This window comes from Bradyrhizobium sp. LB14.3, from assembly GCF_040547985.1.
Taxonomy (GTDB): domain Bacteria; phylum Pseudomonadota; class Alphaproteobacteria; order Rhizobiales; family Xanthobacteraceae; genus Bradyrhizobium.
Genome location: NZ_JBEPQT010000003.1, coordinates 1 through 109972, shown reverse-complemented (window position 1 = coordinate 109972; position 109972 = coordinate 1). Strand labels below are relative to the sequence as shown.

Here is a 109972-nt window from a genome sequence, read left to right as displayed (position 1 = left end):
GCTTCAGCTCGTAGGGAATCCCCAGTTCCTCGCACAGCCAGACAATACGCTCGGACTGCGACTTGCCGAGATGATGGACGGTGAGCATGGGGCCTCCTGAAGAGATGAAGCAGAACGTGGGATGTGCCACGAGAACGCACAGGTGTGGTTGCGATTACGCCTCGTCCGTCACCATCCGCGCCACGACGCGGTCGCGGCGGATGAAGTGGTGCCAGAGGGCCGCGATCATGTGAACCGCGATCAAGGCGAGCAGGACATAGGCGAAGAGGATGTGGCGGTCCTCATAGACGCCCGCCGCCGCGCGGTCGGGCGTGGTGAATTGCGGCACGTGAAACAGGCCGAAGAAGTCCGAATAGTCAGGCGCGTGCGCACCGGAATGGGCCCAGCCGAGCATGGTGACGACGACGACGGCGAGGTAGAGCGCGCCGTGGCTGACATGGGCCGCGATCTTCTGCCAGCGCGAGGTCTCGGCCGGCAGGGCCGGCGTCGGGTTGACGAGGCGCCACACCAGGCGCAGCACGGTGAGCAGCAGGATCACATAACCGATATCGGCGTGAATTGAGCGGTAGAAGAAGCGGTCGGGACGCGCCGGGATGTGGTTCATCCACCAGCCGAAGCCGATCATGCCGATGATGGTCAGCGCCAAAATCCAGTGCAGCCACCGGGAAACGCTGCCCCAGCCGTGACTGGTGTTTCTGATCATGTCGGCTCTCCGGAGTTTTGCGGGCCTGGACCTGTCCGCACCGCAGTACGGCAGCTGATAGCGGGAACACGCGGCAATCGCGAAATTGAATCGTTCCAAATTGGTCCCAAACGCCCCTGCCGCAAAACCGCCCCAAAAACCGAATGGTAACCATGGCGGGCTAAGGTAACGACGTGATCAATTCCCCGACGATCCTGGTGTTCGATTCCGGCCTTGGTGGGCTCACGGTGCTGCGTGAGGTCGTGGCCGCATGCCCGGACGCGCATTACGTCTACGTCGCCGACGACGCCTTCTTCCCCTACGGCCACCACAGCGAGGACCGGATCATCGCCCGCGTGGTGCCGCTGATGGGGGAATTGATCTGCAAGCACGATCCTGACCTCGTCGTCATCGCCTGCAACACGGCGTCCACCCTGGTCCTATCTCACTTACGCGCCGCTTATTCCCTGCCCTTCGTCGGCACCGTGCCGGCGATCAAGCCGGCCTGCGCGCAGTCGAAGACCCGGCGCGTCTCCGTGCTCGGTACCAAGGGTACGGTGAAGCGCGAATACACCAAGGCGCTGATCCGCGATTTCGCGCTGGGTTGTGAGGTGACGCTGGTCGGCTCCCCCGAACTGGCCTCGCTGGCTGAAGCCGAACTCAGTGGCACCCCGATCAGTGACGGCGACATCCTCGCCGAGCTTACCCCCTGCTTCGTCGGCGATGCCGCGGATGCGGACGCACGCACCGACATAGTCGTGCTCGCCTGCACGCATTATCCGCTGCTGCTCGACCGGATGAAAAAGCTCGCGCCCTGGCCGGTCGACTGGATCGATCCGGCGCCCGCGATCGCCCGCCGCGTCTCGGATCTACTCGGCCCGCAGATCGGCGGCATCGCGCAATCCGGTGCCGAGATGATCTTCACCTCGAATCGCGTACATGGCCTCAGCGCCACGCTGACGCCATTCTTCGGCGGCCGCGCATTGGCCTGACTTTCCGCGGACACGGCACGCTGCTAGGCTTCGCCGTCATCATCCCTCCGCAGGTCATCTCATGTCGATCCCCGCAATGCCGCTCAATCGCCTCCGCCAATTGTGGCGCGAGGGTCGTCCCGCGTTCGGCGCGATCGCGACGATCCCGAGCGTGCAGACCGTGCAGATCATGGCCCGGTCGCTCGACTGGATCATCGTCGATCTCGAGCATGGTCCGATTGGACTGACCGAGGCGCATGCGATGATCGCGGCAACGACCGGCACGCCATGCACACCATTGGTGCGGATCGCGGCCAACGAGCCGTGGCTGGCGAAAGCACCGATGGACATCGGCGCCTTCGGCATCAATTTCCCGATGATCACCAATCGCGCCGATGCCGAGAAAGCGGTCCGCAGTGTGCGCTATCCGCCGCGCGGCGATCGTCTCTGGGGTCCGTTCCACGCTCCGTTCCGCTGGGGCCAGTCGATGCCGGACTACATGGCCTCAGCCGATGACGAGATGATCTGCATGATCACCATCGAGCATGTCGACGCCGTCAACCGCATCGACGAGATCATGGCGACGCCAGGCATCGATGTTGCGGTGATCGGCCCCGGCGATCTCGCCACGTCCATCAACAAGCGCGGGCAGATGGACGATCCCGAGCTGCTGGAGTTGGTCGCCCGCGCGGAAGCCGGCATCCTCAGAAGCGGCGTGCCGATCGGTGGCGTGGCGCGTACCGCAGACCAGGCCAACCAGCTGATCGACCGCGGCTACCGCGCGATCGCGCTCGGCTTCGACTGGTCGCTATTCCAGCGCGGCATCATGGCGGCGTTCGATGGGATCAAACGCTGAGCGCCGGGCTTGCCGGGAACTGCCGCGCTGCTAGGGTCGGCCGTTCCAGGGAGGAAACAATGCTCAAAAAGACTTTGCTCGCTCTTGCCTTCACCGGCCTTGCCGTTGCCGCCTTCGCCCAGCAGCCCGGCATCAAACGCACCCCACTCCAGAAGGTCGAATTTCCGGACGGCTACAACACCATCACCGCCATCGCGGAAGTCCCGGCGGGCGGCGCGGCCGGACGCCATACCCATCCGGGAATCGAGACCGGCTACGTGCTCGAAGGCGAGCTGAATCTTCTCATCGACGGTCAGCCGGAGAAAACCCTGAAAGCCGGTGATTCCTACCAGATCCCTGCAGGTGTCGTGCACGACGCCAAGGCTCATGGCGACAAGGCCATGAAAGTGCTTGGAGTTTACGTCGTCGACAAGACCAAGCCGCTGGCTTCGCCGGCGCCCTGATGCGGCGAACCGACCGGCCCCAGGCGGGTTGGTTCGTGCTAGAGCAGGCGGCGAGCGGGAATCCGCTCGCGGCACATTGTCTAATCTGCGGGAACCGAAAGAGCGATGCGCGGGAAAGCAAAGACCATTTCGCTGCCGCGCCGCCTGATTGTCGATCTCATGCGCGCCTCGATCGGCGTGCCGTTCGTATCGCTCTCCCGCTCGCTCAATATCCGCCCCCTGCTGGAGGCCCGCGCAGGCGCGATCGCGCCGGCCGGCTGGGCCGCGATGTTCGTCAAGGCCTTCGCTCTGGTGGCCAGGGACGAGCCGCTCCTGCGCACGGTTTACGCCAAATGGCCCTGGCCGACGCTCTATGAGCTGCCGAAGAGCGTAGCCTCGGTCGCCATCGCCCGGGTCGAGGACGGCGAGGAATGCGTGCTGTTGCAGCGGATCGCAGGCCCAGAGGCCATAGCCTTGGCCGAAATCGACGCCGAGATCCGGCGCGCCAAGACAGCCCCGATCGACGAAATCCCCATGTTCCGCAAGGTCATGCGGGCGACCCGTCTGCCGCTGCCGCTGCGGCGCCTGTCCTGGGCGATCGGGCTGAATTTCGGCCGGCAGCGCGGCAATTGGTTCGGCAGCTTCGCGGTGAGCTCGGTGGCCGCCTATGGCGGGGGCGAGCTTCACCCCATCACGCCCGGCCCTTTCATCGTCAGCTATGGGGTGGTCGGGGCTGACCAGAGCATCCATGTCGTGATCCGCTGGGATCACCGGGTGACCGACGCTGCCCCCATCGCCAGGGTCCTGACCCGGCTGGAACAGGTCCTGAACACTGAAATCGCTGCCGAATTGCGGGCAGCCGGCCCCAAGCCGATCCGGGCGGTCAGGACGTGATTCCAGGGCCATTCGCATTGACAGCGAGCCCCGAACTCCCCTAAAAGCCGCTTGCTCGCGGGCCGATTTCGGCCCGCGAAGCGTTTCGCGACCCGTGGTCCTTTCCCCCACGCTTTGGGGATCGGACCTGTCAGTGCCGGGCTAGCCCGGCACACAGGAGGGCGCGTTTCCTCAAATCATGAACCTACAGAGGACGCGATGACTAAGCGCAGTGAAGCCAAGTACAAGCTCGACCGCCGTATGGGCCAGAACATCTGGGGCCGCCCGAAGAGCCCCGTCAATCGCCGCGAGTACGGTCCCGGCCAGCACGGCCAGCGCCGCAAGGGCAAGCTCTCCGACTTCGGCGTGCAGCTGCGCGCCAAGCAGAAGCTGAAGGGCTACTACGCCAACATCTCCGAGCGCCAGTTCCACAGCATCTATGTCGAGGCCAGCCGCCTCAAGGGTGACACCGGCGAGAACCTGATCGGCCTGCTCGAGCGTCGTCTCGACGCGGTCGTGTACCGCGCCAAGTTCGTCTCGACGATCTTCGCCGCGCGCCAGTTCATCAACCACGGCCACGTCAAGGTGAACGGCCGCAAGGTCAACATCTCAAGCTATCAGGTCAAGATCAGCGACGTGATCGAGGTCAAGGAAGCCTCCAAGCAGCTCGCCCACGTCCTCGAAGCCAGCCAGCTCTCTGAGCGTGACACCCCGGACTATCTCGAGGTGGACCACAACAAGATGACCGCGAAATACGTGCGCATCCCGCACCTCTCCGACGTGCCGTTCCCGGTGCAGATGGAGCCGCATCTGGTCGTCGAATTCTATTCGCGCTGATAGTTCGGCAGATCAATTCCTCAAAGGCCCCGGTTTCCGGGGCCTTTTTGTTTGAGCCGGCCATTTCCATGTCCCAGGCCATATGTGCTAGGATTGCGCATTGCAGAGTTGAGCATGACGCGTCTTCTGGAAGAGGCCTTTAGCAAAGTGTCCGGCCTGCCTGATTCAGAGCAGGACGAATTGGCGCGGACCCTGCTTGAACTTGCTGGAGTCGATCAGCCTCCTCCGATCCAGCTGACGCCGGCGGAAGAGGCCGATCTCGCCGAGGCCGAAGCCGAAATCGCTCGCGGTGAGCTTGCCAGCGTCGACGAAATCCACGCGATGTGGGCTAAGCACGGGCTGTGAAGGTCCGCTACACGAAGCGGGCGCTCGTCCAAATCGACGAAGTTCTGACCTGCATCGAAGCGCGCTCGCCCCAAGGAGCAGACCACGTGCGTGACCGCGTTATAGCGCTCATCGCACTGCTTCAGGATCACCCCTATGCAGGGCGACCGACCACCCGTGCATACGTCCGTCGCTTGCCGGGCAACCCTTAACCGTATTTGATCGATTATCGTGTGACTGCGACAGAAGTCGTGATCATGCGGTTTCGTCACGCCGCCCGGCGTCCACCCAGAACTCGTTGACCGCGAGTGAGTGCAATTCCCTCAGGGAGCAAGTTGATGCTCTATACCCCTCCCCCCATCGATCCCAAGGCACCGCCGGTGCGCATCAATCTGCTCTCGGACACGCAGACCAAGCCAACGGCTGCGATGCGCGAGGCGATGGCGCGCGCCGAAGTCGGCGACGAGCAGGTCGGCGACGATCCGACCGTGAATGCGCTGTGCGAGCGCGTCGCCGAGCTGCTCGGCAAGGAAGCCGCGGTCTACATGCCATCAGGCACGATGTGCAACGTCACCGCGACGCTGGTGCATTGCCGTCCCGGTGACGAGATCCTCGCCCATGAGAGCGCGCACATCATCGCGCGCGAAGGTGGCGCACATGCCGCGATCGGCGGCTTCCAGGTCACGCAATTGAAGGGACCCGACGGCCAGTTCACGCCGGAGACATTCCGCAAGGCACTGCACCCGCGCACGCGCTACCAGCCGCCGCAGACCGTGGTCAGCGTCGAGCAGACCGCCAATATCGGCGGCGGCACGATCTGGAAGAAGGCCGCGCTCGACGAGATCGTCGCGATCGCCAAACAACACGGCCTCGTCACCCACATGGACGGCGCGCGCCTGCTCAATGCCACCGTGGCGAGCGGCATCTCCCCGCGCGACATGACGGCGGGGTGGGATTCGGCCTGGATCGACTTCTCGAAGGGCCTGGGCGCGCCGATCGGCGGCGTACTCGCAGGCTCCCGCGCCTTCATCGACGCGGTGTGGCAGTGGAAGCAGCGCCTCGGTGGCTCAATGCGGCAGGCCGGAATCTGCGCGGCCGCGTGCATCTACGCACTCGACCATCACGTCGATCGTCTTGCCGACGACCACGCCAACGCGCGCGCACTCGCCCGCGGACTGTCGCAGATCCCCGGCGTCGAGGTCCAGGAGCCCGAGACCAATCTCGTGTTCTTCAAGCCCGACGGCGCCGGCATTGCCGGCGACAAGATGGTCGCGGCGCTCCGCCAGCGCGGCGTGACGCTTGCGATGATGGACGGCCGCATCCGCGCCTGCACCCATCTCGACGTCAATTCGAGCCAGATCGAGGAGATGATCGGCCACGTGCGCGAGATCGTGCGCGGGGCTTAAGTCCCGCGAACCGCCGCGATCACCGCCCCATCGCCTGATAGATCAGCGTCTTCAGCGCCAGTTGAATCCGGCCGCGCTGCGACGGGGTCTGCACCATGAATATCCCGAACAGATCGTCTTCGGGATCGATGAAGAAGAAGGTGCCGCCGACGCCGTCCCAGCGATATTCGCCAAGTGGCCAGGATGTACCGGGCGGCACCGACGTGCGCACCGCGAAGCCGAGGCCAAACCCAGAAGACCCGCCCGGATAATAGTTCTGGTCACGTGCGACCTTGGTCTCGGGCCCGATATGATCCGACGCCATCAGCGCGATGGTCTCGGGCTTGAGATAGCGCCGGCCGTCATAGGTGCCGCCATTCAGCAGCATCTGTGCGAAACGGGCATAGTCGCCGACTGTGCCGACCATGCCGCCGCCGCCCGATTCCCATTTCGCGGGCTGCCTGATGTCGCGGACCTGCGTCGTCGGATTGATGTTGCGATCCTCCGGCATCGGCTCGGCAATGCGCGGGAATTTGGCGGGATCGGCGACGAAGAAGGCCGTCTCGGTCATGCCGAGCGGATCGAGCAGCCGTTCCTTCTCGAACTGAAGCAGCGTCTTTCCCGCGATGACCTCGACGACGCGGCCGAGCACGTCGGTGGAATAGCCGTAGTCCCACACCGTGCCGGGCTGCTCGACCAGCGGCAGCGTGGCGATCTTGGCGACGAAGTCGGCATTGTTGAGATTGCTGTTGAAGAGATTGGCCTCGGCATAGAGTTCGCGCACCATGCCGCCGCCATGATAGCCGTAGGGCAGCCCGGAGGTGTGGCGCAGCAGGTCCTTGATCGTGACCGGACGATTGACCGGCTCCAGCACCAGCGCGACCTTGCCGTCTTCGGCCTTCTTCTCGACGCCGACCTTCATGCCGGCAAAGGCCGGAATGTATTTCGAGACGGGATCGTCGAGCTTGAGCTTGCCCTCCTCGACCAGCATCATCGCCATCACTGACGTGACCGGCTTCGACATCGAGTAGAGGCGGAAGATCGTGTCCGCGCTCATCGACATCTCGGTCGCGGCGTCGCGGACGCCGAAATTCTCGTAATAGACCGGCTTGCCGTGCTGCTGGAGCAGCAGGATGGCGCCGGGGATCTTGCCGGTCGCGATCTCGTTCCGGATGTAGGCGGAGACTTTTGCCAGGCCTTCGGGCGAGAGATTGTGCGCGGCGCGCTCGGAGCCTGCCTTCACACCAACGACGCCTAACACAAGGACGAGCGCCGCGATCAGCGCGCGGCGCCCGCGCATGTCAATTCTCCATTGCTTCATAGACCAGCTGCTTCAATGTCCGCTGCACGCGCTGGCGCTCGGTCGGGGTCTGCTCCAGCAGCACGAAGAACATGTCCTGCTTGGGATCGATCACGAAATAGCAGCCGGAGGCGCCGTCCCATTTCAATTCGCCGAGATCGCCGGGCGGCGGCGGTTTTGCGTTGCCGGGGTCGGTGCGCACCGCGAGTCCGAGGCCGAAGCCAAAACCGTCGCCGGGGAAGTAGAAATAATCGCGATCGACGCCCGATCTGGGGCCGATCTGATCGGTCACCATCAGCTTGAACGTCTCGGGCTTGAGGATGGTTTTGCCATCGAGGGTGCCGCCGTTGAGCAGCATCTGCGCGAAGCGCGCATAGTCCGCCATGGTGGAGACCATGCCGCCGCTGGCGGACTGCCACTTCTTGACGACGGTCGGATCGTTGATCCGGCCGACCCGGAAATCACTGTCATTCGACACCGGCTGCGCCAGCAGCTTCTGCTTCTCGGGATCGGTGACGAAGAAGCCGCTGTCGACCATGCCGAGCGGCACCAGCAGCTTCTCCCGCTCGATCTCGAGCAGCGGCTTTCCACTCGCGACCTCCATGACGCGCGCCAGGATGTCGGTGGAATGGCCGTACTGCCAGAGCGCGCCGGGCTGGTTGTGCAGCGGCAGCTTTGCGATGCGCTCGGCGAACTCGGCGAGGTCAAAATCGCCGGCATAGATATTGGCGTCGCGATAGGCTTTGCGGACCAGGCTGTCGCCGTAGAAGCCATAGGTGACGCCCGAGGTGTGCGTCATCAAATCGTGCACCGTCATCGGGCGGTTAGGTGGCACGAGTTCGAGCGACTTGGTGCCGTCCTCGGCCTTCTTCTCGACGCCGACCTTCACATTGGCAAAGGATGGAATGTATTTCGAGACCGGATCGTCGGGCTTGATCCTGCCGTCCTCGACCAATTGCATCGCGACAACAGAGGTGATCGCCTTGGTCATCGAGAACAGGCGGAAGATCGTCTTGTCGGTGATCGGCGCCTTGCTCGCCACGTCCTGCACGCCGAAGGCTTCGCGGAAAACCGGTTTGCCGCGCTGCTGGATCAGCACGGTTGCACCGGCGATCTTGCCGGTCGCGACCTCGTTCTTGAAGAACTCACTAATCTTGGCGAGCTTGTCCCGGTTGAAATGCGCGCCGGCCGGAATCTCGTAGGTGCCCTCCGCTCGCGCGAACGACATCGCGCCCAGCGACACCAGCGCGCCGCAGAGCAACGCACGCAGTCCAGACTGTAAGATCATATCCCCTCCCCGGAACATCGCGGGCGGAGTGTACTGACCGCGGCATCAGGCACAAGGGCTGCTGTGTCGCGCAACCGCCTCGGCGTGGAGCTTGGCGCTCGGCTCGGCGAAGCAGCAGAACACCACGCGAGCGACGGATGGTGCGGCCGCGAGCCCTTCGATCGTGGTGCGCACGGCAATATCGGCCGCCCGGTCGGCAGGAAAGCGGAAAATGCCGGTCGAAATCGCGGGAAATGCCACCGAGGTCAGCTTGTGCTTCCCGCACAGCTCCATCGAGCGGCGATAGCAGGAGGCGAGCAGATCATCCTCGCCGAGCGTACCGCCGTTCCAGACCGGCCCGACGGTATGGATCACATGGGCGGCCTTAAGCCGATAGCCCTTGGTGATCTTGGCATCGCCGGTCTTGCAGCCGTGAAGCATGCGGCATTCGGCGACCAGATCGGGCCCGGCCGCCCGATGGATGGCGCCGTCCACGCCGCCCCCGCCCAGGAGCGACGTGTTGGCCGCGTTGACGATTGCGTCAACGCTCAGTGTGGTGATGTCAGCAACGACAACCTCGAGTTCGGCGCCGCCAATCCGGCGCGTCAGCTCGGTCACGTATCAGGCTGCGACAGCGACGCCCTTTTCGGAGAACAGCTGCTGCAATTCACCTGCCTGGAACATCTCGCGGATGATGTCGCAGCCGCCGACGAACTCGCCCTTTACATAGAGCTGCGGAATGGTCGGCCAGTTCGAGTAGTCCTTGATACCGTTGCGCAGTTCGGCGGATTCGAGAACGTTGAGGCCCTTATAGCCGACGCCGATGTGGTCGAGGATCTGCACGACCTGGCCGGAGAACCCGCACTGCGGAAATTGCGGCGTACCCTTCATGAACAGAACCACGTCGTTCGACTTCACTTCGTTGGCGATGAATTCCTCGATGCTCATATCCGTGTCCTTATGGGGCTGAGCCCACTCCAATCGCTTCGGGCTGGCTCAGCCGATCTAACCCGATACCTGCCTATATATGTAGCCCAAACCGTTGTGCATCCAAAGTAAAATGGCGGCGACCGGCCCCCTGCGCCGACGGTCTGGGCAGCGCCGGCCCATTGCATGATGGCACGAATATCATCGCCGGGGAGGACTTTCATACCGTCACGGAGCCCCTATCTAGGACGAACCCCGCGTTTTGGAACCGGGCAGCGCCAACAACGTTCTCTTGTCCTGTCTGGAGAAAAACGTGACGAAACAAGCCTCCGCTACGGCCCCCGCCCCGCTTTCGTCACCGTCGGCCGATTTGGGCGGCCTTGCGCGGAATCTCGAAGACGCATTTCTCACCGTCCGCGACGAGACCGAGCGCCGGGCCTCGCCGCTGTCGCCCGAGGACCAGCAGATCCAGTCCATGCCGGATGCGAGCCCGACGAAATGGCACCGGGCGCACACCACCTGGTTCTGGGAGCAATTTCTGCTCGGCGAGCACTGTGCGAGTTACCGGCCCTTTCACCCTGACTTCGCCTTCCTGTTCAATTCCTATTACGTCAGCGCCGGTCCCCGCCATTCCCGCAATCATCGCGGCGACATCACCCGTCCCAGCGCTGATCAGGTCGGCGCCTACCGAAAATATGTCGACGCTGCGGTCGTAAAATTCTTCCGCGAGGCCGGCGAGGACAAGCTGCGCGAGATCGCACCGCTGGTCGAGGTCGGCCTCAACCACGAGCAGCAGCATCAGGAATTGATGTTCACCGACATCCTGCACGCCTTCGCGCAGAACCCGATCCCGCCGGCCTACGACCCGGACTGGCGCTTCCCGACCGCGACGCCGGCCGGTGAGGATTGGCTGACGCTGAACGAAGGCATCCACACCATCGGTCATGTCGACGATAGTTTCCATTTCGACAACGAAAAGCCGGCGCATCGCGCCCTCGTCGGCCCGGTCAAGGTCGCACGCAATCTCGTCACCAATGGCGAATGGCTCGCCTTCATGCGCGCCGGCGGCTATCGGACCGCAACGCTGTGGCTGATGGACGGTTTTGCGGCCGTCAACAACGAGGGCTGGGACGCTCCCGGCCATTGGCGCGAGATCGACGGCCAATGGCATGTGATGACGCTGGCCGGCCTCAAGCCGGTCGATCCCACCGCGCCGGTCTGCCACGTCAGCTATTACGAGGCCGATGCGTTTGCGCGCTGGGCCGGAAAACATCTGCCGACCGAGATGGAATGGGAAGTCGCGGCCCGCGCCAGCCAGCTCAACGATGCCTTCGGCATCGTCTGGCAGTGGACGCGATCGTCCTACTCACCCTACCCCGGGTATCGCGCTATCGAAGGCGCGCTCGGCGAGTACAACGGCAAGTTCATGGTCAACCAGCTGGTGCTGCGCGGCTCCTCGCTTGCAACCCCGGAGGGGCACAGCCGTATCACCTATCGCAACTTCTTCTATCCGCACCACCGCTGGCAGTTCACGGGATTGCGGCTCGCCGACTACGAATAACAATTATCCGACGACAACCGCGCGCCGGACAGCGCGTTCAGGAGAGTATCATGAATGTGCACGCCAGCGCTTTGGCTGAAGCCCATCTTCCCGACGCTCAGACCACTGCCTTCGCCCGCGAGGCCATCGGGGACCTCTCGCAGCAGCCGAAAAGGCTGTCGCCGAAATATTTCTATGATGCGGCCGGATCTGAACTGTTCGAGGCAATCACACGCCTGCCGGAATATTACCCGACGCGCACGGAGCTTGCGATCCTGAAAGAGCGCGGCAGCGAAATCGCGAAAATCATTCCGGAGCACGCGGCGCTGGTCGAGTTCGGCGCGGGCGCGACCACAAAAGTCCGCCTGCTGCTCAACCATTGCAAATTCGCGGCCTATGTGCCCGTCGACATCTCCGGCGACTTCCTGAAGGCGCAGGCGAACGGCCTGAAGCGGGATTTTCCGTCACTCGGCATCCACCCGGTGGCGGCCGACTTCACCACGCCGTTTGAGCTTCCCAAGGCGGTGGCATCCATGCCCAAGGTCGGCTTCTTCCCGGGCTCGACCATCGGCAATTTCGAGCCGCATGAAGCGCAGGCCTTCTTGAAGAGCGCGCGAGCTATTCTGGGCCGGGGCGCGCAGATGATCATCGGCGCCGATCTCGAAAAGGAAGAGCGCGTGCTTCACGACGCGTATAACGACGCGGCCGGCGTCACCGCGCGCTTCAACCTCAATGTGCTGGTGCGCATCAACCGCGAACTCGGCGGCAATTTCGATCTCTCCGCCTTCACCCATCGCGCGATTTACAATCGCGAGCGGCACCGCATCGAGATGCACCTGATCAGCAAGAAGAGCCAGACCGTGCGCCTGCTCGGTACCAGCTTCTCGTTCCGTGCGGGCGAGAGCATCCACACCGAGAACAGCTACAAATACAGCCTCGACCGCTTCGCTGCGCTGGCGCAAGGCGCAGGCTGGCAAGTGCGCGAGAGCTGGACGGATACGGCGAAGATGTTCTCGGTGCACGCGCTGGAGGCGGCGGAGTAAGCGCTCCGGCGACAACGGCGCCGGCTCAATGCTCTTGGGCCTCTTCCGGGGTGGATCGCAGCGACACCGATTCCCATACTGCCACGACGATCATGATCACCGTGGTCGCGACCGAAAGCCAGAGCGGCGAGAGATCGGTGGCAAACCAGCTCAACCCCAGCAGCAGGACGATGCCGATGCCGTGCGAGAGCTGGAGGAAGCCGCGGATGGCGTGCTTGAACAGGATGGTGCCGACCAGAAACACCAGCGGCCCGCCGAGCGTGCTGACGATGGTCCGGATGTCGGAATGGCCGGTGGGATGCTTCAGCACCAGTTCGTCCGCCACCGCGGTCAGGATGATGCCGGCGACGATCGGCATGTGCAGATAGGTATAGCCAAGCCGCGCCAGCCGGCCGGATTCGGCGGTCTTCGATATCCGCTCGGAGCCGGCCTCCGCGCCCTTGTGGAAATAGATCCACCACATCGCGATGCTGCCGACCAGCGCCGAGACGAAGGCGAGGAGGTTGTCGGCGGTCCAGTCCAGCTCGGCGAAGGTCGCGCCGTTGACGACGACGGCTTCACCGAGCGCGATGATGATGAAGCCGGCGAAGCGCTCGGCCATGTGACCGCCTTCGACGGCCCAGGCCTCGACCGACGAGAATCCCAGCCTGGGGACCCAGAATCGGACCGCGGGTGAGACATATTCGATCGTGAGTGCCACGATCCAGAACCACAGCCTCTCCTCCTCGTGCACCAGACCGCCGAGGATCCAGAAGATCGCGGAAGCGGAGAGCCAGACCAGGATGCGGATCGCGTTGTGCCGAACGGCGGTGCGATGGCGCGGGGTCGCGAACAGCCAGAAGGCCGTGCGTCCGACCTGCATCGCTGCGTAGGCGATCGCGAACCACAGGCCGCGTCCCTCAAAAGCGGTCGGGATCGTCGTCGACAGCACGAGGCCGCCGAGCATCATCGAGAAAAGCATGACGCGGACCGGGGTCAGCTCGGGGTTGAGCCAGTTGGTGACCCAGGCGGTGTAGACCCACACCCACCACACCGCGAGAAACAGCATCGTCACGTGCAGCCCGCCCAGCGGCGTGAAATGGTGCAGCAGCGTGTGCGAGACCTGCGTGATCGCGAAAACGAAGACGAGGTCGAAGAACAGCTCGGCATTGGTGACGCGGCTGTGCTGGTTCGGCAGGATGACGCGAAACATCGCGCCGCGAGGATTGTCCGCAGCCATCGTCATCCCCCGTCACACGATCAAATCAGGCCCCGGGCGCCCCAGGCACCCCGGTCTGCAGCGCCAGCGCATGCAGCACGCCGCCCATCTGGCCGCGCAGGGACTGATAGACGATCTGGTGCTGCTGGACGCGGGACTTGCCGCGGAAGGATTCCGAGATCACGGTCGCGGCATAGTGGTCGCCGTCGCCGGCGAGGTCACGGATGGTCACCTCGGCATCGGGGATCGCCGCCTTGATCATCGCCTCGATATCGTGAGCGTCCATGGGCATTCGGGTCGTACTCCTTATCGCGGCTGCAATCAGCCTTGTCGTCGAATCGCTGCCGGGGTCCGGATCTGCAAAGCCAAACTTGCCGGCAGGGACAAACTTAGCGTGAACGGCCTTCTACGTCACGCCTTCCGGCACTATATCCCATCCTGATAAAGGCACGACAAAGTGCCACGCACGGCAGATTGATCGAAAAGGCGTGAAGTCATGAAGCTTCCAGGGCCCGACCACCCCATCACCATCACCCAGAACCCCCGGCGCGTCCGCGTTACGGCGGGCGATATCGTGATCGCCGAGACCAGCAAGGCGCTGATCTTGAAGGAGGCCAAATATCCGGCGGTGCAATATGTCCCGAGACAGGACGCCAATATGGCGGTGCTGGAGCGCACCGATCGCGTCACCCATTGCCCCTACAAGGGGGACGCGAGCTATTACAGCGTCAAGGCCAACGGCCAGACGCTCGACAACGCGATCTGGACCTACGAGACGCCTTTCCCCGCGATGACCGAGATTTCCGGTCATCTCGCCTTCTATCCGGACAAGGTGAAGATCGAGGAAGTGGGGTAGCACCGACACGGGCCTACCGTCAGGGCCGGGCTTGTCCCGGCCCTCCACGTTCTTGGCTGCCGCGGATACAAAAGGACGTAGATGCCCGGGACAGGCCCGGGCACGACGACTGGGAATGCTGGAGCAGCCCCGCTATGCCCTGAAGATCGTGAGCCCCAGGATCAGCAGCACCAGGAAAATCACGACGAACACGTAGAACAGGAAGCGGGCGATGTCGGCGGAGGCGGCCGAGATGCCGGTGAAGCCGAGCACGCCGGCCACGATCGAGACAAGTAAGAAGATCAGCGCCCATTTCAGGATCGTCATCGCCAGCTCCGAAATTGTACCGCTTGTCGCGGTCCTCGCCCTCTTGGCGAACGCTAACTTCGTCGCAGGGAACTGGTTCCTAGCGGTGTCGGGACCTGCGGACGTCTCAAACGACCCTTGCTGAATCTGGTTCCCGGCGGCAAAGTCCGGCCGACAGAAGCGCGACCGGGGCGGCCACGATGACGATGTCACATTCAGCGACGATCGGCGCAGACGTGCACGCCGCGCCGAGGAGTAAGGCGCGCAATCTGTCGCTCGATCGCGCCCGCACCTTCCTCACGCTGGTAGTGCTGCTGCACCACGCCGTCATCCCCTACACCTATTTCGGGCACACCGATCCGACCTCCTGGATCGGTTTCGACATCGTCGTGCTGGCCACCGACAGCTTCTTCATGGCGATGTTCTTCTTCCTGTCGGGACTGTTCACGTGGCCCGGCATCGCACGTAAGGCGCCGTCGGTCTTTCTCCGCGATCGCCTGTTGCGGCTGGGGTTGCCGTTCGCGATCGCGGCCTTCACCGTCATCCCGCTCGCCTATTACGCTATCGCGCTGCGGCACGAGCCCGAGCTGAGCTTCACGGCGTTCTGGTGGAAGACGGTGACGGTTGGTCCGTGGCCGAGCGGGCCGATCTGGTTCGTGTGGGTGCTGCTGGCATTCGACCTGAGCGCGAGCCTGCTCTACCGGGTCTCGGCCCATCTGGTCGATCCGGGCAACCGTATCTCGCTGCGCGGATTTGAGCAGCCGGCCGCATTCTGGCTGATGCTCGTGGTCGTCACCGCCCTCGTCTACGTGCCGTCGCTGCTCTATTTCGGCGGCAGCAAATGGTTCGAACTCGGGCCGTTCTCGGTACAGGCGAGCCGCATCCTGCTCTACTTCGCCTATTTCTTCATCGGCGTCAGCGTTGGTGCGGCGAACTTCGATCGCGGCATCCTCAGCGCCGACGGCCAGTTGCCGAAACAGCGCTGGCTATGGGTGTTCGCGACGCTGATCCCGTACTGCCTGATGTGGGGCATGATCTACATCAAGCGAGAAGTTTTGGGGAATCCCGACCCGCAGCCGCACTGGTACCAGGCGATCTACAGCACGTTCTTCGTGCTGTTCTCAGGCTCGATCCTGCTCGCGATCCTCGCCTTCTTCCTGCACCAGAAGGCGCCCGGGCCGAACCTGCTCGACCGCATGCAGGCGGATGCCTACGGCATGTTCCTGGTGCACTATCCGATTGCGCTGTGGATTCAGTACGCGCTGTATGACTACTCGCTGCCGGCGATCGTGAAGGCCGCGATCGGCTTCGTGCTCACGGTGATCCTGAGCTGGGCACTGACGGCGGGCTTACGTAAGATTCCAGGGGCGTCGCACGTGTTGTGAGACCAAGGCCTCTCCGCTCGTCATTGCGAGGAGCCCTTGCGACGAAGCAATCCAGACTGCCTCCTCGGTGAGACTCTGGATTGCTTCGCTACGCTCGCAATGACGGAATGTGCGGCAGCCCCTCAGGCCGCCTTCCCGCCCATATACTCCGGCAGCCAGCGTTCGAACGAGGTCCGCAGCGCCTCGATCGTAACCGGCGCTTCGCCTGCGATCGCGACGGCGTCACCACCGGTGGTGCCGATCCGCACGCAGGGCACCTCGCAACCGCGCATCTTGGCGAGCACCCGGCCGGCTTCCGTTTCCGGCACGGTGACGAGATAGCGCGCCTGGTCCTCGCCGAACCAATAGGCCTGCGGCACCAGCGCGGTCGGCGCCGCGAGCAGTTCTGCGCCGATGCCGCTCGCCATCGCCATCTCGGCGAGCGCGATCAGAAGACCGCCGTCGGAGAGATCGTGCACGGCGGTCGCGGTGCCCGCATGGATCATGCCACGCACGCAGTCGCCGTTGCGCTTCTCGGCGGCGAGGTCGACCGGCGGTGGTGCGCCCTCCTCGCGACCGCAGATGTCGCGGAGATACACCGACTGGCCGAGCCAGCCATGGTTCTCGCCGATCAAGAGGATCGCCTCGCCTTCGGCCTTGAAGGCGAGCGAGGCTGACTTGGTGAAATCATCCAGCAGGCCGACACCGCCGATCGAGGGTGTGGGCAGGATCGCGCGGCCATTGGTCTCGTTGTAGAGCGAGACATTGCCGGAGACGACCGGGAAGTCGAGCGTGCGGCAGGCTTCCGAGATGCCCTTCAGGCAGCCGACGAACTGGCCCATGATCTCGGGCCTTTCAGGATTGCCGAAATTGAGATTGTCGGTGATCGCGAGCGGCTTGCCGCCGACGGCGGTGATGTTGCGCCAGGCTTCTGCCACCGCCTGCATGCCGCCTTGATAGGGATCGGCCTCGCAATAGCGCGGCGTCACGTCGACGGTCAGCGCCAAGCCCTTCGGGCCGTCCTGCACGCGCACCACGGCGGCATCGCCGCCAGGACGCTGCATGGTGTTGCCGAGAATGACGTGGTCGTACTGCTCCCAGACCCAGCGTTTGCTGCACAGCTCGGGCGTGCCGATCAGCTTTTCCAGCGCAGCGCCGAGACCCATCGGCGACGGCACCTCGCGCGCGTGCACGACCGGCAGCGCGGTCGAGGCGACATGCGGACGGTCATAGAGCGGCGCCTCGTCGCCGAGCTCCTTGATCGGCAAATCGGCCATGACGTCGCCGCCGTGCTTGACCACAAAGCGCTTGCTCGGCGTGGTGTAGCCGACCACGGCGAAATCGAGGCCCCACTTTTTGAAGATCGCCTCAGCTTCCTTCTCTTTCTCGGGCTTGAGCACCATGAGCATGCGCTCCTGGCTCTCCGAGAGCATCATCTCGTAGGCGCTCATGCCGGTCTCGCGGGTCGGCACTGCGTCGAGATCGAGGTCGACGCCGAGGTCGCCCTTGGCGCCCATCTCGACGGCCGAGCACGTGAGCCCCGCCGCGCCCATGTCCTGGATCGCGATGACGCAGCCACTCTCCATGATCTCGAGACAGGCCTCTAACAGCAGCTTCTCGGCGAAGGGATCGCCGACCTGCACCGTTGGGCGCTTCTCCTCGGACTTGTCGTCGAACTCGGCCGAGGCCATCGAGGCGCCGTGGATGCCGTCGCGGCCGGTCTTGGAGCCGAGATAGACGATCGGCATGTTCACGCCGGAGGCGGCCGCATAGAAGATCTTGTCGGTATCGGCGAGGCCGACCGCCATCGCGTTGACGAGGATGTTGCCGTCATAGCGGGTGTGGAAACGGACCTGGCCACCGACCGTCGGCACGCCGAAGGAATTGCCATAGCCGCCGACGCCGGCGACGACGCCGGAGACGAGATGCCGGGTTCTGGCATGTTCGGGCGCGCCAAAACTCAGCGCGTTGAGGCAGGCGATCGGACGCGCGCCCATCGTGAAGACGTCGCGCAAGATGCCGCCGACACCGGTGGTCGCGCCCTGGTAAGGCTCGATGTAGCTCGGGTGGTTGTGGCTCTCCATCTTGAAGACCACGGCCTGGCCGTCGCCGATGTCGATCACGCCGGCGTTCTCGCCGGGACCCTGGATCACCCAGGGCGCCTTGGTCGGCAGACCCTTCAGATGAAGGCGCGAAGATTTGTACGAGCAGTGCTCGTTCCACATCGCCGAGAAGATGCCGAGCTCGGTGAAGGTCGGCTCCCGCCCAATCAGCTTCAGGATGCGCTCGTACTCGTCGGGCTTGAGCCCGTGGGCGGCAATCAGCTCGGGGGTGATCTTGGGTTCGTTCTTCATGGAATTTGGGCTTTCGGCAGCAGTTGGCCGTTCTTAGGAACATCGGGCGGCTTGGAAAAGCCCTTTATGGCGCATTTTCCCACTGTCCCACGTTTTGCGGCCGTGGGCTGCGGGAACAGGAATTGCACAGCGCGGACAGATCGGATTTAAGGGCAAAAGACCCGCAATTGAAGGCCCATTTCCTTGCATGAATTGACCAAAGCGCCCCCGCCCCGCCGCCCCGACCTCCACATCGCCACTGATGGGGAATTCCAGGGCTGGCGAACCTGGATTCGCGACAGTTTTGAGAGCCACATCGGCCCGTTCTGGCACAAGATCGAGCACGACGGCAGCGTCCGCTCGGCGTTCCGGGTCGAGAAAAAGCACCTCAACGGCTCCGGAAACGTTCATGGCGGCTGCTTCATGGCGTTTTCCGACTATTGCCTGTTTGCGATCGCCACCCACGAACTGGATGGGCCGGCGGTGACCACCAATTTCGCCTGCGACTTCCTCGACGCGGCACGCGAGGGCGAACTGATCGAATGCGTCGGCGAAGTCTCACGCGCCGGCGGCTCGCTGATCTTCCTGCGCGGCAAGCTGACATCAGGCGGACGGCCCCTCTTCACCTTCTCCGGCACGATCAAGCGGGTGAAGCGGAAGCCGGCACCGCAGCCAAACGCATAGCTCGCCGTCTTCCCTTTTGGTGCCCCCTCGCCCAGACTTGTGCCGAGCGCTGTCGCGCGGGGAGCAACATCAAGGTGCCGCAGAGCACATCGCCGACAGGTCGCGCCACGGCCTCGCAATTGCCGTCCATCCCCGCCGCCGGCGCGCGCAACTGGCGTGACTATGCGCTGCTGGTCGCGCTCGCCTGCTGCTGGAGCTCAACCTATCCGCTGGCCAAGCTCGCGCTGGACACGATCCCGCCTGTCACCTTCATCTCGGCACGCTCGCTGATCGCGGCCGCCTTCCTGTTCGCGATCCTGTGGATGCGCGGCGTCAGGATCCCGACTGACGCCAAGGCCTGGAAGCTGTTCGCGACCCAGCAATTGATCAACTCGACCTTCCCGTTCCTGATCATCACCTGGTCGCAGCAATATGTGCCGGCGTCGAACACGGTGGTGCTGGCCTCGACGACGCCGATCTTCGCCTTCCTGATCACGTCGCTGATCACGCGGCACGAGCCGGCAACGCTGTTGAAGCTCGCAGGCGCGATCCTCGGCCTTGCCGGCACAATCGTCATTGTCGGCCTGGATGCGCTGCGCGGCTTCGGTAGTGAGATCGTGGCGGAGATCGCGATCCTGCTCGCCACCATCTCCTTTGCCTGCGCCACGATCTTCGGCCTGCGGCTGTCCGAATACGACCCGATGGTGGTGGCCGCCGGCTCGCTGCTGTTCGGCGGCCTCATCCTGCTGCCGCCTTCGCTGATCATCGACCAGCCCTGGACGCTGCACCCGACGCCGACGGCGATCACAGCCACCATCGTCATGGGCATCGTCTCCAGCGCCTTGGGGCTGATGCTGTTCTACATGTGCTTGGGACGGCTCGGCACGCTGACGACGAACGCGCAAGGCTATTTGCGCATTCCGATCGGTGTTGGCTTGTCCGTGCTGCTGCTGGGCGAGACCGTGCCGTCGAATTTGGCGCTGGGCCTGCTGCTGGTGATGGCGGGTGTTGCCGCCATGACGGTGCCGGCGGAACGGCTGAAGTGGCGCTAGCGTGAAACGCTATTGCTTGGCGGCGTCCGCCAGCATCTTCCGATACTTCTCGACGTCGCGCGTCACGAGCTGCTGAAGCAGCTCCGGCGTGTGCTCGCTGTCATCCGGCGCAACAGTCGACAACTCGGCAAAGCGCTTCTTCACCGCATCGGTTTCCACCGCCGTGCGCGCGGCGGCGTTCAGCCTGGCGATCACGGCGGGTGGGGTGCCCTTGGGCGCGAACAGGCCGTTCCAGCCCTGCGCCTCGAATTCAGGCAGGCCGGCTTCGGCTGATGTCGGCGGATCGGGCAGCGTGGCAAGCCGCACATTCGAGCCGACCACGAGGCCCCGCACCAGCTTCTCGTTGACCGATTGCGAGACGGAGGCCGCCGCATCGCAGACGCCGTCGATCTGGCCGCCGATCGCGTCCGTGAGCGCAGGCGCGGCGCCGCGATAGCCGACCAGCGTCGCGTCGATCCCGGCGGCGGTGACGAAGCTTTTGCAGATCAGGTAATTCGACGAGCCGACGCCGGCATGGCCGAGATTGATCTTGCCCGGATTGGCCTTGGCGTAGGCGATGAATTCTTTGAGGTCCTTCGCCGGAAAATCCTTGCGCACGGCGATGATGCCGAACGTCTTCGCCACCATGGCGATCGGCACGAAGGAGTCCGGCGTGAACGGCAGTTTTGGATAGATCGTATAGGTCGCCGCGTTGGTGCCGGCATTGCCGATCGCGATGGTGTAGCCGTCAGGCTCGGCGCGGGAGGCGCGCGCCAGTGCGGTCGAGCCGCCGGCGCCGGCGACGTTCTCGATCACGATGGTCTGGCCGAGCGCGATGCCCATCTGCTCGGCAACGGTGCGCGCGATCACGTCGGAAGTGCCGCCGGCCGCGAACGGCACGATCATGGTGACGGGACGCTTGGGGAAATCATGCGCGAACGCGGCAGTCGCGAGCGCAACGACGGCGACCGACAGCCGCTTCAGCACGAACGCAATCACGCGGCCTTTTCCAGATGCGCCGTGAGGCCGGCGAACAGGCCGCGGCCGTCGGTACAGCCCATGATGTCTTCGACGTGATTTTCCGGATGCGGCATCATGCCGAGCACGTTGCCCTTGTCGCTGACGATGCCGGCGATGGATTGCGCGGCGCCATTGATGTTGCTGATATCGTCGATCGCGCCGTCGGCGGAGCAATAGCGGTACAGCACGCGACCCTCGCCTTCGAGCCGCTTGATGGTCTCTGCGTCCGCCGCATAATTGCCCTCGCCATGCGCGATGGGCACGCGGATCACCTGCCCTGCATTGTAGCCGCGCGTGAACGGCGTGTCGGAGCGCTCGACGCGCAGATGCACGTCGTGGCAGATGAATTTCAGCCGTGCATTGCGCATCAACACGCCAGGCAAGAGGCCGGACTCGCAGAGGATCTGAAAACCGTTGCAGACGCCGAGCACGAGGCCGCCCTTGGCCGCATAGTCGCGCACCGCGTCCATCACCGGCGCCCGCGCCGCAATCGCGCCACAGCGTAAGTAATCGCCATAGGAGAAGCCGCCGGGTACCACCACGAGATCGGTGCCGTGAGGCAGCGACGTCTCGGCGTGCCACACCATCGCCGGCTCATGGCCCGAGATCAGCTTCAGCGCGCGCGCCATGTCGCGCTCGCGGTTGATTCCGGGAAACACGAGGATGGCGGCTTTCATGGCGGAGGTTCCGAACGAGGATTGGAATGGGGCTGGCACGGCGGCCAAATCGGCAGCAGACATAACCATTTGACGGGGATTTTACCAGTGCTAGCCTTGCCAGCGAGCGTTGTGCACAGGCCATAGCCCGCCGTTCGGCCGATCGATTCGCCCGGGATTAAAGCCATGAATGTCCCGTCGCTGCCCGCATCCCTCTCCGAGCCGGTGTCCGCGGAGGGTGTCGTCGCCGCCGGCGCATATGTCGACGGTCGGCGCGTCGCCAATATCGCCATCAGCGAAGCTTCGAGCTGGCGGGCAAAACCCGGCCACGTGGTCTGGATCGGGCTGCACGAGCCCGACATGGCGCTGCTCAGCGCGGTGCAGAAGCAGTTCGATTTGCACGAGCTCGCGATCGAGGACGCCAACAACGCGCACCAGCGGCCGAAGATCGAGCAATATGGCGAGGCCCTGTTCATCGTGGCGCGGACCGCGCAGCTGATCGAGGGCCGGATCGCCTTCGGCGAGACGCACATCTTCGTCGGCGAAGGCTATCTGGTCTCGGTGCGCCACGGCGCATCGACGTCCTACACGCCAGTGCGCGAACGGTGCGAGAGCTGCCCGCGGGCGCTCGCGCGCGGCGAGGACTACATCCTCTACGCCATCCTCGATTTCATCGTCGACAACTACTCGCCCGTGCTCGAGAGCATTCACGAAGAGGTCGAGAGCATCGAGGACGACGTGCTCTCCAAGCCGATCAGCAAGGCGCAGATCGAACGGCTCTACATGCTGCGCCGCGACCTGTTGCGGCTCAGGACTGCGATCGGCCCCCTGGTCGAGGTCTGTCGCAGGCTGGAGCATGACGAGCTGGCGATGGTGCGCGCGACGATGCAGCCGCTGTTCCGCGACGTCACCGACCACGTCAGGAACATTCAGGAGCGGATCGATTCGATGCGCGAGGTGCTGGCCTTCGCGTTCGAAGCTAGCTTGCTGGTCGGCCAGGCCCAGGAGACGGCGGTCTCCAAGAAGCTTGCCTCCTGGCTCGCGATCATCGCGATCCCGACCGCGCTTGCCGGCATCTACGGCATGAACTTCAAGCACATGCCGGAGCTGGACTGGGAGTACGGCTATTACACGCTGCTCGGCGTGATGCTGACGGCATGCGGCGCGCTGTACTGGCGTTTTCGCAGGGTCGGATGGCTGTGAGCCATCCCGTTCACCCGATCAGCTCCACCCGATAATTCTCGATCACGGTGTTCGCGAGCAGCTTGTCGGCGGCGTCCTTCAACGCCGCCTCGCCCTTGGCCTTGTCCGCGCCGGCGAGCTCGATGTCGAACACCTTGCCCTGCCGGACGCTGGCGACGCCGTCGACGCCGAGCGACTTCAGCGCGCCTTCGATGGCCTTGCCTTGCGGATCGAGGATGCCCGTCTTCAAGGTAACGGTGACACGTGCCTTCACGTCGAAAACCCCTTAGCTCTTCACCAGCACCGGGCCGGAGCCCTGCGGACGCTCGTTCTCCATGAGGATGCCGAGACGCTTGGCGACTTCGGTATAGGCCTCAAGCAGCCCGCCGAGATCCCTGCGGAAACGATCCTTGTCGAGCTTCTCGTTCGACTTGATGTCCCACAGACGGCAGGAGTCCGGGGAGATCTCGTCGGCGACGATGATCCGCATCATCTCGTTCTCGAACAGCCGGCCGCACTCCATCTTGAAGTCGACGAGGCGGATGCCGATGCCGAGGAAGAGACCGGTGAGGAAGTCGTTGACACGAATGGCGAGCGCCATGATGTCGTCGATCTCCTGCGGGGTCGCCCAGCCGAAGGCGGTGATGTGCTCTTCCGACACCATGGGGTCGTTGAGCTGGTCGTTCTTGTAGTAGAATTCGATGATCGAGCGGGGCAGCTGCGTGCCCTCCTCGATGCCGAGGCGCTGCGACAGCGAGCCGGCGGCGACGTTCCGCACCACCACTTCCAGCGGCACGATCTCGACCTCGCGAATCAACTGCTCGCGCATGTTGAGGCGGCGGATGAAGTGGGTCGGCACCCCGATGTCGTTGAGGTGCTGAAACAGGTACTCCGAGATCCGGTTGTTGAGGACACCCTTGCCCTCGATCACCTGATGCTTTTTCGCGTTGAACGCGGTGGCGTCGTCCTTGAAGTGCTGGATCAGGGTACCGGGCTCCGGGCCTTCATACAGGACCTTTGCCTTGCCTTCATAAATGCGACGCCGACGGCTCATGGGGATGTACCGTGTTTTGTTGAAATCCATGTATTTGGTGTGCTCCGGTTACTAGGGATTACGACCCACAGCGGAGCGGCTGTGAATGGCCTGGAACCGATCTGCAACCCTTGGAAACAGAACGGGAACCGGACCTTCAGGCAACCTATCCGATTGGCTGTCCCAGCACAATCGATCCGGCTCATCCGATGCCAACTTATACCGCCTTGCCTGCGGCTTAACGGCTCGTTGTTTTGCCGATTCGTGCCCCCTATCTAGGCATGCGAAGGGGCCGTCGCAACGAGGGCGCCGGGTCCAGTCAGCAGGGAATTGGAAAAGGCATGAGCACGTTCGACAAGCGCCAGGAAGGTTTTGAGAAGAAATTCGCCCTCGACGAGGAGCAGAAATTCAAGGCGGAGGCCCGCCGTAACCGGCTGCTCGGCCTGTGGGCGGCCGAGCAGCTCGGCATCACCGGCGATGCGGCGGCGGCCTATGCCAAGGACGTGGTCGCGGCCGATTTCGAGGAAGCCGGCGACGCCGACGTCCTGCGCAAGGTCGCGGCCGATTTCGCCGCCAAGAACGTGTCCGTCACCGAGCAGGCGATTCGCGCCAAGATGAACGAGCTGATCGCGGTGGCGGCGGCCGAGGTGAAGGCGGGGAAATAGCGCCCGCTCTTAGGCGTCCGGCCGGCGTGCAGAGTTTTTGCGCGCCGGCCGTTTTGTTGCGGGACTTCGCGAAGCGCCATAGCCACCTCGAATGGCGTCCAGCAGACGTTGCGCGGCCAGGCTCAGAAAGCCGTCGCGCCGGGTGACGATCGCCACGTTGTGGCTGGCAGAGAGATCACCGACCGCAATCGTCGACATCGCGCCCGAGCCGAGTTCTTCTGCGACATGACTTTGCGCGAGCAGCGCCAGGCCGAACCCTGACTCCACCAGCCGCTTCTGGGCGGTCAGGCTGTCGACCGCGGTCCACACCACGTCACCCAGGCCCTGCGTCAGAAACAACGCGAAGATATGCGCGGCCGCGACCTCGGGTCGGCCTTGTATCTCGGGAAAGGCGATCCAGCGCTCGCTCGCGAGCTGAGCCAACCGCTTCACCCGGCGTCCGGCGAGCGGATGGTCGGGGGCGCAGACGACCTGGAGCTTCTCGGACAGGATCGGCTCGCAGTCGAGATCGCGCGAACGGTCGAGGTTGTAGCGCAGGCCAATCGTCGCCTCGCCACGGCGAACGAGCGCGCTAACCTCGGCGCTGGTCGCCGTGCGCAAGGTGAGCGCGACACCCGGATGAGCCCTCGCAAATCCCTTCATGATCCCTGACAGGCGGCTGTCGGCAAGCGTCCCGGTCACAGCCAGCGAAACCGGTCCCGATGTCTGCTTGGTCAGCGCGCGGACGGCTTGCTCGGCATCCTGTGCGGCCGCAACGGCCCGCTCCGCATAGGGGATCAGAACACGCCCCGCATCGCTCAGAAGCGTGCGCCCCGCCACACGTTCGAACAGCGGCACACCGAGCTCCTGCTCCAGCAGCGCAATGCGGCGGGAGATCGCCGGCTGCGAGCGGTGCAGGAATTTTGCGGCATTCGAGATTCCGCCGCGGCGGTGAACGGCAAGGAAAGTGTTGAGCGCATCGCTGTCCATGACGTCACCCTATGCAAAAAACTGATGAACCAGAGAGAAATAACAAATTTGGCGGATGGCGTGAAGTCGCCTATGGCTGCACCGAACCGACCATCCCGCGCGGAGCAAAGAGACATGGCTACTCAAAAAGACATGGCGACCCAATTGGAGAAGGCGAAAGCGTTTCAGAACCTGCATACCCGGCCGGGCGCCTTCATCATTCCCAACCCGTGGGATGCCGGCACCGCGAAGCTACTGGCCGCGATGGGTTTCGAGGCGCTCGCAACCACCAGCCTTGGACTGGCCAACACGCTCGGGAGTTCGACCGTCAGCCTGGATGCCATCCTCGACAATTGCCGCGCGATCGCCGAAGCGACGCCACTACCGGTCAGCGTGGACCTCGAAAACTGCGGCGCGCATGAGCCGCGGCGCGCGGCGGACGCGATCCGGCGCGCCGCCGAAGCTGGCGCGGTCGGCGGCTCGATCGAGGACTCGACGGGAGACCGGAGCCGGCCGATCTACGATTTCGCACGCGCCGTCGAGCGTGTGCAGGCCGCGGTGGAGGCGGCGCGCTCCCTGCCCATTCCGTTCACACTGACGGCCAGAGCCGAAAATCTTCTGCACGGCCGCAACGATCTCGACGACACGATCAAGCGCCTCCAGGCGTTCGAGGCCGCCGGCGCCGACGTGCTCTACGCGCCCGGCGTGCACGATCTCGCGACCATCAAGACGGTGGTTTCGTCGATTGGAAAACCATTCAATCTCGTGATGGGCTTTGCCGATCCGACCCTGACGCTCGCGCAGCTGTCGGAAGCCGGCGTCAAGCGCATCAGCGTCGGCGGCGCTATGTCGCGATTTGCGCTCGCGGCATTCTTGACGAGCGCACGCGAGATGAAGGAGCACGGCTCCTTCACCTATGTGCGCGAGATGGCGCCGATCAAGGAATTGCGCGACGCGTTCGCCGCGGTCAGCCTTCCTTGAAGCCGTACTCCGGCACGTTGCCGCTGGCGCCGTAATATTTGTACGGCAAGAATTTGCCGCTCATGGTGAATTTGACGCGGTCGCCCTTCGGGTTGGCGACGCGCTCGATCGCCATGTCGAAGTCGATCGCCGACATGATGCCGTCGCCGAACTCCTCCTCGATCAGCGCCTTCCACGCGGGGCCGTTGACCATCACCATCTCGTAGAAGCGGTAGATCAGGGGATCGGTCGGCGGCATCGGCGTGCCGGTGCCCCGCATCGGCACCTCGTTGAGCATCGCGGTCTCGGCCTTCGACAGGCCGAACAGCTCGCCGGCGTTCGCGGCCTGCGGTTTTGTCAATTTCATCTGACCGAGGATCGCGCCGACGATCAGCACCTCCGCATAGCCGCCGACCTGGCCGCAGATGTATTTCCAGCTCCAGCCCTTCTCGCGCTTGATGTCGAGCAGCTTCTCGGTGAGGTCTTCGCGTTTCATGTCAGGATCTCCCTTCGCTAAGCACTGTGTACGTCGTTTCGTGCCGCTTAGGAGGCACGAAACGTGCCAATAAATGAGGCTTAAGGCCTCACCGCCTCGATTTCCCTTCGCGTGGCAAAGCCTCTGCAAATCGCTTGATCGCATCGAGCACGGGCTGCTGATCGCCGGCAAAGAACCAATGATCATGGCCGTCGAGCTCGAGGAATTCCGCACCACGGATCCGGCTCGCCACATCGCGGCCGGCCGCGATCCGTACGGCCTTGTCGTCCCGACGATGCAGCACCAGCGTCGGCACCGCAATCTGCGCCAGAAGATGCCGCACGTCGGCGTCGCGAAACGCCTCGAGCACCGCCGAGATGCCGCCGGGACTGGACGCCGCGCGCAGCAGCCCCGCCCACCAGGCGCGCGCCTTGGGATCGCCGGCAAGGCTCGGCGCGAAGGTTTCAATCCCCACCGGACCTCCCCATTGCGCGATGAGGTGCTTGCTCCAGGCATCGTACTGGCTGGCGCGCAACGCGTGCGGATAGTCCTGTGACCAGCAACCCTTGGCCAATGCGCCGAACAGAATGAGCCCGGCCACGAGACGCGGCTCATCGACCGCAAATTTGATGCAGGCCGGCCCGCATTCGGACGCGCCGAACAGCACGACATGGCGCGCATCCACCGCCCGCAGCACGGTACCGATATCCTCCGCGGTGAGGTCGATGCCAGGCGCCGATCCGACCCGGTCGGACAGCCCGATGCCGCGGCGATCGAATACGATCAGCCGCCCCAGCATCATCAATGAGTCCAGAAACGTCCGGCTCGCGGGATGCTCCCAGGCGCGTTCCACATGCGACACGAAGCCGGGCATGACCAGGATATCGAGCGGGCCGCTTCCGTAGGTCTGATACGCCAGATGCACGCCGGCACCCTTGACGTAGCGCGTCGTCGGAACGGCGGCGAGCGACGACGCCGCGCCGGGGTCCATGAGCGCCTCGGTCTCGGCTTCAGGCGCGACGCCAAGCTCGTCGCGCAGCCGCTGCGTCAGTGCCGCGTGATGCCGTTCTGCCGCGCTTCGGTCGCCGGCCAGCAAAAGGCTGCGCACCAGATGCCGGCCGTACACCTCGCTCAAGGGATCGAGCTCGACCAGACGTCCCGCGTGCACTGTGGCGGCAAAATGGTCGCCGGCGGCATTCCTGTCCTGCACGAGGCGCTCCAGCGCGTGCACGAGCCGTCCCCGCAGCGCCTCGCGGCGAAAAAACGCCCAATCGTCGAATTCAGGGCAATCGTCCAGAGCGAAGCCCGCGAGGAAGTCACCCCGATACATCTGGCAGGCCTCCTCGAAGGCGCCGCGATCGCACGCACTCTCGAACTGGTGCGTGTCGACCTTCAGCGCGACTGCCGGGGACCATCGCACGCTGGTGCGGTCGGTCTCGAAAACCGGCTGGCCGAGCGTGAGCTCGATGCGATGAAGCAGGCGCCGCAATCGCGTGAGGCCAGTCTCGCGGGCAGTTTCGGGCCACAGCAGCGTCGCAATCACGTCTCGCGCGACGGCGCCCTTGGCCTCCGCGAGATAGATCAGCAGCGCAAGTCCCTTGCGCAGGTTCAGCTTGATCGGGCGGTCGTCAGCGTGGACCTCCGGGAACCCGAACGCTCCAAGCAAAAAGGCCGTCATGGAGATTCTCTCCCCTCGCGGCGTCCCCCGGGGACGCGCAGGGGACGGTCCGCCGTTACGAGTCGGGCCAGATCGAGCCTGACCGCCAGCGAGCGGTTCGCGCTCCTGCATGCGGCACCGCATCCATCGGCACAATAGGAAAAAACATGTTCGCGCGCCTCGCGATCCTGCTCTACGCCATCGTCAGCTATGCGATATTCACGGCTTCATTTCTCTACGCCCTCGGTTTCGTCGGCAATTATGTCGTGCCCAAGTCGATCGACAAGTCGATTGACGTCGGTAGCCACACGAATCCAGGCGAGGCCATTGTCGTCAACCTGCTGCTGCTGGGCCTGTTTGCCATCCAGCACAGTGCCATGGCGCGTCCATCCTTCAAACGATGGATGACAAAACTCCTTCCCGCGGCCTGCCAGCGCAGCACCTACGTTCTGCTCTCCAGCCTGATCCTGCTGCTGCTGTTCTGGCAACGGCGTCCGATCCCGACACCGATCTGGCAGATCGACGGACTTGCCGCCTGGTTGCTGATCGGCCTGCACTGGCTCGGCTGGGTGATCGTGTTTGCCTCGACCTACATGATCGATCATTTCGATCTGTTCGGCCTGCGCCAGGCTATCTTCGCGCTCCGCGGGGCGGAGATGCCAGGTCAATCGTTCAGGACGCCGCTGCTCTACAAGATCGTGCGGCATCCGCTCATGCTGGGCTTTCTGCTCGCGTTCTGGGCCACGCCTGAGATGACCGCCGGTCATTTGCTGTTCGCGCTAGGGAATACAGTCTACATCCTGGTCGGGTTGCAGTTCGAGGAGCGGGATCTGATCGCCGAGTTCGGCGCGACTTATCAAGAGTATCGCCGCCGCGTTCCCATGTTGGTGCCGCGTCTTTGGGGTCGCCGTCGGACGGAAGATCGTCGGCCTGCTGGAGCTCCGCGATGAACGCGCTGTTTCCTTTCCCCCGAATGTCCGTGGATGCCGCCACATTCGCCGACACGCTCGATGGGCTCGACGTCGGCCTATATCTCGTCGACGCGCACGCGCGGCTCGTTCACGCCAATACGGCCGGCCAAGCCATCCTCGATGCGCGCGACATCCTGCTTGAGATCCGCGGGCACCTCGTGGCCAGCGATCCAGCGGTCAACCAGACTTTGCGACATTTTTTCACGGTGGCCGGGCAAGGAAACGCCATCCTGGGCACCAGCGGAGTGCCGATGCTCGGGAGGGATGGGCAACGTCATGTCGCCCACGCTTTGCCGTTGACTTCCGGTACGCGCCGAAGTGCGGGCGTAGCGTACAGCGCCGTAGCGGCCTTGTTCGTTCGCACGACGGCGCTGACGATACCGCCGCGTTCCGAAGTGATCGCCAAGGCATTCAAATTGACGCCGACCGAGTTGCGCGTGCTGCTCGCGATCGTCGAGCTCGGCAGCGTTCCCGAAGTCGCTGCAGCGCTCGGCGTTGCCGGCACGACGGTCAAGACGCATGTCCGCCATTTGTTTGAAAAGACCGGTGCAGCGCGACAGGCCGATTTCGTCAAGCTCGTGGCCGGATATGCGACGCTGTTGAGAGAACCTGCCGAATATAGGCAATCCGCTGGAGCGACAAGATGAGAGCAGTTCTATGCGGCTCGTTCACCGGACCAGGCGATTTGCGCCTCGGCGAGATCGACGAGCCGAAGCCGGCCGCCGACGAAATTCTCATCGACGTCCACGCGGCCTCGGTCAGTTTCATGGACCAGTTGCTGGTCTCGGGCCTCTACCAGATGCGTCCGCCGACGCCCTTCGTGCCCGGCACGGAAGCATCCGGCGTCGTCGTCGCGGTCGGCGACAAGGTTACGACATTCGTGCCCGGCGATCGTGTGGCATGCAGCGCCTGGACCGGCGGCTACGCCGAACGGATGACAGCGAAGGACTCGAAGAGCGTGCTTCTGCCTGACGGCGTCGCGTTCGAAGTCGCGGCGACCGTCCTGCACAATTACGGCACGGCCTATTATGCGCTGGTCGAGCGGGCACGGGCGCAACGCGGCGAAACCGTTTTCATTACCGGCGCGGCCGGTGGAGTTGGGCTTGCCGCCGTCGACCTCGGCCGCCATCTGGGCTTGCGCGTCGTCGCCGGTATCGGCTCCGACGACAAGGCCGCCCTGGTGCGAAGCTACGGCGCCGGCGAAATCGTCAACTATCGCAGCGAAGATCTGCGCAACCGGATCAAGTCGATCACATCGGAAGAAGGCATCGACATCGGCTTCGACAATATTGGCGGTGCGATCTTCGAGCAGATGGCCCGGCTGATGAAATGGGGCGGACGGCTGATGCCGATCGGCTTCACCAGCGGCGAGATTCCACAGCTCCCGATGAACCTGCCGCTGCTGAAGAACTATTCCATCCTCGGTGTCTTCGTCGGCGCTTGGGCGGAGAAATTTTCCGCCGATGCCGCGCGCATGAACGCCACGCTGATGCAATTGCTGGCCGAGCGAAAAATCCGTCCGCACATCGATCGCGTCCTTCCTTTGGAGGAGGCCGGAGAAGCCATGCGTGCCGTGGCCAACCGAACGGTTCGGGGACGAATCGTTCTCAAGATCAGGTAAAGTGCACCGGGAAGAGAGAGACCGATGACACCGATCATCATCGACAAACGCTATTGCGGCCCGCCAAACTCCGGGAATGGCGGCTATGTCTGCGGCCGTCTGGCCCGCCACATTCCCGGCGGCGCGGAAGTGACGCTGCGTGCACCGCCTCCGCTGGAAAAGCCGCTCGATGCGATCGCGACGGACGACGGCACATGGGAGCTTCGCGATGGCGGCAACATCGTCGCGACCGGGCGAGCGGCAAATGTCGAGCTTGCGCGTCTGGAAAAAGCCAGCTTCGAGGAGGCCTGCGCCGCCGAATTGCTGACCCCGGTCAAGCCGCACGAGCATCCCCTGCCGACCTGCTTCGTCTGCGGTCCCGCAAGGGCGAAGGGAGATGGCCTGCGCATCTTCGCCGGATCGCTCGCGCATCCCTCGCAGAGCGCCGTTCTCGCAGCGAGCTGGACACCGGATCCAAATCTGGCCGCCGATGACGGCCTGGTCGCCCCCGAATTTCTCTGGTCGGCGCTCGATTGCCCCACGGGGTTTGCCTGCAATTGCGATCAGCAAAGCGGCACCTTCGACAAGACACCGCTGCTGCTGGGACGAATGTCGGCACGGATCGAAGCCCGCCCGCGCCCGGGCGACCGCTGCATCATCACAGCCTGGCCCACCGGCCGCGACGGCCGCAAACGTGCGGCCGAGGCTGCGGCCCATGATGAAGCCGGGAGGTTGCTGGCGGTGGCCCGGACGACTTGGATTGCGGTCGAGCGCGAAGTGCAGCTCGGCCGGGGGTGATAAAAGCTCGATCTCGTAGGGTAGGCAAAGGCGCGTAGCGCCGTGCCCACCATTCTGTCTCAGCTTTGTTGCGCGACATGGTGGGCACGCTTGGCTTTGCCCGCCCCTGTAATAGCGCGATCAGTTATTCTCGACCCGTTACGAGACCTATGCGCTTTGCTCGATCATCCCCTGCAAGCGCACCAGCTCCGCCTCGATATCGCGCTCCACATCCGCCGCCCGCATCTCGATCACCCGATAGTCTCGCGCTTCCAGCCACGCCCGCCGCGACGCGCGGTCGGCGGCGATGGCCTCGCCCTCGCCCGGGTTCACCAGCTCGATCGCGATCCGGTGCGGGAACGAGACGAAATCAGGGATGTGGCGGCCGACCGGGGTCTGGCGCTTGAACGCTCCTGCGAAGCGGCGATCGCGGGTCAGGGCCTGCCAGAGCAGGCGCTCCGCATCGGTCGGGTTGCGACGAAGCAAACGCGCGAGGCCGCGGACGGTCGAGCCGCTGTCGGGAACACCGCCGCCCTGCCCGTGCTCGGCCAGAAGGGCGCGCAGCCGCGTGGCCTGCTCGCCGTCGAGCACGCCGCCTTTGGCCGGGCCCTTGCGGCCCTCAGCGATCGCCATCACCACCCCGTGCAGGGTGTGCATGTCCTGCTTGGTCGGCTCCATCCGGCTGAAGATGTTGCGCAGGTTCACCAGCATGGTGTCGCGCTTCTCGGCCGGGCGCAAAAACTCGACCCGGTCGAGCTCGCGGATCAGGTTGTCGAAGAAGGCCTGCATCTGGTGCTGCGAGGCGCGCTCGGAGCGTTCCGGCATGGCGTGTGGCAGCTCGCCCGAGGTCGCACGCTTGAACCATTCGTAGCCGACCAGCAGCACCGCCTGGGCGAGGTTGAGCGAGGCAAAGCCCGGATTGACCGGAAAGGTGATGATGCGGTTGGAGAGCCCGACCTCCTCATTGGTCAGGCCCCAGCGCTCCCGGCCGAACAGGATGCCGGCCTTGCCGCCCGTGGCGACGTGCCCAGAGATCTCCGCCGCAGCCGCCTCCGGCCCGACCACCGGCTTGGCCTGGTCGTGCGGCCGGGCGGTGGTGGCGAACAAGAGGTCGAGATCAGCGACAGCCTCACCGACCGTGTCGAACAATTCGACCTTTTCCAGGATGTGATCGGCGCCGGCGGCGGCGCGCTGGGCGGCAATGTTGGGCCAGCCGTCGCGGGGGTTGACGATGCGCAAGGCGCCGAGCGCAAAATTGCCCATGGCGCGCGCGGCCATGCCGATGTTTTCGCCCAACTGCGGCTCGACCAGGATCACGATGGGACCGTCGAGGGAAAGGCCGGCCTTGCTCTTGTCAGTCCCCGACATCTCGTCTCGCTTTCACGCTGGTTCTCAAGGCCTTGTGGGAGCCGCCTCAGGAATTGATTCAGGCCGACCCGGCCGGCTGCCCCCTCCGCCTGTCGTTTGCCTGTCCTGACAGAATTCTCAAGGGAAATAACGGGTTGGATTCGACTTTTAAATCTCGCCTGAAACTTCACCCCGGCCCCCGCGGCAGGGCCGCTTCCCGCCCCCCATCTGCGGAGGCTGGATGAGCTAAAAGTGCATAATCCCTTGGCTTTCGCCGGCCGCGTCCCGGTGCTAAGAGGCGGCGGATATTCCCGTGGCGCACCAAAAGCGCCGTTCCCAAGAGGCTTCCCCGAACATGGCAAAAATCAAGGTGTCCAACCCCGTCGTCGAACTCGATGGCGACGAGATGACCCGGATCATCTGGCAGTACATCAAGGACAAGCTGATCAACCCGTTCCTGGATGTCGAGCTGCAGTATTTCGACTTGGGGATGGAGTACCGCGACCAGACCAACGATCAGGTGACCATCGACGCCGCCGAGGCGATCAAGAAGGTCGGCGTCGGTGTCAAGTGCGCCACCATCACCCCGGACGAGGCCCGGGTGAAGGAGTTCAACCTCAAGCAGATGTGGAAGTCGCCGAACGGCACCATCCGCAACATTCTCGGCGGCTGCATCTTCCGCGAGCCGATCATCTGCAAGAACGTGCCGCGCCTCGTTCCCGGCTGGAGCAAGCCGATCATCATCGGTCGCCACGCCTATGGCGACCAGTACCGCGCCACCGACATCAAGTTCCCGGGCAAGGGCACGCTGTCGATGAAGTTCGTCGGCGAGGACGGCACCGTCATCGAGAGGGAAGTGTTCAAGACGCCCGGCGCCGGCGTCGCCATGCAGATGTACAATCTCGACGATTCCATCATCGACTTCGCCCGCGCCTCGCTGAACTACGGCCTGCTGCGCAACTACCCGGTCTATCTCTCGACCAAGAACACCATCCTCAAGGTCTATGACGGCCGCTTCAAGGACATCTTCCAGGACATCTACGACCGCGAATTCAAGAAGGAATTCGAGGCCAAGGGCCTGACCTACGAGCACCGCCTGATCGACGACATGGTGGCCTCGGCCCTGAAGTGGTCCGGCGGCTATGTCTGGGCCTGCAAGAACTACGACGGCGACGTGCAGTCCGACACGGTCGCGCAGGGCTACGGCTCGCTCGGCCTGATGACCTCGGTGCTGCTCACCCCCGACGGCAAGACCGTGGAAGCCGAAGCCGCCCACGGCACGGTGACCCGCCACTACCGCGAGCACCAGAAGGGCAAGGAGACCTCGACCAACTCGATCGCGTCGATCTTCGCCTGGACCCGTGGCCTCGCCCACCGCGCCAAGCTCGACAACAATGCCGAGCTCGCCAAGTTCGCGAACACCCTGGAGAAGGTCTGCGTCGACACCGTCGAGGACGGCTACATGACCAAGGATCTCGCGCTCCTGGTCGGCGCCGACCAGCGCTGGCTCTCGACCACCGGCTTTCTCGACAAGGTCGCCGAGAACCTCGAAAAGGCGATGGCGTAAGCCGTCCGCGATTTCGCCCGACTGGGCCGGACATCTCACGGGTCGCGCCAAAGCGCGGCCCGTTGTTTTTTGAGACCCTTGGAGACGCGACCATGTCGATCAAGCTTGCCGTGCCCTGCCTTCTGTTGCTTGCCGGACCGGCTGCGGCTGCGGCCGCGGACCCGCTCCCCGCCGCCATCGCTGCCCCCGGCGAAACCGTGGTGCTCAGCGTCCACGCCGAAGGCGCGCAGGTCTATGAGTGCAAGGCCGGCACCGACGGCAAGCTCGCCTGGGCATTTCGCGAGCCGATCGCCACCCTGCTATACGAGGACAAGACGGTCGGCCGGCACTATGCCGGGCCGAACTGGGAGCATGCCGACGGCAGCGCCGTGGCCGCCAAGGCCGCCGGCGACGCGCCGGGCGCGACGCCGGCCGATATTCCCTGGCTGAAGCTGGAAGTGAACGCCCACCGCGGCAGCGGCGTCCTCACGCCCGCCACGACGGTTCAGCGCATCAACACCCATGGCGGCAAGCTCGACGGCGCCTGCGACAAGGCCGGCGAGTTCAAGAGCGCGCCCTATTCGGCCGAATACGTCTTCCTGAAGAAGGGCTGAGGAACGAGGAGAGACGGCCCTTACGCGCCCGCTATGGCTTTTTGGATCTCCGACAGGGCGTCCAGAGCCTTTGCCCCATCAGGTCCGCCGCCTTGCGCCATTTCGGCTCGGCCGCCGCCGCCCTTTCCGCCCACGACAGGCACGCCAATCTTGACAAGGCTTGCGGCGTCGAAACGGGTTGATAGATCCTTGGTCACGCCGACAACGAGGCTGGCTTTTCCGTCAGCCGTCGTATTTGCAACCGCGACAACGCCCGACTTGATCTCTGCCTTGGCTTGATCAACGAGGGATTTGAGTTCGTCGCTCGGCAATCCCGTCACGTGAAGTTTGTAAAATTTGACGTCACCGATTTCCACGACGTTGGAATTTCCGCCGTCGCCGGCACCGCCGCCCATTGCCAGCTTCTTGCGGGCGTCGGAGAGCTCGCGCTCGAGCTTCTTGCGCTCGTCCATCAATGCACTGATGCGCGCCGGGACGTCGTCGATCGAGGTGCGCAGCTCGTTGGCCGCGGTCTTGGCCAGCGCCATGGTGTCGTTGGCATGCTTGCGCGCGTAGTTGCCGGTCAGCGCTTCGATGCGGCGCACGCCGGAGGCGACCGCGCTCTCGCCCGTCAGCGTGATCAGGCCGATGTCGCCGGTGCGCCTGACATGGGTGCCGCCGCAGAGCTCGACCGACCAACCGAGCGCGTTGGTGCCGCGCTCACGCGCGGTCCGGCCCATCGAGACGACGCGAACCTCGTCGCCGTATTTCTCGCCGAACAGCGCACGCGCGCCGGCCTCGCGGGCCTCGTCCACGCCCATGACGCGGGTCGAGACCTCGTCATTCTCCAGCACCACGTCGTTGGCGATGTCCTCGACGCGCGCAAGTTCTTCCGCGGTGATCGGCTTCGGATGCACGAAATCGAAGCGCAGGCGGTCAGGCGCAACCATCGAGCCGCGCTGGGCGATGTGATCGCCGAGCACCTGACGCAGCGCCTCGTGAATGAGATGCGTGGCCGAATGATGCGCGCGGATCGACGAGCGCCTGCTGTGATCGACCTCGAGCTGGAGCGCGGTGCCGGGCTTCAGCTCGCCGCTCTCCAAGGTGCCGACATGAACGAAGAGATCGCCGAGCTTCTTCTGCGTCTCGGTGACGCGGAATTTGATGCCGCCCTCGCCGACCAGCACGCCGGTGTCGCCGACCTGGCCGCCGGACTCCGCATAGAACGGCGTCTGGTTCAGCAGCAGCGCACCGCTGTCGCCGGCCTTGAGGCTGTCGGTTTCCTTGCCATCCTTGATCAGGGCCGAGACGACGCCCTCAGCGATCTCGGTCTCGTAGCCCAAAAATTCAGTCGCGCCGAGCTTCTCGCGCAGCGGGAACCAGATCGCCTCTGAGGCCGCCTCACCCGAACCCGACCAGGACGCGCGCGCCTTCACGCGCTGACGTTCCATCGCATCGGCGAAGGAAGCCTGGTCGACGCTGATGCCGCGCGACTTCAGCGCGTCCTGCGTCAGATCGAGCGGAAAACCGTAGGTGTCGTACAACGTGAAGGCGACGTCGCCGTCGAACATGTCGCCCTTCTTCAAGGACGCACTCTTCTCGTCGAGGATGGCGAGGCCGCGCGTCAGCGTCTTGCGGAAACGGGTCTCTTCCAACCGCAGCGTTTCCTCGATCAGGTTTTCCGCGCGCATCAAATCGGGATAGGCCTGGCCCATCTCGCGCACCAGCGCCCAGACCAGGCGATGCATCAGCGGATCTTTCGCGCCGAGCAGTTGCGCATGGCGCATCGCGCGGCGCATGATCCGGCGCAGCACATAGCCGCGGCCCTCGTTCGAGGGCAGCACGCCATCGGCGACGAGGAAGGCCGACGAACGCAGATGGTCGGCGATGACGCGGAACGAGGCGACGGTCTTCTCGTCCGGTCCGCTTCCAAGAGCGGACGCGGTCGCGTCGATCAGATGACGGAACAGATCGGTCTCGAAGATGCTGTCGACGCCCTGCATGATGCTGGCCATGCGCTCTAGGCCCATGCCGGTGTCGATCGAGGGACGCGGAAGCGCTACGCGCTCCTCCTTCGTCACCTGCTCGTACTGCATGAACACCAGGTTCCAGAACTCGAGGAAGCGGTCGCCGTCCTCTTCCGGTGAGCCCGGAGGTCCGCCCCAGATGTGCTCGCCGCGATCGATGAAGATCTCCGAGCACGGACCGCACGGGCCGGTGTCGCCCATCGCCCAGAAATTGTCCGAGGTCGGGATGCGAATGATGCGGTCATCCGAGAAACCCGCGATCTTCTTCCAGAGGCCCGCCGCCTCGTCGTCGGTGTGGTAGACCGTGACGAGCAGCTTGTCCTTCTTCAGCCCGAATTCCTTAGTGATCAGCGTCCAGGCAAGCTCGATCGCGCGCTCCTTGAAATAGTCGCCGAACGAGAAGTTGCCGAGCATCTCGAAGAAGGTGAGATGGCGCGCGGTGTAGCCGACATTGTCGAGGTCGTTGTGCTTTCCGCCGGCGCGCACGCATTTCTGCGAGGTGGTGGCGCGCTGATAGGGCCGCTTCTCGACGCCGGTGAAGACGTTCTTGAACTGCACCATGCCGGCATTGGTGAACATCAACGTCGGGTCGTTGCGCGGCACCAACGGCGAGGACGACACGATCTCGTGGCCGTTCTCGGCAAAGAAGTTCAGAAAGGTCGACCTGATCTCGTTGACGCCGCTCATGTTCATCCAATCGGGTGTGCTTGGACCCGCCATACGCCATCCAAACCGCGAGTTTGGGCTGATATCTGCGGGCCAAAGCGCTTTTAGACAAGGCCAGCTTCGCTGTCCAGAAACTGTGCAACCGGATCAGTGGGTTGCCGCAGGCGCGCAATCCCGTTGGAAAGCCGCTGATGCCGCGTTGACAGGCTTGGCCAGCTTGTGGTCTCTACCCATCTGTATCGTACGGCCACGTCGGGAGAGACCGGCTTTGGGTAGCCGGCGCCGAAGGAGCAACCGCCCCGGAAACTCTCAGGCAAAAGGACCGCGTGGCTTTGACAGCATCTGGAAAGAGGCGCCGACGGGCCTAGACCTTTTAAAAGAAAGGGTTGGTCCGGACAGCGTCCGCCGACGGGATAATACTCTCAGGCACAGCGACAGATGGGGCTTCGACTGGTTGCTTCCGGGGAATCATCCCCGGGGAACCACCGAGGGCCCCTGTGATGCTTGCGCGCGACGACCAAGATTCTCTTAAGAGCACGCCCCTTCACGGGCTTCATGTCTCGCTCGGCGGCAAGATGGTGCCGTTCGCGGGCTATGACATGCCGGTGCAATATCCCGCGGGCGTGCTGAAGGAACACCTCCATACCCGCTCGTCCGCCGGCCTGTTCGACGTCTCCCACATGGGCCAGATCGCGCTCCGGCCGAAGTCGGGCAAGGTCGAGGACGCCGCGCGCGCGCTGGAGCGGCTGGTGCCGCAGGACATCGTGGCTATTGCGCCGGGGCGGCAGCGCTACGCGCAGTTCACCAATGCCGAGGGCGGGATTCTGGACGATCTGATGGTCGCCAATTTCGGCGACCATCTGTTCCTGGTCGTCAACGCCGCCTGCAAGGCCGATGACGAGGCGCATCTGCGCGCGAATCTGTCGGGCGACTGCATCATCGATTCGCTTGCCGACCGCGCGCTGATCGCGTTGCAGGGCCCGAACGCGGAATCGGCGCTGGCGAAATTATGTGCAGAGGCTCCGTCCATGAAGTTCATGGATTCCGGCCCGCGCAAGGTCGCCGGCATCGACTGCTTCGTCTCGCGCTCCGGCTACACCGGCGAGGACGGTTTCGAGATTTCCGTTCCTGCTGGCGACGCCGAGCGCCTCGCCAAGACACTGCTGGACAATACCGACGTGCTGCCGATCGGGCTCGGCGCACGCGACAGCCTGCGGCTCGAAGCCGGGCTCTGCCTCTACGGCCATGACATCGATACCGGGACCACGCCGGTCGAGGCCGCACTGGAATGGTCGGTGCAGAAGAGCCGCCGCACCGGCGGCGCGCGCGCCGGCGGCTTTCCCGGCGCCGAGACGATTCTCGCTCATTTCGACCACGGCGCGGCCCGTCGCCGCGTCGGGCTGCGCACCGAGGGCCGCGCGCCGGTGCGCGAGGGCGCGCTGCTGTTTGCGAACGCGACCTCGAGCGAGTCGATCGGAACAGTCACCTCGGGCGGTTTCGGCCCAAGCCTGAATGCGCCGGTCGCGATGGGTTATGTGCCCACAAGCCAGAGCGCGCTTGGAACACAAATTTTCGCCGAGGTGCGCGGCCAGCGGCTGCCCCTGCAAATCGCCACCATGCCTTTCGTGAAAAACACCTACAAACGCTGAGGACAAGAAAATGACCACGACGCTGTACACCTCCGACCACGAATGGCTCGCCATCGACGGCGATGTCGCCACCGTCGGCATCACCGACTACGCGCAGTCCCAGCTCGGCGACGTCGTGTTCGTCGAACTGCCCAAGCTCGGCCGCGCCCTGAAGAAGACGGAAGCCGCAGCCGTCGTGGAATCCGTGAAGGCCGCCTCGGACATCTACGCGCCTGTTACGGGCGAGGTCACCGAAATCAACGACGCCCTCGCCGCCGAGCCGGCGCTGGTGAATTCGGATGCGCAAGGCAAGGCGTGGTTCTTCAAGATCAAGATTGCCGACAAGAGCGAGCTAGGCGGCCTCATGGATGACGCCGCCTACAAGGCCCACACGGCTTAAAGACGATGGAGCAAGCGATGACCGCACACCGCAAATCCAACGGCGATACCGCCGCTTTCGTTCGCCGCCACATCGGCCCCTCGGCACGCGACGTCACTGCAATGCTCGAGGCCGTCGGCGCGAAAAGCGTCGATGCGCTGATGGCGGAGACGTTGCCGGCCTCGATCCGGCAGGCGGCCCCGCTCGATCTCGGCAAGCCCTTGAGCGAGACCGAGGCGATCGCGCATATGGGCGAGCTCGCCGCCCAGAACCAGGTCTTCGCCTCGCTGATCGGCCAAGGCTATTCCGGCACGATTCTGCCTGCGGTGATCCAGCGCAACATTCTGGAGAACCCGGCCTGGTACACGGCGTACACGCCCTATCAGCCGGAGATCAGCCAGGGCCGGCTTGAGGCGCTGCTCAACTTCCAGACCATGATCTGCGATCTCACCGGGCTCGATGTCGCCAACGCCTCGCTGCTCGACGAGGCGACGGCTGCCGCCGAGGCGATGGCGCTCGCGGAGCGGCACTCGCGGGTCGAAGCAAAGGCCTTCTTCGTCGACAAGGACGTGCATCCGCAGACGCTCGCGGTGATGCGCACCCGCGCAGAGCCCCTGGGCTGGACCCTGGTCGTCGGCGATCCCTTCACCGATCTCGACAAGACCGACGTGCTTGGTGCGCTGCTGCAATATCCGGGAACGTCGGGCGCCGTGCGCGACCTCAGGCCCGCGATCGCAGCACTGAAGGCGAAGGGCGCACTCGCGATCGTTGCCGCCGATCTGCTGGCACTGACCCTGCTCGCCTCGCCAGGCGAACTCGGCGCCGACATCGCGATCGGCTCGGCGCAGCGTTTTGGCGTGCCGATGGGTTATGGCGGGCCGCACGCGGCCTATATGGCGGTGCGCGATGCGCTGAAGCGCTCGCTGCCCGGCCGCATCGTCGGCCTCTCCGTCGACTCCCGCGGCGCGCCCGCCTATCGCCTCGCGCTCCAGACCCGCGAGCAGCACATCCGCCGCGAGAAGGCGACCTCCAACATCTGCACCGCGCAGGTGCTGCTCGCCGTGATCGCCTCGATGTACGCGGTCTATCACGGCCCCGAAGGCTTGACGCAGATCGCCCGTAACGTGCACCGCCGCACGGCGGTTCTTGCCGCCGGCCTGCGCAAGCTCGGCTTTGCGCCGAGTAGCGAAAACTTCTTCGACACGCTCAGCGTCGATGCGGGTGCGAAGCGTGCCGAGATCGTCGCTCGCGCGGTCGCCGAGAAGATCAATCTCGGCATCGGTGATAGCGCTTTGCGTATCGCGCTCGACGAGACCACCACGCCTGCGACGGTGGAAGCGGTCTGGCGCGCCTTCGGCGGCACGCTTGCTTACGCCGAGATCGACGCCACCACGCGCGAGGCGCTGCCGGAGACGCTCAAGCGCGCGACCTCTTTCCTCACCCATCCGGTGTTCCACGCGCATCGCTCGGAGACCGAGATGCTGCGCTACATGCGCAAGCTCAGCGACCGCGACCTCGCGCTCGACCGCGCGATGATTCCGCTGGGATCGTGCACCATGAAGCTGAACGCGACCACCGAGATGATGCCGCTGACCTGGCCGGAATTCGGCTCGTTGCATCCCTTCGCCCCGCGCGAGCAGGCACGCGGCTATCACGCGCTGTTCGCGCGGCTGGAGAAGTGGTTGTGCGACATCACCGGCTATGACGCGATCTCGCTGCAGCCGAATTCGGGCGCGCAAGGAGAATATGCCGGGCTGCTCGCGATCCGCGGCTATCACGCCGCGCGCGGCGAGACGCACCGCAAGATCTGCCTGATCCCCTCCTCCGCCCACGGCACCAACCCGGCTTCCGCTGCGATGGTTGGCATGGACGTGGTGGTGGTCGCCTGCGAAAAGAATGGCGACGTCGACGTCAATGATCTCAGGGGCAAGGCGGAGAAGCACTCCAACGACCTCGCTGCGGTCATGATTACCTATCCCTCGACGCATGGTGTGTTCGAGGAGCACATTCGCGAGATTTGCGACATCGTGCATGGCCATGGCGGCCAGGTCTATCTCGACGGCGCCAACCTCAACGCGCAGGTCGGCTTGTCCCGGCCCGGCGATTACGGCGCCGACGTCAGCCATCTCAACCTGCACAAGACCTTCTGCATCCCGCATGGCGGCGGCGGCCCGGGCATGGGCCCGATCGGCGTGAAGGCGCATCTCGCGCCGTTCCTGCCAGGTCATCCGGCGGCGAATGGGGATGCGCCGGTCGGCCCGGTCTCGGCCGCGCCGTTCGGCTCGGCTTCGATCCTCACCATCTCCTACATCTACATCCTGATGATGGGCGGCGAAGGCCTCAAGCGCGCCACCGAGATCGCGATCCTCAACGCCAACTATGTCGCCGCGCGCCTCGATGCGCATTTCCCGGTGCTCTACAAGAACGAGAAGGGCCGCGTCGCGCATGAGTGCATCGTCGATCCCCGCGCGCTGAAGACGACGTCCGGCGTCACCGTCGACGACATCGCAAAACGCCTGATCGACTATGGCTTCCACGCGCCCACCATGAGCTTCCCGGTGCCGGGCACGCTGATGATCGAACCGACCGAATCGGAATCCAAGGCCGAGCTGGACCGCTTCTGCGACGCGATGATCGCGATCCGGAAGGAGATCGCCGAGGTCGAGGCCGGCCGCTTCAAGATCGAGGCATCGCCGCTCCGTCACGCCCCGCACACCGTGCACGACATCGCCGACGACGATTGGAATCGCGCCTACACTCGTGCCGAGGGCTGCTTCCCCGCGGGCACCTCGCGCACCGACAAATATTGGAGCCCGGTCGGGCGCGTCGACAACGTCTATGGCGACCGCAACCTGGTGTGCTCGTGCCCGCCGGTGAGCGATTACGCGGAAGCGGCGGAGTAGGACCCCGACGGAGGTTTCGTAGGGTGGGTTAGCGGGCGGCTGCGCGAAGGCGCAGACCGCCGGCGTAACCCACCGCTTTAGCTTCCGCGGCGACAAAGATGGTGGATTACGCCTTCGGCTAATCCACCCTACAGCAATGATTTACGGCGCAATCAGCAATCGGGTTTCGCGATCCCACCGCCAGAGCCGTTCGTTGGTCAATTCAGTCCCGCCCCACCAACGCTTGATCGGGTTGTGGCGCCACAAGTCATCTTCTCGGGCGACAAGGGAACGTCCGAGTTCAGTTAGCGTGACCCTCCACTCGCTCCTGCCGAAGTAGCGATCCTCATTGTCGAACGCCGGATCGCCCAACAGAACGGGCGGCGCCGAATGTTCCGCCAATGCGATCAAGGCATCGCTCGCCTCACCCTCTTCGAACACATCGCGATACCACCTCGCTTCGGAGATGTATTTTGGGTCGGTGTGCCCTTCATTCACACAGCCCAGCATATCCATCTCGCTGGCACCGAGCCCCGTCACCTTGTCCGGAAGCTCTTCAAGCAGCGCAATGAGCGCCGATCGAAGTCTCGGAAAGATCATCAGATCCGTCATCAGCAGATCGAAACAGGATTTTGGCGTTTCAGCCCGATAGGCGCGCCAGGCGCGGCTTGCCATCACCAAATGATCGTCGGCGACCTCGAAGGCCGGCAACTTCCATTTTGCGACGGACTCCGCAGCATAGTCCGCAACACTGTCATCCGTATGCACCAGGCTCAGCTTCGTCGTGATCTCCTTGTAAGGGCGAAGCAGGTCGAGCAACCAGACAAGCACGAGCTGATCGTTGGGCTGAGGATCGATCCACACTTCGATCGAGTCGAACTTCGCACAGAGCTCTAAGAAACCGATATCGCGCGTGCCGAAACCTTCCAGCCAGTCTCGACAAACCTCGTCGAGCCAGTGATCGCCTGGATTGCAGTGCTTTGCCGACCGCCGCTCCAGCTCCATCAAAAGCTGCTCTGCGGAGGGCAATTGGCCGAAGACGAAGCGCATGCAGAAGCCGAGCGCGATATTCGCCAATTTGGTCTGCCGAAGCGTAGCTGCCGCAAGATGGTTCGTAGTCAGGATCAGATGTGACACAGTGGCCTCGCGATTAACAAGCAATACCAAAACACCTCGAGCAGCACGCACGCATCAGACAGGAGAAAGCAATGCCCGGCTGTCGCGATCCCAACGCCAGAGCCGATCGCTGGTCAGGTGGGTGCCGCCCCACCAGCGACTGATCGGGTTATGGCGGCAGAAATCCTCTTCTCCCGCCAGCACCGCTTTCCCGAGGTCAGTGAGCGACAAGCGGGATTGCTTGTACCGCGCGTGACGGGAGGGATCGACATGCATGTCCAGCGAGAACGGTCCCTCCTCCAACCCCGATATGGCCGGCACCGGACAACGTGCGAGACCATCAAGCAGCGTGCCGACCTCCCAGTAATCGAAAACGCGCCGCTCGTTGCGCTTCTGATCACCCGGAAAAACTTCAAACGGCTGTACCTCGCCCGGTGCGATTAACTCTAGAATCCGCGTTTCCGTAGCTCCAAGACCAGTTGTGACGCTCGGAAGCTCTTCCAGCAGGCCAATTGCGGACTGCTCCAGCTGCGGAAGCAGGCTTAGATCCGTTTTGAGGAGGTCGACCCAAGCCCGCGGCGTCGGGGAACGATAAGCCCGCCATGCACGGCCGGCCAGTTCAACGTGACCTTGCGAAGGATTAATAGTCCGCGGATTTTGCTCCGCAAGTCGCTCCGGATCAACATCACCAGCGGCAACGTCCAGCTGACGTATCACGAATCTGGAAACCGCCACTCTCTCGCCGCCACAATGGTCGAGGAGCCAGAGCAGAAGCAATTGTGCGTTTGGGTTTGGCTCTATCCACAGCTCGGCCGAGTCGCATTCGAACAACAGCTCGATCAATCCCCGCCCCTTCACTCCTGACTTCTCGAGGCGCCAAGCCGGCGTGTCATCCAGCCAATGAAGGCCGGGTGGCTGTGTCGTACGCGGCGCAAAGAACGTTTCAAGCTCTGCGCCGGATAGCGGCGCACCCCAGACAAGCCGACGATTGACCGCGAGCACGAGATCGCCCAGGCCGGCCTGTTCGAGGGCGCCGGCAGCGGAAGAGTCTGTTGTCAGCACAAGCCGCGTCATGCTCGGGGCCTCAAGGCTTGGTTAAAACAGAGCCGTAACGCCACAGCCGGTCGTTGGTCAGCCGCGTGCCGCCCCACCAGCGGTCGATCGGATTGTGGCGACTGAAATCTTCCTTGCCTGCAAGAACTGCCTCGCCAAACTCCGTCAGCGACAACCGGCTGCGTAGATATGCGGCGTGCCGATCTCTGTGATTCTCGCGATCGATCGTGCGCAGCTCGTCGTCCAATCCGGCCACTGCAGGACTGGGGCCAAGCGCTAGCCCGTCGAGCAACCGGCCTAACTCAGTCTCTCCAAACACGAACGTCCGCCGGAGCGAACGCAGGTGAAACAACGCATTCGTGTTTGCAAACCCTCCGGCAAGCATCTCCAAGAATCGCATCTCGGTCGCACCGAGTCCCGTCGAAGGCGACGGGAGTTCTGCCAAGAGATCGAGCAAGGCCGGGCGCAGCATCAACAACGCACTGAGATCTTGATGAACGAGATCGACGCAAGCCTCAGGGGTCGCTGCGCGGTAGGCTGACCACGCCAACTTGGCAGTCTCGAACTCTCGGGCCGTGATACGCGCGACATGAATGTGCGGCTCGGACGCGGCGAGATCCTCACCGCTTTCTATCATCAGATCGGATGCCACAAGTCGAAGTCTAAGCTTTCGCACCAGCGAGGAGCAGGAGCTGAGGTAGTCCAGCAAGCAGACGAGCTGCAATTGATCCCTGGGAGCTGGATCGAACCAAAGTTCGATCACGTCATATGGCTCGCAAAAGTCCGCAAGGGACAAGCCTTTGCGGTCCTTGATGCCCTTGGGCCACAGGATGCCCCAATCAGACCAATGATCACCTGGCCCGAGATTCGCCGAACGCGCCGCGAAATAGGCTGCGAGCTTCCCGGGCGAGGGAAGCGGTCCCCACTCAAAGTGAAACGAAGATGAAATGACAAGCTCCGCCAACCCCGATCGTGCGAGCCCGCTTCCGGACGAACTGGTCAAGATCAGACGCTTCATCGCACCACCTGATCAATGCAACGCAAAACGAAACGGGCACTGACGACGTCGGCAACTCAACGTCTTCAGCGCCCGCTCCTCGCGAAAAACTCTAGGCTTGACGCTTACTCGTCCGCCGGCTCGTCGCCGTCGGCATCGCGCTCGGGGCTGCCGGCGAGAATCTGCTCGGCGATCAGGCCGGAGTTCTGGCGGATCGAGGTTTCGATCTTGGCGGTGATATCGGGGTTGGCCTTCAAGAACGCTTTCGAATTCTCGCGGCCCTGGCCAAGACGCTGGCTGTCATAGGAGAACCATGCGCCAGATTTTTCGACGATGCCGGCCTTGACGCCGAGATCGAGGATCTCGCCCATCTTGGAGACGCCTTCGCCATACATGATGTCGAACTCGACCTGCTTGAAAGGCGGCGCCAGCTTGTTCTTTACCACCTTGACTCGCGTGGTGTTGCCGACCACCTCGTCACGCTCCTTGATCGCGCCGATGCGGCGAATGTCCAAACGGATGGAGGCGTAGAACTTCAGCGCGTTGCCGCCGGTGGTGGTTTCCGGCGAACCGTACATCACGCCGATCTTCATCCGGATCTGGTTGATGAAAATGACCATGGTGTTGGACTTGTTGATGGACGCGGTCAGCTTGCGCAGCGCCTGGCTCATCAGGCGGGCCTGCAGACCCGGCAACGCATCGCCCATCTCGCCCTCGAGCTCGGCTTTCGGTACCAGCGCCGCGACCGAATCGATCACCAGCACATCCACCGCACCCGAGCGCACCAGCGTGTCGCAGATTTCCAGCGCCTGCTCGCCGGTGTCCGGCTGGGAGATCAGGAGCTCGTCGATGTTGACGCCGAGCTTGCGCGCATAGACAGGGTCGAGCGCGTGTTCGGCGTCGATGAAGGCGCAGATGCCACCCTTCTTCTGCCCTTCCGCCACCGTGTGCAGCGCCAGCGTGGTCTTGCCCGAGGATTCCGGCCCGTAGATTTCCACGACGCGCCCCTTCGGCAGGCCGCCGATCCCGAGCGCAATATCAAGCCCCAGCGAGCCCGAGGAGATCGCTTCGACATCCATCGAGCGGTCGTTCTTGCCGAGCTTCATCACCGAGCCCTTGCCGAACTGCCGCTCGATCTGGGAAAGCGCGGCGGCCAGGGCTTTACTCTTGTCCATGGAGGATCCTTCGACGATACGCAGCGCGGTGGTGGACATCGGGTCGTGCTCCTTATGACGAGGATTCGCGTGAGGGACAAACGATTGGCGAGGCGGTTCGTCGATAAAGGCAGTGTACCCTATTTGTTCTAGGTTCGCAATATGTTCTTTTGCGGATTTGGGCAGATATATACCCTTTGAACATGTACTCTAGATCAGGTACATATTCGCCTGCCACAACTAGCCCTAGAGTCGGTTCGGGGTGTGATGCAGGTCCATGGCTGAAGCAGAAAAGCCGTCTAACAAAACACGACCAAGCGTCGGCGCTGGACTCACAATCGTGAGTACATTGGCGCCAACGCTTGGGATCGTGCTGCCTGTCTGGTTCCGATGGCTGCTATTTGTCATCGGCGTGATATTGATGCTCTCGCCATTTTTTCAGGCAGCATTCAACCGCGCACGCAAGATGGGTATGGAACCGGTTCACCTTCAGATAATCGGCCTCGTCGGGATAGTGCTTTTTGCTGCCCTGTCAGTCGGGGGGCTTATCTGGCAGTCCCAGGTGACGCCATCCCCTGATCCGAGAGTGGGCCACCTTCAATCTCAGCTTGAGATACTAACTAGGGAGTCTGCGGAGAAGCAGACCGCGGCGGCCTTAGACCTTACCAAGACAAAGCAGGCGCTTGAGGAAAAGACGCGAGAATTAGAAGGCGCGAAAGCGCAGGCTACGGCAGCAACTGCTACCGCGCCGAAACCAAAGGCAGACAGCGCAGTCATCGTTCTGAGCAAGCCACCTGACGAATCCTCACTCCTAGTGCCGGGACGGTTTTACTCGACGGCTGAGAAGGAACGGATTGTCGATACGATGAATCTGATTCAGCAGCGATTCAATTCTGTCCGAAGGGTGATGTACGACGCGGAGAAGATTGCATCAAACCCCGGGCAAAACGAGGAAATTGACAGATCCATAAACAAACTACGGGCCGTTTACGTGGGGGTAGAGGAAGTGAGCAATGATCTCGAAAAGGTTAGAAACGAGAGCCATAGCTACCCTGTAGATTTTGCCGTCCTCTTGGCGGCAAAGCCGGTCTATTACGATGAATTTCAGCGTGCAATTTCTGACTACTCCAACGCGCTCATTGTGTATCGGCGCTTCTTGACCGACACAGGAGAAAACAGGGGCACGCTGGCGCAAAATTTGGATTCATCAAAGAGGCACCTTTCGCGGGCTAAATTTTCCTTAGAAAAATGGCTAGGAGAATGTGACGAGCAAATGCGCGGTGCGAGGAGGCTATTGGAGAAATGAAAAAAACCGATACCGAAAAGCGCTTCGATCAACTTTTGCAGGCGATGGTCACTCAACACGTACCCGGGGAAACGCCTGCAAAAGAAGCTCGAACATCAAAGCGGGCTGCTTCCGCAGGTTATGGCGATACTCGAACTCGCGAAGGTAAAGCTGCAAGTGCTTCTTCGAAACCCAAACGTAAGTCCCGTTGATCCCGCGCTTCACCTGAGACCAGAACGACTCGATTGAGTTGGTGTGTACGTCGCCGCGCACGTATTCCTTAGCTGAGTGATCGACGGCTTCGTGATCGTACCCGTACTTTTCTTTGAGCAGCTTGAAGTTTGACGCCTCATCCGTATGGATGCGAGAGCCTTCCTTCACGAACCGCACGACATGCGGGACAATGTGAGCCTTGGTGCGAGCCTGCACGACGCGCGTAACGACGTCGCCGCCACGCTCAACGATGCCCATGACAATAGCCTTGTCATCCTTGCCTTGCTTGTCCTTACCGCCAATGAACGTCTCATCCACTTCGACCGCCTTGCCGGGGCCACCCATCGGCGCGTCGCCATCGACGTAGCCCATGTAGAGGCGGATCAGATGGCACATGCGCCATGCCGTCTTGTAGGTCACGCCTAGCTGGCGCTCCACTTCCTTCGCGGCGACGCCGTTCCGCGTCTCGCAGAACAGGAACATGACGTAGAACCAATCGCGGAGGCTGGTGCGGGTCTTTTCGAAGGGCGTGCCAGCAGTCGGATAGACCTGATAGCCGCAGTGCTCGCATTCGAACGAGCGGCGGGCTTTGACGCGGTAATAAGTCGCCTCTTTCTGGCACTTGAAGCAGGTGAACCGCTCCCCGAACCGGGTCCGCATCAGGTGCGTCAGGCAGCTATCTTCGTCGGGGAAACGCTTCTGAAACTCGCGAATTTTGCTCGGCTTCTGGGCCATGTGGATCGCCTCCCCGCAGTATATATGTACTGTAACCGGGAATGTTCTACATGTCCAGAGGGTATATATCCGGATTTGGGTACTGGCCTGTTTCGACCCCTGGCGGCCCAGTTTGAAAAGGTCCCGTGGCCTGTTTTGAAAACGAGCAATTTTTCCTATCGCAACTCTCTCCGCTTTCCTGATTGTTCGCCCATACGAGAGAGAGGCGATTTCCCTCGGATTGTATGTATGATCTGCCGGATTGAATGGGGGAGACGTAATGAACAAGTGGTTGGTTTTGTGGATTGCTGCTTCAATCGGGATTGTCACGGCGCATCCTGCTCAAGCAATGTCATGCTCAGACTACAAAAATATCTGCCTGTCTAAGGGCTCAAAGAAGTGCGAGGGGGCTTGGAAGCAATGTATGCGGACCGGCACATACATTGGTCCGGATAGCGGAACAAATCACGGGCAAGCTGATAAGCGATAGTCGAAGGAAGAGCCGCCTCAGTGGGCGGCCTCTTTCGTTCCATCGTAATTCCGGCGTCCCTCCTCGACCAAAGCTGACGCACATCAAAGACAGATGACCTGCGTGCCGTCAGAATTCCGTAATCCTGCAGCACCGAACCTTTTTGCGGTCTGCGGCCTTCTTCCGGGACACGGGACCGCAACTCCGGGGACCTCAGTCATGACGGAAAACGCGCACGACGATGCGACCAGGCGCAATCCCCTGCTGGAGGCGGCACGGGAGGAAATGATCAAGTTCGAGCGCAAGGAAAACGAGTTTCGCAAGAAGGACCGCGAAGAGCGGGCCGCCGAGCTCCGTTTGCCGCTGGACGCGATCAGGGTTCATTAATCCGCACAGGACAGGCTTCGGCGCTGACGAAAGGACACGCTGCCGGACGCGGCAGGCGGTGGCGGTGCCCGCCGCCCGGTCCGCACCGGAGACAATGCCCGCCGGGAGCGGCCGCCTGTTCATCGCAAAGGACCGGCACGGGAGTCGGGATTCGTATATCCCGGTGGCGAATCCGAGCACGATATGGTATCTGGATACTACCAGTAAGCCATTGATTGAACGGCGACATTTCCCAGAGAGCTACTGTGCATGGGGTTGTTTTCGATTTTTTGGAAAGGCGCGCATGCGCCTTTTACCACCGAAGCGCAATTTGGATCGGGCCGGCCGCCGTCTCACGGCATGCCTGCACCACCCCTACAGCAGAACCAGCAACCCGATGCCGATCACCAGCACCACGAATCCAGCCGCCGTCGCGGCGGCGAATGACCGCTCTACGTTGTCCATGATGCCACCCCGTTGCCGGCGCGCCACGTTTCCCCCATGGCCGCACCGTCGGTGCGAAATCTCGCCCGCCCTTGTGTTCTGAGTTGTGCGAACGGATGTCGAAATTGGGACGTGTGCGGGGCCAGTCTGCGGCCTCGACTTTCGCCGCCACTGTCAGGCGCGCGCAAGCCTGCTCTCCTGGTCTGGGCCTCCATACCGAGACGACGACCCCGCTCTCCCCGCGCGGGGTTTTCTGTTTGCCGGGCACGAGCGAACGCAGCGGGCCGGATCCGATTCGCGTCATTGTCAGGCTGTCGTAAGCTGAGCCGGCTAGGCTCATCTGGCTATGGTGTTGCAGCCCAGCACCTCAGCCTCCAATAACCTTCTGCCCCGCTTGGCTCTCCCCAAGCGGGGTTTTTTCATGCCGGCCGGCCGGTTTGCGAGCCCCCCTCTTCCCGCGTCAGCCGCAGCGAGAAGGCGCGGATCGCCGGCGCTGCGAGCAGCACGATCGGCAGCATCGCGACCCATGCGATCAGCCACGACACCATCCAGTGCGTGAGGACGACCATCGCGGTCCCTGCGGGAAAGCTGGCGATCCCCGCCGCGATCAGCGAGGTCAGGCCGGACTGGATGACACCGAAGACGAAATGAGAGTAGCGGCGAGGAATGCCGAGCATGACGCGCCCATGTTGTTTGGCCGTCATCAGGCCAAGCAAGCCACATGCCGTCGCAGCGCCCCTGCGGGCCAGGAACTTTGTTCATGGTCGGAGAACCACGGGCACGGGCGCCCCGGATGTATTCCGTAGCCGCCCGGAATTGATCTGAGGATGGTTTGGGATTGCAGTGCGCCCGCCCATGACCTTGAGGGATGACCTTGAGGGATGGCCTTCCCTGGGGGATGTCACGCGCGATCGGTGCCAATCATGCCGCTCTACTTCTTCCGAATCCGGAACGGCCGCTATTCCGGCTGTGCCGACCAGGCGTCGGAGTTTGCCGATCGCGATTTGGCCTGGAAGGAGATGACCAGCGTCTGCGCCGACATGGCCGCCGGCATCGCCCGCAAGCTCCAGGAAAATTCCGAATGGCACATGGAGCTGCTGGACGAGGCCAAGGAGCCTGTGTTCCGGATCCGCATCACATCCGAAACCTTCGAATAGGGCTGGCCCTAATCCGCGCTGGGCAGCCGCCGCATCGTGAATTCGATGTCGCCGCCGGGCAGCTCGCGCCAGTTCTCGACCGCGCTCATATAGCCGGCCTTGGGGTAGCGGGCGAAGAAGGCCTGCGCCCTCTCCCGCGCCGCCGCGCGCGGCAGCGTGAAGGTCTCGCGCAGATAGCCGTCGCCGGCCGTCGGGCCGGGCTTGCCGCCCAGCTTGCGCCGGCGCGCCATCCGCTCGGCGAGATCCCGCGGACGATCGGCCATGTCCTGCCTCCTCGCAATACGCTCTCACGGGATGTAGGAAGCAGGCCGGTCGAACAGGAGTCCCGGCCGGAGGCGTCAGCCGCCTCCGATCGGTCAGACGGTCAATTGGCAGTCGTGCCGGATTTCTTCTTCGGCGCACCGGTTGCGGCCGAGGCCTTTGGCGCCGCCGGCTGCTTCGGCGGATCGGAGCGCATGCCGCCCCATGGATCGTTAGACGCCTTGGAGTCCGGAATCTTCTTCAGCGTTTCCTTGTAGGCCTTGTCACGCTCGGCTTCCGCGGCCTTCTCCTCGGGGGTCTTGCTCGGCCCTTCCTGCAGCAAATTGAGATTGGGCATTTGCGCATAGGCCGGTCCCGCCAGCACGGCCGGTACCGCCAGGACAGCCAGCACCGCGGCCATACGGAAAAGCTTCATCATTGACTCCTTGATCATCCATGGCGGCGCGGATCGCCCGCGCCTTGTCACCCTTGTCGCAGCCGGGTCGCGACCGCGGGGACCGCTCGGCCCTAGAGCCGGTCCGATTTGCACGATTTCGGCGCCTGTAGCCAGTCGTCCCAGATCGGCCCGCACTTGGTGCACCCGTTCAGCACGAGGCCGAGCGCGACAAGACCAAACACGAGGACATACCGACGCAACATCATCCACCCATACCCACTCCGGGCCATCATATCGGGCCAAGTCAGGCATTTTCAAGCCGACAGGACCCGCGGCTGACCGGGTGACTTTGCCGCGCCGATCCGCTCACATGGCCGAAATATCCGGCAACACGGAGGGAACGACAGCAATGCCATCGCAGCCAGAAGCCGAGTTCGGCATCGCCGACGCCAGACGCATCCTCGGCGAGGTCTTTGCGCCCTGGGTCCAGGATCTCAACCTGTCGGTCGAAAGCATCGAGCACGTGCCGCCGCCGGACATGCCGGACTGGCAGCCGGCAGCGCTCCTGCGCATGCCGTTCTCGGAACGGCTGTGCCGCAACGGCGGCGTGGTCTGCGGCCAGGCGCTGATGGCGCTCGCCGACACGGCGATGGTGATCGCGAACCTCGCCGCCAACCGCGGCTATCGTCCGATGACGACGGTCGACCAGACCACGCATTTCATGCGCGCCGTCTCCTCGTCGGACGTGCTGGCCGACGCCCGCGTGGTGCGACTCGGACGCACCATGAGCTTTGGCCGCGTCACGCTGCTCTCGGCCACCGACAACAAGCCGGTGGCGATGGTGTCGAGCGCGTTCGCGATGCTGCCGGGGTGAGCATCAGTCGAAAAGAAGAAGCCGCGTGAGCGCAAGGCGCACCGCGGCTTTCGATGGAGTTATGCCGCGAGGCGAAACGCGATCGCGCGTCGCGCCGTCGCACACGAGAAGTTACTTGCCGAGCACCTCGTCGGCCGCAGTGACGATGCTGACGTTCGGATTTTTTCCGCAATAGCTGCCGAACTGCTTGGCGTTCTCGACGAACACGTCGGTGTCGATGATCGCGTTCTCTTCGTCGCCCTTGTACCAGCCGTCCATCCAGGTCAGCACCATCTTGATGGTGTCGTCGCCGCTCTCGAGGAACTGCTTGCAGCTCATGGTCGCAAGATCGAGCTTGGTGGCGTGCGCGGGCATCGACGACAGCGAGAGCGCCGCGGCGAACAGAAGCGAAAGCGTGGTCTTCATCAATATCTCCATCGGCGCGTAACGCCATAAAGGAAAGGCTTGTGGGGAAAGTCGGCGGAGTGACCTCCGCTTCGACGTCGTAAACGAAGTCTGAAGCGCAGTGCAAGTAGCGCCAGTATTGAGTTTATTTCAACGTAATTTCTACTCGCTATTTTACAAACGTCATTATGGATTAACGCGATGATCGAGAAACGTGCAGCGCAGCGCTACCGTGTTTTCAAGGGGGGAACGATCACCTTTGAAAACAACGGCATCGCGTGCACGGTGCGAAACATGTCGGCGAACGGCGCCGCGATCGACCTCGACGCCGCCGTCACATTACCGCAATCGTTCACGCTCGCGATCGCGCGCGACAATTTCGTGCGGAATTGCCGCACCGTCTGGCGCAGCGACAGGCGCATCGGCCTCGCTTTCGTACAGTAGTGCATATGATGTGAATGAACGTTCGCATCGCGCGCGCGATGCTGGGTCATGTTCGCGCGATACGACGCCGGCGCCGCCAGCGCAGGCTTGCGACCACGAGCGCGACGATCGCGAGCGCGACCGCCGACGATGCCGCAAAAAATCGTCCACCGGGACGATCGATGGTACGCGACCATAGCGACGGCCCCTCGCCCGGCCGAGCCAGGCGAAAGGAAACGACGCTGTCGCCGATCGAGGTGCCTGCTTCGGAGTGGCCGCCGGCGCCGATGGCGACATACTGCTCGCCCTTCCAGAGATAGGTCATGGGATTGGCGACGCCGGGCACCGGCAGCCGGCCTTGCCACAGTTCGCTTCCGCTTCGCGCATCGAAGGCGCGCAAATAGGCGTCCATCGCGCCGGTGAAGACGAGCCCGCCTGCGGTAACCGCGAGCCCGTTGAGGAGCGGAGCGCCCCAGGGGAGCGGCACGCCGAGCGGCGCCAGATCCTCGGTTGTGCCGACGGTCGAACGCCAGAGGATCTTGCCAGCCTTCAGATCGACCGCGACCATCTCGCCCCAGGGCGGCTTGTTACAAAGAAAACCGAGCGGCGATGTCACCATCGCCCGCGACATCGCAAACGGCGCGCCATTCTGCTGGCCAAAATCATGGCCGGGCGGCGGATTGAATCCGGCAGCCTCCGCGCGCGGAATCAGCTTGAGCAGATGAACGGCGCGACTGGTGTTGGCATAGAGGATCTGGTTGACGGGATCGAAGGCCGCACTGCCCCAGTTCACGCCGCCGCCGGTGAAGGGGTATTCCAGCGTGCCTTGCGTTGAAGGCGGTGTGAACAGCCCTTCGTTACGCGCTTCCGCGAACTGGCGTTCGCAAGAAGACCGGCGCAAGCCGGGCAAGAACGAGAGCGCATCATCTGCCGAGATCGTCTGCGACGTCAGCGCCGGCACATGTGTCGGGAATGGCTGCGTGGGCGACAGCCGTTCACCTTCCGCGGCCCCCTGCGGAACGCTGCGCTCCTCGACCGGCCACACCGGCTTGCCGGTATCGCGATCGAGCACGAAGACAAAGCCCTGCTTTGTCGGCTGGATCACGACATCGCGCTGACCTTCTCCAGTGTCGATGCGCGTGAGCGTCGGCTGCGCCGGCAGATCGTAATCCCAGACGTCGTGGTGCACGGTCTGGAATGCCCATACGAGCTCGCCGGTCTCGATGCGCAGCGCGACCACCGAATTGGCATGCTCGTTGTTGCCCGGCCGCTTGCCGCCCCAAAAATCCGGCGATGGAGAGGATGTCGGCAGGAACACCAACCCGCGCGCGGCGTCGACCGACATCGGCGCCCAGACATTGGCGTGACCGGCTTCGATACCGTCGCGCTTCAGCGGCTCGAATGTCCACCGCATTTGACCGGTGCGCGCGTCGAACGCGCGCACGATTCCACTCGGCGCGTCGACGCGGCGGTTGTCGCCGATCGCGGATCCGATCACGACGACACCGCGGCCGACCGCCGGCGGCGAGGTGATCTGGAATTCGCCCGGCCATTCCAGCTTCGTGCCGATATCGGGCCTGACCTCACCGTTGTTGCCGAAGCCGGCGCAGGGGATTCCCGTCTTCGCATCGAGCGCGATCAAGCGGACATCGTTCGTGCCCATGAAGATGCGCGATCGACATGTGGCATCTACAGGCGCCTCATCGTCGATCCAGTAGGTGACGCCGCGGCATACGTAGCGATTGGCGGGACGCTGGTTGATCGCGATCTTCGGATCGTAGCGCCATTTCTGCGCGCCCGTGCCGGGATCGAGCGCAATCACCTCGTTGAAAGGCGAGCAGAAGACCAGGCTGTCCTCGACGAACAGCGGCGTCGCCTGGAATTTGGTTCGCCGCATCACCCCGGGCGGCCGCGCCGCGAGATCGCCCGTGTGGAATTCGAAGGCCCGAACCAGGTTGCCGACATTGTCGGGCGTGATCTCTCGCAATGGCGAGAAGCGCGAGCCGCCGGGATCGCCACCCCAGCTCTCCCAGGCGATGCCTGGCCGCGACGAAAACAGGAGGAGCGTGATGAGAGCGGCCAAATAGCAGGGGCGGGTCGCCAACGCCCGCCTCATCTATTTCGGCTTCTTGGCAGGTTCAGGCGGACGCGCCCCGCTCCACGGATCATACTTCTCCTTGGACTCGGGAATGCGTTCGAGCGCGGCCTTGTAGGCCTTCTCGTCGACCTTCGGCTTGTTGTCCGCCTTCTGCCCGCCCTCGTTAGGCTGGCGTCTGCCGCCGCCCATCTGCGCTTGCGCCGAGACAACCGTCAGCGCCAGCACCGCGGCCGCTATGACCAAAATCCTCATTGGCTCCCCATCGTCTGGGTACAAACTAGCCTGCAATCCCGGAATAGCAAATACGACGGGTTCCAGGCCCTCAGGAATCTTGCCTTCAGGAAATCTTGATCGGCCGGGACTTCGTCGGATCGCATTCGTGCCTATCTGTTGGCCCGCAGGGGACCTTCACGGATGTTGCGGATTATTGCTCAAGCAGCGCTGCTGGCCGGCGTGCTCGCGCTCGGTGCGTGCGGCTTTGCCGATAGCCGCGCACCGGTGCCGGAGTTCATGCGCATCAAAGAAGCCGAGCAGGCGCCGCCCGAATCGCCCCCCGACGTCAAGCGCGTCGTGCGCGAGCAGATCGAATTCGTTTTCCTCAGCACGTCCAATCCCCGCGAGGTGCATGTCGCCACGCCCCATCGTGAGGTGAGGGGACCGGGCTGGACAGCCTGCGTCCGCGCCCAGCTGACCTCCGCGACCGGCTCGGCGCTCGGCGCCCAGACCTACATCGTGACCATCACCGGCGGAAAAGTGGTCGATCGCCGGCGCGCCGAAGCGGACGACATTTGCGGGTCGGAAAGCTACCAGCCGATCTAGGAACAAATCACGCCGACACGCGATCCGGTTCCGGGAAAAACCAGCATGACGGCCGGGAACGATCACCGCCTCCCCTTCTTGTTACCGCCGAGGGCAGTTTCTGAGGAGGACACGATGAGGACATTCACGATTGCACTGCTGGCCGGCGTCGGGGCCCTGGCCACAGCGAGCGGCGCGAAGGCCGCCGACATCTATACGACCAGCGAATACACCAGTCCCGATCTCGTTCAGCAGGTCCGGCTCGTCTGCGACGATTCCGGCAATTGCTACCGCAGCCGTGGCGGTGAGCGCGTGATCGTGCGCGATTCCTATAACACCATGCCGCGCGAGCGCTATTACGAGCGCCGCAGCCATCGCGACTGGGACGATGGTCCGCGCGGCGGCGTCGGCATTCGCACACCCGGCGTCAGCGTGGGCGTCGGTGTCGGCGGGGACCGCTGGTAGTCAATAAGATTGAAATGGGGCAGGACCGGACGAGACAACTCGCCCGGTCCTGTTCCATGTCAAGTTTCGAGCTCAGGTTTCGAGCGGATCGGTCGGCGCGACGATGCGCGTTGACGACGTGAGCTGCGCGATGAAGCGGGCGAGCACCATGCCGGCGCACATCGCAACGACGAAGATGAACGCGGAGACCGAACCGAATCCAAGCGCGGTCAAAGCCGGCCCTGGACAAAAGCCAACAAGGCCCCAGCCGATTCCGAAGATGGCGGGACCGGCGATAATCTTGGGGTCGATGTCTCTTCGCGTCGGAATGTAGAAGCGGTCGGCGAAGACAGGCCGCGCGAGCTTCAAGACGCGGCTGAAGCCGACGAAGGTCACCGCGACCGCGCCGGCCATCACGAAAGCGAGGCTCGCATCCCAGGTCCCTCTCGGGATCCCGCCGACGTCCAGAAAGTTCAGCACCTTTGCCGGGTTCGACATGCCGGAGACGATGAGGCCGAGGCCGAAGATCAGGCCGATTGCGAATTGAACGAGAATGGCCATCGCGATCAGCTCCAGTGCCGCATCGCGAAAACCGTCGCCACGCCGGTCGCCATGAAGGTGATGGTCGCGACCAGCGAGCGCACCGATAGCCGCGACAGGCCGCAGACGCCATGGCCGGACGTGCAGCCGCTGCCCCACACCGCGCCGAAGCCGGTGAGCAATCCGGCGACAATTAGAAGCGGCGTTGCCGCCGCGATCGTTTGCGTCGGCAGGCTTCCCGTGACTAGGCGCACCAGGATGGGCGCGATGACGAGGCCAGCGAGGAAGGCGAGCCGGCCGGCGAACTGCCGATCCTCGTAAGGCGGAAACAGCCGCGCCACGATACCGCTGACTCCGGCGATCCGACCCGCCGTCCACATCAGGAGCACGGCGGCGAGACCGATCAATGCGCCACCAAGGAGCGACGCAATCGGCGTGAAAGGTGTGGCAACCATGATGATCCTCCGGGTCGAGAGCAATTCCGGCGTATCCATCGGGGCGTCCGGCCGCCGAGCGCCCTCATGCTCAATGAGACGTTAATATTACCACTCGAATTGAAGCGGCGTCCCAACTGTATTTTCCAATCTTTGCGCTAAACATGGCCTCCTGAACGGGGACGACGGGACGTGGTCGATATCGCGCACCAGGCTGCGACCAATCCGGCATCGGCAAAGCATGCCGCGGCATCGCGCGCGCGCGTCCCTCTTACGGCGATCGAACCCGGCCAATGGCGCGCGCTCGCGCAGCGCGCGATCGAACCGAATGGATATTATTTGCCGGGCTGGGAGCTCGCCGTGAGCGCATCCGCGCGCGGCCGCACGGATGCCTCGGCGCTTCCCGCTTTCGACGGAGCCTCGGCCCGGCTGATCGGGCTGATGCCGGTGACCTCGCTCTGGCGCGCGTGGAATATCCCCCTGCCTGCGCTGGTGAGCGCGCATCCCTATGGGACGCTGTGCAGCCCGCTGATCGACCGCGACGCTCCGATGGAAGCCGCCACGCGTCTGTTGCAGCGGGCGCGCGAAGCCGGAGCGCATGCGCTCGTGCTGAACGACGTCGCGCTCGACGGGGCGGCGATGACCACCCTCAATCAGGTCCTGCATCGCGACGGCCTGCAGCCGAAAATCCTCAGCTCCTACATCCGCGCCAGCCTCGATGCGACGCAGGATGGCGAGACGCTGTTGCGCGAGGCGCTCTGCGCCAGGAAGCTCAAGGAGCTGCGCCGCCAGCGCCATCGTCTCGAAGAGCATGGCGCCGTCGCGTTCGACGTCGCACGGCGGCCCGACGAGATCGGACCTGCGCTCGAAACGTTCCTGCAGCTCGAGGCCAGCGGCTGGAAAGGCAAGCGCGGCACCGCGCTGATCCAGCATGCGGGCGATGCGACCTTCATCCGCCGCGCCGTAGCGGCGCTGGCAGAGACCGCGCAGTGCGAGATTGTAACCTTGCGCGCCGGTACGATTCCGGTGGCCGCCGGCATCGTGCTGCGTCATCAGGACCGCGCCTTCTTCTTCAAGCTCGGCATCGACGAACGCTTTGCAAAGTATTCGCCAGGCGTGCAGCTCACTCTCGAGCTCACCCGCCACCTCTGCGCCGATCCCGCCATCGCCAGCGCGGATTCGACGGCGAGCGCTGACCACCCCATGATCAACCCGATCTGGCGCGGGCGCTTCGCAATCGGCGATGTGCTGATCCCGCTGCGGCGGAACGATCCGATCGTGGCGCTTGTTCATGGAGCGCTGATCGGCCTCAACGTCGCGCACGAGACCGCGCGACGCGCGGTCCGCCTGCTCCGCAAATAAGAGAAAGCTAGTCCGCCGCCTGGGCGTTGATCTCCGCCGAGACCTCACGGATGGCACGCGCGAGCATGTTGGGATCCTGTGCGCCGGAGACGGCGTATTTCTGCGCAAACACATAGGTCGGCACGCCGGAGATGCCCTTCTCGGCGGCTTCCTGTGCGTCCGCCGAAACGCGCGCGACGTCCTCGTCGGTGGCAAGACGCTTGCGCACGTCGTCGGCGTCGAGGCCGACATCGGCAGCCGCCTGCACCAGCACGCTCACATCGGTGAGGTCGCCGCCGTCGCGGAAGTACAGCTCCATCAGGCGCTGCTTCATCTCGGGTGCCTTGCCGATCGTCTCGGCCCAGAGGATCAGGCGGTGGCAGTCGGTCGTGTTGGGCTGACGCGCGACAAGCTCTGGCTTGTAAGTGAGGCCCTCTTCGCTTGCGGCCGCGACCACACGGCCGGCAATGCCCTTATAAGCCTCGACCGAGCCGAACTTCTGGGTGAGATAGGCCTCGCGGCTGATGCCTTCGCGCGGCACCCAGGGATTGAGAAAGAAGGGGCGGAATTGCAGCTTGACCGGAACGTCGGGCACCAGCGCCAGCGCGCTCTCGATCCGGTGCTTGCCGATATAGCACCAGGGGCACACCACGTCGGAGACGACGTCGATCTGGAGCGGCTTTAGCGTGCTCATATCAGGGCCTCCTTCGGGCACTTCGCGGGTTCGCCCCAAGATAAGCCGAACCCGCCCCGAGGCAAGGGTGCTAGGTCATGGGTGCTAGGTCATGGCTGCCGCCATCTGCTTCAGCCGTTCGGCTGTGCGCTCGTCGGCCGGAAAGAACGTCTCCAGCGCCAGCTCCGACAGCGTGATGTCGACGGGCGTGCCGAACACCATGGTGGTGGAGAAGAAACTTAGTATGTCTCCATCATGGCGCAGCTTGAAGGGGATCGCGACATTGTCGCTCGACAGCGGCGCCGCGCGCGCCGGGATCGGATAGCTCTTCAGGTCGTTGTGGAGCCTGATCAGCTCGGGATCGGCGGTTGCCTCGCATTGCCGGTGCAGCCGCTCCAAAAGATGCCCGCACCATTCCGCGAGGTTGACCGTGCGCGGCGCCAGCGCCTCGGGATGCAAGGCGAGCCGCAGCACGTTCAAGGGCCGGCCTAGCAGCCGCTCCGGGATGCCGGCGAGCAGCGGCGCCAGCATGCGGTTGGCGGAGACCAGATTCCAGTGCCTGTCATAAGCCAGCGCCGGGTTGGGTTCATGCGCTTTGAGGACGAGGTCGATCGCCTGGCGGGCTGATTTCAAGGCGGGATCCTCCAGCGGGCGCTGCGGAAAGGCCGGGGCATAGCCGGCCGCGACCAGCAGCACGTTGCGTTCGCGCAAGGGCACGTCGAGACGTTCGGCGAGCCTCAGCACCATGTCACGCGAGGGTGCGGCGCGGCCGGTCTCGACGAAACTCAAATGCCGCGCCGAGATATCGGCCTCGCCTGCGAGATCGAGCTGGCTCATGCGACGGCGCTGCCGCCATTCGCGCAAATGGTCGCCGATATGGACGGGCTGGCTGCGTTCGGCCTGTGCCGTGGATGCATGTGCGTTCATGGTCGAAAACCTAGCACGCGGATTTCGGCTCTTCCATTACGCCGGAGGTAATCGAATTGGGCCACGGGCCGGCGCATCTTCGGTCGCAACAGGAGACGACCATGATCGCATTGCTGCTCTACCGGACCGTCGCAGACCACCTTGTTCCCTGGGCCATGGCGTTCGCAACCCGGATGCTGGCGCGCAGCCTCAACATGCCCGAGCCGCTGGTGCATTCGACCGGCGACTATGTCGTCGCGCAGGTCACAGCCTTCGAGCACAGCGTCGGCAGGACGCTCTGCCCGTTCCGTCTCGCCCGCCTGCTCCGCGCCTGGTGGCGCGGATTGCACTGAGTTTCACCTCGAGCCCAACCCAACCATGGAGACCACGATGATCGACGCATCCAGCTTCCTCCGCCGCGCGCTTCTTGCCGACGCAATCTTCAGCGGCGTCTCCGCTCTCGGTCTCACTTTCGGCGCCGGCGCGTTCGCGTCGCTGTTCAACCTGCCCGAAGCGCTGCTGCGCGAGACCGGCCTGTTCCTGATCGCCTATGCCGCGCTCGTCGGCTGGCTTGCCTCGCGCGCCTCTGTGGCGAAGCCGCTCGTGCTGCTGGTCGTGGTCGGCAACGCGGCCTGGACGGTCGGCAGCATCGCGTTGCTGTTCTCAGGCGCGGTATCGCCGAACCTTGCCGGCGAGCTCATGGTCGTGGCGCAGGCGATTGCGACCGGCGTGTTTGCCGAGCTGCAGTATGTGGGATTGCGCAAGAGCGGCAGCGTGGTGGCGGCGTAAGGCTTATCGCTGCCAGTCGTCGCCCGGTTTAACCGGGCGACGCATTCTTCCAGAGACAGTATTCCAGAGACAGTGGACGTATGCGGATAAGCCGCGGCGTCCAGGATGCCTCGGTCAAGCCAGGGCATCCAGGACGGCGGGAGGCAGCTGCGCAAGTGCAGGCTACGCCCGCGCGCGGCCGTTCTTCTTGCCAACCGCGTGGCCGTTGAGCTTCTTCTTTTTGGGGGCCTTCGCCCCCGCCTTCTGCGCTTTACGTTCCGCGCGCGCCTTCACCTTGGCGCGCTCGACCCGCGCTTCCGCGCGAAGCTTCTTGCGCTTCTTCTCGCATGAGGCGCATTTGCAGCCGATCGGCTTCAGATAGGCTTTGAAATAGTCGGTGCCGTAGTCATAGTTGATCTCGTCGCCCGGCTCGATGTTCTTGATGGCGCGGATGAAGACCTTGCGGTCGCGCGGCCGGACGTCGGATTCGGCGTTGGGCCGGCACGAATGGTTGATGTAGCGCGCGAGGTTCTTGCGCACCGAGCCGTCGATGGTCCAGCGGCCGTTGAGCTCGAACAGGTATTTGTTCTCGATGTCGTCCTGCTCGGGAATCCGCGAGTCCAGGATCGGTCCGTAATAACGGATGATCCGGGTGCCCTTCTTGATCGGCTGAGTGGCGAAGAGGCCGAGCCCGGTTTTCGAGCGGCCGACACGATAGGATTTTTGCGAGGAGATGGCTGTCATGATCAGGAGAAAGAGGACCGCGAACGAGGCCCGATGCCTCAAGCGAAGCCGCCCTTCTAGAACGATTCCGCGCCGCTGTCAGGTGTCTGTCGACGCTGTTTGAACCTTGCCCACAATCAAGACGTCTGATGGTACGGAGTTCCCGCTCGATCAAAGGCGTTGTCATGAACCGCATCACCACCGCAGGCATGGCCGTGTTGCTGTTGTGCACCGGTCTCGACTGCGCCGTAGCCCAATCCATGGGCAGCGCCTACACCTCGACGGCGCCGAAGGATTGCCGTCAAATCGGCAAGCCCGGCGAGTTCGACGGCAGCACCACGCGGGTCTGCAAGGGCAAGGATGGTCTCGTGGTCCTGATTGCCGAGGACGATCTTCGCGAAATCGTTTCCGTCGGCCGCAATCGCAAGGCGGCGGCCGAGGAACCGGCGGCAAAAGTCTGGTTCGGCCCGTTCAACTCGTCCGAAACCACCGTCGAGTGGCGCGCAGCGGCCGCAAAACCGTTTGCGATCATTCAGCGCTGGCACATCGCCGATGGCACCGACCCCGACAAGCAGGGGCGGCCGAACACCAAGGCCATGCTCGTCGTGACCCGGCTGCCGCCGGGACCGGTCTGCCACGTCGCCTATGTCGACGCGATCGCTAACCCGAACAGCAATGAGCTCGCCCGCAAGGCCGCAGATGACTTTGCCCGCAGTTTTCGCTGCGGCAAGGACGAGGTGAAGATCATCGGCGCCCGCGGCCGCGCCGTGGAGCTGGCGACGATGCGCTAGGCGTTCGCCTGGCATCATGTCCCAATTGATCAGGGACCCGACGGCTTCCCGGTTATGGGTGCCATCAGCATCGCCTCGAGCAGGCGTTCGGCCGTCGTCCCCTCGGGCAGCCGTCCCAGAATGTCCGAAAGCCGTCCGTCGAGCAGCAGCGTGGTGAAGCCGTGCACCATCGACCAGGCGCGCGCGATCGCGGCGCCCTGATTGAGCGTCAGCGCATCGCCGCTGATCTGCTCCTGCCGCATCATGCCGACGGCATTGGCGAGCCCGGCGAAAGAAGCTTCGGCCGCCTCGTGCAGCGACGGCCTGGAATAGTCGAGGCGCTCGGTGCGGAACATGATGCCGTACATGCCGGGATGAGCCTGGGCATAGGCGACATAGGCTTTGGGCCGCGCCAGCGCGCGCGCGAGCGGCGTGGTAGCGGCGTCACAGGATGACGCCATCGCCGCATTGAACTGGCGGAAGCCGACCGCCGCGAGCTCACTGAGAAGTCCCGTGAGGTCGCCGAAATGATGGGTGGGCGCGGCATGCGAGACGCCCGCCTCGCGCGCCACCGCGCGCAATGTCAGGCCGGCGAGCCCCTCGCGCTCCAGCACCCGTTCGGCGGCCCGGAGCAGCGCCTCGCGCAGCGCGCCGTGGTGATAGGGCGCCTCGGTCTTGACGCTCGCCGGCCGTCGCGCGGAACGCGGCGGTGTCGCTGCCGACGATGTCTTTCGCGACGTGCGCGCGCGCCGCGGGGATTCGGTCCTGGTATCGCTCTTGCCCATCAGCAAGCTATAAGACGCAATATTGACAGTGTAAAGATTTCACTTGACGGCCCCGACGATCGGAACTATTTCATCTTTACGATGTAAAGATACGGAGGGATAGACCGTGCAGCAGGACGCCGTTGCCGAACGCCGCCACAACCTCGCGCCGATTCCATTCGAGGCCGACGCACCGTTCCTCACGATCATCGGCGAATTGCCGCGCGAGTTGAACGGCACGCTCTATCGCAACGGCCCCAATCCCCAGTTCGACGCGCCCGGCGCGCACTGGTTCGTCGGCGACGGCATGCTGCACGCCTTTCACCTCGATCACGGCCGCGCCAGCTATCGCAACCGCTGGGTCCGCACGCCGAAATGGCTGGCCGAGCACGATGCCGGCCGCGCATTGTTCGGCGGCTTCGGCCGCAAGCTGCCGGATGCGCCAGCGAACCTCACCGACGGCGGCGTCGCGAATACCAACATCATCTTCCATGCCGGCAAGCTGCTGGCGCTGGAAGAAGCGCACCTGCCGACCGAGATCGAGCCGGGCACGCTCGCGACGCGCGGCTATCACAATTATCAGGGCCGCGTCGCCGGCAGTTTTACAGCCCATCCCAAGGTCGATCCCGTCACCGGCGAGTTGGTGTTCTTCGGCTACAACGCCGCGGGACCGCTGACGCCTGCCCTCTCCTACGGGTCGATCGACGCGTCCGGCAAGGCGACGCGCTTCGAACGGTTCGAAGCGCCTTATGCCAGCATGGTGCACGACTTCATCGTCACCGCGAACCATGTGTTGTTTCCGATCCTGCCCGTCACCGGCAGCATGGAGCGTGCGATGAGCGGGCGGCCGCCCTATGCCTGGGAGCCGGACAAGGGCGCCTATGTCGGCGTGGTCAAGCGCAAGGGCAGCGCGAAGGACATCGTCTGGTTTCGCGCTGAAGCCTGCTACGTCTTCCACGTCATGAATGCGTGGGAGGACGGCGACCGCATCATCGCCGACGTCATGCAATTCGAGGAAGCACCGCTATTTACCCATCCCGACGGAACACCCACCGATCCCAAGAAATCGTTTGCACGTCATTGCCGCTGGACCTTCGATCTCTCGGGGAATACCGACCGCTTCCAGCAGACCTATCTCGACGATCTCACCGGCGAATTCCCGCGCATCGACGACCGCCGCGCCGGACTGATGAACCGTCACGGCTGGTACGCCTGCGCCAATCCGCGGCTGCCGATGTTCGGCGCGCTGTCCGGCATCGTCCATGTCGACGGCAATGGAAAGCGCCTCGGCCATTATCTGCTGCCGGCCGGCGACACCATTTCCGAACCGGTGTTCGTCGAGCGATCGACGGATGCAGCGGAAGGCGACGGCTGGCTGCTCGCAGTCGTCTGGCGTGCGCGAGAGAACCGCAGCGACCTCGCCGCGTTCAATGCCACCGATGTCGAGGCCGGCCCCGTCGCACTGGTGCAGCTCGGCCACCGCGTGCCCGATGGCTTTCACGGCAATTGGGTCGGCGCGCAGTAGCTATCCCTCGTCATCGCGGATATCACCGTAGAGGTCTCTGATGCACATGCCCTCGATCACTGCGGACTGTCTCGTCGTCCTCGTCCTGATCTGCGCCGCGCTCTCACTCCAGATGATCCGGCCGAGGCGGAGCGGCCAAACCATCTTCAACGGCGGTATCTTGCTCGCCCTCGGCCTCTCGATCGCCTGCGCGCTACCCGTCCTGTCGCGCCTGCCCTGGGCGGAATTCGCTGACGAAATCACCGAGCAAGCCGTTGCAACAATTCAGTTTTTGGAAGTCGCTTACGTAATTTTGACACTGTAAAGATATCGCTTGACCCTGCTTCGTCCCTGAACTACTGATCTTTACATCGTAAAGATTTGGCCTGACCGAGGCGGACCATGGCGATTTTCCTGATCCTCGCGCCCTACGGCGCCTACACCTTCCTGATGCTGACGACATCGGCCACGATCAGCGTGTTCGTGGCCGCGGCAATCTGTCTCGGCACCGTCGCGATCGATGTCGTGCGCGGCCGCTCCGTGAAGATCCTGGCCATGGGCTCGGCGCTGCTGTTTGCCGCGATCGGCCTCCACCTCGCGCTGTTCGACCCGGCGCTCGGCACGCTCGGTGTCAAGCTGTCGGTCGACATCGGCATCTTCGTCATCTCGCTCGGCTCGATGCTGCTCCGCCGTCCCTTCACGCTGCAATACGCGCTCGAGGCCGTGCCGGCCGAGACAGCGGCGATGCCCGGCTTTCTCTATGCCAATTACGTCATCACCGGTGCATGGACCGCGGCCGCGCTTTTGATGGCGGCTGCCAATCTCGTGCTGCTCTATGTCCCCGGCCTGCCGCTGTGGTCGAGCCTTGCGGTCGCCTTCGCGGCCCGCAACAGCGCGATCTATTTCACAAAGTGGTATCCGGAGTATCGATCAAGTACGGTACGCCATCCAGCGCAATGCCCCACACACGCTGAACAGGATCGACGATGAAGGACGTATTCGCCCGCCTCGCTTCCGACTTTCTCTCCGCCATCGTCTTCCTGGTCATCTACCTCATCACCGACAACATCGTCCTGGCAACGTCGGCTGCGATTGCCGGAGCAATCGCGCAGGTGATCTACGCCCGCGTCAAGGGACAGCAGCTCAACTACATGACCTATGCGAGCGTCGCGCTCGTCGTGGTGCTGGGCACGGTCACGCTGCTGACCAACGATCCCCGCTTCATGCTGGCGAAGCCCTCGATCGCGCATTTCGCGATCGGCCTCATCATGCTCAAGCGCGGCTGGATGCTGCGCTACATGCCGGCGATCGTCGTCGAGACCGTCCCGGAATATGTGACGGCGGCGGGCTATGCCTGGGCGGGGCTGATGTTCGTGATCGGTGCCGGCATGATCGCGGTCGCCTCCACAGGCGATCTGAAGCTGTGGGTGTTCTACATCACGGTGGTCGCAGGCGGCGCCAAGATCCTCGCCTTTGCCGTGCAATATGTCGTGCTTCGCCTCATCGTCACCAGCCGACGACGCGCGGCCGCCCGCGCCTGAATGCCTCCAACGGAGCGTAGGCAGCTGCTGCGAGTTGCGCTATACGCTCGGCCCGGGACTGGCCCGCGGATCGTCGCGGTCCGCCGGAATTTTGGGAGACCCGAATGGCCGTGGACGGCAACTGGACTCTGACCATGACGACGCCCATGGGCGAGCGCAAGGCGACGCTGAGCCTCACGGCCGCTGGCGGCACGCTTAACGGCACGCAGGGTGCGGAAGGCAATACCGCCGAGATTTTCGACGGCGCCGTCAGCGGAGATGCCGTCAACTGGAAGGTCTCGATCACCAATCCGATGCCATTGACGCTCGAATTCATCGGAACCGTCTCCGGCGACAGCATGAGCGGGGAGATGGGCATCGGCCCGATGGGCAGCTTCCCGTTCACCGGCACGCGCGTGTAAGCCGCGCGGCAACCGTGCGCGCACTCGGCGCGCGCGGATGATGCCGAACCGGCGTGGCAGGCAAGCGCGCTCGCTATGGTGCCGGCAGGCTATGTCGCCGGCACGGCCTATCGGACCACCGACGGCGGGCCGAAGCGCAGCCTTGCTTGCAGCCGCCTCCGGGGCCTTGTCGAGAGCCAGGACGGCGTCCGTGGCTGGTGGCGCGCGCTGTGCTCCAACCAGGTCACCAATTGTAGCTGAGCGCGTAAGTCTCGTGTCTCGGACGCGATGCAGCGCGAAGCGGTGCGTCGCAGAGCCGGGACCCATGCTGCCAAAATGGACCCCGGATCTGCAGCGCATCATTTCATGCTGCGCAGCATCCGGGGAACGCCGCCTCAGCCCAAATTCAACTCCTTGAAGAAGTCGTTGCCCTTGTCGTCGATGATGATGAACGCCGGGAAGTCAACGACCTCGATGCGCCAGATCGCTTCCATGCCGAGCTCGGGATATTCGAGCACCTCGACCTTCTTGATGCAGTGCTCGGCAAGGTTCGCTGCGGCGCCGCCGATCGAGCCGAGATAGAAGCCGCCATACTTCTTGCAGGCCTCGCGCACGGCAGGTGCCCGGTTGCCCTTGGCGACCATCACCATCGAACCGCCGGCAGCCTGGAATTGGTCGACGAAGGAATCCATGCGGCCTGCGGTGGTCGGGCCGAACGCGCCGGAGGCGTAGCCCTCGGGCGTCTTGGCGGGCCCGGCATAATAGACCGGGTGGTTCTTGAAATAGTCCGGCAGCGGCTCGCCCTTATCCAACCGCTCGCGCAGCTTGGCATGCGCGGAATCGCGCGCGACAATCATGGTGCCGCTCATCGAGACCCGTGTCTTGGTCGGGTACTTCGAGAACGTCGCCAAAATATCCTTCATCGGCTGGTTGAGGTCGATCTTGACGACCTCACCGCCGAGCGCCTGCTCCACCTGCGGCAGATACTGCGCCGGGTTGTGCTCGAGCTCTTCGAGATAGACGCCGTCCTTCGTGATCTTGCCGAGCACCTGGCGGTCAGCGGAGCAGGACACGCCGAGCCCGATAGGCAACGAGGCGCCATGACGCGGCAGACGGATCACGCGCACGTCGTGGCAGAAATACTTGCCGCCGAACTGCGCGCCGACGCCGAGCGACTGCGTCATCTTCAGAATTTCCTGCTCCATTTCGAGATCGCGGAACGCGTTGCCGTCGGGCGAACCGTGGGTCGGCAGCGCGTCGAGATAACGGGCCGAGGCGAGCTTCACCGTCTTCATGCAGAGTTCGGCCGAGGTGCCGCCGATCACGATGGCGAGGTGATAGGGCGGGCACGCAGCAGTGCCCAGCGTCAACACTTTCTCCTTCAGGAAGGCCAGCAGCCGGTCCTTGGTCAGCACCGAGGGCGTGGCCTGGAACAGGAAGCTCTTGTTGGCGCTGCCGCCGCCCTTCGCCATGAACATGAACTTGTAGGCGTCATCGCCCTCGGCGTAGATCTCGCACTGCGCCGGCATGTTGTTGGCGGTGTTCTTCTCCTCGTACATCGAGAGCGGCGCGACCTGCGAGTAGCGCAAATTGCGGCGCAGGTAAGCATCGCGCGCGCCTTCCGAGAGCGCGGCCTCGTCGTCGCCGTCGCTGATGACGTTGCAGCCCTTCTTGCCCATGATGATCGCGGTGCCGGTGTCCTGACACATCGGCAGCACGCCGCCGGCCGCGATGTTGGCGTTCTTCAGAAAATCCAGCGCGACGAACTTGTCGTTCGGGCTCGCCTCGCCGTCCTCCAGGATCGCGCGGAGCTGCTTCAGATGCCCCGGCCGCAAATAGTGGTTGATGTCGCCGAAAGCCGCCTCGGACAGTGCCCGCAGCGCCTCACGCGACACCACCAGCATGTCTTTCCCCAGGACCTTCTCGACCCGCACGCCCTCGGCCGTGATCTTCTTGTAGGGCGTCTCGTCCCTGCCCAGCGGAAACAGCGGCGTGTGCTTGTAGGGCGGAACGGGTTTTGACGGGTCGGGGAAGGCGGTAGGAGCGTTCATGGGCTGAAATCTCGGGGTTTTGGGGCCCTCGCGCGGGCCCTAGCATAGAAGCGTTCTAAGCTTTTTTGACGCAAAAGGAAGCGCCTCGGAAGCGCGCCAAACTCATGGGTGAGCCCTAGATTTCGCGATTCTTCGCCCCGTGCAGGATGGCCAACACATCGATCAGTTGGTTTGGGAGGTCGATCGCGTAGACGATGATGTAAGGAGCTTCAACGAGCTCTCGCGTCCTCTCAAGCAGGCCAGGACGACCTATGTGGGACAGGCCAGAAACGGCGAGGCGCTCGATCTTAGCCCTGACACGATCAGCCAACCGGGCTGCTGCGCGGGGATTATCTTGGGATATCCAGTTAATAATCTCGTCGAGATCACGAGCGGCCGACTCGTGAATGACGACCTTCATTCGCCGAGGCGACGTTGGAGCTGTTCCTTGAACTCCTCGAGCGTGAGCCGCCGCGCATTCGGATCAGACCGGCGGCGGCGAACCTCCTCGACCTGCTCATCGGTCAGTCGATAGACGCTCTCGTCCTGCGACTCCATGAGCATCAATATCTTCGCAGCGTCCTCCTGGCGCTCGGGCGGCCAAGTGAGAACGCGGTCCAGAACGGCTTTGACCTGCTCTTTGCTCATGTGCTCTTTATATCACGTACCTGCCAACAAAAAAGACCCCGCCCTTGCGCTACGCGCGGGACGACGCTTGAATACGCCCCATAAGGGGCTTTTTATCATGACATTGAACTTGAACGTCCGCGGCGCGATCCTGGTCGCCGCCGCCATCATCGGCCTTGTGACCCTCGCCTCGCCCGCACGCGCCGACCGCTGCGACGACAGCGCCAAGGAGTTGGCGAACCAGATCGATCGCCTCAAGGTGAATTTCCGCGCCGCCAATGTCGTCTACCTGACGCACCCCGCGGCCAAGGAATTGTCGGTGGCCTGCCGTGGCGACAAATATTCGATCGAGCTCTATGCCAAGGGCGATCGCAAGCCCAAGCCGGAGTTCTTTGCGCTGGTGGGGTCGATGGCGGCGATCGTCTTCACCGTGACGAAGGACGATACGACGACGGGCGCGACACGCTGCCTGAAGCGGATGGGACTCCTGCGCGGCGACAAGATCAGCATGCGTTATCGGCGTCTCAACATGGAATGCACCCGCACCAAAACCGACGCGTCCATCACGATCACGCGCGGCAAGGACGAATAGGCGGGGCGAGCGTAGCAAAGCACATCCAAACTGTCTCCGCGGTGACAGACTGGATTGCTTCGTCGCAAGGGCTCCTCGCAATGACGAGGTCCGAGAGCACATCCCACCGCACCGGATCGTTCGCATTTTAACGATTGCCTTGAAGGAAATTTCGCGCCTCGCGGTGCAAGGTCAATTGTTTCCATGTGTGAGGATTTGTGGATGAGCGTTTCTACCGTTTCGCCGCCGCCGATCGCGATCGTGGTGCCGAGCTACGACGCGACCAAGCAGCAGGACGATCAGACCAAGACCAAGGACAACGATCCGACCTATAAGCCGCCGCCGCCTGCGCCGCTGCCGCCGGGTCAGGGTACGCGGATCGATCAGCTCGCCTGATCCATCCGTTTCGCAATGAAGCGCCCGATCCGGTCGATCGGGCCTTTCGCGCGTCCGGCCGCATCTTTGCCGGATAATGGGACCAATATCGTGCGCGTCTACCCTGAGACCTGCGCATGATCGCAAAACTGCTGCTACAGAACACGATTACCACTGTTGCAATGGGCGCGCTGCTGTTCGCTTGCGCCGGGACGATGCGTTGGCCTTCGGCCTGGGTGTTCCTTGCCACCTGCGCCCTGCTCGGCCCGCTCTGCGGCTGGTGGCTCTACCGGATCGACCCTGCCTTGCTCGCCGAACGTCTGCGGCCTGTCCTGCAAAAGGACCAGCCGGCCGCCGATAAGGTGTTCATGATCGCCTTCGTCGTCGTGATGCTGGTCTGGCTGGCCGCGATGGGGCTCGACCGGCGCACGCTATCCTCCGACATGCCGCTCGCGCTGCAGATGCTCGGCCTCGCACTGTTCCTGCTCTCGACGCTCTTCATCCTCTGGGTCTTCCGCGAGAACTCGTTCGCCGCGCCCGTGGTGAAGCTGCAAGCCGAGCGCGCGCAGCGCGTGATCTCTACCGGGCCTTATGCGCATGTGCGCCATCCGATGTACGGCGGCATGATCCTGTTCTTCGCCGGCGTGCCGCTGCTGCTGGGCTCGTGGTGGGGACTTCTGATGGTGCCGCTCGTCCTCGTATTGTTTGCAGCCCGCATTCGCATCGAGGAACGCACGTTGCGCGAAGGCCTGCCGGGCTACTCCGATTATATGACGCGCGTGCGCTATCGCCTGCTGCCCGGCGCGTGGTGAGTGCGCATCACTGTCCTGTGCGATGCACGGAAGGAAGACGCGACGATGTTCTGAAGCGTTGGCAAGCGCTCGAAAGCCACGACGTGTTCGGGCGATTGATCGCGCCCGAAACGGCCGGTCCGGAACGGGGGCTGCCGCCAGCCTCCCTCCGGACCGGCTAATTATCGAGCTCTTTATACCGACGGAAGATGCCCTGCTCGTTGAAGGGAATACGGCGCTCGCTTTCGAGATAAGCCTTGATGTTCGGCCGCGCGGCGACCCGATCGCGCAGGCCGACGAGGCCCGGGATATCTTTCTCGAACGCCTTCATGCGCTTCGGGAACGCGTAGCGCAGGCCGTCGACGATCTGAAACAGCGAGAGATCGACATAGGTCAGCTTGCGGCCGGTGATATAGGCGCCGCCATTGCCGGCGAAAAGGTCTTCGAAATAGCCGAGATATTTCGGCACGCGCTCGCCCCAGAAATCGGCCGTGCGCTTCTTCGCCGTCGGCTTCTGGTCTTCGTAATAGAGCGAGGGTCCGAGCGGATGATGGGTGTCGTGAATCTCGACCACAAGGTCGGTGATCGTGAGCTGAAGCTGATGCAGCCAGAGTTGGCCGGCCTCGGTCTTCGGGGCGAGGGCGTGGCGGGCGCCGAGATAGAGCAGGATGTTGGCGGTCTGGCCGACGATGAGTTTTCCCGCTTTGAGGAACGGCGGCGCAAAGGGCGGCGTGCCCTTGTGCGCGTCCATCATCTTCATCATCGCAGCCGTGCCGCGCGGACCGCGCGCCACGTCGACGTAGGCCGCCCCCGCCTCTTCCAGCGCCAGCCGCACATATTCGCCGCGGCCCTGGATCTCGGGCCAGTAGTAGAGTTCGTACTTCATGGGAGGGATCCGTGATTGCGTTGCGGCGAGTGTAGCACGCAACCACGAACGCCATGACGGGGAGAGAGTTCCGCGTCTCAATTCGCCGCGAAGCAATACAGCAAGCCGTCGCCGCCGGTGCTCTTCAGATCGGCCTGCGAGCAGCCGCCATCGAGGCCGCGCGAGGGATGCGAGCTGTTCCGCGATTTCGATGGCTCGCCATCGCGCAGGCCTTGACGATCGGCGTGGCCGACGACCGCCGCGCCTTGCGTGCTCGACGTCCAGTTCTTGCAGATATTGTCGTCACCCGCGGGAAATCCCGTGCCGTCAGCTTGCGAACCGTGAGGATGTTTATCGTTGGCCGCCGGATTTCAACCCGAGGCGCGCCCGCTTATTCCGGTTCCGCGATACGAGACGTCCCAAAAGAAAAAGGCGCCGTGCAAGAAGCACGACGCCCTGGCTTTTCATGTCGTCTGCAATCAGTTGGTCTGCTGGATCGCCGACAATTCCCAGCCGCTGCCCGGGCGTCGGGCAAAGGTCCAGACTTCGGTGGCCTCGCCCGGCTGCTCGCTGCCGGCGACAACCGCGCCGGTGTTGCGGTCGAGCGTCTTGTCCGTGAGCGCGAAGCGCAGCGCCACTGTCGCGTAGTCGGTCTCGCCTTCGCGCCAGGATTCCGCGAGGTCGCCCTGCAACAGCTTCACATCGCTGACCTTGTTGACGACGTTGCGCCCGCGGTTCTGGCCGAGGTCCTGCTCGAAATAGGAGACCATTTCCGGCGTCGCGAGCGTGTGCAGCTTGGCCACGTCCTCGTTGGACCAAGCGGCCTGGACGTCGCCGAGCAGACGCTCGAACGCCTCATAGTCCGCCGGCTTGATCTCGAGCGGCGCGTTGTTGGCACCAAAGCCGAAGCCACTGCCAAGACCACTGCGGGAGTTCGTATCCGGTCCCGGGCCGGCACCGGCATTCGCGTTGGCATAGGCGGCCTGCGGCGTGTGGCGGCGCTGCCACCACGACATCGCGAGCCGCACCACGACCACCACCAGCATGATCTGGATGATCAGGCCCAGGATCGAGGACAGGCCGCCAAGGCCGCCGAACAGGCCACCGCCGAACAGCATGCCGAGCAGGCCCGCGCCGAGGAAGCCGGCCGCAAGGCCGCCCAGGAAGCCACCGCCGCGGCCGAACAGGCCGCCGCGCGCAGGCGCGGTTGCGGCCGAATTCATGCCTGCACCGGGCTGGGTGTAGGTGCGGTTGAACTGCGACGTCGAACCCGGCGCGGTCGTGGTCGACGGCGGGGCCGAATAGGTCCGCGCGCCGCGCGACCCCGACGACATGCCGCCGCCGACGCGCGCGTCGGCTGACGAGATCGCCAGCGCGGTCGGCAGCGCAAGCGCCAGCACGACGGCGATCGTCTTGAAGAGACTGCGGGAGCGTTGCGAGAACTTCATGTGCGTTTCCCAAATCCCCGGCATGGGGACGTGTCCTTAAGATGGGCAGACTTCCCGAAAAGTGAAGATGGTTTCGGAACTTATGGCTGCGGCCCTCAGTCGCGGGGATGTGGCAAAAGCCCATATTTGGCGGGCGCTTGGCCGGGTGTGCGAGGAACTGTGGTCACGGGTTACCGGCGGCTTGGAGGGGAGAATTCCGCTTTTTCCTCAAAGCCTCACCCCGCCTTCGCCATCGTCTCCTTCACGGCCGCCACGAGCTGGCTGAGCGTGAACGGCTTTGGCAGGAAGTCGAACTGCTGGCCTTGGGGCAGGCTCTTCTCGAACGCGTCCTCGGCGTAGCCGGAGACGAAGATGAACTTGATGTCGGGATTCTTCTCGCGCATCGCCTTGAGCAGGGTCGGGCCGTCCATCTCCGGCATCACGACATCGGAGACGACGAGATCGATGCCGCCGCTCTGCTCGTCCAGCAACTCCATGGCCTCGACGCCATTCTCGGCCTCGACCACGGTGTAGCCGCGCGAGCGCAGGCCGCGTGCGTTGAGCGCGCGCAGGCCCTCTTCGTCCTCGACCAGGAGGATGGTGCCCTGTCCGGTGAGATCGGTGCGGGGCTTGGCTTCCGCCGCAAGCCCGGCCTCCTTCGCCGCACCAACGACCGCCGCGGGCTGCTCGACCTGCTCTTCAGGCTCGGCGTGATGCCGCGGCAGGAAGATGTGGAACGAGGTGCCCTGCCCCGGCTCGGAGTCCACGTAAATGAAGCCGCCGGTCTGCTTGACGATGCCGTAGACGGTGGAGAGCCCGAGGCCGGTGCCCTTGCCGACTTCCTTGGTCGAGAAGAACGGCTCGAAGATCTTGTCGCGGATGTCGGCGGGAATGCCGGTGCCGGTGTCGGCGACCTCGATCCGCACATAGTCCGCGGCCGGCATGCCCTTGTAGGCGAGCCTGGCGGCTTCCTCTGTGGTGACGTTGGCGGTGCGGATGATCAGCTTGCCGCCTTCCGGCATGGCGTCGCGCGCGTTGACCGCGAGATTGACGACCACCTGCTCGAACTGGGAGACGTCGACCTTGACCGGCCAGAGATCGCGGCCGTGGATGGTCTCCTGCTTGACCTTCTCGCCGATCAGGCGGCGCAGCAGCATCGCGAGGTCGGAAAGTGCGTCGCCGAGATCGAGCACCTGCGGCCGCAGCGTCTGCCGCCGCGAGAACGCCAGCAACTGCCGCACCAGCGTGGCAGCGCGCGTCGCGTTCTGCTTGATCTGCATGATATCCTGGAACGACGGATCGGTCGGCTTGTGCGCGTTCAGCAGGAAGTCGTTCGCCATCATGATGGCGGAGAGCACGTTGTTGAAGTCGTGAGCGATGCCGCCGGCGAGTTGGCCGACCGTCTCCATCTTCTGCGACTGGTTGATCTGGTTCTCCAGCGCGCGCCGCTCGGTGGTCTCGAGCATGTGCACGATGGCGGCTTCGGCGTCGTTCTCGGCCGCGTCCACCGGCGTAACGAAGAACTGGCCCCAGCGCTCCTTGGTGCCTTCGAGTGCCACTTCGACCGGCGCGACGTCGGCCTGCCCCTCCGCGGCCTGGTTGATGGCCGCGATTAAAAGGTGCCGGTCGCGCGAACTGACCGCGCGGAAGATCGACTTGCTGGCGCTGTCGAGCCCCAGCGCCTGCCCGAGCTTGGCGTAGCGCGCATTGGAGCGCACGACGTTGCCGCCGCGGTCCACCGTCGCGATCGCCATCGGCGTATGGTCGAAGAAGCGCATGAAGCGCACTTCGGCGGCGCGGTCCGGATCGCTGCGCTCATCGCGGGCACGGCTGATCACCAGCGTGCGCGACGGCCCCGGCGCACCGTCGGCGCCGAAGGCGAGCTTGTGATAGAGCCGCACCGGCATGGTCTTGCCGGTGCGCATGCGCAAGTCGATGTCGAAGACTTCGGTCTTCACCTCGCCCGGCACCGCCACGATCGCGGTGAGCAGCGAAGCGCCGTCGCCGGAGACGATGTCGGTGAGCTTCAGCCCGCCCGAGCCGATCTCGGCGAGGTCGTGGTCGAGCCAGTTCGCCAGCGTCGCGTTGACATAAGCGAGCTCGCCGGCCGGATTGACCGAGAAGAAGCCGCAAGGCGCGTGATCGAGATATTCGATCGCGTGCTGGAGTTCCTGGAACACGTCCTCCTGGCGCTCGCGGTCGCGGGTGATGTCGGCGATCGACCACACCGCGTATTTCGTCTCGCGCTTTCCCGTGCCAAGGGGCCGCACCCGCATGCGCAGCCAGCGGCCCTGGCTGCCGTCCTGGCCGGAGATCCGCACCTCTTCCTGCTGCCGCTTGCCTTCGCGCGCGGCTTTCAACAGGCGGAACACGGCTTCGGAGACGTCGGGGTTGCCGATGAAGACGCGCTCGACGGGGCGCACCTCCTGCGGGCCGGTGGCGCCGGTCAACGTCAGATAGGCGGCGTTGGAATAGACCACGTGGCCGCGCGGGTCGGTCACGGCCAGGCCATCGAAAGCGTGATCGGCGATGCGCCCCATCACGGGATCATCGAGATTGCGGTCCACGAAGCGGATGATGCCGGCTGCAAAGGCGAACAGGTTGAACAGGCCGACCATCGCCAGCACGGCGAGGATGCCGAGGATATAGGGCTGCGCCTGCGCGCGCCCGAGCGTCATCAGCCCGATGGCGACGGCGACGAGGCCGGCGGCCACCAGCAGCACCAGCGCAATGCTGCCCGAGCGCGGCGACGGTTCGGGCGCCGCAACGGGCTCGCGTGTGAGGTCGTGGTCGGTCTCAGCAGTCATCTCAAGCTGGCGCAGCCTGTCGGCAGAGAATCAACGCGCTACAGGGCGCGTGGGGTCCTCCCTGCCTGAATCGGACCCGCAGGCGCAAGGGCAGCAGGGACGAAAGGTACGCTGATTCCCAGATTACGGCCATGTCCAGTACTTTTCAGGGGTTTTATTGCCGGCTGGCGCCGAATCCGCTCTTCAGACGCATGACGTAGCCGATGACTTCGGCGACTGCATGGTAGTGCTCGGTCGGGATTTCCTGGTCGATCTCGACGGTGGCGTAGAGCGCGCGGGCGAGCGGCACGTTCTCGACGATCGGGATGTCGTGCTCGCGCGCGATCTCCCGGATCTTGAAAGCGAGGTTGTCGACGCCCTTGGCGACGCAGATCGGCGCCGACATTCCGCGCTCGTAGGACAGCGCGATCGAATAGTGGGTCGGGTTGGTGATGATCACGGAGGCCTTGGGAACCGCCGCCATCATGCGCTTCTTGGAGCGCTGCTGGCGCAGCTGCCTGAGCTTGCCCTTGATGTGCGGGTCGCCTTCGGACTGCTTGAACTCTTCCTTGATCTCCTGGAGCGACATCTTCTGCCGCTGGAACCAGCTGCGATACTGGAAGAAATAGTCGCCGATGGCGATGATCGCGAGCGCCGCGACCACCGCGCCGAGCAGATGAATGGTCAGGCTGGTGGTAGCGCCGAGCATGGCGGCCGGATCGAGCCTGACCATCGCCTCCATGCGATGCCGCTCGGGCCACAGGATCGCGGTCATGACCGCGCCGAGCACGATCAGTTTGCCCAGGCCCTTGAGGAAGTTCGCAGCCGCTTGCTTGCCGAAGATGCGCTTGAGGCCTTCGGCGGGCGACAGCTTGCTGAATTTGGGCTTGAGGGATTCGGCCGACCACACCAGGCGGTGCTGCAGCATGTTGCCCGCAATTGCCGCCAGCACCAGCATCAGCAGCGGCACGCCGACCGCCGCGAGCACCGCGACTTCGATCTGCTGCATCAGGGCGAGCAGAGCCCGGCCGTCGGTCTTGATCATCCAGGAATTGGCAAGCAGGTTGCGCATCGGCGTCATCAGCCCGCTGCCGACCGAGCCTGAGAAGCTCGATACCACAAGCGTAGCGCCCGCGATCATGAACCAGGTGTTGATCTCCTGGCTCTTGGCGACGTCACCGCGTTCGAGCGCATCTTCGAGACGTTTTTGCGTCGGGTCTTCTGTTTGACTCTCTGGATCGTTGTCTTCCGCCATCGATCACCCGGTCACTTGAGTGGCATCATCTGGTGCATGACACCGATGAAATAGTCGAGATAGGTGCCCATCATCGCCGTGAGCACCACGGCGAGCACCAGGAAACCGGCGAAGATCGACAGCGGCACGCCGACGAAATAAACCTGCATCTGCGGCATCAGCCGCGCCAGCACGCCAAGCCCGATGTTGAAGACGAGGCCGAACACCAGGAACGGGCCGGAAAGCTGCAAACCCAAGCGGAATGCGGCGGCGAAGGCGCGCGTCGCCAGCGCGGCGACATCGCCGCTCGACACGGTCTCGCCCGGCGCGAAGATCGCGTAGCTGTCGTTCAGCGCCGCGATCACCAGATGATGGCTGTCGGTGGCGAACAGCAGCGTCACCCCCAATATTGTCAGGAAGTTGCCGACCAGCACGCCCTGTTGTCCCTGCGTCGGATCGACCGAGGTGACGAAACCGAGCCCCATCTGCTGCGCGATCACGGCACCGGCAACCTGGAGCGCCGACAACGTCACCCGCGCGGTCGCCCCCAGCACGATGCCGATCACGATCTCATGCAGCATCAGGACGAGCAGCGCCGCGATCGATTCCATGTCGACGTGGTAGGCGCTCCGATGCAGCGGCAGGATGATCAGCGTGAGCAGCAGCGCGATCGACAGCTTGATCCGCGTCGGGATATTGGTCTCGCCCAGGCCCGGCAACAGCATCACCATCGCGCCGACCCGGGCGAAGGCGAGCATGAAGGAGGCGGCAAGCGCCGGCAGCAGCGAGACGTCGATGCGCATGACCGGCGCATTGTGCCTCAGCCGCCGATGATTCGCGACGATATCCGCAGCATGTGGGAATGCAGTGCGTCGGCCATGAACGGCAGCGCCAGCAGCATTGTGGCAAAAATCGCCAAAATCTTCGGCACGTAGATCAGCGTCTGCTCCTGGATCTGCGTCAGCGCCTGGAACAGCGACACGACGACGCCGACCACGAGCCCCACGATCATCAGGGGCGACGACACGATCACGATGGTCCAGATCGCATCACGCGCGACGTCGAGGGTTTCCGGTCCGGTCATTGCCAACTTCCTTTGTTCAAGTCTCATCCCCGCGCCTCGCGGTGATCGAACGCCCCCTCCCCGTCATTGCGAGCGCAGCGAAGCAATCCAGGCTGCCGCCCTGGAAAGATTCGCAATGACGACGGAGGTCGAAATCAGATCGGCATCTTCATGATGTCTTCATAGGCCGCGATCACACGGTCGCGGACGGAGACCAGCGTGGACACCGCGACGTCGGTGTCCGCGACCGCCGTCACCACGTCCATCACGTTGGCCTTGCCGGCGGCCATCGCCACCGTCTGCGCATCGGATTTGCGGCCGGACTCCAGGACGCTGCCGACGGTGTCTTTCAGAAGCGAGGCGAAGGACTGCCCGCTCGGCTCGCTGCCCTTGCCGGCACCGCTGTTCTCCAGCACGCGGGCGAGGTTTGCGTAGGCGTTGGCGGCAATTGTCGGTGTTGCCATGGCTCAAATGTCCTGTTCAGCTCTTGAGGATGTCGAGGGTGCGCTGGATCATCCGGCGCGTCGCACTGATGATGTTGAGATTGGCCTCGTAGGACCGCTGCGCGTCGCGCATGTCGGTCATCTCGACCACCGAGTTCACGTTGGGATATTTGACATTGCCGGTCGCATCCGCCGCCGGATTGTTCGGCTCGTATTTGGTGCGGAAGTTCGACTGGTCGGGCTTGATCCGGCCGAGGGTGACGACCTGCGCGTCGAGCGTTCGGTCGAGCGCGGAGGAGAAAGTCGGCACCTTGCGCCGGTAGGGATCGCCGCCGGCACTCTGCGACGTCGAATCCGCGTTCGCGATGTTCTCCGAGATCACCCGCATGCGCCCGGCCTGTGCCCGCAGACCGGAGGTCGCAATCGCCATCGAGCGGGCAAAGTCGCTGCTGTCATTCGCCATGATCTACCTCCAGCCCTAGCCTTTGCCGATCGCGGTCTTGAGCAGATGCAGGCTCTTCGAATAGAGCGAGGTCGCGGCCGCATAATCCATCTGGTTGCTGGCGGCCTTCATCATCTCCTCTTCGAGATTGACGGCGTTGCCCGCGGGGCGGGTCTCAAAACCCGCATTCTTGTTCTGGTCGAATCCGGAGGCCCCGCCTGATGGCGCGATGTGGGAACCGCTGGTGCGGGTGAGCGCCAGGGGGCCCATCGAACCCGTGACGGCGCCGGCCTTGTCCAGTTTCGGCTCGACCAGGTCGCGTGGCCGGAATTTGGGCGTGTCGGAATTGGAGACGTTCTCGGACAGGACGCGCTGGCGCTCCTGATGCCATTGCATCTTGGTGCGAAGCGCCGACAGCACCGGGAGATCGTTGATTGACATCGTTGCGGCTCCTTCCGCCTCACGGACCAAGTCCGAAGCTAGGCAGAATTTGCCGCGTGTATGGTTAACAGCTGGTTAAGGACGTCACGGGCGGATGTCCCCCGCCGGAACACGAATGCGCGCCCCCGTGATTCTACGCCTTCCAAAACGGCATTAACCCAACCCCTTGGCGGCGCGTGCACAGGCCAAGAAGTCGTTTTGGATCGAGCGATTCATAGGTTATTAAGAGTTGGGGACGGCAAAACTTGCCGTGGGACGTTAAGAAATCGCAGTTTGGGGCATCGTATGCCGGTGGTTGGCGCATCTGACCACGGGCACGAGAGAAGCGCCATTTGTCGGGGACAAGTATGCAAGGCAGCCCTATCACCTTCATCGTCGCGTTCATCGTCGTTCTGGCGTTGATCGGCGTCGCTGCATGGCTGGTTCGCCGATTCGCCACCAGCCGGCTCGGCGCCAACACCCAGCGCGGCCGCATGCCCCGGCTCGCCGTGATCGATGCCGCCGCGGTCGACGGCCGCCGCCGCCTCGTGCTGGTCCGGCGTGACAATGTCGAGCATCTGCTAATGATCGGCGGCCCCACCGACATCGTCGTCGAGCCCAACATCGTGCGCGCAGCGCCCGGCCGCGACCAGCTCCCGCAGCGTCCCAATGCCGCCGAGCCGCCGCGTCTTGCGCCAATGCCTGATACCAGCGGCTGGGCCGACGAAGCACCGCGGCCCGAACTGCTCGATCATCCCGAACCGCAGATGCCCGAGCCGCCGCCGCGGCCCGCGCGCCCGTCCTTCGCCGACGAAGTGCGCCGGCCCGCTCCCGCCATGGCCGAACGCCGCAACGAGCCGCCGCGGGGCGGCTTCATGTCCGAGCCGCTCGCGCCGCGCCCCGAGCGCGAGCTGCGTCCCGAACCTATTCCGCCGCGCGTTGCCCGCAACGAACCCCCTCTGATGCCGCGTCCGCCGCGCCAGAGCGAGCCCGTGAAGGTGCCTCCCGAGCGCGCAGCCGCGCCGCCGCCTCCTCCGCCTGTGCCGCAGGCTCCGCCCGTTCCGCCGCCGGCGCCCGCTCCTGCGGCGCCATCGAGCGCCGAGCAGAATCTCGCCGAGATGGCGCAGCGGCTCGAAGCTGCGCTGCGCCGCCCTGCCGGCGAGACGCTTGCCCCTCCGGTCGCGCCGGAGCCCCCGCGTGCGGCCCGCAGCGAACCGCCGGCACCACCGGCCTCACCCGCAAAGCCGGCCCCGGAAAAGACCAGCTTTGAAAATCTCGAAGACGAAATGGCCTCGCTGCTTGGCCGTCCAAAGCCGTCTTCGTGAGGCTGCCGGCCCTCCCGCGTAGAGTTTTTTTTCTTATCCTGATCGGCGCGGCATCGCTCGCGATGCCGGCGCATGCGCAGGACATCAGCATTAATCTCGGCGGCAGTCCGGGCGGCGGCGGCGTCACCGAGCGTGCGATTCAGCTGATCGCGCTGCTGACGGTGCTGTCGATCGCACCGTCGATCCTGATCATGATGACGTCGTTCACGCGCATCGTGGTCGTGCTGTCGCTGCTGCGCACCGCGATGGGCACGGCGACCGCTCCGCCGAACTCGGTGATCATCGCGCTGGCGATGTTCCTTACCTTCTTCGTGATGGGACCGGTGTTGCAGAAATCCTACGACGAGGGCATCCGCCCGCTCGTCGCCAATCAGCTCAGCGTCGAGGACGCGCTTCAGCGCGCCTCCGTTCCCCTGCGCGGCTTCATGCAGAAGAACGTGCGCGAGAAGGACCTCAAGCTGTTCCTGGATCTCTCCGGCGAGCCGCCACCCGCCACCCCCGACGAACTCGGCTTACGCATCCTGGTCCCCGCCTTCATGATCTCCGAGCTGAAGCGCGCCTTCGAGATCGGCTTCCTGCTGTTCCTCCCCTTCCTGATCATCGACCTCGTCGTCGCCTCCGTGCTGATGTCGATGGGCATGATGATGCTGCCGCCGGCAACCATCTCGCTGCCGTTCAAGCTGATCTTCTTCGTGCTGGTCGACGGCTGGTCGCTGGTAGCGGGAAGCCTTGTGCAGAGCTACGGGGGGTAATCTCCACCGCCGGCATGCCCGCGAAGGTTGCCGCTTCGCGCGGCACCTGTCGAGAGGCGAGAGGTAGCGGGGTTCCTAACGCGTCATCTTGATCTGTCGTACGACGGGGATCGTGGGCAGCGAGCCGGTGTGGTCGGACTCGTCCTTGGCCTGCGGCGAGGCCGGCGCGCGGGCGGTGGCGTCGGGGAAGCGCTGCTTCATCTCGCGCAGGAAGCCGTCGAGCGTGTCGACGCTGGCAGCCAGCTTGGCGATCTCGGCGAATTCGGCGCTGGAGGCGCCGGACGGCTTGCTCGCGATGTCGAAGGCGAGCCGATCGGCGCTCTCGCTCATCAGCGGCGCGTATTTCTCGCGGAAGCGCGACACGCCGATCGAGTCGTCAGCCAGCGCATAACCGACGGCAGCGCGAATGATGTCGCTTTTCTCCACCGTGTTGAGCGGCTTGAAGTCACGGAAACGCTCGCCGTAGTAGAGCTCGATCTGCTCGGCGGATTCACGCCAGCGCCGCGCGGCCCAGAAGATGTCGGAGCGCAAGCGCAGCACTTCGCGTCCCGAGACGTTGGAGACGATGTCGAGCGCGAGATCGTGGCGGCCGACGTCGCTCTGCGCGCGCGCCTCCAGCAGCAGGCGCTGCTGCCTGAGCTCGCCGGAGAGGTCGCTGATGCGGCTCGCGCGCAGCGCCGTAATCGCCATGTCGGGTCTGCGGTTGGCGAGATAGATCATGGAGAGGCGCGCGGCAACTTGTGCACGCGCCGCGCCTTCGAGGCGGTGGTCGACCTGGTATTGCAGGAGCTCGGCCGCCTGGTCGAGCAAATCGATCGAGGCGAGACGGTCGGCGAGGCGTCGGATCAGTTCGTCGCCGCGGCGGCCGATCGGCGTCAGCTCGCGGAACTCGTAGAACATCCCGAGCGCTTCGACCGGCGGCAGCTCGTCGCCCTTGGGCCCCAGGAAAATCTGCGTGAACAGGTCGGAGGCGAGGTCCTGCGCCTGCCGCGAGGCCTCCGCGTTCGGCTGCAGCTTCGTCGCGGTACGCGCCGCGGTGAGCGCGTCCCGGTAGCGCCCGTTCTCCGAATAGATCTGCGACAGCATCTGAAGCGTCTTGACCTCGATGGAGTCGCCGCGCCAGGTCATCGAGAGCGTCTCGAGCTCGCGCAGCGCGTCCTCCTTGCTGATCTCGTCGCGCTTCTGTCGCAGCGCGACCTCGAGCTGCTTGGCCTCGGCCGCGGCCGGCCGGTCGGTCGAGCCGACTGCGAACTTGTAGTCGTCGAGCGCGTCCTTGTCGTGGCCGAGCGCCTCGGCGAGCCGGCCGCGCAGCACGGCGAAGCCGGGAGCGGCCTCGGGCGGGACGCCGACCACCTCGAGCTCGCTGCGGCGCTTGGAGGCGCCGGCATAGTCCTTCACCTCGAGCGAAGCGCGCATCGCCTCCATCGTCACGATGCGCTGGATGTCGAGCGGCAGCGAGGCGATGGCGAATTCGACGTTCTTGAATTTCTCGCGCGCATCGGCCCATTTGCCCTGACGCGCATAGGCGAGCGCCTTCCAGAGCTGGGAATCGTGGCTGTTGCCGATGACGGGGTTGGCGAGATCCTTGAGGCCCTGCGCCGGCCTGCCGATCAGGATGCTTGCGACCGCATGCATGATCAGCGCACCGCTCTCCTCCTTGTTGAGAGGATCAGCCAGCATCAATTCGGTGACGGCCTTGGCCTCGTGATACATCGCGCGCGACATGTAGAATTGCGCGAGGTCGAGCCGCGGCAGCGAACGCAGCGCCGGTTCGACGATGGAGATCGCCGTGATCAGGTCATTCTGGCGGGCTATGAAGTTTTCCGACTGGCCCTTGCGCCAGCCTTCGGGGTTGAAGATCGGCCGCACTGCGGTCGGGGCGCGCTCGGCCGAGATGTCGACCGGCGACAGCGTCAGCCCGCCCTTCTTGCCGAGGATGACCTTGTCCGCCCCGACCTCGACGGCGACCTCGTCGGAATTCGGCCGGATCGCGATGCCGTGCGCGGATTCCAGCAACGCGAGATCGACCAGGTCCTGCCGCTTGATGAAGCCGCGCACCGGACGTTGCGCGGTGACGACATAGAGCGTGTCGCCGGCGTCGGGATCGGTGAGCTTGTGCAGAAGGCCCGGATTGGCGAAGGGGATCGCGATGTTGGCAAGCGCGGGGTCGGTGATGTTGCGCGACATCATCAGCGGCAGCGGCGTCGCCTGGATCTTGTCGGCGAGGGTCAGGAGCCAGTTGGTCTCCTTGCCGACCTCCTCGCTCGTCAGCGAATAGACCAGCGGCCGGGTGAGACGGATACGCACCGCCTGTCCCTTGTCGAGCGGGATGCGGCCGACGTCGCCGATCATCGCACCGCCCTTGGTGCGGATCGCTTCGACGTCGATCGGCTTCGGCGTATCGAACACCAGCCAGACAGTGTCGCCACGTCGGAACGCCGCCGCAGGCGTTGCGACCTGAAGCGGGAAAGTCACGCGCAGGCCCTCGCTGTCGCGGCGGGCATCGACGCTGGCAACAGTGGGCTGCGGCGCGGCAGGCGCCTCTGCCGGCGCAGCCTTGACGGCTTCCTTGACCGGATCCTTCGCAGTCTCCTTGGCGGCTTCCTTCACGACCTCTTTGGGCGCTTCGGCCATGACGGGCTTGGCAGGCGCGACCGCGGTTTCTGCAGCCGGCACCACAGTCTTTGAAGCTTCCTTCGACACGTCCTTGGGCGCCTCCACAGCGTGCTCCGCTTCGGCCGCGGGAGCCGGCGCCGATTTCGGCACTTCAACGGGCGGCATGGCGGCCGGCGCTTCCGGCTTCACCTCGGGCTTGACATCGATCTTGGCTTGGCGCGCGATCGCCTCGGACGTCGGCGGTGCGATCTCGCGATGGGCGTCCTTCGGCTTCTCGGCCGCCGGCTTTTCAGGCGCAGGCGCAGGTCCGTGGGCGGCAGGCTTGGCCTGCGCGATCGCGGCCTCAGCCGTCGCGGCGATCTTGCCCTTGTCCGGCTGGAAGGAAATGTCGACGACGTAGTTCTTGTCGTCGCGGAATGAATGCACGTCGGAATCGCCGATCAGCGCGATCTCGACACTGGTCTGGTCGATGTCGGCCTTCTGCTTGATCGAGGCGACGTTCGGCGGCGCTGCGACGACCGCGTCCGCCAGATCGAAATTGAGGTTGGCGTTGAAGGCGAGCGTCAGCTTCTGCTCGTTGAGCACGGAGGACACGCCCACGCCGTCGGGCATCTCGAACACGAAGCGGACGAAGGTCGGCTGCACCGAGGCGCGCACGCGGATCTGCGGACGCTTCTTGCTCTCGGCCGCGGCGCGCTGGGCGCGCAGGGCCCGTTCGGCGACGCGCGCGCGCTCGGCGAGTTCCTTGACCACGTCCATGGGCAGGCTCGGCGGCGGTCCCTTCCAACCCTCCGGCAAGAGGTCGATGAAGGTGCGTTCGCCGGCATTCATGGTGTTGACGGTGACGCGCCGCGCCAGCGACAGGCGGATGGCGCCGCCGTCGGGATCGCGGCGGGCGGAGTTGACGTAGTCGGGCGCGCCTTCCGGGACGCGATCGACGGGAACATCGACCGTCCGGTCGAAGCGGATAACGAGAATGGAACCGGCCGTCGTCACCTCGGAGGAGACGTCCTCGCCGAGCTTGATCACGAGACGGGCAAAGCCGCCCGCGGCCGAGAAAGTCGCCTCGCCCCTGACGACATCGGCCGCCCGCGACGATGCGTTGAAGCCGATCAGGAGGCTTGCAGCCAGCAGCGGCGCCACGCGGACGTGACGCGACAGCCCCCGCGCCAAAGCGCGGGCTTGCGACACAAATCCAGCGGCAGCCTCTCGCGCCATTGGCAGTATTTCTTCCGATTCGACGGTCCATGCCGGCACTGGCGCCGGCCCGTGCCGTCGACTGTAGGTTTTGCCAATTAAGGACTTGTTAATGCTGTAATGACGACTGATCCGGCGCAGCGTGTCGCGACGCCCTGGATGCGGGCTGAAGCGTTCGCCTTGCGAATTTGGAGAGCAAGTGGTTAAGGAGGTGTTAACACCCGGCCGTCGCCCGCATCTCGAGGCCCGCGATCGGGCGTCGACCGGCGACGCCAATCACGCGTTCAGTGTTGCTTTCCCGCGCAATCCGGCGCCGAGGAGTGCTCCCGCTCGAGACAAGCGTCATCAGAGTCGCCTTCTTCCTCTTGCGGCGGCCATGCATGCTGATGGTCTAGCGCGGACGTCCATGCGAACGTCATTGCTGCGATGAGCAGCCGATTGACGGCTTCGATTGCGCGTTCTGCTACGGACGAGTAATTCATAGCTTCCTCCCGCGCTGCTGATTGCGAATGGCGGAAGCCTAGGACGAACGCTTCAGCGCCACTGTACTCCACTTCACATTTGTACGCGTCAACTCATCGCAGCCTCAGAAGATGCCGCTTGCTTCGGCTGCATCCGCAACGCGAGTCGCATCGCTCCGTGCGGCAAGGAAGTCAACTCGCGGCGATCACCCCACTCCCAGGCGTGTTTGATCTGCGTGCTTGGTTGCCGATTATGCGCGCACAACCCCAAAGGTGTTGCGGTCCATCAACGACTCTGAATCAATGTGATCACGGCGATGCGAATTCGATTGGTCGACTTTTGGGGGGCAATCAATGAGCGGAGAAGCCAACTGCATTGTATGCAGCCGGACAAGAACGGTCGTAGCCGTCTTTCCAATCGCGCGGGGCTATGCCCTCAAGGTATACGAGTGCTCCTGCTGCCACAGCACCTTGCATCTCGTGACTCGAATGACGAAGGCTGCGCTGATCAAGCAGCACTGCGAGACCCTCCTTCCTGTCGAGAAACCGTTGAGCTCGGCCGGTCGCAGGGTTCAACAGCGGCACGCAAGCTAGACACGCAAGGCGTCTAGCCGCGTGCTGGCCGAACGGCCGCGCGACGACGCGCAGGTTGCCGCGCCTCTTGAGCCCTCAATTCGGCTTTTGCGTCGGCTTGCCGTCGATCTTGGGCAGATCGCCGGCCGAGGCGGACTGATCGCCGCCGCCGTTGGCCCGGCGGGCCATCTCGACCGTCAGCCGCTCGGCGGCCTCTGGCGACATCAGTCCCATGATGTCCGACATCTTTCGCGGCGCGATCTGCGAGGCGATCTCGATCAGCACGCCCATCTCCAGGCGGTCGAACACGCGCGCGGCATCCTTGGGCTTCATGCCCTCATACATGGTCACGAGGCCCTTCATGCGCTGGGCTTCGGCGGCCTTCTGCTCGGCCTGGGTCGCGGAGATGCGGGTTTCCACCGCCTTCATCTCCTCGACCTTGTTTTCGATGCGCTTCTCGGCGGATTTCAACAGGCTCTCGCGGATGTCGATCTCGCGCTGGCGGGCCTCGATTTCCTGGCGGCGCGACTGCAAGCGTTCCAGGATTGCGCGCTCCGAGGCCGAGATCTGCGGCTGGGCTTCCTCCACCTTGACCACGGTGCCTTCGGGCTTGGTCTCGGGCGCGGCCGGCTTCGGCGCGCCGTGGGTCGAGCCCGTAATGTCGGGGTCCTCGCGGCTGCTCGGAAAGTTCAGATTCTCCTGCGCCCAGGATTTTTTGACCTGGTTCGGCTTGTAGTCGAAGACATAGCCGCCATTGAGCACGAGGCCCGCGACCTTCAGCGTGGCGAGGCCAGCGACGGCAACCAGCACGATCGGGATGACGCGGATGTTGCGAAAGGACTTCATACCCTGACTTTATGCGGCAAGACCGTTGGACCGTCGGCGCTCGGAGAAGGCTTCGGCCGCAGCCGCCACCGCCTTCGCCGACGAGGGCTTGGCTGCGGGCGCGGCGACCATATCCGGGTTCGTCATGGGACGCGCGGCGATCGCGATCTTGGACAGGCGCCGTACCACGTTGTCGGCTTCACCGAGCTGCTTGTAGAGCTGTTCGGACATCTGCGTCGCCGCCACAAGCTGGCTGCCGAGGTTCTCGTTGACGTCGCGCACGGCGAGCTTCAGCCCGCCGATCGCGCGCTCGGCGATCTCGGTTGCGGTGATCAGCTCGCCGATGACCGCCTTCAGCGAATGCTCGTCCGCCTTCAGCCGCGTCAGCCGCTTGTTGAGCATCACGCAGTAGAAGATGGTCAGCATCAGCAGGATAGCCACCAGCGTCTCGATCGCCATTCCCAGGGAGTGGTTCATGGGGCCTCCATCATCTTGTTCTGCTCGTCGACCTTTTCGAACATCGCAAGTGTCGTACTTGGCTTGCGCAGGGGTTTCGTCACCCGAATCGCGACGCGATCGCCGACCCGGCCCATGCGTCCTTCGGTGATCGTGACGTCGCCGCAGCGAACAGTGACATTGGCATCCGCGCGCATGTCCAGCGGCAGCGTGTCGCCGACCTTCAGCCGCATCAGCTGCTTGAGCGGAATGTCGGCTTCGTAGAGCACGGCGTCGACGGAGATCTCGGCCTGGACGATCTCGGTTGCGAAATGGCCTTCCCAGACCTGGTCGCGGCCGAACTTTTCGCCCATGAACATCTGGAGCAGGACGCCCCGGATCGGCTCGATGGTCGCGTAGGGCAGCAAGAGCTCGATGTTGCCGCCGCGATCTTCCATGTCGATGCGCAGGCGCACCAGGATCGCGGCGTTGGCAGGCCGGCTGATCGCGGCGAAGCGCGGATTGGTCTCGAGCCGGTCGATCGTGAAGGTCACCGGCGACAGCGGCCGGAACGCCTGTTCGGCATCGGCCATGACCACCTCGACCAGCCGCTTGACCAACTCTGTCTCGATCGTGGTGTAGGGCCGGCCCTCGATGCGGAGCTGGCTCGAGCCGCGGCGGCCGCCGAGCAGCACGTCGATCATCGAGTAGATCAGGCTGGAATCGACCACCGCCATGCCGAAATTGTCCCACTCCTCGGCCTTGAAGACGGTGAGGACGGCGGGCAGCGGGATCGAGTTCATGTAGTCGCCGAAGCGCACCGAAGTGATCCGGTCGAGCGAGACTTCGACGTTGTCGGAGGTGAAATTGCGCAAGGAGGTCGTCAGCAACCGCACCAGGCGGTCGAAGACGATTTCGAGCATCGGCAGACGCTCGTAGGAGACCATCGCCGAATCGATGATGGCGCGAATGCCGGAATGATCGTCGAGTGTGACGTCGCCGGCTGTGAAGCCGAGGAGGTTGTCGATCTCCTCCTGCGACAGCACCCGCTCGCCGGAATTCTTGCCGGCGCCGAGATCGCGGCTGCCGTCCTCGACCATGGCCGCCCATTGCAGGGCCATGGTCTCGGATAGTTCGTTTTCGGCAGCAGCCTTCGCGGCCTCGGCGGGATCCTCGGAATCGAGCGAGGCCTCCCATTGGGCGGCAATTGCATCCTGGTCGGGTTGGTCGGTGCCTGCCATGATCCCTAGACCGTCATGCTCACTGGATCACGACTTCCTTGAACAGCACCGCGCTGACCTGGACCGGGGCTACCGCCGCGTTGACGCGCTTGGTCAGCTCTTCCTTGAGACGGAAGACGCCGGCGGAGCCATTGAGGTCGGAGGAGCGCAGCTCGCGCACATAGGTCTGGAAGATGTCGGTGATGCGCGGCATCGTCGGCTTGATCGCCTCGATCTGCTTCTCTTCCTTCAGCTCCAGCACGATCTTGAGCTTCAGATATTGCACGCGCTCGCCCGGCGCACCGGCGAGGTTGACCATGATGTCGGGAACGTCGACGAAAGCCGGTGGCTTCGGCGGGGGCGCCGCCTCGGCGTGATGCTCGTCGTCGCCGTGACGGAAAAAGAAGAACCAGGTCGCGGCACCGCCGCCGAGGACCGCGAGCAGGCCCACGGCCATGACGATGATCTTGAGCTTGTTCTTCGGTGGAGCGGCTTCCGCGCCTGAGCCGCCTTCCGCTTCATTCTCTGCCATGATCGCCGCGCTCGTTCATTTCTCAAAGGGATCGAAAGAGCGAAGCTCCTGGCAGACAGTGACGCGATACAAATGCCCCAGCGCAGTGCGCTCCTCTTATGTGCAAACGCTACGGTAATAATGGTTAACGGAACCTTTCGATTGGGCTCCCACTAGGAAAAATCTGCCGGGCAAACATGGCTAACAGTTCCTTTCTGCCGCCTCCCCGCGCCCTCAGAAAATAGATAAACGATTGAATTTACGTAATTTTCCCGGTTGGCACGACTTTCGCTGAGAAAGGGCCGAGACCTAAGGTTTGGGAGAACCCGAGGTCTCGTTCACGGGATCGGCCAAGGCGCTTGGGAGAGCGAGCTGGCGGATCTCACTCAGGGGAGATTTCCGATGCAGAACGCGCTTCTGATCGGCTTGTCACGGCAGATGACGTTGGAACGGCAGATGGATGTCGTCGCCAACAACGTCGCCAACGCCAATACCAACGGCTTCAAGGCCGACCATTCGTTGTTCGAGGAGTACCTCAACTCGAACGCGCGTGAGGACAATTTCGCCGGCTCCGACCGCCGGGTCTCCTATGTGCAGGACCGCGGCACCTTCCGCGACGTCAGCCAGGGGCCGATGGAGCCGACCAAGAATCCGCTCGACATGGCGATCAGCGGCGACGCCTATTTCGCGGTGCAGGCCAATGGCGCCGAGCGCTACACCCGCGACGGCAAATTCTCGCTCAACAGCACCGGCCAGCTCGTCACCTCCGACGGCAACCTCGTGCTCGGCACCGGCGGCCCGATCACCTTCCAGCCGACCGACCACGACATCAACGTCGCCCCCGACGGCACCGTCACCGTGCTTGAGGGCACGGCCAAGAACGACTCGATCCGCGGCAAGATCCGCATGGCCGCGTTCGACGACCCGGCCAAGCTGACCAAGCTCGGCGCCAACCTTTACAGCGCCGGCTCCGCGACCGCGCAGGCCGACACCAAGTCGACCGTGCAGCAGGGCTACGTCGAGAAGTCGAATGTGAACTCGGTCGGTGAGATGAGCCGCATGGTCGAAGTCATGCGCAGCTACACCGCCATCGCCAACCTGCTCCAGCAGCAGAGTGACATGCACAAATCGGCGATCGAGAAACTCGCCGACGTTCCGGCTTGATTGAGGGAGAACTGACATGCAGGCGCTTCACACCGCAGCGACCGGAATGGCGGCACAGGAACTCAACGTTCAGGTGATCTCCAACAACATCGCGAACTTGCGCACCACCGGCTTCAAGAAGCAGACCGCGGCGTTCCAGGACCTGATCTACGAACACGTCCGCCGCGTCGGCGCCCAGTCGTCCGACCAGGGCACCATCCTGCCGGTCGGCGTCGACATCGGCGGCGGCGTCAAGACCGTCGGTACGCCGCGCAGCATGACCCAGGGCACGCTGTCGCAGACCGGCAACGACCTCGACATGGCCATCACGGGCGAAGGTTTCTTCAAGATCCTGATGCCCGACGGCAGCTACCAGTACACCCGCGACGGCACCTTCCAGATGGACAATCAGGGGCGCATCGTCACCGCGCAGGGCAACCCGGTCCAGCCGACGATCACGATCCCGAACAACGCCTCGGGTCTCACCATCAACGTGCAGGGCCAAGTCTCGGTGACGCTGCCGGGTTCGTCGACGTCGGCGGTCCAGGGCCAGATCGGCCTGACCCGATTCATCAACAAGGCGGGCCTCCAGCCGGTCGGCAACAATCAGTTCACCGAGACGCCCTCCTCCGGCCCGCCGCAGGACGGCACGGCGACCGCCGAAGGTTTCGGCAACATCACCCAGAGCAGCCTCGAGCAGGCCAATGTCGACGTCGTCTCGGAAATGAGCGACCTGATCGCCGCCCAGCGCGCCTACGAGATGAACGCCAAGGTGATCAGCGCCGCCGACCAGATGATGCAATCGACCACGGCGCTGTTCCGCTGAGGTGATGACCATGATCCGCACCACCCTCGCCACGATCTCCGCTCTCCTCGTGCTGGCGCTGCCTGCACGGGCCGCCGACAATTTCATCGCAACGCCGACGCTGCGCGCGAGCATCACCGTGACCTCGGACGTGGTGCGGGTCGGCGATCTCATCGACAATGCCGGATCCGCCGCGCTGATCCCGGTCTACCGCTCTCCCGATCTCGGCACCACCGGCGCGCTGCCGGTCGCCCACGTTCTGAGCGTGCTCCGTGCAAAGCAGGTGATCGGCGTGATGACCGGCGACATCAAGGAGGTCCAGGTTACCCGTCTCGCCCGCACGCTGGTGAACAAGGACCTCGAAACCGCGGTCGCCTCGGCGCTCGAGCGCCGCTTCGGACTTGGCGATGCCGCCAACATCACAGTGACGTTCGACCGCGGTGTAGCCGACATGCGGCTGGATGCCTCTAACACCGGCGCGCTGCAGCCGGTCGCAACCCGCTATGACGCCCGCAGCGGTCGCTTCGACATCGCCTTCGAGATCAACAACGACAACAATCCGGCGCCGACCAAGCTGCGCTTTACCGGCAATGCGATCGAAACGGTGGAAGTGGCCGTGCTGACGCGCGACATCGACCGCGCCGATCTCCTGAAGTCCTCCGACGTCGCCGTGGAACGCCGGCCGAAGGCCGAGGTCACAGGTGAGGCCGCCTCGCGCGATCGGACGCTCGGCATGCAGCTCCGCCGACCGATGCGGGCGGGGATGCCGATCCGCGTCGCCGACATCGTCAAGCCGGAATTCGTGCAGCGCGACCAGAACGTCACCGTCATCTACCAGGTCCCCGGGATCTACCTCACCACGCGCGGCAAGGCGATCGAGAGCGGCGCCGAGGGCGACATCATCAGCGTGCTCAACCTGCAGACCAAGCGCACGCTCACAGGCGTGGTCACGGCCCGCGGCCAGGTGACGGTCCAGGGCGCCAGCCAGGCCGCGCCGATGCCGGCCGCGGTCGAGCAGACCTCATCGCTCAAGCGTGACGTAACGCCCGCCCCCGCCCCCATGGCCGCAGCCCTCGCCCAGAGCCTGATCCAGACCCCGGCGTCCCCGGCCCAGATCGCACAAGCCCAGATCCCGCCAGTTCGCGTCTCGCAAGCTCCAGCCAAGTCAGAGTAAGTCATGTCCAGTTTCAGTTCGGCTTCCCGTCCTCGTCGCATCGCGCTTACTGCCCTGCTGCTGGCGACTTGCGCGCTGGCGAGCGGCTGCTCCTCGATCGACCGCCTGTCGCAGATCGGCGAGCAGCCGAAGCTGGCGGCGATCGAAAATCCGACGACGCAGCCCGGCTACAAGCCGGTGCAGATGCCGATGCCGAAGCCGGAAGTCGCCTCCTACAATCCGAACTCGCTGTGGCGCAACGGCAGCCGAGCCTTCTTCAAAGACCAGCGCGCGACCCATGTCGGCGACCTCCTGACCGTGACCGTGAACATCACCGACAAGGCCAACCTCTCCAACGAGACCCAGCGCAGCCGCACCTCCAAGGAAGACTCGGGAATTACCGACTTTATCGGCAGCCAGACGGTCACGCAGCCACTCAAGATCCTGCCGGGTCGGCTTCTCACCACCGACTCGACATCCTCCGCCGATGGCAAGGGCTCGGTCAACCGGCAGGAAGCATTGCAGACCAACGTCGCAGCGGTCGTCACCCAGGTGCTGCCGAACGGCAACCTCGTGGTCGAAGGCAAGCAGGAGATCCGCGTCAACTACGAGATTCGCGAGCTCATCGTCGCCGGCATCGTCCGCCCCGAAGACATCCAGAGCGACAACACCATCGATTCCAGCAAGATCGCGCAGGCCCGCATCGCATACGGCGGCCGCGGCCAGATCATGGACGTGCAGCAACCACGCTACGGCCAACAAGTCATGGACGTGCTGCTGCCCTTCTAGTCTTCTCCCGAGCTCCCACATCGTGTTCGCGGACCTAGGCGCGAACGACGATGTACGACGCGGCCCTCGCTAGCTCCCCTGGCGAGGGCCGCATGTATTTTGGCGACGGCGTCAGCTGCAAGAAGCAAGTCAGAGGCGAGAAATTGTAGCGACACCGCTGCCCCAAACTCCGTCATTGTGGGCGCGGCGAAGCAATTCGGAGCGTCCGCGGAAAGATTCTGGATTGCTTTCGTCGCGAAGGGCTCCTCGCAACGATGGAGGCGAGAGCGTGCACATCACGCCACATCCATGACTGCGCGTATCTCCAGATGCACGCCCGTCTCCTCCTGAAGCGCGCGGATCACCGCCATCAGGTTGCCCATTGTTGGGTTTCCGCCCGGCCCGAACATCCGCATCAGACTCTTCTGCGGACGATCAAGCACCTCGCTCAATCGTTCGAAACCGATAGTGGCATTGATGTAAGTCCGCAGCGCGGTGCGACCGTAATCGGTGTCCCCCTGCAACAGGGTCTGCATCGCCTCCTGAAACAGCGCCTCGCGGAAAGTTGGATCGCGCTCTGCCCGCGCGCGAATGGTCTCTTGAAAACTGTGGGTCAACGGCATCGGGTCATCCCTCATTGCGCTTTCGCACCTTGTAATCACGCCATCGACGAAGCGCGACGCTGATATCGCTCTGTTGCCTCTGCTTGGTGCCGCCACCCAGGAGGATCACCAGCACGCTGCCGTCCCACCCGAAATAGACCCGGTAGCCGGGGCCGCGGTTGATCTTCAGTTCGGCCGCGCCCTCACCGATCGACTTGACGTTCGAGGTATTTCCATCGGCAAGTCGTCCAATTGCAACGGCGACAGCTGCGGCGGCCTGCGCATCGAGCCGGTCATACCAATCCCGAAACGGGATACGACCGTCGTGCTGTATTCCGCGATCTCGATTTTTGGTACCATATTCGTTACCAATTTTCTATTTCAGAATTTTCGGATTTTAGAAATTTATTGTTGACGCGCTCCGATCGCTTCATTATGTTCCCTCTTTGTTCCTTCCCACAAGAGGGCGTCTCGCGACCGTCACGAAACGAGGGATGGAATGCAGTGGACGCGACGGCGTCGGGCGCGAAGAGCTTTGCAGGGCGGGAATCCTTCGATGGTATTCCGTGAGCAGAACCTCTCGCGTGACGACACGACGCTGACGGCGTCCCGGTTCGGCTTCGATGGTGAGCGCACGCCAGCCGTCGATGATGCGAGCGGGGATGCGCGCGGACGGAGAAGTCGTGTGGTCCTGACGCCCGGGGTCTGTGCGTCAAGTCTTGTAGTGATGTGTGCTGTCCGACCGGGCACGCGCATCAGCCATCTGCATGGCGACGGGGGCAATAGTGCATCGCTCCCCGGGGAGAGCACGAAGGACACCGTTAAAACCATTCGCGCAGGGAAGGCCGGGATGTCCCGGCGTCACCTGTGATCCACCCGTGCGCGTTTGATCCGCACACGGGATTGCGGGTGCCAGCCGGCGCCCGGCCTTCCCTGCACCTTCTTGATCTTCAGGAGGGCGAGACGATTGCAAAACTCGGGCGGAAGATGCCGCGAGGATGTGGTGGTGCGTCCGCGATTGCGATGTAAATTGAAAGAACGAAATCGTGCCCCAACCTCCGTCATTGCGAGCGCAGCGAAAGCAATCCAGACTGCCGCCGCGGAAAGATTCTGGATTGCCTCGTCGCGACGGGTTCCTCGCAATGACGGCGGAGACGTCACGTAAACTCCGCCTCGACCGTCCCCAGCCCATCCAGCTCCATCCGCACCTTGTCGCCGGCCTTCAGCCACAGCGTCTTCACCAGGCTCCCCGTCAGCACGAGCTGTCCCGCGTGCAAGCCCTTGCCCTCGGCGGCGAGATGGTTGGCGAGCCAGGCGAGTGCGTTGTGGGGATGGCCGAGCACGTCGGCGCCGGTGCCGTGGCTGACCTCCTCACCGTTGACGATGGCGCGGCCCTTGACGGCCTTCAGGTCCGGCACGGACGAGCGCGGCACCCTCTCACCCAGCACGCAGCCGGCGGCGAAGAAATCGTCGGCGATCAAGGTCGGCGCGCCCATCGTCTCCCACTTCACATAGCGGTCGTCTACGATCTCGATCGCGGGATGATAGGCCTCGACGGCCTCGCCGACCCATTCGGCCGTGAACGGCGCCTCGCTGGCGGCAAGATTGCGCTTGAGCCGCACGGCGATTTCGCATTCGACGCCGACCCGGACATAGTCGGCAGCCGCGAGCTGCACGCCGCTTTCGTGCACGCCCTTCTTGAACACGCCGCCACCGCAAGGGTGCGGAATGCCGATATAATCCTGCATCACCTGGCTGGTGCAGCCGATCTTGTAACCGACGAGCGGGCCGACATGTGGCAGCAGCAGATCGTGCAGCGCGCGCTGGACCTGATAGCCCTCGGCTTCATCGGCCGGGGGAACTTCGAGCGCCGCGAGCGGCGCGTGGTTGCGGCGCGCCAGCGCGATCGCCTTTGCGGCCTTGAGAATATTGTCCATCGGCGCCGCCTCCTACGCTACGCATTGAGGGCGGCACTTCAGCATCCCCGCCGGGGTGTGACAAGCGCGGGGCCGCACGGCAGCACGCATTGCCAGCCCAATTGGATGAGCTGCGGACGCAGATCGGCCACATCACATGGGACGGCCTCATGGCCTGCTGCCAGCGTTTAAGGAAATATTGAACTGGTCCAGGCTTTATGGGGAAGCGCGCTTTTTAGGGGCGCAACAGGCCTGATTGCAGCGACGCGTGAAGCTGCTGGATCGGTGTCTCAGCATTCGAGTCGATGTCGTTGACGCGACTCGCGAAACCTCCCGCACCCGAAGTGAAGGCTGTTGCTCATCCGAACTCACGTGAGCTCGGAGGAGTTAAGTCTAGCCCATTGATTGCGATTCACTTTTCGCGATTGCGCTCGCGCGCCGCGGGGTTGCAAGCGACAGGCAAAATGCTGATCACGGCGCGAAACGGCGCTTTGCATCCAAAAATAAAGAGCCGCATCTCTGCGGCTCAGGCTCTATTCGTCGCGATAGACCTTCTCGCGTTTCTCGTGGCGCTCCTGCGCTTCCACCGAGAGCGTCGCGATCGGCCGGGCCTCGAGCCGCTTCAACGAGATCGGCTCCCCCGTGTCCTCGCAATAGCCGTAGGTGTTGTCCTCGATACGCTGGAGCGCGGCATCGATCTTGGCGATCAACTTGCGCTGGCGGTCGCGGGCACGGAGTTCGATGGCGCGGTCGGTTTCGGACGACGCCCGATCGGCGAGATCGGGGTGGTTCACGTTCTCCTCCTGCAGGGCTTGCAGGGTGAGCTTGGACTCTTTGAGGATCTCATCCTTCCAGGCGAGGAGCTTCAAACGGAAGTACTCCTTCTGCCTGTCGTTCATGAAAGGCTCTTTTTCGGTCGGTCGGTAGTTTTTCAACTTTTCCAAGGGCGGCCTATCTGTCTAAGCAACGACTCGCAAACGGAACGGAGTCCGCTGAGCGGGGCGTTATATAGCGGCCTCATGTGACAGACAATGTTTCCCTGATCGCCCGATTGGCGCTCCCAAGCCCTTGCACAGGAAGGTTTATCCTACAGGAAGGTTTATCCTGGAGGGCCCCGGGGGCGGCCGAAGGCCTAGTAGCCGACCGTGAAACGCTGCTTCACATGGGCCGGCCGTTCGATCTCGTCGGCCAGCGCGATGGCGTAGTCAGCGAAGGTGATCCAGCTCTTCCCGTTCGCATCTGCGAGAAGCTGATCGGTCCCAAGCCGGAACTTGCCGGTGCGCTCCCCCTCGATGAACAGGGCCGATGGCGAGATGAAGGTCCAGTTCAGCTCTTTTTCCTGCCGCAGCAGGTCGAGAAAAGCCGAACCCGCCTCAGCCTCAGCCTTGTACTGAGCCGGAAAACCGGGAGTTGTAACCAGTTTGACGCCCGGAGCGACCTCAAGGCTGCCGGCCCCGCCGACCACGAGGTAACGACCGACCTTGGAATCCTTTGCCGCTCCGATCAGCTTGAGCGCGTCGCTGGCCAGAAAGTGCACGGAACTCACGGCGACGTCGTGCCCAACCCACAGCTTGGCAAGACCGGACCGGTCGAGGACGTCCCCCTTGGTGGGCGTGACATTCGGCAGGACCGCGATCTTCTCGGGGTTGCGGGCGATGGCCGTGACCGCGTGGCCGCGGCGCGACAGTTCCTTGGTGATCTCCGACCCGGTCCGGCCCGAGGCGCCGGCAACTGCGATCTTCATGAAAGGCTCCTTTGCTTCTGTGGTAACTACCGGTTACTAGATATCATAAAGAATGCTGGTGTTAAGAGAGCACCTTGTGCTTACCTGCTTACGCAGGAGTAACCGGCGGCGGCCGGCAAATGAGCGGAATGGATCGTGAGGACCCGACGATGAAGCCGGACGTCTATGCAGCGAACTGCCCTACGCGACAGATCCTCGACCGCGTCGGCGACAAATGGGCGGTGCTGATCCTGCTACTGCTGCGCGAGGAGCCGATGCGCTTCAATCAGTTGCGCCGCACGATTGAAGGCATTTCGCAGAAGATGCTGAGCCAGGTTCTCAAGTCGCTCGATCGCGACGGATTGATCAAGCGTCACGCCATCGCAACCGTGCCGGTGACCGTGGAATACTCGATCACGCAGCTCGGCGTGACGCTCGCAGCTGCGGTCGATCCGCTCCGAGATTGGGCCGAGCAGAATCTGAAAGACGTGCTCGCCGCCCAGCGCTGCTACGACGCGCAGAAGGATGAAGCGGCGTAAGACGCTACGCCTGCCCGGCCTTGGCGAGCTCGACCTCGACGCGCAGCTCGATCTCGGACAGCACCGAGTCCAGACCGGGATCGCCGGAAGACGATTTCAGGTTCGCCGCAGCGTCACGCAGCCGCATCACGGTCGACGCATCGAGTTTGCCAGAGAGGAGCCCCATCTTCAGATCGTCGAGCACGTCGAGCGCGGTCTTGCCGCGCGTGACCGAGCGCTTGCGACGCTCGACGGGGTTCTCTTCGATGCCTTGCAGCGCGAGCAGCCCGTCGATGTTGGCGGCGGCCTTCGGTGCGGCAGCGCCCCGCGTCTCCTGCGCCGACGAGGTGTCGGGCAGCACGAAGGTGCCGGAGCTCGTCCGCCTGGCCTGGCTGGCCGGCGTTCCAAGCGTGGTGCCGTTCGGTCCGTAGATGCGCATCGGAAGCAATCCGGGTGATCGATGCGCCACATTCGCCGTTTTATGGTTAACGGCCCGTAAACAGCCCGGCAAAAACTGCCGACAGGCGGCAGTTTCGCTCCTCAGGGACAACACCGGCTGAGACCGCTCGAAACAGATTTACTCAACCTGTTCAACCACCTACCCCCACTGCTCCGAGTTGGCACAGCGCTCGCAAGGACAGCGTCGGACCAGCTCGTCATGGGAGTGTCGTGAGGATCCGTCGATTTGAGGAGCCTCGGGGAGCAGAGGATGCCAAGCGTTCGTTGGGTGAGGATTGTTGGGGTGGCCTGCGCCGCGCTGTCAGCGCTGGCGCTCTCGGTCACGTCTGCAAGCGCGACATCGCGCATCAAAGATCTCGCCAACATCGAAGGCGTGCGGCAGAACCAGCTCATCGGCTACGGCCTCGTCGTCGGTCTCAACGGCACCGGCGACACCCTCAACAACATCCCTTTCACCAAGCAGTCGCTGCAAGCGATGCTCGAGCGCATGGGCGTCAACATCCGCGGCGCCACCATCCGCACCGGCAACGTCGCCGCCGTCATGGTGACAGGCAATCTGCCGGCCTTCGCCACCCAGGGCACGCGCATGGACGTCACCGTCTCTGCGCTCGGCGACGCCAAGAATCTCCAGGGCGGCACCCTGCTCGTCACCCCCCTCCTCGGCGCCGACGGCAACGTCTACTCGGTCGCACAGGGCTCGCTCGCGATCTCCGGCTTCCAGGCCGAGGGCGAAGCGGCGAAAATCGTGCGTGGCGTGCCGACCGTCGGACGCATCGCCAACGGCGCCATCATCGAGCGCGAGATCGAGTTCGCGCTCAATCGCCTGCCCAACGTCCGCCTTGCGCTGCGCAACGCCGACTTCACCACGGCCAAGCGGATCGCCGCCGCGATCAACGACTATCTCGGCGTCAAAACCGCCGAGCCGATCGACCCGTCGACGGTGCAGCTTGCGATCCCGCCGGAGTTCAAGGGCAACGTCGTCGCCTTTCTCACCGAGATCGAGCAGCTCCAGGTCGAGCCGGATCTCGCCGCCAAGATCATCATCGACGAACGCAGCGGCATCATCGTGATGGGCCGCGACGTCCGCGTCGCCACCGTTGCAGTCGCACAGGGCAACCTCACCGTCACGATCTCCGAGAGCCCGCAGGTGAGCCAGCCCAATCCGCTGTCGCGGGGACGGACCGTGGTCGCGCCGCGCAGCAGTGTCAGCGTCACCGAGGACGGCAAGAAGTTCGCCGTCGTCAAGGACGGCGTCTCGCTTCAGCAGCTCGTCGACGGCCTCAACGGCCTCGGCATCGGCCCGCGCGATCTCATCAGCATCCTGCAGGCGATCAAGGCCGCCGGTGCGATCGAAGCCGACATCGAGGTGATGTGATGCAGACCGGCATGGTCAACACCGCACGCGTCGCCAGCTCTGCCTTTTCGGTGGAGAGCCGCAACGGCCGGCCGGATTTCGACCTCGCCGCGGCCCTGCAGAAGGTCCCGCAGAAGCAGCAGGCCAAGGCGCAGAAGACCGCCACCGACTTCGAGGCGATGTTCCTCAACAGCATGTTCTCGCAGATGACCTCGAGTCTGAAGGGCGAAGGCCCGTTCGGCGACACGCCGGGCACCGGCGTGTGGCGCTCGATGTTGACCGAGCAATATTCCAAGAACTTCGCCAATGCCGGCGGCGTCGGCGTCGCCACCGAAGTCTATCGCACCCTCATCATGCAGCAGGCGAAAACCATCCGCACGGCATAAATAAGGTCAAACGAGATGAACCATTTCAACGCCTCGCGTCAGCCGGTGCAAGCGCAGCGCCCGAACACCGCACCCGGCAGCGCCGAGGCGCGCAAGGTCGCCGAGCAGTTGATGGATGCGATGAGCGCCCTGCTCGGATTGATCGAGCGCGAGACCGAGCTCGTGCGCGCCGGACAGGTCAGCGAGGCGATGACCCTCGAGAGCAAGAAGCAAGAGCTGTCGCGAAACTATGTCGGCGCCGTCAGCCAGTTGAAGGCCAACCAGGCCCAGCTCGCGAAATCCGAACCCGAACTGCTCTCGACGCTGCATCGGCACCACGATGCATTCCGCGCGATGCTCCAGGTCAATCTCACCGTGCTCGCAACCGCACACGCGGTCTCGGAAAGCGTCGTGCGCGGCGTCAATGCCGAGATCCAGAAGCGCAACGTGCCGAACACCTACACGGCCGCGGGGCGGCGCGCCGCTCCGGGCCCGCGCCACATCACCCCGCTGGCGGTCAGCCGCTCGCTCTGAGCGCGCGCAAGAACAAGCGACAATTTCACGAAAAACCGCGCGGCAACGTGGTCGCGCGGTTAGGCACGTTTCCTTACCGGGTCTTCAATCCTGGTGTTCCATGGTTGCGCATTGAGAGGGGTTGGGATTTGACTCACGTGAGGCAACCAGGAGGCTGCCATGAGTACAGATTTCAGCATCAGGCCGGTGGGGATACCGGCCGCCGTGCAGATCGTAACGACGTCGAACGCGGCGGCACACGAAGCCGTGGAAACCGAGCTGCCAGTGAGCCAGACAGTGGCCGCTGGCGATGCGAGCGCGCCTGCACGCAATGATTTGCGGAGCAACGAAAACGTCTCACGCCAGGTCGTGTTCGACCAGGCGGCGGCGTCCTTCGTCTTCCAGGTCGTCAACGACAGGACCGACGCCGTGGTCAACCAGTTTCCCGACGAAGCAATGCTTCGCCGGCGGGCCTATTTCCATGCGCAGGATTTGAAATCCGAGCCCTCGCGTCCGGCCAGCACCGACCTCAGCGCCTGACGATCAGGCGTCGAGCGTCGCAACGGCAGTGTCGAGATAGCTCGACCCGGTCGCTGGATCGGTGACGACGTTCTTGATCTGCGCCTTGCCGGCATCCGTCAGCGTGAATTTGGTGTTGCCGAAGCGGAACGAGCCGTCCTTGATCACGGACGGCCGGACAGACCGGCGGCGATATTGCGGTTGATCTCGATCAGCGGACGGAAGTGATCGAACTGCGGGCTCATCTGCAGCGCGGCGGTCTGGCTCAGCACGAACACGCTGATGTTGGCGATCTTCTGCCGGACGTCGAGCGGCTGCGGATTGTTCTCGCGCATGGCCTCGCTCAGGAAAATCGTCCAGAGCTTGCGATTGAACATCAGGGCTTGCGTGGTCTGCTCGCTGAACGGCTCGGCGTTGTTGATCGCATCCTGAAGCTTGTTGGCAGCCTTGAGCAGGGTCTGCGCCTCGACGTCGCGAGGGGATGCTGTGGTCGTTGCAACACGCGCGTAGGCCGAGGCAGCGGAATTCGACATCAATCACACCTTGGAGGTTACCTAGCCCGTTGAACGCGCTTAAGGATTTCTTTCCCAACCCTAGGCAGCACCGCTTAAGATTTGCTTACATGTGTGCTTGGAAGCACTCCGGAGTATTACGGGTCCCGAAGTCCTTCATCGCGAAGCTAGATGTGCACGTGCACGCTGTAAATAAGCCTCGCACGATGCGCATCAATCTCAGCTAATCCTGTCTTAGCGATCTGCGTAAAATGAACGGCGGAGCCTTGGCCCCGCCGCGAAATCGAGTAGCGATCTTGCGTTGCGAATTAGCGGAGCAGCTGCAGCACGCTCTGTTGCGACTGGTTGGCCAGCGACAGCGCGGACACCGCGATCGACTGGCGGGTCGACAGCGCCTGGCTGTTCGCCGCTTCCTCATTGGTGTCGGCGAGCGTCAGGTTGGACGAGCCGGTCTGGAGAACGTTGATCAGGTTCTTGGAGAAATCCTGACGCACCTGAACGATCGACAGGTTCGAACCGAGCGACGAACCTTCGGAGCGCAGCGTGCTCGAGGCCGCATTCAGGCTGGCCAGCACCTTGTTGGTGGCACCGTTGTCGATGAAGTCCGTGCCGGGAACCAGATTGCTGAGACCAAGTCCGGCCGCGTTGAACACCACGCCGTTGATGCCGAGCGTCGAGCTGCCATTCTCGTTGAAGACCAGCTTCAGCGTGTCGCCGTTGAGCAGGTTGACGCCGTTGAAGGACGAGTCCTGCGAGGTCGTGTCGATCTGCGCCAGGATGTTGTTGAACTGACTGACCAGGCCGGAGCGCGCCGTCTGCGCGACGGGATCCTGAATCGGGGGCTGCGCGGTGGTGAAGGCCAGCACGCCGGTGAGCGTACCGCCGACCGTGCCGCCCGCGGCAGTCGAGCCGAGGGTCGAGGACGCGTACTCGTTGACGGTGGTGACCGTCAGCACGCCGTTGGCGTCGATCGTCGCCGTCAGGTGGTTGGCCTGAAGCTGCACATTGAGCTGGTCGAGCGTCTTGACAGTGCCGTTGGTGCCGTCGCCGAAGGTGACGCTCACCGGGGTGCCGCCGTTGAAGGAGGTGAAGGTCAGCGTCTTGCCGCTGACGCCACCAACACCGGAGTTGCGGGCCGCGGCGAAAGCGGTTGCCGTTCCCGTGTTGCCGCTGAGACCGAAGGCGTTGAGCGCGTTGCCGGTGCCGGTGATCGACAGGTCGGCGTTGATGCCGGTCGAGAGCGCAAGCTGACCGCTGCTGTTGACCGACGACGGGATCTGGCCCGCGGTGGTCGACAGGGTCGCCGTGCCGTTGAAGATGCTGGCGGTCTTGACGCCGGTGGCAAGGTCGATCGAGTTGAGCAAATCGGTGAGTGTCGCGCTCTGGATGTAGACGGTCGAATTGCCGTTGCCGTCGGTGACGACGTTGCCGTTGACGCCGCCGGAGGTGACGCTCAACGCCGACTGGGGCGTTTGGGCGTTCTTGAAGGTGATGGTGTGGCCGTCGATGTTCAGGGTCGAACCGTCTTGAACAAGACTGCCCAGCGAGCCGGCCGTCGTCGACCGATTTGCGGTCACGTTGGCATTGCCTGCGCCGGTCGCTGTGGTCAGACCGAGCGCCTTGAGGAAATCGGCCTTTCCGGTCAAGCTTACGTCGGCGCCGGTCGAGCTCTTCAGCGTAACCGCGCCGCCTCCCGAGATGGACGATGCCACCTGGAGCGTGCCGATCGGACCGGCCGAGCCGCTGACAACGATGGTCGCAGCGCCGGCGCTGATGGTCGCGGTCTTAACGCCACTGGCGAGGTCGATCGCGCTGAGGACGTCGTTGACTGTCGCCCCCGGTGCAGCCGCCGTTCCCTCATAGACGATCGAATTGCCGTTGCCGTCGGTGGCGATGTGTCCGCTGGGGTTGAGGCCCCAGCCGGTCGGCTGCGTGTTCGGAGCGACGCCGGTGCGGAAAGTGATGCTCTTGCCGTTGACCGTGATGGTGTCGCCGTCAGCGGGCGCCGTGCTGAAGGTGGCGGATGCCGTGGTGCCGAGCAACGTGGCGGTACCGGACAGTGCGGTGGTGCCGTCGGCGGCGAGCGCTGCTGTTCCGGTAAAGGCGCCGGCGGTCGAGCCCAGCGAGGCGCCAAGTGCGGCGGTCCCCGTGACCGGGGTCACGCCACCGGGTGCGCCGGTATAGAGCACGTTGCTGTTGGCGGTCGCGCTTGCATAGGAGGTCGTGCCGCGCAGGTCGGCGGGCGTCGCACCGGGAATCGTGGTGGAGACGTTCGACTTGGTGGAATAGCCGACCGTGGTCTGGAGCGCCTGGTTGGCGATCGACTTGGCGCTGTCGATCAGCTTCTGCAGCGATGTGATGCCGGTGTTGGCCGCCTGGAGCACCTGCACACCGTTGTTGATGCCATCCAGCAGGTTGCTGATGTCGCTCGCCCGGTTGTCCAACCCCTGCGCTGTGAAGAAGTTGGTGGGATTGTCGAGGGCCGTGTTGACCTTCTTACCGGTCGACAGTCGCTCCTGCGTCGTGGCCAGCAAGTCGGCCGTCGACTGCAGCGACAACAGGTTCTGGCGAACGGACGCCGAGAGAACGATGTTGGACATTGGCGAGTCTTCCTCTTGAACCGGGTACGAATCGGCCGCGCGGTCTGGAAAGCGGGCTTTTGTCCAGTCTTAGAGGCTGTCCTTTAAAGTATGGTTAACGCCGGTTTAAGGGATAGGGTTAATGGCGCGTGAACGCCCCTGCCCGCCTCCGGACGCAAAAAAGAGCGGCGGGGCAACTGGCCCCGCCGCTCGATTTATTTAGTAGTTTCAGCCGCTTAACGGAGCAACTGAAGCACGCTCTGCTGCGAGGTGTTGGCCAGCGACAGCGCGGAGACAGCGATCGACTGGCGGGTCGACAGCGCCTGGCTGTTGGCCGCTTCGACGTTGGTGTCGGCCAGGGTCAGGTTGGACGAGCCGGTCTGCAGCACGTTGATCAGGTTCTTGTTGAAGTCCTGACGCACCTGCACCACCGAGAGGTTCGAACCGAGCGCTGAGGCTTCCGAGCGCAGCGTGCTCGACGCGGCGTTCAAATTGGTCAGCACGCGGTTGGACGCGGCGTTGTCGATGAAGTCGACACCGACGGTCAAGGCAGCGAGGCCGAGACCCTTGGAGTTGTAGGTCACGCCGGTGATGTTGAGGCTCGACTTGCCGGTCTCGTCGAACACCAGCTTGAGCTGGTCGCCGTTCAACAAATTGACGCCGTTGAACGAGGAGTCCTGCGAGGTCGTGTCGATCTGGTTCAGAATGTTGTTGTACTGAGACACCAGGTTCGCACGGGCCGTCTGCGCGACGGCATCCTGGACGGGGCTGGAAGCCGTCGAGAATGTCAGCGCCGAGGTGAGCGTGCCGCCGATCCCACCGCCTGCGACGGTCGAACCGATCGTCGAGGACGCGTAGTCGTTGGACGCCGTGATGGTCAGCCGGCCGTTGGCGTCGATCGTGGCAGCCAGGTTGTTGGCCAGAAGCTGCGTGTTGAGCTGATCGAGCGTCTTGACGGTGCCGTTGGTGCCGTCGCCGAAGGTGACGTTGACCGCCGTGCCGCCGTTGAAGGCGGAGAAGGTCAGGGTCTTGCCGGCAATGCCGCCGACACCGGAGGTGCGCGCCGCAGTGAATGCCGACGCGCTGCCGGTGTTGCCGGCCAGCCCGAACACATTCAGCGCGTTGCCTGAGCCCGTGATCGACAGATCGGCGTTGATGCCGGTCGAGAGCTTGAGCTGACCGGACGTATTGATCGTCGAGTTCGATTGGCCGGTCGCGGTCGTAAGCGCAGCAACGCCGCTGGCGTTGATCGTCGCGGTCTGCACGCCGGTGGCAAGGTCGATCGCCTTCAGCACGTCGGCAACCGTGCCGGACTGCAGATAGACAGTCGAGTTGCCGTTACCGTCGGTGACGATCGCGCCGTTCGCACCATACCCGCTCGGAACGCTCGGAGCACCGGTCGTACCCGGGGTCGGCGCGTTCTTGAAGGTGATGGTGTGACCATCGACGTTGAGCGACGAACCGTCCGTAAGGGTCGCACCCAGCGAGCCCGCGCTCGTGGTCCGGTTGACGGACACGCTGGCATTGCCTGCACCGGAAGACGTCGTCAGGGCGAGAGCCTTGAGCAGGTCGGCCTTGCCGGTGACGCTCAGATCCGCACCCGTCGAGCTCTTCAGCGTGACGGCGCCGCCCGCAGCGCTCGAGGCGGTCTGGCCGACGCTGGTGGCGATCGTCGCGGCACCCGCAGTGATCGAAACCGTCTTCACGCCGCTGGCGAGATCGATCGCGGTCAAGAGATCGTTGACGTTCGCAGCCGGGGCGCCCGCGGTGCCGAGATAGACGGTGGTGTTGCCGCTGCCGTCGGTGACGAGATTGCCGCTGACGCCCGAACCGGACGTAACCGCAGTCGAGGCCGGAGCAGAACCCGAGCGGAAGGTGATGGTCTTGCCGTTCACGGTCAGTGTGTCGCCGTCGGCGGGCTGGGCGTTGCCGACCAGACCGGTTGCGGTCGTGCCCGAAGTGGCGATCAGGGTGATGGTGCCGGTCAGGGCCGTGGTGCCGTCGCCGGCCGTTGCGCCAGTGCTTGCAAAGGAGCCGATGGTGGCGCCGAGCGTCGTGGTGCCGCTTGCCGCCGTGGTGCCGCCGGCCGTGCCGTTATAGAGCACGTTGCTGCTTGCAGTCGCGCTGGCGAAGGACGTGGTGCCGCGCAGGTCGGCCGCCGTCGCACCCGCGATCGAGGTGGAGACGTTGGACTTGGTGGAGTAGCCGACCGTGGTCTGCAGCGCCTGGTTGGCGATCGACTTCGCCGAGTCGATCAGCTTCTGCAGCGAGGTCAGGCCGGTGTTGGCGGCCTGCAGCACCTGCACGCCGTTGGCGATGCCGTCGAGCAGATTGTTGATGTCGCTGGCGCGGTTGTCGAGCGACTGGGCTGTGAAGAAGTTGGTGGGATTGTCCAGGGCCGAATTGACGCTCTTGCCGGTCGACAGACGGTTCTGTGTGGTGGCGAGGAGGTCGGCGGTGGACTGGAGAGACAGCAGGTTCTGACGAACCGACGCAGAGAGAACAATACCGGACATAACACTTACCCTTCTGGTTTACGCGTCTTCGTTCGATCGCTTCGGATCGAGTGACGGGGACAGCGTGCCGCGACATGGCTAACAAAGGGTGAAACGACACGCGCCCGCATTAAGCGCGGGTTCACCATAAGTGCGCGGAAGGCGTGGTCGCGGCCGGCAATCAGGCTGAAATCATTGGCGTTTATCCGCGCTTACCCTCCATTAACCATAACCGCTGGTTACTTTTTCAGAGCGTTGCGTGGCTGCGAATGTCGGCTGACGCACGAAAAAAAACGGCGGGGCCGAAGCCCCGCCGCCGGATCTTGCTTGCGATGTCGTCCGCTTGTTAGCGGAGCAGCTGGAGCACGCTCTGCTGCGACTGGTTGGCCAGCGACAGCGCGGAGACCGCGATCGACTGGCGGGTCGACAGCGCCTGGCTGTTCGCGGCTTCGACGTTGGTGTCGGCCAGGGTCAGGTTGGACGAACCGGTCTGCAGCACGTTGATCAGGTTCTTGTTGAAGTCCTGACGAACCTGCACGATCGTCAGGTTCGAACCGAGGCTCGACGCTTCCGAACGCAGCGTGCTCGAGGCCGTGTTCAGGTTGGTCAGCACCTTGTTGGTGGCGGCGTTGTCGATGAAGTCGACACCGCCGGTCAACGCAGCGAGGCCGAGACCCTTGGAGTTGTAGGTCACGCCGGTGATGCTGAGGTTCGACTTGCCGGTCTCGTCGAACACCAGCTTGAGCTGGTCGCCGTTCAACAAGTTGACGCCGTTGAACGAGGAGTCCTGCGAAGTCGAGTCGATCTGCTGAAGGATGTTGTTGTACTGGTTGACGAGATTCGCACGCGACGTCTGGGCAACTGTATCCTGGACGGGGCTGGAAGCCGTCGAGAAGGTCAGCGCCGAAGTGAGCGTGCCGCCGATCGAACCACCTGCGGAGCTTGAGCCGATGGTCGAGGACGCGTAGTCGTTGGTGGTCGATACCGTCAGCAGGCCGTTGGCGTCGATCGTCGCGGTCAGGTTGTTGGCCTGAAGCTTCGAGTTGAGCTGGTCGAGCGTCTTGACCGTGCCGTTGGTGCCGTCGCCGAAGGTGGCATTGACCGCCGTGCCGCCGTTGAAGGCGGAGAAGGTCAGGGTCTTGCCCGTGAGGCCGCCAACGCCCGAAGTCCGTGCCGCGGTGAAGGCGCTCGCAGTGCCGGTGTTGCCGGCAAAGCCGAGCCCGTTCAGCGCGTTGCCGGTGCCTGTGATCGAGAGGTCGGCATTGACGCCGGTCGAGATCTTGAGCTGACCAGATGCGTTGATCGACGAGTTGGTCTGGCCGGTCGCAGTCGTAAGCGCAGCAACGCCGCTGGCGTTGATCGTCGCGGTCTGCACGCCGGTGGCAAGGTCGATCGCCTTCAGCACGTCGTTAACCGTGCC

117 protein-coding genes, 4 pseudogenes and 1 riboswitch (1 of these 122 cut by a window edge) are annotated in these 109972 nt (G+C 63.9%); of the genes and pseudogenes, 56 read left to right on the top strand and 65 right to left on the bottom strand.

Annotated elements, in window-relative coordinates:
• Window positions 1-88: the start of a glutathione S-transferase family protein gene (locus tag ABIB00_RS07740; protein ID WP_354046296.1), read on the bottom strand. The gene continues 554 nt to the left of window position 1, outside the view; 88 of the gene's 642 nt are visible here — the first part of the coding sequence; it begins with the start codon at window positions 86-88; the stop codon falls past the left edge of the window.
• A gap of 66 nt (window positions 89-154) precedes the next feature.
• Window positions 155-703: a cytochrome b gene (locus ABIB00_RS07735; RefSeq protein ID WP_354046294.1), complete on the bottom strand. Its 549-nt coding sequence runs from the start codon at window positions 701-703 to the stop codon at window positions 155-157.
• 173 nt (window positions 704-876) lie between these two features.
• Between ABIB00_RS07735 and murI the strand changes: the two genes are divergently transcribed.
• The 7 genes from murI to ABIB00_RS07700 all read left to right on the top strand — a co-directional run bounded on the left by murI (window position 877) and on the right by ABIB00_RS07700 (window position 6371).
• Window positions 877-1674 carry a glutamate racemase gene (murI, locus tag ABIB00_RS07730; RefSeq protein ID WP_354046292.1) on the top strand — a complete coding sequence of 266 codons (798 nt, stop codon included), beginning with the start codon at window positions 877-879 and terminating at the stop codon, window positions 1672-1674.
• A gap of 61 nt (window positions 1675-1735) precedes the next feature.
• Window positions 1736-2509 carry an HpcH/HpaI aldolase family protein gene (locus ABIB00_RS07725; protein WP_354046290.1) on the top strand — a complete coding sequence of 258 codons (774 nt, stop codon included), beginning with the start codon at window positions 1736-1738 and terminating at the stop codon, window positions 2507-2509.
• A gap of 59 nt (window positions 2510-2568) precedes the next feature.
• Entirely contained in the window at window positions 2569-2952 is a 384-nt protein-coding gene (locus ABIB00_RS07720) for a cupin domain-containing protein (protein ID WP_027518835.1), read from the top strand.
• 105 nt (window positions 2953-3057) lie between these two features.
• Window positions 3058-3825, top strand: coding sequence for an acyltransferase (locus tag ABIB00_RS07715; protein WP_354046288.1), 768 nt, complete (start codon window positions 3058-3060; stop codon window positions 3823-3825).
• Window positions 3826-4023: 198 nt separating this feature from the next.
• The gene (gene rpsD / locus ABIB00_RS07710; protein ID WP_247339107.1) at window positions 4024-4641 is read left to right on the top strand and encodes a 30S ribosomal protein S4; all 618 of its coding nucleotides are present in this window, start codon (window positions 4024-4026) and stop codon (window positions 4639-4641) included.
• 114 nt (window positions 4642-4755) lie between these two features.
• Entirely contained in the window at window positions 4756-4986 is a 231-nt protein-coding gene (locus ABIB00_RS07705; RefSeq protein WP_247444532.1) for a hypothetical protein, read from the top strand.
• Window positions 4987-5303: 317 nt separating this feature from the next.
• The gene (locus tag ABIB00_RS07700) at window positions 5304-6371 is read left to right on the top strand and encodes a threonine aldolase family protein (RefSeq protein ID WP_354103937.1); all 1068 of its coding nucleotides are present in this window, start codon (window positions 5304-5306) and stop codon (window positions 6369-6371) included.
• Window positions 6372-6390: 19 nt separating this feature from the next.
• Here the strand turns inward: ABIB00_RS07700 and ABIB00_RS07695 are convergent, their stop codons facing one another.
• From ABIB00_RS07695 to grxD, 4 genes are read right to left on the bottom strand one after another with little or no spacing between them, the layout of a single operon-like run.
• On the bottom strand, window positions 6391-7650 hold the full coding sequence (locus tag ABIB00_RS07695; RefSeq protein ID WP_354103936.1) for a serine hydrolase domain-containing protein: 1260 nt from the start codon (window positions 7648-7650) through the stop codon (window positions 6391-6393).
• A gap of 1 nt (window position 7651) precedes the next feature.
• Window positions 7652-8938, bottom strand: coding sequence for a serine hydrolase domain-containing protein (locus ABIB00_RS07690; protein WP_354103935.1), 1287 nt, complete (start codon window positions 8936-8938; stop codon window positions 7652-7654).
• A 45-nt stretch (window positions 8939-8983) separates the two neighbouring features.
• Entirely contained in the window at window positions 8984-9535 is a 552-nt protein-coding gene (locus ABIB00_RS07685) for an O-acetyl-ADP-ribose deacetylase (RefSeq protein ID WP_354103934.1), read from the bottom strand.
• A 3-nt stretch (window positions 9536-9538) separates the two neighbouring features.
• Window positions 9539-9865 carry a Grx4 family monothiol glutaredoxin gene (gene grxD / locus ABIB00_RS07680; RefSeq protein WP_354103933.1) on the bottom strand — a complete coding sequence of 109 codons (327 nt, stop codon included), beginning with the start codon at window positions 9863-9865 and terminating at the stop codon, window positions 9539-9541.
• A 241-nt stretch (window positions 9866-10106) separates the two neighbouring features.
• On the opposite strand from grxD, the gene egtB reads away from it, so the two are divergent.
• A complete protein-coding gene (gene egtB, locus ABIB00_RS07675) occupies window positions 10107-11405 on the top strand; it encodes an ergothioneine biosynthesis protein EgtB (RefSeq protein WP_354103932.1) in 1299 nt (432 codons plus the stop codon).
• Window positions 11406-11455: 50 nt separating this feature from the next.
• The gene (egtD, locus tag ABIB00_RS07670) at window positions 11456-12427 is read left to right on the top strand and encodes an L-histidine N(alpha)-methyltransferase (protein WP_354103931.1); all 972 of its coding nucleotides are present in this window, start codon (window positions 11456-11458) and stop codon (window positions 12425-12427) included.
• A gap of 25 nt (window positions 12428-12452) precedes the next feature.
• Here egtD and ABIB00_RS07665 read toward each other — a convergent pair whose 3' ends face one another.
• Window positions 12453-13646 carry a low temperature requirement protein A gene (locus tag ABIB00_RS07665; protein ID WP_354103930.1) on the bottom strand — a complete coding sequence of 398 codons (1194 nt, stop codon included), beginning with the start codon at window positions 13644-13646 and terminating at the stop codon, window positions 12453-12455.
• A gap of 25 nt (window positions 13647-13671) precedes the next feature.
• Complete coding sequence (locus ABIB00_RS07660) at window positions 13672-13917, bottom strand: BolA family protein (protein ID WP_212487351.1); 246 nt, start codon at window positions 13915-13917, stop codon at window positions 13672-13674.
• Between the two features lie 204 nt (window positions 13918-14121).
• Between ABIB00_RS07660 and ABIB00_RS07655 the strand changes: the two genes are divergently transcribed.
• Window positions 14122-14481, top strand: coding sequence for a DUF427 domain-containing protein (locus ABIB00_RS07655; protein WP_354103929.1), 360 nt, complete (start codon window positions 14122-14124; stop codon window positions 14479-14481).
• 132 nt (window positions 14482-14613) lie between these two features.
• Here the strand turns inward: ABIB00_RS07655 and ABIB00_RS07650 are convergent, their stop codons facing one another.
• The gene (locus tag ABIB00_RS07650) at window positions 14614-14787 is read right to left on the bottom strand and encodes a DUF1328 domain-containing protein (protein WP_007612121.1); all 174 of its coding nucleotides are present in this window, start codon (window positions 14785-14787) and stop codon (window positions 14614-14616) included.
• Window positions 14788-14972: 185 nt separating this feature from the next.
• Here ABIB00_RS07650 and ABIB00_RS07645 point away from each other — a divergent pair, with 185 nt between their 5' ends.
• Complete coding sequence (locus ABIB00_RS07645) at window positions 14973-16151, top strand: acyltransferase family protein (protein ID WP_247444531.1); 1179 nt, start codon at window positions 14973-14975, stop codon at window positions 16149-16151.
• 122 nt (window positions 16152-16273) lie between these two features.
• Here the strand turns inward: ABIB00_RS07645 and purL are convergent, their stop codons facing one another.
• Window positions 16274-18484, bottom strand: coding sequence for a phosphoribosylformylglycinamidine synthase subunit PurL (gene purL, locus ABIB00_RS07640; RefSeq protein WP_354103928.1), 2211 nt, complete (start codon window positions 18482-18484; stop codon window positions 16274-16276).
• 183 nt (window positions 18485-18667) lie between these two features.
• Here purL and ABIB00_RS07635 point away from each other — a divergent pair, with 183 nt between their 5' ends.
• Both ABIB00_RS07635 and ABIB00_RS07630 read left to right on the top strand, forming a co-directional pair.
• On the top strand, window positions 18668-19147 hold the full coding sequence (locus tag ABIB00_RS07635; protein ID WP_354103927.1) for a PaaI family thioesterase: 480 nt from the start codon (window positions 18668-18670) through the stop codon (window positions 19145-19147).
• A gap of 74 nt (window positions 19148-19221) precedes the next feature.
• Window positions 19222-20178 carry a DMT family transporter gene (locus tag ABIB00_RS07630; RefSeq protein WP_354103926.1) on the top strand — a complete coding sequence of 319 codons (957 nt, stop codon included), beginning with the start codon at window positions 19222-19224 and terminating at the stop codon, window positions 20176-20178.
• Window positions 20179-20187: 9 nt separating this feature from the next.
• Here ABIB00_RS07630 and ABIB00_RS07625 read toward each other — a convergent pair whose 3' ends face one another.
• Together ABIB00_RS07625 and purQ are read right to left on the bottom strand one after the other, a co-directional pair.
• Window positions 20188-21156, bottom strand: coding sequence for a tripartite tricarboxylate transporter substrate binding protein BugD (locus ABIB00_RS07625; protein WP_354103925.1), 969 nt, complete (start codon window positions 21154-21156; stop codon window positions 20188-20190).
• A complete protein-coding gene (purQ, locus tag ABIB00_RS07620; protein ID WP_354103924.1) occupies window positions 21153-21854 on the bottom strand; it encodes a phosphoribosylformylglycinamidine synthase subunit PurQ in 702 nt (233 codons plus the stop codon). The genes ABIB00_RS07625 and purQ overlap by 4 nt, the downstream gene beginning before the upstream one ends.
• A gap of 165 nt (window positions 21855-22019) precedes the next feature.
• Here purQ and ABIB00_RS07615 point away from each other — a divergent pair, with 165 nt between their 5' ends.
• Entirely contained in the window at window positions 22020-23036 is a 1017-nt protein-coding gene (locus ABIB00_RS07615) for a magnesium and cobalt transport protein CorA (protein ID WP_354103923.1), read from the top strand.
• A 10-nt stretch (window positions 23037-23046) separates the two neighbouring features.
• Here ABIB00_RS07615 and purS read toward each other — a convergent pair whose 3' ends face one another.
• Window positions 23047-23289: a phosphoribosylformylglycinamidine synthase subunit PurS gene (gene purS / locus ABIB00_RS07610; protein ID WP_354103922.1), complete on the bottom strand. Its 243-nt coding sequence runs from the start codon at window positions 23287-23289 to the stop codon at window positions 23047-23049.
• Between the two features lie 12 nt (window positions 23290-23301).
• Entirely contained in the window at window positions 23302-24069 is a 768-nt protein-coding gene (purC, locus tag ABIB00_RS07605) for a phosphoribosylaminoimidazolesuccinocarboxamide synthase (RefSeq protein WP_173015815.1), read from the bottom strand.
• 320 nt (window positions 24070-24389) lie between these two features.
• Between purC and ABIB00_RS07600 the strand changes: the two genes are divergently transcribed.
• A complete protein-coding gene (locus ABIB00_RS07600; protein WP_354103921.1) occupies window positions 24390-24713 on the top strand; it encodes a DUF1476 domain-containing protein in 324 nt (107 codons plus the stop codon).
• A gap of 9 nt (window positions 24714-24722) precedes the next feature.
• On the opposite strand, the gene ABIB00_RS07595 is transcribed toward ABIB00_RS07600, so the two are convergent.
• The gene (locus ABIB00_RS07595) at window positions 24723-25682 is read right to left on the bottom strand and encodes a LysR family transcriptional regulator (protein ID WP_354103920.1); all 960 of its coding nucleotides are present in this window, start codon (window positions 25680-25682) and stop codon (window positions 24723-24725) included.
• Window positions 25683-25814: 132 nt separating this feature from the next.
• Here ABIB00_RS07595 and ABIB00_RS07590 point away from each other — a divergent pair, with 132 nt between their 5' ends.
• Window positions 25815-26642 (top strand): isocitrate lyase/PEP mutase family protein, encoded by an 828-nt coding sequence (locus ABIB00_RS07590; protein ID WP_247339179.1) that lies wholly within the window; start codon window positions 25815-25817, stop codon window positions 26640-26642.
• On the opposite strand, the gene cynS is transcribed toward ABIB00_RS07590, so the two are convergent.
• Entirely contained in the window at window positions 26629-27117 is a 489-nt protein-coding gene (cynS, locus tag ABIB00_RS07585) for a cyanase (RefSeq protein WP_354103919.1), read from the bottom strand. The two genes, ABIB00_RS07590 and cynS, sit on opposite strands and share 14 nt — an antisense overlap.
• An 88-nt stretch (window positions 27118-27205) precedes the next feature.
• The gene (locus tag ABIB00_RS07580) at window positions 27206-28774 is read right to left on the bottom strand and encodes a bifunctional AfsR/SARP family transcriptional regulator/alpha/beta hydrolase (RefSeq protein WP_354103918.1); all 1569 of its coding nucleotides are present in this window, start codon (window positions 28772-28774) and stop codon (window positions 27206-27208) included.
• 146 nt (window positions 28775-28920) lie between these two features.
• On the opposite strand from ABIB00_RS07580, the gene mddA reads away from it, so the two are divergent.
• The 4 genes from mddA to ABIB00_RS07560 are packed head-to-tail and all read left to right on the top strand — an operon-like array spanning window position 28921 to window position 32122.
• A complete protein-coding gene (gene mddA / locus ABIB00_RS07575; protein WP_354103917.1) occupies window positions 28921-29703 on the top strand; it encodes a methanethiol S-methyltransferase in 783 nt (260 codons plus the stop codon).
• Window positions 29700-30371 carry a helix-turn-helix transcriptional regulator gene (locus ABIB00_RS07570; RefSeq protein WP_354103916.1) on the top strand — a complete coding sequence of 224 codons (672 nt, stop codon included), beginning with the start codon at window positions 29700-29702 and terminating at the stop codon, window positions 30369-30371. The genes mddA and ABIB00_RS07570 overlap by 4 nt, the downstream gene beginning before the upstream one ends.
• Window positions 30368-31345, top strand: a complete 978-nt coding sequence (locus ABIB00_RS07565) for an NADPH:quinone oxidoreductase family protein (RefSeq protein ID WP_354103915.1) — start codon at window positions 30368-30370, stop codon at window positions 31343-31345. The genes ABIB00_RS07570 and ABIB00_RS07565 overlap by 4 nt, the downstream gene beginning before the upstream one ends.
• A gap of 24 nt (window positions 31346-31369) precedes the next feature.
• Complete coding sequence (locus ABIB00_RS07560; protein WP_354103914.1) at window positions 31370-32122, top strand: hotdog family protein; 753 nt, start codon at window positions 31370-31372, stop codon at window positions 32120-32122.
• Between the two features lie 147 nt (window positions 32123-32269).
• On the opposite strand, the gene ABIB00_RS07555 is transcribed toward ABIB00_RS07560, so the two are convergent.
• The gene (locus ABIB00_RS07555) at window positions 32270-33469 is read right to left on the bottom strand and encodes a TrmJ/YjtD family RNA methyltransferase (protein ID WP_354103913.1); all 1200 of its coding nucleotides are present in this window, start codon (window positions 33467-33469) and stop codon (window positions 32270-32272) included.
• Between the two features lie 334 nt (window positions 33470-33803).
• On the opposite strand from ABIB00_RS07555, the gene ABIB00_RS07550 reads away from it, so the two are divergent.
• On the top strand, window positions 33804-35015 hold the full coding sequence (locus tag ABIB00_RS07550) for an NADP-dependent isocitrate dehydrogenase (protein WP_247444450.1): 1212 nt from the start codon (window positions 33804-33806) through the stop codon (window positions 35013-35015).
• 92 nt (window positions 35016-35107) lie between these two features.
• Window positions 35108-35608 carry a DUF3455 domain-containing protein gene (locus ABIB00_RS07545; RefSeq protein ID WP_354103912.1) on the top strand — a complete coding sequence of 167 codons (501 nt, stop codon included), beginning with the start codon at window positions 35108-35110 and terminating at the stop codon, window positions 35606-35608.
• Window positions 35609-35628: 20 nt separating this feature from the next.
• Here the strand turns inward: ABIB00_RS07545 and alaS are convergent, their stop codons facing one another.
• Window positions 35629-38301: an alanine--tRNA ligase gene (alaS, locus tag ABIB00_RS07540; RefSeq protein ID WP_247339182.1), complete on the bottom strand. Its 2673-nt coding sequence runs from the start codon at window positions 38299-38301 to the stop codon at window positions 35629-35631.
• Between the two features lie 222 nt (window positions 38302-38523).
• A riboswitch (glycine riboswitch) is annotated at window positions 38524-38614 on the top strand.
• Between the two features lie 166 nt (window positions 38615-38780).
• Between alaS and gcvT the strand changes: the two genes are divergently transcribed.
• From gcvT to gcvP, 3 genes are read left to right on the top strand one after another with little or no spacing between them, the layout of a single operon-like run.
• Complete coding sequence (gene gcvT / locus ABIB00_RS07535; RefSeq protein ID WP_354103911.1) at window positions 38781-39929, top strand: glycine cleavage system aminomethyltransferase GcvT; 1149 nt, start codon at window positions 38781-38783, stop codon at window positions 39927-39929.
• A gap of 10 nt (window positions 39930-39939) precedes the next feature.
• Window positions 39940-40308 (top strand): glycine cleavage system protein GcvH, encoded by a 369-nt coding sequence (gcvH, locus tag ABIB00_RS07530; RefSeq protein WP_247339164.1) that lies wholly within the window; start codon window positions 39940-39942, stop codon window positions 40306-40308.
• Window positions 40309-40325: 17 nt separating this feature from the next.
• Window positions 40326-43190, top strand: coding sequence for an aminomethyl-transferring glycine dehydrogenase (gcvP, locus tag ABIB00_RS07525; RefSeq protein ID WP_354103910.1), 2865 nt, complete (start codon window positions 40326-40328; stop codon window positions 43188-43190).
• Window positions 43191-43331: 141 nt separating this feature from the next.
• Here gcvP and ABIB00_RS07520 read toward each other — a convergent pair whose 3' ends face one another.
• The 4 genes from ABIB00_RS07520 to recA all read right to left on the bottom strand — a co-directional run bounded on the left by ABIB00_RS07520 (window position 43332) and on the right by recA (window position 47549).
• On the bottom strand, window positions 43332-44306 hold the full coding sequence (locus tag ABIB00_RS07520) for a hypothetical protein (RefSeq protein ID WP_354103909.1): 975 nt from the start codon (window positions 44304-44306) through the stop codon (window positions 43332-43334).
• Window positions 44307-44360: 54 nt separating this feature from the next.
• On the bottom strand, window positions 44361-45359 hold the full coding sequence (locus tag ABIB00_RS07515) for a hypothetical protein (protein ID WP_354103908.1): 999 nt from the start codon (window positions 45357-45359) through the stop codon (window positions 44361-44363).
• A gap of 10 nt (window positions 45360-45369) precedes the next feature.
• Window positions 45370-46356, bottom strand: coding sequence for a hypothetical protein (locus ABIB00_RS07510; protein WP_354103907.1), 987 nt, complete (start codon window positions 46354-46356; stop codon window positions 45370-45372).
• Between the two features lie 104 nt (window positions 46357-46460).
• Window positions 46461-47549: a recombinase RecA gene (gene recA / locus ABIB00_RS07505; protein ID WP_247351873.1), complete on the bottom strand. Its 1089-nt coding sequence runs from the start codon at window positions 47547-47549 to the stop codon at window positions 46461-46463.
• 217 nt (window positions 47550-47766) lie between these two features.
• Between recA and ABIB00_RS07500 the strand changes: the two genes are divergently transcribed.
• A complete protein-coding gene (locus ABIB00_RS07500) occupies window positions 47767-48795 on the top strand; it encodes a hypothetical protein (RefSeq protein ID WP_354103906.1) in 1029 nt (342 codons plus the stop codon).
• A 48-nt stretch (window positions 48796-48843) separates the two neighbouring features.
• Here ABIB00_RS07500 and ABIB00_RS07495 read toward each other — a convergent pair whose 3' ends face one another.
• Complete coding sequence (locus ABIB00_RS07495) at window positions 48844-49722, bottom strand: IS1595 family transposase (protein ID WP_354103905.1); 879 nt, start codon at window positions 49720-49722, stop codon at window positions 48844-48846.
• Window positions 49723-50389: 667 nt separating this feature from the next.
• Between ABIB00_RS07495 and ABIB00_RS07490 the strand changes: the two genes are divergently transcribed.
• The gene (locus ABIB00_RS07490) at window positions 50390-50557 is read left to right on the top strand and encodes a hypothetical protein (RefSeq protein ID WP_354103904.1); all 168 of its coding nucleotides are present in this window, start codon (window positions 50390-50392) and stop codon (window positions 50555-50557) included.
• An 842-nt stretch (window positions 50558-51399) separates the two neighbouring features.
• Here the strand turns inward: ABIB00_RS07490 and ABIB00_RS07485 are convergent.
• Window positions 51400-51657, bottom strand: coding sequence for a DUF2798 domain-containing protein (locus tag ABIB00_RS07485; RefSeq protein ID WP_354104195.1), 258 nt, complete (start codon window positions 51655-51657; stop codon window positions 51400-51402).
• A 246-nt stretch (window positions 51658-51903) separates the two neighbouring features.
• Here ABIB00_RS07485 and ABIB00_RS07480 point away from each other — a divergent pair, with 246 nt between their 5' ends.
• Complete coding sequence (locus ABIB00_RS07480) at window positions 51904-52137, top strand: DUF6894 family protein (RefSeq protein WP_247351877.1); 234 nt, start codon at window positions 51904-51906, stop codon at window positions 52135-52137.
• An 8-nt stretch (window positions 52138-52145) separates the two neighbouring features.
• On the opposite strand, the gene ABIB00_RS07475 is transcribed toward ABIB00_RS07480, so the two are convergent.
• Together ABIB00_RS07475 and ABIB00_RS07470 are read right to left on the bottom strand one after the other, a co-directional pair.
• Window positions 52146-52400, bottom strand: a complete 255-nt coding sequence (locus ABIB00_RS07475) for a hypothetical protein (RefSeq protein WP_247351879.1) — start codon at window positions 52398-52400, stop codon at window positions 52146-52148.
• Window positions 52401-52501: 101 nt separating this feature from the next.
• Window positions 52502-52813: a hypothetical protein gene (locus ABIB00_RS07470; RefSeq protein WP_247444440.1), complete on the bottom strand. Its 312-nt coding sequence runs from the start codon at window positions 52811-52813 to the stop codon at window positions 52502-52504.
• A 370-nt stretch (window positions 52814-53183) separates the two neighbouring features.
• On the opposite strand from ABIB00_RS07470, the gene ABIB00_RS07465 reads away from it, so the two are divergent.
• On the top strand, window positions 53184-53648 hold the full coding sequence (locus ABIB00_RS07465) for a PaaI family thioesterase (protein ID WP_354103903.1): 465 nt from the start codon (window positions 53184-53186) through the stop codon (window positions 53646-53648).
• 111 nt (window positions 53649-53759) lie between these two features.
• Here ABIB00_RS07465 and ABIB00_RS07460 read toward each other — a convergent pair whose 3' ends face one another.
• Entirely contained in the window at window positions 53760-54053 is a 294-nt protein-coding gene (locus ABIB00_RS07460) for an HdeA/HdeB family chaperone (protein ID WP_027567633.1), read from the bottom strand.
• 180 nt (window positions 54054-54233) lie between these two features.
• On the opposite strand from ABIB00_RS07460, the gene ABIB00_RS07455 reads away from it, so the two are divergent.
• Window positions 54234-54476 carry a PilZ domain-containing protein gene (locus tag ABIB00_RS07455; protein ID WP_354103902.1) on the top strand — a complete coding sequence of 81 codons (243 nt, stop codon included), beginning with the start codon at window positions 54234-54236 and terminating at the stop codon, window positions 54474-54476.
• Window positions 54477-54522: 46 nt separating this feature from the next.
• Here the strand turns inward: ABIB00_RS07455 and ABIB00_RS07450 are convergent, their stop codons facing one another.
• Together ABIB00_RS07450 and ABIB00_RS07445 are read right to left on the bottom strand one after the other, a co-directional pair.
• The gene (locus ABIB00_RS07450) at window positions 54523-56571 is read right to left on the bottom strand and encodes a pyrroloquinoline quinone-dependent dehydrogenase (RefSeq protein ID WP_354103901.1); all 2049 of its coding nucleotides are present in this window, start codon (window positions 56569-56571) and stop codon (window positions 54523-54525) included.
• Window positions 56572-56805, bottom strand: coding sequence for a hypothetical protein (locus ABIB00_RS07445; protein WP_247351890.1), 234 nt, complete (start codon window positions 56803-56805; stop codon window positions 56572-56574).
• 162 nt (window positions 56806-56967) lie between these two features.
• Here ABIB00_RS07445 and ABIB00_RS07440 point away from each other — a divergent pair, with 162 nt between their 5' ends.
• Complete coding sequence (locus ABIB00_RS07440) at window positions 56968-57372, top strand: hypothetical protein (protein ID WP_247444437.1); 405 nt, start codon at window positions 56968-56970, stop codon at window positions 57370-57372.
• Window positions 57373-57486: 114 nt separating this feature from the next.
• Window positions 57487-57816: a hypothetical protein gene (locus ABIB00_RS07435; protein WP_247444436.1), complete on the top strand. Its 330-nt coding sequence runs from the start codon at window positions 57487-57489 to the stop codon at window positions 57814-57816.
• A gap of 72 nt (window positions 57817-57888) precedes the next feature.
• On the opposite strand, the gene ABIB00_RS07430 is transcribed toward ABIB00_RS07435, so the two are convergent.
• Both ABIB00_RS07430 and ABIB00_RS07425 read right to left on the bottom strand, forming a co-directional pair.
• The gene (locus ABIB00_RS07430) at window positions 57889-58356 is read right to left on the bottom strand and encodes a DUF6691 family protein (RefSeq protein WP_354046224.1); all 468 of its coding nucleotides are present in this window, start codon (window positions 58354-58356) and stop codon (window positions 57889-57891) included.
• A gap of 5 nt (window positions 58357-58361) precedes the next feature.
• On the bottom strand, window positions 58362-58790 hold the full coding sequence (locus ABIB00_RS07425; protein ID WP_354103900.1) for a YeeE/YedE family protein: 429 nt from the start codon (window positions 58788-58790) through the stop codon (window positions 58362-58364).
• A 171-nt stretch (window positions 58791-58961) separates the two neighbouring features.
• On the opposite strand from ABIB00_RS07425, the gene ABIB00_RS07420 reads away from it, so the two are divergent.
• Window positions 58962-60131, top strand: a complete 1170-nt coding sequence (locus tag ABIB00_RS07420) for a GNAT family N-acetyltransferase (protein WP_354103899.1) — start codon at window positions 58962-58964, stop codon at window positions 60129-60131.
• Window positions 60132-60138: 7 nt separating this feature from the next.
• On the opposite strand, the gene ABIB00_RS07415 is transcribed toward ABIB00_RS07420, so the two are convergent.
• Together ABIB00_RS07415 and ABIB00_RS07410 are read right to left on the bottom strand one after the other, a co-directional pair.
• A complete protein-coding gene (locus ABIB00_RS07415; RefSeq protein WP_354103898.1) occupies window positions 60139-60804 on the bottom strand; it encodes a DsbA family oxidoreductase in 666 nt (221 codons plus the stop codon).
• 84 nt (window positions 60805-60888) lie between these two features.
• Window positions 60889-61710 carry a helix-turn-helix domain-containing protein gene (locus ABIB00_RS07410; RefSeq protein ID WP_354103897.1) on the bottom strand — a complete coding sequence of 274 codons (822 nt, stop codon included), beginning with the start codon at window positions 61708-61710 and terminating at the stop codon, window positions 60889-60891.
• 101 nt (window positions 61711-61811) lie between these two features.
• Between ABIB00_RS07410 and ABIB00_RS07405 the strand changes: the two genes are divergently transcribed.
• Both ABIB00_RS07405 and ABIB00_RS07400 read left to right on the top strand, forming a co-directional pair.
• Window positions 61812-62042, top strand: coding sequence for a hypothetical protein (locus tag ABIB00_RS07405; RefSeq protein WP_354046215.1), 231 nt, complete (start codon window positions 61812-61814; stop codon window positions 62040-62042).
• Between the two features lie 37 nt (window positions 62043-62079).
• Complete coding sequence (locus ABIB00_RS07400) at window positions 62080-62478, top strand: hypothetical protein (RefSeq protein WP_247351908.1); 399 nt, start codon at window positions 62080-62082, stop codon at window positions 62476-62478.
• A 162-nt stretch (window positions 62479-62640) separates the two neighbouring features.
• Here ABIB00_RS07400 and ABIB00_RS07395 read toward each other — a convergent pair whose 3' ends face one another.
• Window positions 62641-63201, bottom strand: a complete 561-nt coding sequence (locus tag ABIB00_RS07395; RefSeq protein ID WP_354104194.1) for an SET domain-containing protein — start codon at window positions 63199-63201, stop codon at window positions 62641-62643.
• Window positions 63202-63365: 164 nt separating this feature from the next.
• Between ABIB00_RS07395 and ABIB00_RS07390 the strand changes: the two genes are divergently transcribed.
• Window positions 63366-63971, top strand: a complete 606-nt coding sequence (locus ABIB00_RS07390; RefSeq protein WP_354103896.1) for a hypothetical protein — start codon at window positions 63366-63368, stop codon at window positions 63969-63971.
• Between the two features lie 29 nt (window positions 63972-64000).
• Here the strand turns inward: ABIB00_RS07390 and ABIB00_RS07385 are convergent, their stop codons facing one another.
• The gene (locus ABIB00_RS07385; RefSeq protein WP_354103895.1) at window positions 64001-64735 is read right to left on the bottom strand and encodes a TetR/AcrR family transcriptional regulator; all 735 of its coding nucleotides are present in this window, start codon (window positions 64733-64735) and stop codon (window positions 64001-64003) included.
• 106 nt (window positions 64736-64841) lie between these two features.
• Between ABIB00_RS07385 and ABIB00_RS07380 the strand changes: the two genes are divergently transcribed.
• The 6 genes and pseudogenes from ABIB00_RS07380 to ABIB00_RS07355 all read left to right on the top strand — a co-directional run.
• A complete protein-coding gene (locus ABIB00_RS07380; RefSeq protein ID WP_354103894.1) occupies window positions 64842-66239 on the top strand; it encodes a carotenoid oxygenase family protein in 1398 nt (465 codons plus the stop codon).
• A gap of 40 nt (window positions 66240-66279) precedes the next feature.
• Window positions 66280-66543, top strand: coding sequence for a hypothetical protein (locus ABIB00_RS07375; RefSeq protein WP_354103893.1), 264 nt, complete (start codon window positions 66280-66282; stop codon window positions 66541-66543).
• 77 nt (window positions 66544-66620) lie between these two features.
• Window positions 66621-67192 (top strand): annotated as a pseudogene (locus ABIB00_RS07370) (hypothetical protein).
• Window positions 67193-67204: 12 nt separating this feature from the next.
• Complete coding sequence (locus tag ABIB00_RS07365) at window positions 67205-67759, top strand: inner membrane-spanning protein YciB (protein WP_354103892.1); 555 nt, start codon at window positions 67205-67207, stop codon at window positions 67757-67759.
• A gap of 104 nt (window positions 67760-67863) precedes the next feature.
• Window positions 67864-68160: a hypothetical protein gene (locus ABIB00_RS07360; RefSeq protein ID WP_354103891.1), complete on the top strand. Its 297-nt coding sequence runs from the start codon at window positions 67864-67866 to the stop codon at window positions 68158-68160.
• Window positions 68161-68277: 117 nt separating this feature from the next.
• Window positions 68278-68400: pseudogene (locus ABIB00_RS07355) on the top strand (SH3 domain-containing protein); the annotation flags it as partial.
• Window positions 68401-68534: 134 nt separating this feature from the next.
• Here ABIB00_RS07355 and ABIB00_RS07350 read toward each other — a convergent pair.
• The 3 genes from ABIB00_RS07350 to ABIB00_RS07340 form a co-directional block, all read right to left on the bottom strand.
• Window positions 68535-70190, bottom strand: a complete 1656-nt coding sequence (locus ABIB00_RS07350; protein ID WP_247351926.1) for a fumarate hydratase — start codon at window positions 70188-70190, stop codon at window positions 68535-68537.
• A 115-nt stretch (window positions 70191-70305) separates the two neighbouring features.
• On the bottom strand, window positions 70306-70590 hold the full coding sequence (locus ABIB00_RS07345; RefSeq protein ID WP_354103890.1) for a type II toxin-antitoxin system RelE/ParE family toxin: 285 nt from the start codon (window positions 70588-70590) through the stop codon (window positions 70306-70308).
• Window positions 70587-70817 carry a hypothetical protein gene (locus ABIB00_RS07340; protein WP_354103889.1) on the bottom strand — a complete coding sequence of 77 codons (231 nt, stop codon included), beginning with the start codon at window positions 70815-70817 and terminating at the stop codon, window positions 70587-70589. Before ABIB00_RS07340 ends, ABIB00_RS07345 begins: the two co-directional genes overlap by 4 nt.
• Before the next feature lie 97 nt (window positions 70818-70914).
• Between ABIB00_RS07340 and ABIB00_RS07335 the strand changes: the two genes are divergently transcribed.
• The 3 genes from ABIB00_RS07335 to ABIB00_RS07325 all read left to right on the top strand — a co-directional run bounded on the left by ABIB00_RS07335 (window position 70915) and on the right by ABIB00_RS07325 (window position 72554).
• On the top strand, window positions 70915-71388 hold the full coding sequence (locus tag ABIB00_RS07335) for a hypothetical protein (RefSeq protein WP_354103888.1): 474 nt from the start codon (window positions 70915-70917) through the stop codon (window positions 71386-71388).
• A gap of 201 nt (window positions 71389-71589) precedes the next feature.
• Window positions 71590-71763: a hypothetical protein gene (locus tag ABIB00_RS07330; RefSeq protein WP_247351930.1), complete on the top strand. Its 174-nt coding sequence runs from the start codon at window positions 71590-71592 to the stop codon at window positions 71761-71763.
• 116 nt (window positions 71764-71879) lie between these two features.
• Entirely contained in the window at window positions 71880-72554 is a 675-nt protein-coding gene (locus tag ABIB00_RS07325) for a methyltransferase family protein (RefSeq protein WP_354103887.1), read from the top strand.
• Between the two features lie 157 nt (window positions 72555-72711).
• Here ABIB00_RS07325 and ABIB00_RS07320 read toward each other — a convergent pair whose 3' ends face one another.
• The 10 genes and pseudogenes from ABIB00_RS07320 to flgB form a co-directional block, all read right to left on the bottom strand.
• On the bottom strand, window positions 72712-73419 hold the full coding sequence (locus ABIB00_RS07320; RefSeq protein ID WP_354103886.1) for a glutathione S-transferase: 708 nt from the start codon (window positions 73417-73419) through the stop codon (window positions 72712-72714).
• A 77-nt stretch (window positions 73420-73496) separates the two neighbouring features.
• A pseudogene (locus tag ABIB00_RS07315) lies at window positions 73497-73739 on the bottom strand (lectin); the annotation flags it as partial.
• 138 nt (window positions 73740-73877) lie between these two features.
• On the bottom strand, window positions 73878-74870 hold the full coding sequence (locus ABIB00_RS07310; RefSeq protein WP_354103885.1) for a Tim44 domain-containing protein: 993 nt from the start codon (window positions 74868-74870) through the stop codon (window positions 73878-73880).
• A 191-nt stretch (window positions 74871-75061) separates the two neighbouring features.
• Window positions 75062-77632, bottom strand: coding sequence for a cell cycle histidine kinase CckA (cckA, locus tag ABIB00_RS07305; protein WP_354103884.1), 2571 nt, complete (start codon window positions 77630-77632; stop codon window positions 75062-75064).
• A 154-nt stretch (window positions 77633-77786) separates the two neighbouring features.
• Window positions 77787-78866: a flagellar biosynthesis protein FlhB gene (gene flhB, locus ABIB00_RS07300; protein ID WP_247351939.1), complete on the bottom strand. Its 1080-nt coding sequence runs from the start codon at window positions 78864-78866 to the stop codon at window positions 77787-77789.
• 11 nt (window positions 78867-78877) lie between these two features.
• Entirely contained in the window at window positions 78878-79648 is a 771-nt protein-coding gene (fliR, locus tag ABIB00_RS07295) for a flagellar biosynthetic protein FliR (RefSeq protein ID WP_247351941.1), read from the bottom strand.
• A 17-nt stretch (window positions 79649-79665) separates the two neighbouring features.
• The gene (gene fliQ / locus ABIB00_RS07290; protein WP_129268713.1) at window positions 79666-79929 is read right to left on the bottom strand and encodes a flagellar biosynthesis protein FliQ; all 264 of its coding nucleotides are present in this window, start codon (window positions 79927-79929) and stop codon (window positions 79666-79668) included.
• 134 nt (window positions 79930-80063) lie between these two features.
• On the bottom strand, window positions 80064-80372 hold the full coding sequence (fliE, locus tag ABIB00_RS07285; protein WP_007612285.1) for a flagellar hook-basal body complex protein FliE: 309 nt from the start codon (window positions 80370-80372) through the stop codon (window positions 80064-80066).
• Between the two features lie 16 nt (window positions 80373-80388).
• The gene (gene flgC, locus ABIB00_RS07280) at window positions 80389-80814 is read right to left on the bottom strand and encodes a flagellar basal body rod protein FlgC (RefSeq protein WP_027567607.1); all 426 of its coding nucleotides are present in this window, start codon (window positions 80812-80814) and stop codon (window positions 80389-80391) included.
• Window positions 80815-80829: 15 nt separating this feature from the next.
• Window positions 80830-81234, bottom strand: coding sequence for a flagellar basal body rod protein FlgB (gene flgB, locus ABIB00_RS07275; RefSeq protein WP_247351945.1), 405 nt, complete (start codon window positions 81232-81234; stop codon window positions 80830-80832).
• 347 nt (window positions 81235-81581) lie between these two features.
• Between flgB and ABIB00_RS07270 the strand changes: the two genes are divergently transcribed.
• A complete protein-coding gene (locus ABIB00_RS07270; protein ID WP_247351947.1) occupies window positions 81582-82538 on the top strand; it encodes a flagellar biosynthetic protein FliO in 957 nt (318 codons plus the stop codon).
• Complete coding sequence (gene fliP, locus ABIB00_RS07265; RefSeq protein ID WP_354103883.1) at window positions 82535-83290, top strand: flagellar type III secretion system pore protein FliP; 756 nt, start codon at window positions 82535-82537, stop codon at window positions 83288-83290. Before ABIB00_RS07270 ends, fliP begins: the two co-directional genes overlap by 4 nt.
• 75 nt (window positions 83291-83365) lie before the next feature.
• Here the strand turns inward: fliP and ABIB00_RS07260 are convergent, their stop codons facing one another.
• The 5 genes from ABIB00_RS07260 to fliL form a co-directional block, all read right to left on the bottom strand.
• Window positions 83366-87124, bottom strand: coding sequence for a tetratricopeptide repeat protein (locus ABIB00_RS07260; RefSeq protein WP_354103882.1), 3759 nt, complete (start codon window positions 87122-87124; stop codon window positions 83366-83368).
• A 1109-nt stretch (window positions 87125-88233) separates the two neighbouring features.
• Window positions 88234-88983: a MotE family protein gene (locus ABIB00_RS07255; RefSeq protein ID WP_247351952.1), complete on the bottom strand. Its 750-nt coding sequence runs from the start codon at window positions 88981-88983 to the stop codon at window positions 88234-88236.
• Window positions 88984-88992: 9 nt separating this feature from the next.
• Window positions 88993-89439 (bottom strand): DUF6468 domain-containing protein, encoded by a 447-nt coding sequence (locus ABIB00_RS07250; RefSeq protein ID WP_247351954.1) that lies wholly within the window; start codon window positions 89437-89439, stop codon window positions 88993-88995.
• Window positions 89436-90638: a flagellar motor switch protein FliM gene (gene fliM, locus ABIB00_RS07245; RefSeq protein WP_247351956.1), complete on the bottom strand. Its 1203-nt coding sequence runs from the start codon at window positions 90636-90638 to the stop codon at window positions 89436-89438. The genes ABIB00_RS07250 and fliM overlap by 4 nt, the downstream gene beginning before the upstream one ends.
• Before the next feature lie 19 nt (window positions 90639-90657).
• The gene (gene fliL, locus ABIB00_RS07240; RefSeq protein WP_247351957.1) at window positions 90658-91149 is read right to left on the bottom strand and encodes a flagellar basal body-associated protein FliL; all 492 of its coding nucleotides are present in this window, start codon (window positions 91147-91149) and stop codon (window positions 90658-90660) included.
• Window positions 91150-91530: 381 nt separating this feature from the next.
• On the opposite strand from fliL, the gene flgF reads away from it, so the two are divergent.
• From flgF to flgH, 4 genes are read left to right on the top strand one after another with little or no spacing between them, the layout of a single operon-like run.
• Window positions 91531-92292, top strand: a complete 762-nt coding sequence (gene flgF / locus ABIB00_RS07235; protein WP_247351958.1) for a flagellar basal-body rod protein FlgF — start codon at window positions 91531-91533, stop codon at window positions 92290-92292.
• Window positions 92293-92308: 16 nt separating this feature from the next.
• Window positions 92309-93097 (top strand): flagellar basal-body rod protein FlgG, encoded by a 789-nt coding sequence (flgG, locus tag ABIB00_RS07230; protein WP_211397591.1) that lies wholly within the window; start codon window positions 92309-92311, stop codon window positions 93095-93097.
• Window positions 93098-93107: 10 nt separating this feature from the next.
• Complete coding sequence (flgA, locus tag ABIB00_RS07225) at window positions 93108-94250, top strand: flagellar basal body P-ring formation chaperone FlgA (protein WP_354103881.1); 1143 nt, start codon at window positions 93108-93110, stop codon at window positions 94248-94250.
• Window positions 94251-94253: 3 nt separating this feature from the next.
• Window positions 94254-95018: a flagellar basal body L-ring protein FlgH gene (flgH, locus tag ABIB00_RS07220; protein WP_354103880.1), complete on the top strand. Its 765-nt coding sequence runs from the start codon at window positions 94254-94256 to the stop codon at window positions 95016-95018.
• A 275-nt stretch (window positions 95019-95293) separates the two neighbouring features.
• Here flgH and ABIB00_RS07215 read toward each other — a convergent pair whose 3' ends face one another.
• From ABIB00_RS07215 to ABIB00_RS07195, 5 genes are all read right to left on the bottom strand, one after another.
• On the bottom strand, window positions 95294-95620 hold the full coding sequence (locus tag ABIB00_RS07215) for a helix-turn-helix domain-containing transcriptional regulator (RefSeq protein WP_354103879.1): 327 nt from the start codon (window positions 95618-95620) through the stop codon (window positions 95294-95296).
• Between the two features lie 4 nt (window positions 95621-95624).
• Window positions 95625-95915 (bottom strand): type II toxin-antitoxin system RelE/ParE family toxin, encoded by a 291-nt coding sequence (locus tag ABIB00_RS07210; protein WP_354104193.1) that lies wholly within the window; start codon window positions 95913-95915, stop codon window positions 95625-95627.
• An 841-nt stretch (window positions 95916-96756) separates the two neighbouring features.
• The gene (locus ABIB00_RS07205) at window positions 96757-97536 is read right to left on the bottom strand and encodes a 2-keto-4-pentenoate hydratase (RefSeq protein ID WP_354103878.1); all 780 of its coding nucleotides are present in this window, start codon (window positions 97534-97536) and stop codon (window positions 96757-96759) included.
• Between the two features lie 512 nt (window positions 97537-98048).
• A complete protein-coding gene (gene dksA, locus ABIB00_RS07200) occupies window positions 98049-98414 on the bottom strand; it encodes an RNA polymerase-binding protein DksA (protein WP_008554760.1) in 366 nt (121 codons plus the stop codon).
• A gap of 233 nt (window positions 98415-98647) precedes the next feature.
• Entirely contained in the window at window positions 98648-99259 is a 612-nt protein-coding gene (locus tag ABIB00_RS07195) for an NAD(P)-dependent oxidoreductase (protein ID WP_247351968.1), read from the bottom strand.
• 149 nt (window positions 99260-99408) lie between these two features.
• Between ABIB00_RS07195 and ABIB00_RS07190 the strand changes: the two genes are divergently transcribed.
• Window positions 99409-99777: a winged helix-turn-helix transcriptional regulator gene (locus tag ABIB00_RS07190; RefSeq protein ID WP_354104192.1), complete on the top strand. Its 369-nt coding sequence runs from the start codon at window positions 99409-99411 to the stop codon at window positions 99775-99777.
• A gap of 4 nt (window positions 99778-99781) precedes the next feature.
• On the opposite strand, the gene ABIB00_RS07185 is transcribed toward ABIB00_RS07190, so the two are convergent.
• On the bottom strand, window positions 99782-100195 hold the full coding sequence (locus ABIB00_RS07185; RefSeq protein ID WP_247351970.1) for a flagellar assembly protein FliX: 414 nt from the start codon (window positions 100193-100195) through the stop codon (window positions 99782-99784).
• A 270-nt stretch (window positions 100196-100465) separates the two neighbouring features.
• On the opposite strand from ABIB00_RS07185, the gene ABIB00_RS07180 reads away from it, so the two are divergent.
• From ABIB00_RS07180 to ABIB00_RS07165, 4 genes are all read left to right on the top strand, one after another.
• Window positions 100466-101590: a flagellar basal body P-ring protein FlgI gene (locus tag ABIB00_RS07180; RefSeq protein WP_247351972.1), complete on the top strand. Its 1125-nt coding sequence runs from the start codon at window positions 100466-100468 to the stop codon at window positions 101588-101590.
• Window positions 101590-101955, top strand: a complete 366-nt coding sequence (flgJ, locus tag ABIB00_RS07175; protein ID WP_247351973.1) for a flagellar assembly peptidoglycan hydrolase FlgJ — start codon at window positions 101590-101592, stop codon at window positions 101953-101955. Before ABIB00_RS07180 ends, flgJ begins: the two co-directional genes overlap by 1 nt.
• Window positions 101956-101970: 15 nt before the next feature.
• The gene (locus ABIB00_RS07170; protein WP_354103877.1) at window positions 101971-102468 is read left to right on the top strand and encodes a hypothetical protein; all 498 of its coding nucleotides are present in this window, start codon (window positions 101971-101973) and stop codon (window positions 102466-102468) included.
• A 159-nt stretch (window positions 102469-102627) separates the two neighbouring features.
• The gene (locus ABIB00_RS07165) at window positions 102628-102987 is read left to right on the top strand and encodes a hypothetical protein (RefSeq protein ID WP_354103876.1); all 360 of its coding nucleotides are present in this window, start codon (window positions 102628-102630) and stop codon (window positions 102985-102987) included.
• 3 nt (window positions 102988-102990) lie between these two features.
• Here the strand turns inward: ABIB00_RS07165 and ABIB00_RS07160 are convergent.
• The 5 genes and pseudogenes from ABIB00_RS07160 to ABIB00_RS07140 all read right to left on the bottom strand — a co-directional run.
• Window positions 102991-103134, bottom strand: a pseudogene (locus tag ABIB00_RS07160) (hypothetical protein); the annotation flags it as partial.
• On the bottom strand, window positions 103131-103499 hold the full coding sequence (gene flaF / locus ABIB00_RS07155; RefSeq protein WP_247351981.1) for a flagellar biosynthesis regulator FlaF: 369 nt from the start codon (window positions 103497-103499) through the stop codon (window positions 103131-103133). The gene flaF and the pseudogene ABIB00_RS07160, both read right to left, overlap by 4 nt.
• 287 nt (window positions 103500-103786) lie before the next feature.
• Complete coding sequence (locus tag ABIB00_RS07150) at window positions 103787-106078, bottom strand: DUF1522 domain-containing protein (protein ID WP_354103875.1); 2292 nt, start codon at window positions 106076-106078, stop codon at window positions 103787-103789.
• A 215-nt stretch (window positions 106079-106293) separates the two neighbouring features.
• Window positions 106294-108573 (bottom strand): DUF1522 domain-containing protein, encoded by a 2280-nt coding sequence (locus ABIB00_RS07145; protein ID WP_247446401.1) that lies wholly within the window; start codon window positions 108571-108573, stop codon window positions 106294-106296.
• 325 nt (window positions 108574-108898) lie between these two features.
• A partial coding sequence (locus tag ABIB00_RS07140; protein WP_354103874.1) for a DUF1522 domain-containing protein occupies window positions 108899-109972 on the bottom strand: 1074 nt, incomplete at its 5' end.

Bases quoted from the DNA above. Each gene is read 5' to 3' on its own strand.
- ABIB00_RS07735 (WP_354046294.1), bottom strand. From the start codon at position 703: ATGATCAGAAACACCAGTCACGGCTGGGGCAGCGTTTCCCGGTGGCTG.
- ABIB00_RS07725 (WP_354046290.1), top strand. From the start codon at position 1,736: ATGTCGATCCCCGCAATGCCGCTCAATCGCCTCCGCCAATTGTGGCGC.
- ABIB00_RS07720 (WP_027518835.1), top strand. From the start codon at position 2,569: ATGCTCAAAAAGACTTTGCTCGCTCTTGCCTTCACCGGCCTTGCCGTT.
- ABIB00_RS07715 (WP_354046288.1), top strand. From the start codon at position 3,058: ATGCGCGGGAAAGCAAAGACCATTTCGCTGCCGCGCCGCCTGATTGTC.
- rpsD (WP_247339107.1), top strand. From the start codon at position 4,024: ATGACTAAGCGCAGTGAAGCCAAGTACAAGCTCGACCGCCGTATGGGC.
- ABIB00_RS07705 (WP_247444532.1), top strand. From the start codon at position 4,756: ATGACGCGTCTTCTGGAAGAGGCCTTTAGCAAAGTGTCCGGCCTGCCT.
- ABIB00_RS07700 (WP_354103937.1), top strand. From the start codon at position 5,304: ATGCTCTATACCCCTCCCCCCATCGATCCCAAGGCACCGCCGGTGCGC.
- ABIB00_RS07695 (WP_354103936.1), bottom strand. From the start codon at position 7,650: ATGCGCGGGCGCCGCGCGCTGATCGCGGCGCTCGTCCTTGTGTTAGGC.
- ABIB00_RS07690 (WP_354103935.1), bottom strand. From the start codon at position 8,938: ATGATCTTACAGTCTGGACTGCGTGCGTTGCTCTGCGGCGCGCTGGTG.
- grxD (WP_354103933.1), bottom strand. From the start codon at position 9,865: ATGAGCATCGAGGAATTCATCGCCAACGAAGTGAAGTCGAACGACGTG.
- egtD (WP_354103931.1), top strand. From the start codon at position 11,456: ATGAATGTGCACGCCAGCGCTTTGGCTGAAGCCCATCTTCCCGACGCT.
- ABIB00_RS07665 (WP_354103930.1), bottom strand. From the start codon at position 13,646: ATGGCTGCGGACAATCCTCGCGGCGCGATGTTTCGCGTCATCCTGCCG.
- ABIB00_RS07660 (WP_212487351.1), bottom strand. From the start codon at position 13,917: ATGCCCATGGACGCTCACGATATCGAGGCGATGATCAAGGCGGCGATC.
- ABIB00_RS07655 (WP_354103929.1), top strand. From the start codon at position 14,122: ATGAAGCTTCCAGGGCCCGACCACCCCATCACCATCACCCAGAACCCC.
- ABIB00_RS07650 (WP_007612121.1), bottom strand. From the start codon at position 14,787: ATGACGATCCTGAAATGGGCGCTGATCTTCTTACTTGTCTCGATCGTG.
- ABIB00_RS07645 (WP_247444531.1), top strand. From the start codon at position 14,973: ATGTCACATTCAGCGACGATCGGCGCAGACGTGCACGCCGCGCCGAGG.
- purL (WP_354103928.1), bottom strand. From the start codon at position 18,484: ATGAAGAACGAACCCAAGATCACCCCCGAGCTGATTGCCGCCCACGGG.
- purQ (WP_354103924.1), bottom strand. From the start codon at position 21,854: ATGAAAGCCGCCATCCTCGTGTTTCCCGGAATCAACCGCGAGCGCGAC.
- ABIB00_RS07615 (WP_354103923.1), top strand. From the start codon at position 22,020: ATGAATGTCCCGTCGCTGCCCGCATCCCTCTCCGAGCCGGTGTCCGCG.
- purC (WP_173015815.1), bottom strand. From the start codon at position 24,069: ATGAGCCGTCGGCGTCGCATTTATGAAGGCAAGGCAAAGGTCCTGTAT.
- ABIB00_RS07600 (WP_354103921.1), top strand. From the start codon at position 24,390: ATGAGCACGTTCGACAAGCGCCAGGAAGGTTTTGAGAAGAAATTCGCC.
- ABIB00_RS07595 (WP_354103920.1), bottom strand. From the start codon at position 25,682: ATGGACAGCGATGCGCTCAACACTTTCCTTGCCGTTCACCGCCGCGGC.
- ABIB00_RS07590 (WP_247339179.1), top strand. From the start codon at position 25,815: ATGGCGACCCAATTGGAGAAGGCGAAAGCGTTTCAGAACCTGCATACC.
- cynS (WP_354103919.1), bottom strand. From the start codon at position 27,117: ATGAAACGCGAAGACCTCACCGAGAAGCTGCTCGACATCAAGCGCGAG.
- ABIB00_RS07580 (WP_354103918.1), bottom strand. From the start codon at position 28,774: ATGACGGCCTTTTTGCTTGGAGCGTTCGGGTTCCCGGAGGTCCACGCT.
- mddA (WP_354103917.1), top strand. From the start codon at position 28,921: ATGTTCGCGCGCCTCGCGATCCTGCTCTACGCCATCGTCAGCTATGCG.
- ABIB00_RS07570 (WP_354103916.1), top strand. From the start codon at position 29,700: ATGAACGCGCTGTTTCCTTTCCCCCGAATGTCCGTGGATGCCGCCACA.
- ABIB00_RS07565 (WP_354103915.1), top strand. From the start codon at position 30,368: ATGAGAGCAGTTCTATGCGGCTCGTTCACCGGACCAGGCGATTTGCGC.
- ABIB00_RS07560 (WP_354103914.1), top strand. From the start codon at position 31,370: ATGACACCGATCATCATCGACAAACGCTATTGCGGCCCGCCAAACTCC.
- ABIB00_RS07555 (WP_354103913.1), bottom strand. From the start codon at position 33,469: ATGTCGGGGACTGACAAGAGCAAGGCCGGCCTTTCCCTCGACGGTCCC.
- ABIB00_RS07550 (WP_247444450.1), top strand. From the start codon at position 33,804: ATGGCAAAAATCAAGGTGTCCAACCCCGTCGTCGAACTCGATGGCGAC.
- ABIB00_RS07545 (WP_354103912.1), top strand. From the start codon at position 35,108: ATGTCGATCAAGCTTGCCGTGCCCTGCCTTCTGTTGCTTGCCGGACCG.
- alaS (WP_247339182.1), bottom strand. From the start codon at position 38,301: ATGAGCGGCGTCAACGAGATCAGGTCGACCTTTCTGAACTTCTTTGCC.
- gcvT (WP_354103911.1), top strand. From the start codon at position 38,781: ATGCTTGCGCGCGACGACCAAGATTCTCTTAAGAGCACGCCCCTTCAC.
- gcvH (WP_247339164.1), top strand. From the start codon at position 39,940: ATGACCACGACGCTGTACACCTCCGACCACGAATGGCTCGCCATCGAC.
- gcvP (WP_354103910.1), top strand. From the start codon at position 40,326: ATGACCGCACACCGCAAATCCAACGGCGATACCGCCGCTTTCGTTCGC.
- ABIB00_RS07515 (WP_354103908.1), bottom strand. From the start codon at position 45,359: ATGACGCGGCTTGTGCTGACAACAGACTCTTCCGCTGCCGGCGCCCTC.
- ABIB00_RS07510 (WP_354103907.1), bottom strand. From the start codon at position 46,356: ATGAAGCGTCTGATCTTGACCAGTTCGTCCGGAAGCGGGCTCGCACGA.
- recA (WP_247351873.1), bottom strand. From the start codon at position 47,549: ATGTCCACCACCGCGCTGCGTATCGTCGAAGGATCCTCCATGGACAAG.
- ABIB00_RS07500 (WP_354103906.1), top strand. From the start codon at position 47,767: ATGGCTGAAGCAGAAAAGCCGTCTAACAAAACACGACCAAGCGTCGGC.
- ABIB00_RS07495 (WP_354103905.1), bottom strand. From the start codon at position 49,722: ATGGCCCAGAAGCCGAGCAAAATTCGCGAGTTTCAGAAGCGTTTCCCC.
- ABIB00_RS07490 (WP_354103904.1), top strand. From the start codon at position 50,390: ATGACGGAAAACGCGCACGACGATGCGACCAGGCGCAATCCCCTGCTG.
- ABIB00_RS07485 (WP_354104195.1), bottom strand. From the start codon at position 51,657: ATGCTCGGCATTCCTCGCCGCTACTCTCATTTCGTCTTCGGTGTCATC.
- ABIB00_RS07480 (WP_247351877.1), top strand. From the start codon at position 51,904: ATGCCGCTCTACTTCTTCCGAATCCGGAACGGCCGCTATTCCGGCTGT.
- ABIB00_RS07475 (WP_247351879.1), bottom strand. From the start codon at position 52,400: ATGGCCGATCGTCCGCGGGATCTCGCCGAGCGGATGGCGCGCCGGCGC.
- ABIB00_RS07470 (WP_247444440.1), bottom strand. From the start codon at position 52,813: ATGAAGCTTTTCCGTATGGCCGCGGTGCTGGCTGTCCTGGCGGTACCG.
- ABIB00_RS07465 (WP_354103903.1), top strand. From the start codon at position 53,184: ATGCCATCGCAGCCAGAAGCCGAGTTCGGCATCGCCGACGCCAGACGC.
- ABIB00_RS07460 (WP_027567633.1), bottom strand. From the start codon at position 54,053: ATGAAGACCACGCTTTCGCTTCTGTTCGCCGCGGCGCTCTCGCTGTCG.
- ABIB00_RS07455 (WP_354103902.1), top strand. From the start codon at position 54,234: ATGATCGAGAAACGTGCAGCGCAGCGCTACCGTGTTTTCAAGGGGGGA.
- ABIB00_RS07450 (WP_354103901.1), bottom strand. From the start codon at position 56,571: ATGAGGCGGGCGTTGGCGACCCGCCCCTGCTATTTGGCCGCTCTCATC.
- ABIB00_RS07445 (WP_247351890.1), bottom strand. From the start codon at position 56,805: ATGAGGATTTTGGTCATAGCGGCCGCGGTGCTGGCGCTGACGGTTGTC.
- ABIB00_RS07440 (WP_247444437.1), top strand. From the start codon at position 56,968: ATGTTGCGGATTATTGCTCAAGCAGCGCTGCTGGCCGGCGTGCTCGCG.
- ABIB00_RS07435 (WP_247444436.1), top strand. From the start codon at position 57,487: ATGAGGACATTCACGATTGCACTGCTGGCCGGCGTCGGGGCCCTGGCC.
- ABIB00_RS07430 (WP_354046224.1), bottom strand. From the start codon at position 58,356: ATGGCCATTCTCGTTCAATTCGCAATCGGCCTGATCTTCGGCCTCGGC.
- ABIB00_RS07425 (WP_354103900.1), bottom strand. From the start codon at position 58,790: ATGGTTGCCACACCTTTCACGCCGATTGCGTCGCTCCTTGGTGGCGCA.
- ABIB00_RS07415 (WP_354103898.1), bottom strand. From the start codon at position 60,804: ATGAGCACGCTAAAGCCGCTCCAGATCGACGTCGTCTCCGACGTGGTG.
- ABIB00_RS07410 (WP_354103897.1), bottom strand. From the start codon at position 61,710: ATGAACGCACATGCATCCACGGCACAGGCCGAACGCAGCCAGCCCGTC.
- ABIB00_RS07405 (WP_354046215.1), top strand. From the start codon at position 61,812: ATGATCGCATTGCTGCTCTACCGGACCGTCGCAGACCACCTTGTTCCC.
- ABIB00_RS07400 (WP_247351908.1), top strand. From the start codon at position 62,080: ATGATCGACGCATCCAGCTTCCTCCGCCGCGCGCTTCTTGCCGACGCA.
- ABIB00_RS07395 (WP_354104194.1), bottom strand. From the start codon at position 63,201: ATGACAGCCATCTCCTCGCAAAAATCCTATCGTGTCGGCCGCTCGAAA.
- ABIB00_RS07390 (WP_354103896.1), top strand. From the start codon at position 63,366: ATGAACCGCATCACCACCGCAGGCATGGCCGTGTTGCTGTTGTGCACC.
- ABIB00_RS07385 (WP_354103895.1), bottom strand. From the start codon at position 64,735: ATGGGCAAGAGCGATACCAGGACCGAATCCCCGCGGCGCGCGCGCACG.
- ABIB00_RS07375 (WP_354103893.1), top strand. From the start codon at position 66,280: ATGCACATGCCCTCGATCACTGCGGACTGTCTCGTCGTCCTCGTCCTG.
- ABIB00_RS07365 (WP_354103892.1), top strand. From the start codon at position 67,205: ATGAAGGACGTATTCGCCCGCCTCGCTTCCGACTTTCTCTCCGCCATC.
- ABIB00_RS07360 (WP_354103891.1), top strand. From the start codon at position 67,864: ATGGCCGTGGACGGCAACTGGACTCTGACCATGACGACGCCCATGGGC.
- ABIB00_RS07350 (WP_247351926.1), bottom strand. From the start codon at position 70,190: ATGAACGCTCCTACCGCCTTCCCCGACCCGTCAAAACCCGTTCCGCCC.
- ABIB00_RS07345 (WP_354103890.1), bottom strand. From the start codon at position 70,590: ATGAAGGTCGTCATTCACGAGTCGGCCGCTCGTGATCTCGACGAGATT.
- ABIB00_RS07340 (WP_354103889.1), bottom strand. From the start codon at position 70,817: ATGAGCAAAGAGCAGGTCAAAGCCGTTCTGGACCGCGTTCTCACTTGG.
- ABIB00_RS07335 (WP_354103888.1), top strand. From the start codon at position 70,915: ATGACATTGAACTTGAACGTCCGCGGCGCGATCCTGGTCGCCGCCGCC.
- ABIB00_RS07330 (WP_247351930.1), top strand. From the start codon at position 71,590: ATGAGCGTTTCTACCGTTTCGCCGCCGCCGATCGCGATCGTGGTGCCG.
- ABIB00_RS07325 (WP_354103887.1), top strand. From the start codon at position 71,880: ATGATCGCAAAACTGCTGCTACAGAACACGATTACCACTGTTGCAATG.
- ABIB00_RS07320 (WP_354103886.1), bottom strand. From the start codon at position 73,419: ATGAAGTACGAACTCTACTACTGGCCCGAGATCCAGGGCCGCGGCGAA.
- ABIB00_RS07310 (WP_354103885.1), bottom strand. From the start codon at position 74,870: ATGCCGGGGATTTGGGAAACGCACATGAAGTTCTCGCAACGCTCCCGC.
- cckA (WP_354103884.1), bottom strand. From the start codon at position 77,632: ATGACTGCTGAGACCGACCACGACCTCACACGCGAGCCCGTTGCGGCG.
- flhB (WP_247351939.1), bottom strand. From the start codon at position 78,866: ATGGCGGAAGACAACGATCCAGAGAGTCAAACAGAAGACCCGACGCAA.
- fliR (WP_247351941.1), bottom strand. From the start codon at position 79,648: ATGCGCATCGACGTCTCGCTGCTGCCGGCGCTTGCCGCCTCCTTCATG.
- fliQ (WP_129268713.1), bottom strand. From the start codon at position 79,929: ATGACCGGACCGGAAACCCTCGACGTCGCGCGTGATGCGATCTGGACC.
- fliE (WP_007612285.1), bottom strand. From the start codon at position 80,372: ATGGCAACACCGACAATTGCCGCCAACGCCTACGCAAACCTCGCCCGC.
- flgC (WP_027567607.1), bottom strand. From the start codon at position 80,814: ATGGCGAATGACAGCAGCGACTTTGCCCGCTCGATGGCGATTGCGACC.
- flgB (WP_247351945.1), bottom strand. From the start codon at position 81,234: ATGTCAATCAACGATCTCCCGGTGCTGTCGGCGCTTCGCACCAAGATG.
- ABIB00_RS07270 (WP_247351947.1), top strand. From the start codon at position 81,582: ATGCAAGGCAGCCCTATCACCTTCATCGTCGCGTTCATCGTCGTTCTG.
- ABIB00_RS07260 (WP_354103882.1), bottom strand. From the start codon at position 87,124: ATGGCGCGAGAGGCTGCCGCTGGATTTGTGTCGCAAGCCCGCGCTTTG.
- ABIB00_RS07255 (WP_247351952.1), bottom strand. From the start codon at position 88,983: ATGAAGTCCTTTCGCAACATCCGCGTCATCCCGATCGTGCTGGTTGCC.
- ABIB00_RS07250 (WP_247351954.1), bottom strand. From the start codon at position 89,439: ATGAACCACTCCCTGGGAATGGCGATCGAGACGCTGGTGGCTATCCTG.
- fliM (WP_247351956.1), bottom strand. From the start codon at position 90,638: ATGGCAGGCACCGACCAACCCGACCAGGATGCAATTGCCGCCCAATGG.
- fliL (WP_247351957.1), bottom strand. From the start codon at position 91,149: ATGGCAGAGAATGAAGCGGAAGGCGGCTCAGGCGCGGAAGCCGCTCCA.
- flgF (WP_247351958.1), top strand. From the start codon at position 91,531: ATGCAGAACGCGCTTCTGATCGGCTTGTCACGGCAGATGACGTTGGAA.
- flgG (WP_211397591.1), top strand. From the start codon at position 92,309: ATGCAGGCGCTTCACACCGCAGCGACCGGAATGGCGGCACAGGAACTC.
- flgA (WP_354103881.1), top strand. From the start codon at position 93,108: ATGATCCGCACCACCCTCGCCACGATCTCCGCTCTCCTCGTGCTGGCG.
- flgH (WP_354103880.1), top strand. From the start codon at position 94,254: ATGTCCAGTTTCAGTTCGGCTTCCCGTCCTCGTCGCATCGCGCTTACT.
- ABIB00_RS07215 (WP_354103879.1), bottom strand. From the start codon at position 95,620: ATGCCGTTGACCCACAGTTTTCAAGAGACCATTCGCGCGCGGGCAGAG.
- ABIB00_RS07205 (WP_354103878.1), bottom strand. From the start codon at position 97,536: ATGGACAATATTCTCAAGGCCGCAAAGGCGATCGCGCTGGCGCGCCGC.
- dksA (WP_008554760.1), bottom strand. From the start codon at position 98,414: ATGAACGACAGGCAGAAGGAGTACTTCCGTTTGAAGCTCCTCGCCTGG.
- ABIB00_RS07195 (WP_247351968.1), bottom strand. From the start codon at position 99,259: ATGAAGATCGCAGTTGCCGGCGCCTCGGGCCGGACCGGGTCGGAGATC.
- ABIB00_RS07190 (WP_354104192.1), top strand. From the start codon at position 99,409: ATGAAGCCGGACGTCTATGCAGCGAACTGCCCTACGCGACAGATCCTC.
- ABIB00_RS07185 (WP_247351970.1), bottom strand. From the start codon at position 100,195: ATGCGCATCTACGGACCGAACGGCACCACGCTTGGAACGCCGGCCAGC.
- ABIB00_RS07180 (WP_247351972.1), top strand. From the start codon at position 100,466: ATGCCAAGCGTTCGTTGGGTGAGGATTGTTGGGGTGGCCTGCGCCGCG.
- flgJ (WP_247351973.1), top strand. From the start codon at position 101,590: ATGCAGACCGGCATGGTCAACACCGCACGCGTCGCCAGCTCTGCCTTT.
- ABIB00_RS07170 (WP_354103877.1), top strand. From the start codon at position 101,971: ATGAACCATTTCAACGCCTCGCGTCAGCCGGTGCAAGCGCAGCGCCCG.
- ABIB00_RS07165 (WP_354103876.1), top strand. From the start codon at position 102,628: ATGAGTACAGATTTCAGCATCAGGCCGGTGGGGATACCGGCCGCCGTG.
- flaF (WP_247351981.1), bottom strand. From the start codon at position 103,499: ATGTCGAATTCCGCTGCCTCGGCCTACGCGCGTGTTGCAACGACCACA.
- ABIB00_RS07150 (WP_354103875.1), bottom strand. From the start codon at position 106,078: ATGTCCAACATCGTTCTCTCGGCGTCCGTTCGCCAGAACCTGTTGTCG.
- ABIB00_RS07145 (WP_247446401.1), bottom strand. From the start codon at position 108,573: ATGTCCGGTATTGTTCTCTCTGCGTCGGTTCGTCAGAACCTGCTGTCT.